General features: G+C 61.5%; 109 protein-coding genes and 3 tRNA genes (1 of these 112 only partly in view). 23 read left to right on the top strand and 89 right to left on the bottom strand.

From position 1 onward, the window contains the following. Window positions 1-2,812, top strand: partial view of an apolipoprotein A-IV repeat region-like domain-containing protein gene (locus ACX82Z_RS05955; RefSeq protein ID WP_459587201.1) — the 3' portion only. The gene continues 2,537 nt to the left of window position 1, outside the view; only the last 2,812 of its 5,349 coding nucleotides appear in the window; its start codon lies beyond the left edge, outside the window; the stop codon is at window positions 2,810-2,812. Between the two features lie 116 nt (window positions 2,813-2,928). Then, a complete protein-coding gene (gene mazG, locus ACX82Z_RS05950; protein WP_459587199.1) occupies window positions 2,929-3,744 on the top strand; it encodes a nucleoside triphosphate pyrophosphohydrolase in 816 nt (271 codons plus the stop codon). Window position 3,745: 1 nt separating this feature from the next. Here the strand turns inward: mazG and hflX are convergent, their stop codons facing one another. From hflX to dusB, 9 genes are all read right to left on the bottom strand, one after another. Beyond that, on the bottom strand, window positions 3,746-5,065 hold the full coding sequence (hflX, locus tag ACX82Z_RS05945; RefSeq protein ID WP_459587197.1) for a GTPase HflX: 1,320 nt from the start codon (window positions 5,063-5,065) through the stop codon (window positions 3,746-3,748). A 63-nt stretch (window positions 5,066-5,128) separates the two neighbouring features. Further along, window positions 5,129-5,377 carry an RNA chaperone Hfq gene (gene hfq / locus ACX82Z_RS05940; RefSeq protein WP_024585735.1) on the bottom strand — a complete coding sequence of 83 codons (249 nt, stop codon included), beginning with the start codon at window positions 5,375-5,377 and terminating at the stop codon, window positions 5,129-5,131. Window positions 5,378-5,569: 192 nt separating this feature from the next. Further along, window positions 5,570-6,433: a D-amino-acid transaminase gene (locus tag ACX82Z_RS05935; protein WP_459587195.1), complete on the bottom strand. Its 864-nt coding sequence runs from the start codon at window positions 6,431-6,433 to the stop codon at window positions 5,570-5,572. An 8-nt stretch (window positions 6,434-6,441) separates the two neighbouring features. After that, on the bottom strand, window positions 6,442-7,818 hold the full coding sequence (gene trkA, locus ACX82Z_RS05930) for a Trk system potassium transporter TrkA (protein ID WP_459587193.1): 1,377 nt from the start codon (window positions 7,816-7,818) through the stop codon (window positions 6,442-6,444). A 28-nt stretch (window positions 7,819-7,846) separates the two neighbouring features. Next, window positions 7,847-9,208, bottom strand: coding sequence for a nitrogen assimilation response regulator NtrX (ntrX, locus tag ACX82Z_RS05925; protein WP_459587191.1), 1,362 nt, complete (start codon window positions 9,206-9,208; stop codon window positions 7,847-7,849). After that, a complete protein-coding gene (locus tag ACX82Z_RS05920; protein ID WP_459587190.1) occupies window positions 9,198-11,474 on the bottom strand; it encodes a sensor histidine kinase NtrY-like in 2,277 nt (758 codons plus the stop codon). Before ACX82Z_RS05920 ends, ntrX begins: the two co-directional genes overlap by 11 nt. Window positions 11,475-11,570: 96 nt before the next feature. Beyond that, on the bottom strand, window positions 11,571-13,028 hold the full coding sequence (gene ntrC, locus ACX82Z_RS05915) for a nitrogen regulation protein NR(I) (RefSeq protein ID WP_459587188.1): 1,458 nt from the start codon (window positions 13,026-13,028) through the stop codon (window positions 11,571-11,573). Then, window positions 13,025-14,149 (bottom strand): two-component system sensor histidine kinase NtrB, encoded by a 1,125-nt coding sequence (locus ACX82Z_RS05910; RefSeq protein ID WP_459587186.1) that lies wholly within the window; start codon window positions 14,147-14,149, stop codon window positions 13,025-13,027. Before ACX82Z_RS05910 ends, ntrC begins: the two co-directional genes overlap by 4 nt. Beyond that, a complete protein-coding gene (dusB, locus tag ACX82Z_RS05905; RefSeq protein ID WP_459587185.1) occupies window positions 14,146-15,159 on the bottom strand; it encodes a tRNA dihydrouridine synthase DusB in 1,014 nt (337 codons plus the stop codon). The genes ACX82Z_RS05910 and dusB overlap by 4 nt, the downstream gene beginning before the upstream one ends. A 133-nt stretch (window positions 15,160-15,292) precedes the next feature. On the opposite strand from dusB, the gene ACX82Z_RS05900 reads away from it, so the two are divergent. Both ACX82Z_RS05900 and ACX82Z_RS05895 read left to right on the top strand, forming a co-directional pair. Beyond that, on the top strand, window positions 15,293-16,495 hold the full coding sequence (locus tag ACX82Z_RS05900) for a bifunctional 2-C-methyl-D-erythritol 4-phosphate cytidylyltransferase/2-C-methyl-D-erythritol 2,4-cyclodiphosphate synthase (protein ID WP_459587183.1): 1,203 nt from the start codon (window positions 15,293-15,295) through the stop codon (window positions 16,493-16,495). 2 nt (window positions 16,496-16,497) lie between these two features. Then, entirely contained in the window at window positions 16,498-16,983 is a 486-nt protein-coding gene (locus ACX82Z_RS05895) for a CinA family protein (RefSeq protein ID WP_459911639.1), read from the top strand. Here ACX82Z_RS05895 and ACX82Z_RS05890 read toward each other — a convergent pair. The 15 genes from ACX82Z_RS05890 to ACX82Z_RS05820 form a co-directional block, all read right to left on the bottom strand. After that, entirely contained in the window at window positions 16,975-17,433 is a 459-nt protein-coding gene (locus ACX82Z_RS05890) for a type II toxin-antitoxin system RatA family toxin (protein ID WP_459587182.1), read from the bottom strand. The two genes, ACX82Z_RS05895 and ACX82Z_RS05890, sit on opposite strands and share 9 nt — an antisense overlap. A gap of 9 nt (window positions 17,434-17,442) precedes the next feature. After that, window positions 17,443-17,805: a P-loop NTPase family protein gene (locus ACX82Z_RS05885; RefSeq protein WP_459587180.1), complete on the bottom strand. Its 363-nt coding sequence runs from the start codon at window positions 17,803-17,805 to the stop codon at window positions 17,443-17,445. Between the two features lie 195 nt (window positions 17,806-18,000). Then, the gene (gene lipA, locus ACX82Z_RS05880; protein ID WP_459587179.1) at window positions 18,001-18,963 is read right to left on the bottom strand and encodes a lipoyl synthase; all 963 of its coding nucleotides are present in this window, start codon (window positions 18,961-18,963) and stop codon (window positions 18,001-18,003) included. A 121-nt stretch (window positions 18,964-19,084) separates the two neighbouring features. Further along, window positions 19,085-19,339, bottom strand: coding sequence for a GlsB/YeaQ/YmgE family stress response membrane protein (locus ACX82Z_RS05875; RefSeq protein ID WP_459587178.1), 255 nt, complete (start codon window positions 19,337-19,339; stop codon window positions 19,085-19,087). A gap of 89 nt (window positions 19,340-19,428) precedes the next feature. Continuing rightward, entirely contained in the window at window positions 19,429-20,877 is a 1,449-nt protein-coding gene (gene lpdA, locus ACX82Z_RS05870) for a dihydrolipoyl dehydrogenase (protein ID WP_459587176.1), read from the bottom strand. Between the two features lie 9 nt (window positions 20,878-20,886). Further along, the gene (locus ACX82Z_RS05865; RefSeq protein WP_459587174.1) at window positions 20,887-21,528 is read right to left on the bottom strand and encodes an SGNH/GDSL hydrolase family protein; all 642 of its coding nucleotides are present in this window, start codon (window positions 21,526-21,528) and stop codon (window positions 20,887-20,889) included. Further along, window positions 21,525-22,091, bottom strand: coding sequence for an HdeD family acid-resistance protein (locus ACX82Z_RS05860; protein ID WP_459587172.1), 567 nt, complete (start codon window positions 22,089-22,091; stop codon window positions 21,525-21,527). The genes ACX82Z_RS05865 and ACX82Z_RS05860 overlap by 4 nt, the downstream gene beginning before the upstream one ends. A gap of 64 nt (window positions 22,092-22,155) precedes the next feature. Beyond that, window positions 22,156-23,502 carry a pyruvate dehydrogenase complex dihydrolipoamide acetyltransferase gene (locus ACX82Z_RS05855; RefSeq protein WP_459587171.1) on the bottom strand — a complete coding sequence of 449 codons (1,347 nt, stop codon included), beginning with the start codon at window positions 23,500-23,502 and terminating at the stop codon, window positions 22,156-22,158. 13 nt (window positions 23,503-23,515) lie between these two features. After that, window positions 23,516-24,940, bottom strand: a complete 1,425-nt coding sequence (locus tag ACX82Z_RS05850; protein WP_459587169.1) for a pyruvate dehydrogenase complex E1 component subunit beta — start codon at window positions 24,938-24,940, stop codon at window positions 23,516-23,518. A 12-nt stretch (window positions 24,941-24,952) separates the two neighbouring features. Beyond that, entirely contained in the window at window positions 24,953-25,993 is a 1,041-nt protein-coding gene (gene pdhA / locus ACX82Z_RS05845; RefSeq protein WP_459587168.1) for a pyruvate dehydrogenase (acetyl-transferring) E1 component subunit alpha, read from the bottom strand. A gap of 174 nt (window positions 25,994-26,167) precedes the next feature. Further along, on the bottom strand, window positions 26,168-26,491 hold the full coding sequence (locus ACX82Z_RS05840; protein ID WP_459587166.1) for an FtsB family cell division protein: 324 nt from the start codon (window positions 26,489-26,491) through the stop codon (window positions 26,168-26,170). A gap of 54 nt (window positions 26,492-26,545) precedes the next feature. After that, window positions 26,546-27,832 carry a phosphopyruvate hydratase gene (gene eno, locus ACX82Z_RS05835; protein WP_459587165.1) on the bottom strand — a complete coding sequence of 429 codons (1,287 nt, stop codon included), beginning with the start codon at window positions 27,830-27,832 and terminating at the stop codon, window positions 26,546-26,548. Between the two features lie 121 nt (window positions 27,833-27,953). Then, a complete protein-coding gene (locus ACX82Z_RS05830; protein ID WP_459587164.1) occupies window positions 27,954-28,319 on the bottom strand; it encodes a PRC-barrel domain-containing protein in 366 nt (121 codons plus the stop codon). Between the two features lie 45 nt (window positions 28,320-28,364). Then, window positions 28,365-29,213: a 3-deoxy-8-phosphooctulonate synthase gene (gene kdsA / locus ACX82Z_RS05825; protein WP_459587162.1), complete on the bottom strand. Its 849-nt coding sequence runs from the start codon at window positions 29,211-29,213 to the stop codon at window positions 28,365-28,367. Further along, a complete protein-coding gene (locus ACX82Z_RS05820; RefSeq protein ID WP_459587161.1) occupies window positions 29,210-30,046 on the bottom strand; it encodes a VOC family protein in 837 nt (278 codons plus the stop codon). Before ACX82Z_RS05820 ends, kdsA begins: the two co-directional genes overlap by 4 nt. Before the next feature lie 138 nt (window positions 30,047-30,184). On the opposite strand from ACX82Z_RS05820, the gene ACX82Z_RS05815 reads away from it, so the two are divergent. Beyond that, entirely contained in the window at window positions 30,185-31,222 is a 1,038-nt protein-coding gene (locus tag ACX82Z_RS05815) for a glycosyltransferase family 4 protein (protein WP_459587159.1), read from the top strand. On the opposite strand, the gene ACX82Z_RS05810 is transcribed toward ACX82Z_RS05815, so the two are convergent. The 5 genes from ACX82Z_RS05810 to ACX82Z_RS05790 form a co-directional block, all read right to left on the bottom strand. After that, the gene (locus ACX82Z_RS05810) at window positions 31,185-32,813 is read right to left on the bottom strand and encodes a CTP synthase (protein ID WP_459587157.1); all 1,629 of its coding nucleotides are present in this window, start codon (window positions 32,811-32,813) and stop codon (window positions 31,185-31,187) included. The two genes, ACX82Z_RS05815 and ACX82Z_RS05810, sit on opposite strands and share 38 nt — an antisense overlap. 90 nt (window positions 32,814-32,903) lie before the next feature. Beyond that, window positions 32,904-33,656: a L,D-transpeptidase gene (locus ACX82Z_RS05805; RefSeq protein ID WP_459587155.1), complete on the bottom strand. Its 753-nt coding sequence runs from the start codon at window positions 33,654-33,656 to the stop codon at window positions 32,904-32,906. Between the two features lie 174 nt (window positions 33,657-33,830). Continuing rightward, window positions 33,831-34,292 carry a preprotein translocase subunit SecG gene (secG, locus tag ACX82Z_RS05800; protein WP_459587153.1) on the bottom strand — a complete coding sequence of 154 codons (462 nt, stop codon included), beginning with the start codon at window positions 34,290-34,292 and terminating at the stop codon, window positions 33,831-33,833. Window positions 34,293-34,408: 116 nt separating this feature from the next. After that, window positions 34,409-35,209 (bottom strand): glutamate racemase, encoded by an 801-nt coding sequence (gene murI, locus ACX82Z_RS05795; RefSeq protein ID WP_459911637.1) that lies wholly within the window; start codon window positions 35,207-35,209, stop codon window positions 34,409-34,411. Next, window positions 35,206-36,048 carry an RNA methyltransferase gene (locus ACX82Z_RS05790; RefSeq protein WP_459587151.1) on the bottom strand — a complete coding sequence of 281 codons (843 nt, stop codon included), beginning with the start codon at window positions 36,046-36,048 and terminating at the stop codon, window positions 35,206-35,208. The genes murI and ACX82Z_RS05790 overlap by 4 nt, the downstream gene beginning before the upstream one ends. Window positions 36,049-36,240: 192 nt before the next feature. On the opposite strand from ACX82Z_RS05790, the gene ACX82Z_RS05785 reads away from it, so the two are divergent. The 3 genes from ACX82Z_RS05785 (at window position 36,241) to ACX82Z_RS05775 (ending at window position 38,568) form a co-directional block, all read left to right on the top strand. Next, a complete protein-coding gene (locus ACX82Z_RS05785; protein WP_459587149.1) occupies window positions 36,241-37,455 on the top strand; it encodes an NADP-dependent isocitrate dehydrogenase in 1,215 nt (404 codons plus the stop codon). A gap of 1 nt (window position 37,456) precedes the next feature. After that, window positions 37,457-38,101 carry a glutathione S-transferase family protein gene (locus ACX82Z_RS05780; RefSeq protein ID WP_459587147.1) on the top strand — a complete coding sequence of 215 codons (645 nt, stop codon included), beginning with the start codon at window positions 37,457-37,459 and terminating at the stop codon, window positions 38,099-38,101. 98 nt (window positions 38,102-38,199) lie between these two features. Then, complete coding sequence (locus ACX82Z_RS05775) at window positions 38,200-38,568, top strand: PRC-barrel domain-containing protein (RefSeq protein WP_459587145.1); 369 nt, start codon at window positions 38,200-38,202, stop codon at window positions 38,566-38,568. A 66-nt stretch (window positions 38,569-38,634) separates the two neighbouring features. On the opposite strand, the gene alaS is transcribed toward ACX82Z_RS05775, so the two are convergent. Beyond that, window positions 38,635-41,295 (bottom strand): alanine--tRNA ligase, encoded by a 2,661-nt coding sequence (gene alaS, locus ACX82Z_RS05770; RefSeq protein WP_459587144.1) that lies wholly within the window; start codon window positions 41,293-41,295, stop codon window positions 38,635-38,637. Between the two features lie 170 nt (window positions 41,296-41,465). Next, complete coding sequence (recA, locus tag ACX82Z_RS05765; protein WP_459587142.1) at window positions 41,466-42,560, bottom strand: recombinase RecA; 1,095 nt, start codon at window positions 42,558-42,560, stop codon at window positions 41,466-41,468. 201 nt (window positions 42,561-42,761) lie between these two features. On the opposite strand from recA, the gene ACX82Z_RS05760 reads away from it, so the two are divergent. Then, complete coding sequence (locus tag ACX82Z_RS05760; RefSeq protein WP_459587140.1) at window positions 42,762-43,709, top strand: carbohydrate kinase family protein; 948 nt, start codon at window positions 42,762-42,764, stop codon at window positions 43,707-43,709. Between the two features lies 1 nt (window position 43,710). Next, window positions 43,711-44,616, top strand: coding sequence for a pseudouridine-5'-phosphate glycosidase (locus ACX82Z_RS05755; RefSeq protein WP_459587138.1), 906 nt, complete (start codon window positions 43,711-43,713; stop codon window positions 44,614-44,616). Between the two features lie 68 nt (window positions 44,617-44,684). On the opposite strand, the gene ACX82Z_RS05750 is transcribed toward ACX82Z_RS05755, so the two are convergent. Then, window positions 44,685-45,335 carry an OmpA family protein gene (locus ACX82Z_RS05750; protein ID WP_459911635.1) on the bottom strand — a complete coding sequence of 217 codons (651 nt, stop codon included), beginning with the start codon at window positions 45,333-45,335 and terminating at the stop codon, window positions 44,685-44,687. Between the two features lie 172 nt (window positions 45,336-45,507). Between ACX82Z_RS05750 and ACX82Z_RS05745 the strand changes: the two genes are divergently transcribed. Next, window positions 45,508-45,846 (top strand): hypothetical protein, encoded by a 339-nt coding sequence (locus tag ACX82Z_RS05745; protein ID WP_459587136.1) that lies wholly within the window; start codon window positions 45,508-45,510, stop codon window positions 45,844-45,846. Between the two features lie 3 nt (window positions 45,847-45,849). On the opposite strand, the gene ACX82Z_RS05740 is transcribed toward ACX82Z_RS05745, so the two are convergent. The 9 genes from ACX82Z_RS05740 to ACX82Z_RS05700 all read right to left on the bottom strand — a co-directional run bounded on the left by ACX82Z_RS05740 (window position 45,850) and on the right by ACX82Z_RS05700 (window position 54,463). Continuing rightward, window positions 45,850-46,641, bottom strand: coding sequence for an ATP12 family chaperone protein (locus ACX82Z_RS05740; RefSeq protein WP_459587134.1), 792 nt, complete (start codon window positions 46,639-46,641; stop codon window positions 45,850-45,852). A gap of 9 nt (window positions 46,642-46,650) precedes the next feature. Then, a complete protein-coding gene (locus tag ACX82Z_RS05735) occupies window positions 46,651-47,628 on the bottom strand; it encodes an RluA family pseudouridine synthase (protein ID WP_459587133.1) in 978 nt (325 codons plus the stop codon). A gap of 33 nt (window positions 47,629-47,661) precedes the next feature. Next, window positions 47,662-48,039 carry a fluoride efflux transporter CrcB gene (gene crcB / locus ACX82Z_RS05730; protein WP_459587131.1) on the bottom strand — a complete coding sequence of 126 codons (378 nt, stop codon included), beginning with the start codon at window positions 48,037-48,039 and terminating at the stop codon, window positions 47,662-47,664. Between the two features lie 15 nt (window positions 48,040-48,054). Continuing rightward, window positions 48,055-49,374: a replication-associated recombination protein A gene (locus ACX82Z_RS05725; protein ID WP_459587129.1), complete on the bottom strand. Its 1,320-nt coding sequence runs from the start codon at window positions 49,372-49,374 to the stop codon at window positions 48,055-48,057. An 11-nt stretch (window positions 49,375-49,385) separates the two neighbouring features. Beyond that, a complete protein-coding gene (locus tag ACX82Z_RS05720) occupies window positions 49,386-50,864 on the bottom strand; it encodes a DegQ family serine endoprotease (protein WP_459587127.1) in 1,479 nt (492 codons plus the stop codon). 125 nt (window positions 50,865-50,989) lie between these two features. Then, entirely contained in the window at window positions 50,990-52,477 is a 1,488-nt protein-coding gene (gene tig, locus ACX82Z_RS05715) for a trigger factor (protein ID WP_459587125.1), read from the bottom strand. A 136-nt stretch (window positions 52,478-52,613) separates the two neighbouring features. After that, a tRNA-Leu gene (locus ACX82Z_RS05710) sits at window positions 52,614-52,698 on the bottom strand. Between the two features lie 107 nt (window positions 52,699-52,805). Next, on the bottom strand, window positions 52,806-53,363 hold the full coding sequence (locus tag ACX82Z_RS05705) for a GDYXXLXY domain-containing protein (protein ID WP_459587123.1): 558 nt from the start codon (window positions 53,361-53,363) through the stop codon (window positions 52,806-52,808). Continuing rightward, on the bottom strand, window positions 53,360-54,463 hold the full coding sequence (locus ACX82Z_RS05700) for a DUF2157 domain-containing protein (RefSeq protein WP_459587122.1): 1,104 nt from the start codon (window positions 54,461-54,463) through the stop codon (window positions 53,360-53,362). Before ACX82Z_RS05700 ends, ACX82Z_RS05705 begins: the two co-directional genes overlap by 4 nt. A gap of 219 nt (window positions 54,464-54,682) precedes the next feature. Here ACX82Z_RS05700 and ACX82Z_RS05695 point away from each other — a divergent pair, with 219 nt between their 5' ends. Both ACX82Z_RS05695 and trmFO read left to right on the top strand, forming a co-directional pair. Then, the gene (locus ACX82Z_RS05695; RefSeq protein WP_459587121.1) at window positions 54,683-54,823 is read left to right on the top strand and encodes a DUF1127 domain-containing protein; all 141 of its coding nucleotides are present in this window, start codon (window positions 54,683-54,685) and stop codon (window positions 54,821-54,823) included. 215 nt (window positions 54,824-55,038) lie between these two features. After that, window positions 55,039-56,463, top strand: coding sequence for a methylenetetrahydrofolate--tRNA-(uracil(54)-C(5))-methyltransferase (FADH(2)-oxidizing) TrmFO (gene trmFO / locus ACX82Z_RS05690; protein WP_459587119.1), 1,425 nt, complete (start codon window positions 55,039-55,041; stop codon window positions 56,461-56,463). A 2-nt stretch (window positions 56,464-56,465) separates the two neighbouring features. Here trmFO and ACX82Z_RS05685 read toward each other — a convergent pair whose 3' ends face one another. The 4 genes from ACX82Z_RS05685 to yajC all read right to left on the bottom strand — a co-directional run bounded on the left by ACX82Z_RS05685 (window position 56,466) and on the right by yajC (window position 60,799). Then, window positions 56,466-57,236 (bottom strand): phytoene/squalene synthase family protein, encoded by a 771-nt coding sequence (locus ACX82Z_RS05685; RefSeq protein ID WP_459587117.1) that lies wholly within the window; start codon window positions 57,234-57,236, stop codon window positions 56,466-56,468. Then, complete coding sequence (locus ACX82Z_RS05680; protein WP_459587115.1) at window positions 57,236-57,625, bottom strand: Mth938-like domain-containing protein; 390 nt, start codon at window positions 57,623-57,625, stop codon at window positions 57,236-57,238. Before ACX82Z_RS05680 ends, ACX82Z_RS05685 begins: the two co-directional genes overlap by 1 nt. Window position 57,626: 1 nt before the next feature. Beyond that, window positions 57,627-60,215 carry a protein translocase subunit SecDF gene (gene secDF, locus ACX82Z_RS05675; protein WP_459587114.1) on the bottom strand — a complete coding sequence of 863 codons (2,589 nt, stop codon included), beginning with the start codon at window positions 60,213-60,215 and terminating at the stop codon, window positions 57,627-57,629. Between the two features lie 242 nt (window positions 60,216-60,457). Continuing rightward, window positions 60,458-60,799 carry a preprotein translocase subunit YajC gene (gene yajC / locus ACX82Z_RS05670; RefSeq protein ID WP_459587113.1) on the bottom strand — a complete coding sequence of 114 codons (342 nt, stop codon included), beginning with the start codon at window positions 60,797-60,799 and terminating at the stop codon, window positions 60,458-60,460. Between the two features lie 205 nt (window positions 60,800-61,004). On the opposite strand from yajC, the gene ACX82Z_RS05665 reads away from it, so the two are divergent. Then, on the top strand, window positions 61,005-61,847 hold the full coding sequence (locus ACX82Z_RS05665) for an ATP-binding protein (RefSeq protein ID WP_459911633.1): 843 nt from the start codon (window positions 61,005-61,007) through the stop codon (window positions 61,845-61,847). 80 nt (window positions 61,848-61,927) lie between these two features. Here the strand turns inward: ACX82Z_RS05665 and ACX82Z_RS05660 are convergent, their stop codons facing one another. The 14 genes from ACX82Z_RS05660 to ACX82Z_RS05595 all read right to left on the bottom strand — a co-directional run bounded on the left by ACX82Z_RS05660 (window position 61,928) and on the right by ACX82Z_RS05595 (window position 77,855). Continuing rightward, window positions 61,928-63,163: a peptidoglycan DD-metalloendopeptidase family protein gene (locus ACX82Z_RS05660; protein ID WP_459587111.1), complete on the bottom strand. Its 1,236-nt coding sequence runs from the start codon at window positions 63,161-63,163 to the stop codon at window positions 61,928-61,930. Window positions 63,164-63,320: 157 nt separating this feature from the next. Next, window positions 63,321-63,971 (bottom strand): protein-L-isoaspartate(D-aspartate) O-methyltransferase, encoded by a 651-nt coding sequence (locus ACX82Z_RS05655; RefSeq protein WP_459587109.1) that lies wholly within the window; start codon window positions 63,969-63,971, stop codon window positions 63,321-63,323. Beyond that, window positions 63,971-64,729 (bottom strand): 5'/3'-nucleotidase SurE, encoded by a 759-nt coding sequence (gene surE / locus ACX82Z_RS05650; protein ID WP_459587108.1) that lies wholly within the window; start codon window positions 64,727-64,729, stop codon window positions 63,971-63,973. The genes ACX82Z_RS05655 and surE overlap by 1 nt, the downstream gene beginning before the upstream one ends. Before the next feature lie 13 nt (window positions 64,730-64,742). Next, window positions 64,743-66,047, bottom strand: coding sequence for a serine--tRNA ligase (serS, locus tag ACX82Z_RS05645; protein WP_459587106.1), 1,305 nt, complete (start codon window positions 66,045-66,047; stop codon window positions 64,743-64,745). Between the two features lie 57 nt (window positions 66,048-66,104). Then, entirely contained in the window at window positions 66,105-66,932 is an 828-nt protein-coding gene (tatC, locus tag ACX82Z_RS05640; RefSeq protein WP_459587104.1) for a twin-arginine translocase subunit TatC, read from the bottom strand. Then, on the bottom strand, window positions 66,929-67,537 hold the full coding sequence (gene tatB / locus ACX82Z_RS05635; protein WP_459587102.1) for a Sec-independent protein translocase protein TatB: 609 nt from the start codon (window positions 67,535-67,537) through the stop codon (window positions 66,929-66,931). The genes tatC and tatB overlap by 4 nt, the downstream gene beginning before the upstream one ends. Before the next feature lie 127 nt (window positions 67,538-67,664). After that, complete coding sequence (locus ACX82Z_RS05630; protein WP_459587101.1) at window positions 67,665-67,892, bottom strand: twin-arginine translocase TatA/TatE family subunit; 228 nt, start codon at window positions 67,890-67,892, stop codon at window positions 67,665-67,667. Window positions 67,893-67,928: 36 nt separating this feature from the next. Next, window positions 67,929-69,038, bottom strand: coding sequence for an ABC transporter ATP-binding protein (locus ACX82Z_RS05625; RefSeq protein WP_459587099.1), 1,110 nt, complete (start codon window positions 69,036-69,038; stop codon window positions 67,929-67,931). A 35-nt stretch (window positions 69,039-69,073) separates the two neighbouring features. Then, window positions 69,074-69,790 (bottom strand): SMC-Scp complex subunit ScpB, encoded by a 717-nt coding sequence (gene scpB / locus ACX82Z_RS05620; protein WP_459587097.1) that lies wholly within the window; start codon window positions 69,788-69,790, stop codon window positions 69,074-69,076. A 1-nt stretch (window position 69,791) separates the two neighbouring features. Beyond that, on the bottom strand, window positions 69,792-70,565 hold the full coding sequence (locus tag ACX82Z_RS05615; RefSeq protein WP_459911631.1) for a segregation and condensation protein A: 774 nt from the start codon (window positions 70,563-70,565) through the stop codon (window positions 69,792-69,794). Between the two features lie 51 nt (window positions 70,566-70,616). Next, entirely contained in the window at window positions 70,617-71,636 is a 1,020-nt protein-coding gene (nagZ, locus tag ACX82Z_RS05610; RefSeq protein ID WP_459587095.1) for a beta-N-acetylhexosaminidase, read from the bottom strand. Between the two features lie 82 nt (window positions 71,637-71,718). Continuing rightward, complete coding sequence (locus tag ACX82Z_RS05605) at window positions 71,719-74,748, bottom strand: SPOR domain-containing protein (protein ID WP_459587094.1); 3,030 nt, start codon at window positions 74,746-74,748, stop codon at window positions 71,719-71,721. 104 nt (window positions 74,749-74,852) lie between these two features. Beyond that, window positions 74,853-76,607: an arginine--tRNA ligase gene (argS, locus tag ACX82Z_RS05600; RefSeq protein WP_459587092.1), complete on the bottom strand. Its 1,755-nt coding sequence runs from the start codon at window positions 76,605-76,607 to the stop codon at window positions 74,853-74,855. Between the two features lie 63 nt (window positions 76,608-76,670). Further along, window positions 76,671-77,855, bottom strand: a complete 1,185-nt coding sequence (locus ACX82Z_RS05595; protein WP_459911629.1) for a deoxyguanosinetriphosphate triphosphohydrolase — start codon at window positions 77,853-77,855, stop codon at window positions 76,671-76,673. Between the two features lie 84 nt (window positions 77,856-77,939). On the opposite strand from ACX82Z_RS05595, the gene erpA reads away from it, so the two are divergent. Then, entirely contained in the window at window positions 77,940-78,290 is a 351-nt protein-coding gene (gene erpA, locus ACX82Z_RS05590) for an iron-sulfur cluster insertion protein ErpA (protein WP_459587091.1), read from the top strand. Beyond that, entirely contained in the window at window positions 78,291-79,094 is an 804-nt protein-coding gene (gene xth / locus ACX82Z_RS05585; protein ID WP_459587089.1) for an exodeoxyribonuclease III, read from the top strand. It abuts the gene before it with no gap. Between the two features lie 46 nt (window positions 79,095-79,140). On the opposite strand, the gene ACX82Z_RS05580 is transcribed toward xth, so the two are convergent. Next, entirely contained in the window at window positions 79,141-80,088 is a 948-nt protein-coding gene (locus tag ACX82Z_RS05580; protein ID WP_459587087.1) for a bile acid:sodium symporter family protein, read from the bottom strand. A 112-nt stretch (window positions 80,089-80,200) separates the two neighbouring features. Here ACX82Z_RS05580 and ACX82Z_RS05575 point away from each other — a divergent pair, with 112 nt between their 5' ends. Beyond that, the gene (locus ACX82Z_RS05575; RefSeq protein WP_459587086.1) at window positions 80,201-80,479 is read left to right on the top strand and encodes a hypothetical protein; all 279 of its coding nucleotides are present in this window, start codon (window positions 80,201-80,203) and stop codon (window positions 80,477-80,479) included. A gap of 17 nt (window positions 80,480-80,496) precedes the next feature. Here the strand turns inward: ACX82Z_RS05575 and ACX82Z_RS05570 are convergent. Then, a tRNA-Gly gene (locus ACX82Z_RS05570) sits at window positions 80,497-80,570 on the bottom strand. 35 nt (window positions 80,571-80,605) lie between these two features. Beyond that, a tRNA-Tyr gene (locus ACX82Z_RS05565) sits at window positions 80,606-80,690 on the bottom strand. Window positions 80,691-80,887: 197 nt separating this feature from the next. Here ACX82Z_RS05565 and ACX82Z_RS05560 point away from each other — a divergent pair. Both ACX82Z_RS05560 and pncB read left to right on the top strand, forming a co-directional pair. Further along, window positions 80,888-81,739, top strand: a complete 852-nt coding sequence (locus ACX82Z_RS05560) for a TrmH family RNA methyltransferase (protein WP_459587085.1) — start codon at window positions 80,888-80,890, stop codon at window positions 81,737-81,739. 93 nt (window positions 81,740-81,832) lie between these two features. Further along, window positions 81,833-83,137: a nicotinate phosphoribosyltransferase gene (gene pncB / locus ACX82Z_RS05555; protein ID WP_459587083.1), complete on the top strand. Its 1,305-nt coding sequence runs from the start codon at window positions 81,833-81,835 to the stop codon at window positions 83,135-83,137. Here the strand turns inward: pncB and ACX82Z_RS05550 are convergent, their stop codons facing one another. Both ACX82Z_RS05550 and dusA read right to left on the bottom strand, forming a co-directional pair. After that, on the bottom strand, window positions 83,138-83,971 hold the full coding sequence (locus tag ACX82Z_RS05550; RefSeq protein WP_459587081.1) for a sulfite exporter TauE/SafE family protein: 834 nt from the start codon (window positions 83,969-83,971) through the stop codon (window positions 83,138-83,140). Between the two features lie 63 nt (window positions 83,972-84,034). Then, window positions 84,035-85,036 (bottom strand): tRNA dihydrouridine(20/20a) synthase DusA, encoded by a 1,002-nt coding sequence (dusA, locus tag ACX82Z_RS05545; RefSeq protein ID WP_459587079.1) that lies wholly within the window; start codon window positions 85,034-85,036, stop codon window positions 84,035-84,037. A 133-nt stretch (window positions 85,037-85,169) separates the two neighbouring features. On the opposite strand from dusA, the gene deoC reads away from it, so the two are divergent. The 4 genes from deoC to maiA are packed head-to-tail and all read left to right on the top strand — an operon-like array spanning window position 85,170 to window position 89,704. Then, on the top strand, window positions 85,170-86,186 hold the full coding sequence (gene deoC / locus ACX82Z_RS05540) for a deoxyribose-phosphate aldolase (protein WP_459587077.1): 1,017 nt from the start codon (window positions 85,170-85,172) through the stop codon (window positions 86,184-86,186). 12 nt (window positions 86,187-86,198) lie between these two features. Continuing rightward, window positions 86,199-88,562: an aldehyde dehydrogenase family protein gene (locus ACX82Z_RS05535; protein ID WP_459587075.1), complete on the top strand. Its 2,364-nt coding sequence runs from the start codon at window positions 86,199-86,201 to the stop codon at window positions 88,560-88,562. Between the two features lie 24 nt (window positions 88,563-88,586). Beyond that, window positions 88,587-89,057, top strand: a complete 471-nt coding sequence (hpaR, locus tag ACX82Z_RS05530) for a homoprotocatechuate degradation operon regulator HpaR (protein WP_459587074.1) — start codon at window positions 88,587-88,589, stop codon at window positions 89,055-89,057. After that, complete coding sequence (maiA, locus tag ACX82Z_RS05525) at window positions 89,054-89,704, top strand: maleylacetoacetate isomerase (RefSeq protein ID WP_459587073.1); 651 nt, start codon at window positions 89,054-89,056, stop codon at window positions 89,702-89,704. The genes hpaR and maiA overlap by 4 nt, the downstream gene beginning before the upstream one ends. A gap of 3 nt (window positions 89,705-89,707) precedes the next feature. Here the strand turns inward: maiA and ACX82Z_RS05520 are convergent, their stop codons facing one another. The 25 genes from ACX82Z_RS05520 to ACX82Z_RS05400 form a co-directional block, all read right to left on the bottom strand. Continuing rightward, the gene (locus ACX82Z_RS05520) at window positions 89,708-89,851 is read right to left on the bottom strand and encodes a hypothetical protein (RefSeq protein ID WP_459587071.1); all 144 of its coding nucleotides are present in this window, start codon (window positions 89,849-89,851) and stop codon (window positions 89,708-89,710) included. A 101-nt stretch (window positions 89,852-89,952) separates the two neighbouring features. Next, on the bottom strand, window positions 89,953-90,645 hold the full coding sequence (locus ACX82Z_RS05515) for an ABC transporter ATP-binding protein (protein WP_459587069.1): 693 nt from the start codon (window positions 90,643-90,645) through the stop codon (window positions 89,953-89,955). Beyond that, entirely contained in the window at window positions 90,645-91,925 is a 1,281-nt protein-coding gene (locus ACX82Z_RS05510; protein WP_459587067.1) for a lipoprotein-releasing ABC transporter permease subunit, read from the bottom strand. Before ACX82Z_RS05510 ends, ACX82Z_RS05515 begins: the two co-directional genes overlap by 1 nt. Continuing rightward, entirely contained in the window at window positions 91,922-93,250 is a 1,329-nt protein-coding gene (gene proS / locus ACX82Z_RS05505) for a proline--tRNA ligase (protein ID WP_459587066.1), read from the bottom strand. The genes ACX82Z_RS05510 and proS overlap by 4 nt, the downstream gene beginning before the upstream one ends. A gap of 419 nt (window positions 93,251-93,669) precedes the next feature. Beyond that, entirely contained in the window at window positions 93,670-93,942 is a 273-nt protein-coding gene (locus ACX82Z_RS05500; protein ID WP_459587065.1) for a DUF1467 family protein, read from the bottom strand. Continuing rightward, the gene (gene mce, locus ACX82Z_RS05495) at window positions 93,942-94,346 is read right to left on the bottom strand and encodes a methylmalonyl-CoA epimerase (RefSeq protein WP_459587063.1); all 405 of its coding nucleotides are present in this window, start codon (window positions 94,344-94,346) and stop codon (window positions 93,942-93,944) included. The genes ACX82Z_RS05500 and mce overlap by 1 nt, the downstream gene beginning before the upstream one ends. Window positions 94,347-94,391: 45 nt before the next feature. Further along, window positions 94,392-96,056, bottom strand: a complete 1,665-nt coding sequence (locus tag ACX82Z_RS05490; RefSeq protein WP_459587061.1) for a ribonuclease J — start codon at window positions 96,054-96,056, stop codon at window positions 94,392-94,394. Beyond that, the gene (locus ACX82Z_RS05485) at window positions 96,056-96,901 is read right to left on the bottom strand and encodes a biotin--[acetyl-CoA-carboxylase] ligase (RefSeq protein WP_459587059.1); all 846 of its coding nucleotides are present in this window, start codon (window positions 96,899-96,901) and stop codon (window positions 96,056-96,058) included. Before ACX82Z_RS05485 ends, ACX82Z_RS05490 begins: the two co-directional genes overlap by 1 nt. Further along, window positions 96,902-98,338: an NADH-quinone oxidoreductase subunit NuoN gene (nuoN, locus tag ACX82Z_RS05480; RefSeq protein WP_459587058.1), complete on the bottom strand. Its 1,437-nt coding sequence runs from the start codon at window positions 98,336-98,338 to the stop codon at window positions 96,902-96,904. 7 nt (window positions 98,339-98,345) lie between these two features. Then, complete coding sequence (locus ACX82Z_RS05475) at window positions 98,346-99,872, bottom strand: NADH-quinone oxidoreductase subunit M (protein WP_459587056.1); 1,527 nt, start codon at window positions 99,870-99,872, stop codon at window positions 98,346-98,348. After that, on the bottom strand, window positions 99,872-101,845 hold the full coding sequence (gene nuoL / locus ACX82Z_RS05470) for an NADH-quinone oxidoreductase subunit L (protein ID WP_459587055.1): 1,974 nt from the start codon (window positions 101,843-101,845) through the stop codon (window positions 99,872-99,874). The genes ACX82Z_RS05475 and nuoL overlap by 1 nt, the downstream gene beginning before the upstream one ends. Window positions 101,846-101,852: 7 nt before the next feature. Next, window positions 101,853-102,161 (bottom strand): NADH-quinone oxidoreductase subunit NuoK, encoded by a 309-nt coding sequence (nuoK, locus tag ACX82Z_RS05465; RefSeq protein ID WP_459587053.1) that lies wholly within the window; start codon window positions 102,159-102,161, stop codon window positions 101,853-101,855. Then, window positions 102,161-102,781, bottom strand: coding sequence for an NADH-quinone oxidoreductase subunit J (locus ACX82Z_RS05460; RefSeq protein ID WP_459587052.1), 621 nt, complete (start codon window positions 102,779-102,781; stop codon window positions 102,161-102,163). The genes nuoK and ACX82Z_RS05460 overlap by 1 nt, the downstream gene beginning before the upstream one ends. Before the next feature lie 118 nt (window positions 102,782-102,899). Next, window positions 102,900-103,391, bottom strand: a complete 492-nt coding sequence (gene nuoI / locus ACX82Z_RS05455; protein ID WP_459587050.1) for an NADH-quinone oxidoreductase subunit NuoI — start codon at window positions 103,389-103,391, stop codon at window positions 102,900-102,902. A gap of 2 nt (window positions 103,392-103,393) precedes the next feature. Continuing rightward, the gene (locus ACX82Z_RS05450; RefSeq protein ID WP_459587048.1) at window positions 103,394-103,585 is read right to left on the bottom strand and encodes a hypothetical protein; all 192 of its coding nucleotides are present in this window, start codon (window positions 103,583-103,585) and stop codon (window positions 103,394-103,396) included. Continuing rightward, window positions 103,582-104,631: an NADH-quinone oxidoreductase subunit NuoH gene (gene nuoH, locus ACX82Z_RS05445; RefSeq protein WP_459587046.1), complete on the bottom strand. Its 1,050-nt coding sequence runs from the start codon at window positions 104,629-104,631 to the stop codon at window positions 103,582-103,584. The genes ACX82Z_RS05450 and nuoH overlap by 4 nt, the downstream gene beginning before the upstream one ends. Window positions 104,632-104,640: 9 nt before the next feature. Then, window positions 104,641-106,722 carry an NADH-quinone oxidoreductase subunit NuoG gene (gene nuoG, locus ACX82Z_RS05440; RefSeq protein ID WP_459587044.1) on the bottom strand — a complete coding sequence of 694 codons (2,082 nt, stop codon included), beginning with the start codon at window positions 106,720-106,722 and terminating at the stop codon, window positions 104,641-104,643. Window positions 106,723-106,786: 64 nt separating this feature from the next. Next, on the bottom strand, window positions 106,787-107,326 hold the full coding sequence (locus ACX82Z_RS05435; RefSeq protein ID WP_459587042.1) for an NADH:ubiquinone oxidoreductase: 540 nt from the start codon (window positions 107,324-107,326) through the stop codon (window positions 106,787-106,789). 10 nt (window positions 107,327-107,336) lie between these two features. Continuing rightward, window positions 107,337-108,644: an NADH-quinone oxidoreductase subunit NuoF gene (gene nuoF, locus ACX82Z_RS05430; protein WP_459587040.1), complete on the bottom strand. Its 1,308-nt coding sequence runs from the start codon at window positions 108,642-108,644 to the stop codon at window positions 107,337-107,339. After that, entirely contained in the window at window positions 108,644-109,708 is a 1,065-nt protein-coding gene (gene nuoE / locus ACX82Z_RS05425; protein ID WP_459587039.1) for an NADH-quinone oxidoreductase subunit NuoE, read from the bottom strand. The genes nuoF and nuoE overlap by 1 nt, the downstream gene beginning before the upstream one ends. A 23-nt stretch (window positions 109,709-109,731) precedes the next feature. Beyond that, window positions 109,732-110,703, bottom strand: coding sequence for an FkbM family methyltransferase (locus tag ACX82Z_RS05420; RefSeq protein ID WP_459587038.1), 972 nt, complete (start codon window positions 110,701-110,703; stop codon window positions 109,732-109,734). Beyond that, window positions 110,703-111,893, bottom strand: coding sequence for an NADH-quinone oxidoreductase subunit D (locus tag ACX82Z_RS05415; RefSeq protein WP_459587036.1), 1,191 nt, complete (start codon window positions 111,891-111,893; stop codon window positions 110,703-110,705). The genes ACX82Z_RS05420 and ACX82Z_RS05415 overlap by 1 nt, the downstream gene beginning before the upstream one ends. 9 nt (window positions 111,894-111,902) lie before the next feature. Next, window positions 111,903-112,508: an NADH-quinone oxidoreductase subunit C gene (locus tag ACX82Z_RS05410; RefSeq protein ID WP_459587034.1), complete on the bottom strand. Its 606-nt coding sequence runs from the start codon at window positions 112,506-112,508 to the stop codon at window positions 111,903-111,905. A gap of 9 nt (window positions 112,509-112,517) precedes the next feature. Next, a complete protein-coding gene (locus ACX82Z_RS05405; RefSeq protein WP_459587032.1) occupies window positions 112,518-113,099 on the bottom strand; it encodes a NuoB/complex I 20 kDa subunit family protein in 582 nt (193 codons plus the stop codon). After that, window positions 113,090-113,455, bottom strand: coding sequence for an NADH-quinone oxidoreductase subunit A (locus ACX82Z_RS05400; protein WP_459587030.1), 366 nt, complete (start codon window positions 113,453-113,455; stop codon window positions 113,090-113,092). Before ACX82Z_RS05400 ends, ACX82Z_RS05405 begins: the two co-directional genes overlap by 10 nt. Window positions 113,456-113,468: the final 13 nt, after the last annotated feature.

Raw genomic sequence — 113,468 nt, 5'->3', positions numbered from 1 at the left:
CCAGTCCGGCGTCATCGAAGAGCGGACCCAGACGATGGAACGCGCTTTGAAGGCCGGCGTCGAGAACGTTCGCGCCGCGCTCGAAGGCAGCGCCGTGGTAGTTGCAGGCTCGCTTCGCGACAAGGTTCTCGAAGCCACCGCCGCTATGGGCGAGCAGGCGGGCCAAGCGTTCGTCGATGTGGACCAGCGGATTGCTGACCGCATGCAACAGACATCGTCGACCCTTACGGCAAAGGCCGAGGAAATCGCCGGACAACTCGACAGCGCCGACCGCAGGCTGACAGAACGTCTGGAAGACCGCGCAACGCTGATGACGAGCCGAGCGGATGAGATCGCTTCGCGGTTCGAGGATGCCGGGCGCTCCTTGACCGACGGTTTCGAAGAGCGGACCCAGTCGCTGTTCTCGCGTGCGGCGGAAATGGTCGAGCGCTTTGCGGAAGCCGATGAAACGCTTGCATCGCGTGCCGAGGAACGTGCTGCTGCATTGGCCGGCAAGACCGGCGATGTCGTCGCTGCTTTCGAAACCGCCGAACGCAACCTGACGGACCGCGTCGAAAACGCAGCCGGCACCCTCGCCGGTCGGGCCGGCGAATTCGCACAGATCATCGAGGAAGCCGACCGCAATCTTGCCGGCAAGGCCGACGAAATCCGCGTCAGCCTTCTGTCGCGTGCCGACGAGGTCGTCTCACGCTTCGATGAGGCCGGAAATGCGCTCGTCGTGCGCACCGAGGACGCCGCTAGCGCCCTTACCAGCCGCGCTGGCGAACTTCGCGACGTGTTCGCGGATGCCGATCGTCAGATCGTGTCGCGCCTCGACGAGACAGCGAGCGTCCTTGCTGCACGCTCGAGCGACATCGCATCGGTTCTGGATGGCTCGAACGAGCGATTGCAGGAACGCGCCGACGAACTGGCCCGCACTTTCGATACCGCCGAACAGCGCATCATGGCGCGCACGCACCAGACCTCGGCTGAGCTCGACGCGCGCGCCGCCGCGATCGCAGAAGCGCTTGGCGAAGCGGAAGGCAAGCTGGCCGACCGCACGACGCTGTTCGCATCGCGTATCGAAAACCAGATCGCATCGGCCGAGGAGCGCCTGACCAACGGCGCGGTGAATATCGGCGGCCGCCTTCAGGATCAGGTCGCGCGCGTCGAAAGCGAACTGGTCGAGCGCGCCAACGCGATCGCCGGGACCTTCTCGGCCATGAACCGCCATCTGGACGAGAGCACGGAAAGCGCGTCAGACAAGCTCGACGAAAAGACACGCCAGCTCAACGCGATGCTGTCGGCCCGCTCGTCGGAAATCTCGCGCATTCTCGACGAGACCGCCCGCCCGCTGGTAGATCGTTTCGCCGAGAGCGGCAGCGAATTGCAGCGCAATCTGGAGGAAATCTCGCAGGCTGCGGCCGAGCGCCTTCAGTCAGGCAACTCGGCTCTCGTCTCGGCGCTCGAAGAGCGCGCCAGCGAAGCGGTGTCGGCAGTCGAGCGCGTTCAGGGCGATCTCGCACGCGGCGTCGATGGACTGATCGGCCGCCTGTCGAACTCCAACGCGAAGCTGGCCGAACTGGTCGAGACCGCATCGGCAAATCTCGGCGGCGTCGACGAGAAGCTCGCCGGCACGACCGAGCAGTTCGCCGAAACAACGGAAAAGGCCGCACGTTCGTTCGCCTCGTCTGCGCGTATCATCGAAACCCATACGGGCAAGCTGACGGAACTGTCGTCGTCGACATTGCAGGAAGTTGCCGGCATCGCCTCACGCTTCGAGGATCACGGCAAGGTGTTGGCAGGCGCGCGCGACCTTCTGAACTCGGCTCAGGAAACGCTGGCGACCACGCTGGACGACCGCCGCACGGCGCTCGAAACGCTCGCCTCTGGCCTCGTCAAGAAGTCAGAAGAGATCGGCCGTGTCATGCAGTCGTTCGAAACCGTTGTCGGCAAGGCGCTGGAAGGCGCGGAAGGCCGTACGAAGACCTCGACCGAACAGATGCACGCCGCGATCACCGAGATCGTGGAAAGCGCGACCAAGCGCTTCGCCGATGCGACGGACGAAATCCGCAAGACGGCCGGCTCGATCCGCTCCGAACTCGACCAGACGCGCGCCGAGCTGAAGAAGGGCGTGATGCAACTGCCCGACGAGACAAAGGAATCGACCAGCGCCATGCGCAAGGCGGTTTCCGAGCAGATCAAGGCGCTGAAGGAACTCTCGGATATCGTCGCGAAATCCGGTCGCACCTTCGACGTGGCACCGTCGCGCGCCGAGCGTCAGCCTCAGCCGGCTCCGCGCCCGGTCGCTCCGGCTGCCGCCGCACCTGCACCCGCAGCAGCTCCTGCATTGCGCGGATCGCTTGCCGAGCCGGCAGCACCGCAGGCTGCTGCAGCTTCGGGAAGCTGGGTCGGTGCGCTGCTGCGCGGCGCATCGCAGGAAGACGCGCCGGCTCAAAAACCCGCGCAGCCGCAGCGCTCGCCGCTTCATCTGGTCGAATCGCTCAATTCGCTGTCGGTCGACATCGCCCGCGCCATCGATCATGAAGCGTCGATCGAACTGTGGGACCGCTACCGCAAGGGCGAACGCAACGTCTTCACGCGCCGGCTCTACACGCTCAAGGGTCAGCAGACCTTTGACGACATTCGTCGCAAGTACCAGAACGACGGCGAATTCCGTGGTGCGGTCGATCGCTACTGTCAGGACTTCGAAAAGCTTCTGGCCGACGTCGCCAAGAACGACCGCGACAATATGATGTCGCAGACCTATCTGACGTCGGACACCGGCAAGGTCTACACGATGCTCGCCCATGCAAGCGGCCGGTTGAAGTAACAACCTGCCCACGGGACACAAAGGCCGCGATCGCGAAAGTGATCGCGGCCTTTTTCGTTGGCGACCTGGCGCTGGCGCTTGTATCAAGGATATGAAATCGCAACTCAGGACATCCCATGCAGTCTTCACGCGACATCTCCCGGCTTCTGGAAATCATGACTGCGCTGCGCGATCCGCAGACCGGTTGTCCGTGGGACGTGGAGCAGGACTTTGCGTCTATTGCGCCTTACACGATCGAGGAAGCCTATGAGGTTTCCGACGCGATCGAGCGCGGCGACCTTTCAGATCTGCGCGACGAACTCGGCGATCTTCTGCTTCAGGTCGTGTTTCACTCGCGAATAGCCGAGGAGCAGGGCAAGTTCGCGTTCGGCGACGTGGTCGAGGCGATCACCAAGAAAATGATCCGCCGCCACCCCAATGTTTTCGGCCCGGCCGAGGCGCGCGGCGCGAAACTGGCGAAAGGCATGTGGGAGACGATCAAGGCCGAGGAGCGCGCCGAGAAAAGGGTCGAGCGCGAAGCGCGCGGCATCACCGTCGCCGAACACGGCTATCTCGACGACGTGCCGGTCGGCCACGCTGCGCTGACGCGCGCGCTCAAGCTACAGGAACGCGCCGCGCGCGTCGGCTTCGACTGGAAGGAGCCGGGTCCGATCCTCGACAAGATTTCGGAAGAGGTGGACGAATTGCGCGCAGCGCTCGATACCGGCGAGACGGCCGCAATCAAGGACGAATTCGGCGACGTGCTCTTTGCGCTGGTCAATCTTGGCCGGCATCTGGGGCTTGACGCGGAAGCGGCCCTGCGTGGCACCAACGACAAGTTCCGCCACCGCTTCCATCACGTCGAAAAAGCCGTTCAGGCGAACGGTTCAAGCTTGGAGGCGGCGACGTTGGATGAGATGGAAGGTCATTGGCAAGCGGCCAAAAGCGCCTGATTTATTCGTCGCCCTGCGTGCGGCGCTGGCCGATCTCGCTGATGATCGCGGCGGGCGCGCGAACCGTCAGCGCCACCGAGCCGTCATCACGATCCTCGCGCGCGATCACCGCTCCGTTGCGATAGACCCAGTCGATCCGCGTTCCTTCCTGCGGCCCGAAAACGAATTCCGCCTCGTCCAGCGCGCCCGCGATACGAGCCTCGACGACGGCAAGCAGATGATCGACGCCTTCGCCCGAGATCGCTGAAATCATCACCGGGCCTTCGTCGGCCTGTTCACGTGGCAGGTTGCCCCGCGCCTGCTCGTTCAAAAGGTCGATCTTGTTCCAGACCTCGAGCACGTGATGGCTGTCTCCGGCCTCGACGCCGAGATCGGAAAGGATACGCACGACATCGGCAGCCTGCGCCGCCGTATCGGGATCGGAAATATCGCGCACATGCAAAACGAGATCGGCCTCGACTACTTCTTCGAGCGTAGCGCGGAAAGCGGCGACGAGATGGGTCGGCAGGTCCGAAATGAACCCGACCGTATCCGACAGAATGACGACGGTGCCATGCGGCAGACGCACGCGGCGCAATGTCGGGTCGAGCGTGGCGAAAAGCATGTCTTCGGCCAGAACTTCGGAGCCGGTGAGCCTGTTGAAAAGCGTCGATTTTCCGGCATTGGTATAGCCGACGATGGCGACGACCGGATACGGCACCTTGCGCCGCTTGGCGCGGTGCAGATCGCGCGTGCGCCGCACCGTTTCCAGTTCGCGCTTCAACCGCGTGATCTTTTCCTGAAGCATGCGCCGATCGGCTTCGATCTGCGTTTCGCCCGGACCGCCGAGAAAGCCCGCACCGCCGCGCTGGCGCTCAAGGTGTGTCCACGAGCGCACGAGGCGGCCCCGCTGGTAATTCAGATGTGCCAGATCGACCTGCAGCACGCCTTCCTTGGTGCGCGCACGGCGTCCGAAGATTTCCAGAATGATGCCGGTACGGTCGAGAACCTTGGCGTTCCACGCCTTTTCCAGATTGCGCTGCTGAACGGGCGTCAGGGGATGGTCGACGACGACGAGGTCGGCTTCGCTTTCCTTGATGCGCTCGGCAATCTCCTCGACCTTACCGGTGCCGATCAACGTTGCCGGCCTTGGATCGGAAACAGTAACGATTTCGCTGTCGGCGATTTCAAGATCGATGGCAAGCGCGAGACCGACCGCCTCTTCGAGGCGAGCCTCGGGACTGCGCTGCATGAGCGACGCACCGGCGCCGTCGTCAGACGCACGTTGCGTTTTTGTCAGAGCGGGAACGATAACGACAGCGCGTGTGGGAACGACGCGCAAATCCTCATCCGCCGCGGTGCCACCGCGACGTGGTTTGCGTCCTTCTAAGTCCGATGAGCCCAATCAGCCGTCCCGGCCGTTTTCTTCGCCTTCGAACATCTGCACGGGCTGGCTCGGCATGATGGTCGAAATGGCGTGCTTGTAGACAAGCTGCGAATGACCGTCACGGCGCAGAAGCACGCAGAAATTGTCGAAGGAAGTCACGACGCCAGTCAGCTTGACGCCGTTGATCAGAAAGATCGTAAGAGGATTCTTGCTCTTGCGTACCGAATTAAGGAACAGATCCTGAAGGTTTTGCGTACGTTCCGCCATTTTTTATTTCTTTCGCAGATCCGCCGAGGCGTTTCGTTTGTTATGGCCGCACCGCTCGCGAACCAGACGCGATCGCCTGGGAAGCAAAGTGCCGAAGCTCCAGGATAAGCGGCTCTTACCCAGCACACAACCGGCCTGACCCGCCTGTCGAAACTGAAAAGAGAACGCCCCGGCCCCCGTTTGGATTGGTTATCAGCCGGCCGTTTTCTCCGCAACTTCAAAAAACGCCTTGCGAAGCGAGAGCGCGGTAGAGCCCGGATGCCCGTTGGCGACGGAGTGACCGTCGATGGCCACTACCGGCATGACGATAGTCGACGCCGCCGTTATGAAAGCTTCGCGCGCGCCCTTGGCTTCGTCGACCGAAAACCCGCGTTCCTCGACATCGAGACCGAGCTTTTCGGCGACCCGCATCACGGTCGCCCGGGTGATGCCCTTGAGGATGCCGCTTTCGGCGGGACGCGTGACGAGCTTTCCGTCCTTGGTAACGATCCAGGCATTGGTGGCAGCGCCTTCCTTGACCGTTCCGTCAGGATCGACGAACCATGCCTCCTGCGCGCCGGCTTCGCGCGCCTGTTGCCGTGCCATGACGTTCGGCAAAAGGCCGACAGACTTGATATCGACCCGTTCCCAGCGGTTTTCGGGAACCGTGATGACGTTGATTCCGCTTTCAGCCTTTTTATCGGCGGCGACTGGATTGCCTTTCTTGGCGGTGACGACGAGGGCCGACTTGACCGGAACCGTGGGGAAGAAATGGTCGCGAGGCGCGACACCGCGCGTCACCTGCAAATAGACGAGACCGTTGGTAATGCCGTTGCGCGCGATGACCTCGCGCATGACCGTCTGAAGCGCTGAACGCGACATCGGCCACGCAATCTTGAGCTCGCGCAGAGACCGGTCCAGCCGGTCGAGATGCGGTCCCATATCAATGATGAAGCCGCGCGAAACCTCGCAGACCTCGTAGACGCCGTCTGCGAACTGATAGCCGCGATCCTCTACATGCACCATGGCGTTGCGATGCGGCAGATAACGGCCATTGACATAAGCGATCTTGGGCATGGACGACCTTAAAAAAATTCGAGACTGACGCGAAAGAGATGTTCGACCTGTTTGACCGCTTTCGCCATGACGAACATGACGATGCGGTCCTTTGGCTTGATACGCAACGAACCGTTCGGCGTCAGCACCTTGCCGTCGCGATAGACCGCGCCGACGCGGATTCCGTCCGGCAGATCCAACTCGCGCAATTCGTGGCCCACAAGCGTCGAGGTTTCAAGTGCTTCCGCCTCGATGATTTCCGCAGCATCCTTTTCGATCGAATGTACGGCGCGAATTCTGCCGCGCCGCACATGCTGGAGGATGCGGGAAATGGTCGCCGTGCGCGGGTTCACATGCGCATCGACGCCAAGCATGTCGGTGAAGTCGTGATAGGTCGGATCGTTGATCAGAACCAGATTGGACTTGCAGCCGAGTCGCTTCGCGAGGATCGAGGACAGGATGTTGACCTGATCGTCATTGGTGATGGCGATCATCAGGTCGGCATCCGCGATATCGGCCTCGAGCAGTAATTTCTGGTCGAGAGCGCTGCCGTTGAGCACGATCGTGCGGCGCAACGTTTCGGCGACGTCGACGGCGCGTTCCTTCGATGCTTCGATGATGCGAACGCGCGTGCGGCTCTGGCGGTCTTCGATCGCGCGCGCGACGTAGAGGCCGACATTGCCGCCGCCTGCAATCACGATGCGCGTCGCCTCCTGCTCTTCGTGTCCGAACAGGCTGAGCGTGCGCCGAACCTGCTCCTTGGTCGACACGACATAGGCAAGATCGCCGGCGAAAAGCTGGTCGGCGGAGCGTGGAATGAACAGCCGTCCCTGACGCATCACGCCGACAACGGTCGAGGTCAGGTCGGGAAACAGTTCCGTCAGTTGCGAGAGCGGCGTATTGATGATCGGGCAGTCGTCGAGACACTCGATCGCAACCATGACGATACGGTCGTCGGCAAAGCGCACGATCTCCGTCGCTCCCGGAAGGGCGATGCGGCGGAGAACGGTCTCTGCGACCTCGCGCTCCGGCGATATGACCACGTCGATGGGCAGATGCTCGCGCGCGAAGAGATTGCGATAATGCGGCTGGAGATAAGATTGCGAGCGGATACGGGCGATCTTGGTCGGCACGTTGAACAAGGCGTGCGCCACCTCGCACGCGACGATGTTGACCTCGTCGTGAAGGGTGACGGCGATCAGCATGTCAGCGTCCTGCGCACCAGCCGCCGCAAGCACGTCCGGATGCGACCCGTGCCCTACGAAGCCGCGGGCGTCGAGATTGTCCCGCACGTTCTGGATGCGTTCTGCCGAGGCGTCGATGAGCGACACATCGTTATGTTCGGCCACGAGGCGCTCGGCGATGCCGTAACCCACCTGCCCCGCGCCACAGATGATCACGCGCATGTCATGCGCCCCTTAGATGCATGTATCATCAAACGCCGAGCGACTTCAGCTTGCGGTGGAGCGCGGACCGTTCCATGCCGATGAACTCGGCAGTACGCGAGATATTGCCGCCGAACCGGTTGATCTGCGCCAGCAGATATTCCTTCTCGAAAAGTTCGCGCGCCTCGCGCAGCGGCAGCGCCATGATGTGCTGGTCCGATTGTGTGGGCGTGCGCGGCATCACGTCGCCGATTTCCGATGGCAACAGATCGGCGGTGATCGGCTTGTCGTCCTCGCCATCGCGCGACAGGATCATCAGCCGCTCGATATTGTTTTTCAACTGCCGCAGATTGCCGGGCCAGTTATGCGCCTGCAACACCGCCATCGCGTCGTTGCCGATGCGGCGAATGCGGATGCCAGCATGCTGCGCCGTCTGGCGCATGAAATGGTCTACCAGAAGCGGGATATCGTCGCGCCGTTCGGCGAGCGGCGGCACGATTACCGGAACCACGGCGAGACGGTGATAAAGGTCCTGCCGGAAACGCCCTTGGGCAATCTGGTCTTCCAGATTGTAAGCCGTGGAGGAAATGATGCGCACATCCACCTTCACGCGTTTCGTGCCGCCCACGCGCTCGAATTGCTGGTCGACGAGCACGCGCAGGATTTTGGCCTGCGTCTCGCGCGGCATGTCGGCGACTTCGTCGAGATAGAGGATGCCGCCATGCGCCTGTTCGAGCGCGCCGACCTTGCGCTCCGACCCGTTCGCCTCGGTGCCGAAAAGCTCGATCTCCATGCGTTCGGGCGTGATCGCGGCCGAGTTCACGGCGACGAAGGGACCTGCCTTGCGCGACGAAGCCGCGTGGATCGCGCGGGCCACGAGTTCCTTGCCCGATCCCGACGGCCCCACGATCATGATGCGGCTGTTGGTCGGCGCAACGCGCTCGATCGTCTGGCGCAGCTGCGCCATCGCACTCGACATCCCGATCAAGTCGAAGCTGTCGCCCGATCTCTTTTTCAGATCTGAGACTTCACGCCTGAGCTTCGAAGTTTCGAGAGCACGCTCGGCGATCAGCACCAGCCGGTCGGCCTTGAACGGCTTTTCGATGAAGTCGTAGGCACCTTTGCGGATCGCCGAAACGGCGGTCTCGATGGTGCCGTGGCCCGAAATCATGACGATCGGCAAATCGGGATAAAGGGTCTTGATCGCATCGAGAAGTTCGAGCCCGTCGAGCTTCGAGCCTTGCAGCCAGATGTCGAGAAAGACGAGACGCGGCACGCGATCGGCGATCGCAGCGAGCGCGCTGTCGCTGCCGAAGGCCGTGCGGGTTTCATGTCCCTCATCGGAAAGAATGCCGGAGACGAGCTCGCGGATATCCTCTTCGTCATCGACAATCAGAATATCAGACGCCATCTGTCACCTCTTCCGTCACGGGCGCGGTCTGTCCCGCAACCTCTTGCTTGTCCCCAAGGGGGAATATCATTCGAACGCGTGCCCCGACGCCGCCATGGAAGGAAGCCGGCGCGTCGAGAAGTTCGAGCGTGCCGCCATGGTCCTCGACGATCTTCTTGACGATCGCAAGGCCAAGACCCGTGCCCTTTTCGCGCGTCGTCATATAGGGCTCCAAAAGCCGTTGGCGATTCTCCGTCGGCAATCCCTTGCCGTTGTCGATGACTTCGACCACGACGTTTGTCCCGGACCGCGCGCAGCGAACCAGAATTTCGCCGGGGCGACCCGTATCGATCTGTGCCTGCTCGATGGCTTCGGACGCGTTCTTGATGATGTTGCCGAAGGCCTGCGCGAGAAGCCGGCTGTCGAAATGGCCCATGAGCGCTTCCGACCCGAATTCGCGGCGAAATTTGATGTCGGAGCGGCTGACCTCGACGAGAAACGAAGCCTCGCGCAACGGCTCGCGGATATCGACCATCTGCATGTCGGGCTTGGGCATACGCGCAAAAGCGGAAAACTCGTCCACCATGCGTCCGATATCGCCCACCTGACGGATGATCGTTTCGGTACACTGATCGAAGACTTCGCGATCCTCGGTGATGACCTTGCCATAACGTCGGCGGATACGCTCGGCCGATAGCTGGATCGGCGTCAGCGGGTTCTTGATTTCGTGTGCGATGCGGCGTGCCACGTCTGCCCAGGCCGACGAGCGTTGTGCCTGGACGAGGTCGGTAATGTCATCGACCGTCACGACATAAGACTGACCGCCCCTGCGCGCCGAACTCTGCTCCGTCGTGATCTGCACGTTGAACGTCCGCTCGGCGCCGGCACGCGCGAAAGCGACCTGCTCGCGATAGACGGGACGACCGTGTTCGCGTCCACGTTCGAACACGCCGGCGATCTGCGGTAGCGCGTCCGCAAGGCTTCGTCCCACCAGCGCCTTCGCCGGCAAGGAGAGCATCTTTTCCGTCGAGCGGTTGACGATCGCAACGATGCCCTTCGGATCGACGCCGATAACGCCTGCCGATACGCCCGAAAGAACAGCTTCGGAAAAGCGGCGGCGCTCGTCCATGACGTTTCTGGCGCGCACGAGCTGGTTTCGCTGCGTCTTCAACTGCTGGATCATCTTGTTGAACGTGTCGCCCAGAGACGCGACATCGCCGTCCGTCCGCTTGACGGGAACCGAGACGTCCAGATTGCCCGTTGCCACCTCGTCGGCCGCACCGATCAACTGCCGGATCGGACGAACGATACGATCGGCGACCGCGATGCCGGTCCAGATCGCGGCAAGCACGACGATCAGCGTCACGCCGAGATAGAGAATGGCGAAGGCAAGCTGTGTCGTGACGCGGTTCTGCTCCAGTCCGCGATATTCCTCGGTGTTGGCACGCACGATCTGACGCGCGCGGATCACTTCCGGATCGAGCTCACGGATCGTGAAGAGATAGGCGTCGTCGATTTCCTGCAGCCTGATGATGGCGCCGACGATGTTGCGCACGCGCGGCTCGATCAAAAGCGGCTCACCCTGCGAGGCAAGCTCGACCCATTCGGCGGGAACCTCGGGAAGGGAAACGCCCGATGGCGAGTCGGCCTGGAGGATGACGGAACCGTCCGGGCGGATCAGCGCGGCCTGCGCCAACGAGCGGCCGCGAACGTGATTCGTCATCAACTGGCGAAAACCGGTCCGATCGAGGCTGTAGAGCGCACGCGCCTGATCGAGATCGAACGCCATCGACAGCGTCGTGCCTTGAAGGCTGCGGCCGTTTTCCTGAACGTAGGCCTCGGCGATGGACAGCGAAGAGGAAACGATCGCGCGTGTGCGCAGTTCGAACCAGCGATCCAGCCCGATATCGAGCGTCACCGACGCGACGATGGCGACCAGTATTGCCGGGATCGCCGCGACCAGCGAAAACATCGCCACGATACGTACATGAAGGCGCGAGGCAGCCTTGCCGCGTCTCCGCGCCTGATAGATGCGGTTGATCTCGACGCCTATCAGCCCGAGGAGCAGCACGGTGAAGCCGGTATTGATCGCGATAAGAACAAGCGTGTTCGAGGCGTCCGGCGCGATCGGTGTCAGGCCAAGCAGGATGGCGAACGAAATCGCCGCTGAAATCAGCGCGCATATTACGCCCGCAATTCCGAAGACCAAACCAAGTCGCCGCCCTTCTAAAGCGCGGTTGGCCGTCCCCATCAATGCGTCGTCGGATGCGGTGGTCTGTATCGTCATCGTGCCTTGAATCGACCCCTATGCGATGAGTCTATGCATCGCATTGTGGCCATTGTGCAACATTTTTGACGATGACAGAAGTCTCAGGCTCGAATGTCAGCCTTTTGCGCCGCGATAGACGTTGACGCCGAGTTCGCGGATTTTCTTGCGCAAGGTGTTCCGGTTCAGCCCCAGAAGCTCGGCTGCCTTGATCTGGTTGCCGCGCGTCGCTGTCATTGAGGCGAGGACGAGCGGATATTCAACGTCTGTCAGGATGCGGTGATAAAGGCCGGGCGGTGGAAGTTCGGTGCCGAAACTCGCGAAATATCGCTGCAAATGCATCTCGACGGCTTGCGCGATGGTCAGCTCTTCGCCGTGTGCGGATGCGACGCCGACGCCTTCGGCAGCCTGCGCGGTCTGCAGCTCGCCTTCGATGATATCCGCTCCGATGTCGTCCTGCGGGTAAAGCGCGGCAAGGCGTCGTACGAGATTTTCGAGTTCGCGCACGTTGCCGGGCCACGGATAGCGCTTCATCATGTCGATGCCGGCTGAAGCGATGCGCTTCGTTTGAAGCCCTTCCGCCTCGCCCTGCTTGAAGAAATGGCGCACGAGATCGGGCACGTCCTCGGAGCGTTCGCGCAGGGGCGGCAGGCGCAGCGGAACGACGTTGAGGCGGTAGAACAGATCTTCGCGGAAAAGCCCCTGATTGATGAGCGTTCGCAAATCCTTGTTGGTCGCGGCGACGATGCGCACATCGGTACGGATCGGCGTGCGACCGCCGACGGTCGTATATTCGCCCTGCTGGAGTACGCGCAGAAGCCGCGTTTGCGCTTCCATCGGCATGTCGCCAATTTCGTCGAGGAAAAGCGTGCCGCCCTCCGCCTGCTCAAAGCGGCCGGACGAGCGGTTTTGCGCGCCGGTAAACGCGCCTTTTTCGTGCCCGAACAGTTCCGATTCGATCAGGTCGCGCGGGATGGCGGCCATGTTGATCGCAACGAACGGTCCGTTGCGCCGACGCCCGTATTCGTGAAGCGCCCGGGCGACGAGTTCCTTGCCGGTGCCCGATTCACCGGAGATCATGACCGTCAGATCGGTCTGCATCATACGGGCGAGCATCCGGTAGATGTCCTGCATCGCGGCAGAACGCCCCACAAGCGGCATGGATTCAGGCTGATCGTCGGCGTGCGGAATGCTTTTCGTACGCTTCGGTTCGGACAATGCGCGCGTGACGATCTGCAAAAGCTCGGTCAGGTCGAATGGCTTCGGCAGATATTCGTAAGCGCCGGTCTCCGACGCGCGGATCGCGGTCATGAAGGTGTTTTGTGCGCTCATGACGACGACCGGTAAGTCCGGGCGCGCCTTCTTGATACGCGGCAGCATGTCGAAGGCGTTTTCGTCCGGCATCACGACATCGGTGATGACGAGATCGCCCTCGCCCGCCGCGATCCAGCGCCACAGCGTCGAGGCGTTCGACGTCACGCGCACTTCATGGCCGACGCGCGAAAGCGCCTGATTGAGAACGGTGCGGATCGCCGCGTCGTCGTCTGCGACGAGAATGTTGCCGCGCACGGTCATGCTGATTGCTCCTCGACGTCGACGTCTTTGCCGCCGATCGGTTTTTTCCAGGTTGGCATGAGGATACGGAACGTCGTGCCGCGGCCTGTCGAATCGCATTCGATGACGCCGCCATGTTCGCCGACGATCTTTGCGACGAGCGCGAGCCCGAGACCGGACCCGTTCTGCTTGGTGGTGATGAACGGATCGAACAGGATCGACTTGATGTCGTCGGAAACGCCAGGGCCATTGTCCTGCACGCAAAATTCGAGCGGTAGCGAGATGCGGTCGCGCGTGCCCGGCACGCCGATGCGCATTCCCGGCCGAAACGCGGTGGACAGCGTAATCTCGCCTGACGGATCGTTTCCAACGGCTTCGGCGGAGTTCTTCACCAAATTCAGGAAGACCTGAACGAGCTGGTCGCGGTTGCCGAAGACCGGCGGCAGCGACGGATCGTAATCCTCGATGAGCCTGATACGGCTGGCAAAACCGTTGCGCGCGATCGCCTTCACATGGTCGAGGACCACGTGAATGTTTACCGGCTGGCGCTCGATCGGGCGCTCGTCGGAAAAGACTTCCATGCGATCGACAAGCGAGACGATGCGGTCCGTTTCCTCGGTGATCAGGCGCGTGAGCGCCCGGTCTTCGTCGCCCACAGCCGTCTCAAGCAGCTGCGCCGCGCCGCGAATCCCCGAGAGCGGATTCTTGATCTCATGCGCCAGCATGGCTGCAAGGCCCGTGACGGAGCGCGCCGCGCCGCGATGGGTCATCTGGCGATCGATCTTGTCGGCCATCGACCGTTCCTGAAACATGACGACGACCGCACCCGGCAACTCGGCAATCGGCGAGGCATGGAGATCGACCAGCCGATCCGTTCCCAGACGCGGCGAGGAGATATCGACGCGATATTCGTTGAACGGCGCGCGGCGCTCGCGCACTTGCTGGATCAGCGTGATCAGCGGGCTGCCGAACGGGACGAAACGCTCGATCGGATCGCGCGCCAGCATCGCGGCACTCGACCGGAAGAAATCCTCCGCTTCGGCATTGGCGAACGCGATGTGCCCGGCCTCGTCGACCAGGATCACGGGATGTCGGATGGCGTTGAGAATGAGCGCCGCCGAGTTGATCGCTGCCTCGTTCATGCTGCCACCGCCATCGGCTCGACCGAAAATATCTCGCGCAACAAGCCAATGACCTCTGCAGGGTTCAGCCCGGTCATGACAGCGCTGCGCAGCGCCGGATCGGCGTGCGGCAGGTGGCGGTCGATGTACCAGCCAAGATGCTTGCGCGCATGGCGCAGCCCCTGGCCCTCACCGTAAAGAGCAAGCATGTCCTCGTAGTGGGCAATGACGTAGTCCGCGAGATCGTGGATTTGCGGCACATGCGCGACGGTCGGCCCGCCGGCGGCTTCGACGATGCGCGCGCCGGTCCACGGAGCGCCGTAATGCCCGCGCCCGACCATGACTGCGTCAGCGCCCGAAAGGGTCAGCGCGCGCGCGGCGCCAGCCGCATCGACGATGTCGCCATTCACGACGAGCGGCAGCGATACGGCGTCTTTCACGGCGCGGATTGCAGCCCAATCCGCCTCGCCCTTGTAGAACTGCTCGCGCGTGCGTCCGTGGACCGTGATCATGCGCACACCGGCAGCTTCCGCACGGCGTGCGATCTCCGGCGCATTGATGTGTTCGGCATCCCAGCCGAGCCGCATCTTGACGGTGACCGGCACGTCGACAGCTTTTACAACGGCTTCGATCAGCGACAGTGCGTGATCGGGTTCGCGCATCAGTGCCGAACCGCAATAACCGCCCGTCACCTTCTTGGCCGGGCAACCCATATTGATATCGATGATGTCGGCGCCCTCGCCCGCGGCGATCCGCGCGCCTTCGGCCATGAAGTGCGCATCGCGCCCGGCAAGCTGGACGACATGGACGTCCACGTCAGGCCTGCGGATACGGCGCTCCGATTCGGTGCGGCCGCGCGCAAGTTCACCGCTCGCCACCATCTCGGAGACGACCATTCCCGCGCCATGACGCAACGCGCGACGACGCATCGGCTCATCCGTCACACCCGACAAAGGCGCGAGGAAAACGCGATTGGGAACGACGACACCCCCGATGGACAGAGGTTTGGAGAGGTCGCTGAATTCGGCCATGCTTAAAAACCCGGCACAATTTTCTTCTTGCTTATCCAATAGCCATCCCAGATCAAGGCTGCAACAGCAATGCTCACTTAGTCTGGCATTTCAGCCATGCGCTGATATGTGTGCTCATCTTCAAGGAGAGCGCATGAAAAAGACCATGATCGCGGCAATCATCGTCGCTGCGGGCCGGGGCGAGCGGGCTGGCGATCCTGCCGACGGGCCGAAGCAGTACAGGCATATCGGCGGCGAAGCCATCCTGCTCCATACGCTGCGCACCTTCCTCAACCATCCCGACATCGATCTCGTTGCCGTTTCCATCCATCGCGATGACGAACAACTCTTCCGCGAAGCTGTCGGGGACATTGCGGAGCGTGTGACTGTGGTCATCGGCGGTATGACGCGTCAGACCTCGACATGGAACGCGTTGCAAAAATTGGCCGATCACGCGCCGGACGCCGTACTCGTCCATGATGGCGTGCGACCGTTTGTCGATGCGGCGCTGATTTCGCGCGTCATTGCCGGCATCGACGACCGGACGGGGAGCCTGCCCGCGATTGCCGTTTCCGATACGCTGAAGGAAGCGTCGCCTGACGGCTTTGTCGCACGGACGGTTGCGCGCGAGGGGCTTTACGGTGCGCAGACGCCGCAGGGCTTTCCCTTTCCGCTTTTGCATAAAGCGCATGCGCGGGCCGCTGCCGAAGGTCGGGAAAACTTCACCGACGACGCGGCTATCGCCGAGTGGGCCGACATTTCCGTTCGCCTCGTCGAGGGCGCACCGGACAATGTGAAGCTGACATGGGCGCGCGACATCGCCAACGCCGACGACAAGATGAAGAAAGCGACCGCCATGTTCCCCGACATCCGCACCGGTAACGGCTATGACGTTCATTCCTTCGAGCCGGGCGATGCGGTCATCCTGTGCGGCGTTCCCATCCCGCATGACAAAAAGCTTTCCGGCCATTCGGACGCCGATGTCGGTCTTCATGCGCTGACAGACGCCCTCCTCGCCACCTGCGGCGCGGGCGATATCGGCACGCATTTCCCGCCATCTGATCCGCAATGGAAAGGCGCGGCATCGCGCATCTTCGTGGAGGAAGCCGTGCGCATCGTGCGCGCGAAAAAAGGTCGCATCGCGAATGCGGATATCACGCTGATCTGTGAAGCGCCCCGGATCGGCCCATATAGGGATGCTATGACGAAGGAACTCGTCGCCATGCTCGGCATCTCGCCTGATCGTGTGTCGGTGAAGGCGACGACGAACGAAAAACTCGGCTTTGTTGGCCGTGGTGAAGGCATCGCCGCCATTGCTACCGCCACCGTCGCCTATCCAGGAGGTCTGCCCGAATGATGATGAGCGTACTGCCCGAACTCGCCCAGGATTTTTCAGATGCGTGCAAGCGGAAAGGCATCCTCGCCGCAACAGCCGAATCATGCACGGGTGGTCAGATCATTTCGCTTTTGACCGACATCCCCGGCGCGTCGAAAATCGTCGATTGCGGCTTTGTGACCTATTCGAACGAAGCCAAGCAGGCAATGCTGGGCGTAAGCACAGATACGCTCAAATCTCATGGAGCCGTCTCGGGCGAAACCGCCCGCGAAATGGCCGAAGGCGCGCTGGCGCATTCGCAAGCGAAGATCGCGCTTGCCGTGACGGGCATTGCCGGCCCGGACGGCGGCTCCGAGGAAAAGCCGGTGGGGTTGGTCTGGTTCGCGGTGGCGGTAGCCGGTCAGCCAACGCGTGTCGAAAAGCGCATCTTCGATGACAATGGCCGCGACCACATCCGCCATGAAACGGTGCGTACCGCGCTCGTCATGGGCATTTCAGCGCTAGGCTGACGCACCTGAATAGATTTCGTCCGCGCGCTTTTCGAACGCTTGCGTAAACATGCGAAACGCGCGGTCGAACATCGCGCCCATGAGGGCACCGAGAATCCGGCTCTTGAATTCGTAATCAATGAAGAAGTGAACGGCGCACCCGCCATCGGGCAGCGCCTCGAAGCGCCAGCGATTGTCGAGATAGCGGAATGGCCCATCGACATAGGATACGTCGATGGCGTTTTCCTTCGGCTTTACGACGACATTGCTGGTGAAGGTTTCGCGTATCGCCTTGTAGCCGACGGTCATGTCGGCAACCAGCATGGTGATCCCGTCGCGTTCCTTTCGCGAGCGCACGGAAAGCGCCTCGCACATCGGCAGGAATTCAGGGTAACGCTCCACATCCGCGACCAGCGCGAACATCTGTTCTGGTGAATGCTTGACGGTGCGTGTCGTTTCGAATTGAGGCATGGAAAAGGGCTACACCGCCATCTTCGCGTGGGCAAGAAGAGCGCTCACCGCATCTGGCGTACGCAGTTCAATGATCGGCACGCCACTTCCGTGTTTTGCGATCTCGTTCATGATTTCGGGCGTTTCCTTGCTCTCGAAATTCCAGATGTAGCGCAGGAACTCCCAATCTATTTTCTCGGGGCAACCATCGGCCATGTCGGGCCGGCTTTTGCCGGCATAGCGAAACCGTCGCCCGATCACCCGACGCAGGCATAGCGCGCGAGGCATACGCAGCCAGATGATCAGATCGGTGCGCGGTAACCGCAGATCGAGCGTGCCGGAGCTGTTCCCATCGAAAATCCACCGATCTTCGGACACGGCCTGCGCGATCATGTGCCTTATTTCGGCGCGGTCGCGTAGCTTCCAACCGGGCAACCAGAAAAACGCCCGGTCCATGGAAATGTGCGGCAATTCCATCTTTTCGGACAAGGCACGCGCGAGCGTCGATTTTCCAGCCCCTGCACACCCGAGGACGAGTATGCGTTTGGCACCTGAAAGCCGGTCGAAATCCATGATGCGGACGGAAATTCAGGCGGCCGCAAGCTTGGCGGCGCGGGCATCGCGCAGCCGCGCGAAATCGTCGCCCGCATGGTGCGAAGACCGCGTCAGTGGGCTCGACGCGACCATCAGGAAGCCCTTGGAATAAGCAACCTTCTCGAAGGATTTGAACTCGTCGGGCGTCACGAACTTCTTCACCGCATGGTGTTTCTTCGACGGGGCGAGATACTGACCGATCGTGATGAAATCGACATCGGCGGAACGCAGATCGTCCATAAGCTGCAGGACTTCGTTTCGTTCTTCGCCCAGCCCGACCATGATGCCCGACTTGGTGAAAATCTCCGGGTCGAGTTCCTTGACCTGCTGCAAAAGCCGGATCGAGTGGAAGTAGCGCGCGCCGGGACGAACGGTCAGGTAATTGGACGGCACGGTCTCCAGATTGTGGTTGAAAACGTCCGGCTTGGCCGCAACGACGATCTCCAAAGCGCCCTTCTTGCGAAGGAAATCGGGTGTCAGGATTTCGATCGTCGTGCCGGGTGCCGCAGCGCGAATAGCATGGATGACATCCGCGAAATGCTGCGCGCCGCCATCGGCAAGATCATCGCGATCGACCGACGTGATGACGACGTGGTTCAGGCCCATCTGCGCGACGGCACGACCGACGCTGGCAGGTTCCTCGGCATCGAGCGGCATTGGAATACCGGTGGCGACATTGCAGAACGCGCAGGCGCGGGTACAAATCTCGCCCATGATCATGAAGGTCGCGTGCTTCTTGTCCCAGCACTCGCCGATATTCGGGCAGCCGGCTTCCTCACACACGGTCACGAGTTTGTTCGACTTCACGATCTCGCGCGTTTCGAGATAGCCCTTCGATACGGGGGCCTTGACCCGAATCCATTCCGGCTTGCGCAGCACTTCCTGATCGGGCCGATGGGCCTTTTCAGGGTGACGCGGGCGCGGACGATTAAGCGTATTGTCGAGAACGGTGACCATGAATACTCCGGTGCGATCTGTCGCCGGTTTTGTCCCTTTCTCTATAAGGTCTTGCGCACCAAAATGTAAGGCCGCCATGAAGCATGGCGGCCTTGCAAATGTGACGTTTCGGCAAAGAGGCCTACCGTCGTATGGCTCTTGCGATCGCAATGAGCAGACACGCGCCGATAAAGCCGACGATGAGGTAAACCACCCAGCCCGTGCCGGTGTAGATACCAAGAAGCGCCAGCAGGAAGTTCAGGAACGCGGCACCGACGATGCCGAGAATGACATTCATGAAGATGCCCATGTTGGACTTCATGAACTGCTCGGCCAGCCAACCTGCGACCGCACCGACGATGATTGCCCCCAAGAGGCCCATTCCATTGAGATCCATTCCGCGTTCTCCTGATTCTGTGCGGTAAATTCACCAGAAGAACGCGAAATGTCGCACCCGGTTCCGGGTTATTTGCTGCAAGTGCTAAATTAGGCGTTGAGCGCGCGCCCATAGGCGTCGAGCACGCTTTCCTTCATCATCTCGGACAGCGTCGGATGCGGGAATACCGTGTGCATCAGTTCTTCTTCGGTCGTCTCGAGATTCATCGCGACGACGAAGCCCTGGATCAATTCGGTCACTTCCGTGCCGACCATGTGCGCGCCGAGCAATTCGCCGGTCTTCTTGTCGAAGATCGTCTTGATCAGCCCTTGATCCTCGCCGAGCGCGATGGCCTTGCCGTTGGCTGCGAAAGAGAAGCGGCCGACACGGATGTCGCGCCCGGCTTCCTTTGCTTTCGCTTCAGTGAGACCGACCGACGCGACCTGCGGGTGGCAATAGGTGCAGCCGGGAATCTTGCCCTTGTCGAGTGCGTGGACACCTTTGACGTCCGCGATCTTCTCGATGCAGATGACGCCTTCGTGTTCGGCCTTGTGGGCGAGCATCGGCGCGCCGGCGACATCGCCGATAGCATAGACGCCGTCGATATTCGTCTTGCCGTAGCCATCCACGACGACCGTCCCGCGCTCGATCTTCACGCCGATTTCCTCGAGACCGAGATTTTCGACATTGCCTTGAACGCCGACGGCCGAAATCAGGCGGTCGGCCGTGATCTCTTTCGTCTTGCCGTCCTTGGTTTCGACATGGGCGGTGACCGAATTGCCGGATTTCTCGACCTTCGACACCTTGGCTTCCAGCAGGAATTTCATACCCTGCTTTTCAAGCTGCTTTTGCGCGAGCTTGGAAATCTCGGCATCCTCGACCGGCATGATCTGCGGCAGGAGTTCGACGACCGTCACATCCGCGCCCATGGAACGATAGAACGATGCGAATTCGATGCCGATCGCGCCGGACCCCATGACGATCAGCGATTTGGGCATTTCCTTCGGCACCATTGCCTCGAAATAGGTCCAGATCAGCTTGCCGTCGGATTCGATCCCCGGCAGGACGCGTGGACGCGCACCGGTCGCAACGATGATGTGCTTTGCCGAATAGGTGCCCTCGCCCTTCGTACCCTTGGGCGCGGGATGCTGCGGCTCCATCGGCTTCTTGGCGGTCTTGGAAACGACGACCTTGCCGCCCTTGGCAAGCTTCGCCTCGCCCCAGATCACGTCGACCTTGTTCTTCTTCATCAGGAAGCCAACGCCGCCGTTCAGGCGCGCCGAAACACCGCGCGAGCGATCCACCACCGCTTTTACATCGGCCTTGACCTCACCGGAGATCGACAGGCCGTAATCCTTTGCATTCTCGGCATAATGCTTGATTTCGGCCGAGCGCAGCAGCGCCTTGGTCGGGATGCAGCCCCAGTTGAGACAGATGCCGCCCAAATGTTCGCGCTCGACGATGGCCGTCTTGAAACCGAGTTGCGCGGCGCGAACGGCGGTGACGTAGCCGCCCGGTCCCGATCCGATGATGATGACGTCGTAGTCGGTTTCGGCCATTTCGGTCTCCTAAATTCCAAGCATCATGCGCACGGCAGGTTCGATCCCACGTCCGATCGCGCGTGTGTTTTCAGCATCGAGATGCACACCATCGACAGGCGACGTGCGCGCGACCGACCCGGCGTCGAAGAAGCCGCAGCCCCATTCGTCAGCCAGATCGGCATAAAAGCTTGCCAGCATCTTCGATTGCTCGACGCCGCCGGCAAACATGGCGCTGTATTCGACATTGGCCGTCTCGCACAAAGGCGGTGGCGCGACTATCAGAACCTCGGGCGGCGTCGCGGCGCCGTCACGGTAGGCGTTGAACCGCACGAGTTCGACAAGCCGACGCATGCCCTGCATGGCGGCGAGCGCCGTTCCCGCAATCGCCGGCTTCATGTCGTTCGAGCCGAGCAGGATGATGACGAGATCGATCGGCGCATGCGTATAGGCGACGGTCGGCAAAAGCCGCGCACCGTTGCGGTCGCAATCCGCCAGATGCTCATCGAAGGCCGTGGTGCGCCCGCGAAGCCCTTCGACGATCACCTGTACATCCGGCCCGAGTGCGTTTTGCAGAACGGTCGGCCAGCGATCCTCAAAAGGATGGCGGCCGCCGGTCTCGGCGTCCGAACCCCATGTCAGTGAGTCGCCATAGCAAAGAACGGTCTTCAAAGCGTGCGGCCTCCATTTGCCGCAAAGCCTTTCAGGCCAAGAGCGACGACGCCGAAGAACACGCCATTGGAAATGAGTTCAACGGCGAGCAGGATGCCCAGCACCGACGTAGCTGCCCATTGGAAATCCGCAAAGATCAGAACGCCGAGAACGATCGACAAGAGGCCGGAAACCAGCGCCCACGCCCAGCCGGAGACCGGTCGCAGCGAGGCCGCGTACATCGCCTTGACGCCGCCAAGCACGATGAGAAGTACGCCGACCAGCGTCGTCAGCGAAATGAGGCCAGCCGCCGGATTGAAGAGAAGCGACAGGCCGACGACACAGGCCAGCGCACCAACCAGAAGCGACCATGTAAAGCCCGCCCAGCCTTCGAACTGGAAGGAGTGGGCGAGCTTGAGCACGCCGAAGAGAATGAAGGTCCAGCCGGCGATGAAGACGGCTGCGATGCTCGCTTCAAGCGGGTTGAGTAGCGCGAAGATGCCGCCCGCGAGCGACACGATGGCAAGGATAACCATCCATATCCACGAATTGCGCAAACGCTTGCGATAGACTGTTTCCGACATGACGCGTTCCCCTCTCAAAAGGAGCAACGTCAGGATAACGGCCCTGACGTTGCGTCGACAAAAACTACACCAGCATTCCCATTGGATTTTCGATCAGGCGCTTGAAGGCTGCAAGAAGTTCGGCACCCAGCGCGCCGTCGACCGCACGATGATCGGTCGAAAGCGTAACCGACATCACATTGGCAACCTTGATCTCGCCGTTCTTCACCACGGCCCGCTCTTCACCTGCACCGACCGCGAGGATCGTGGCATGTGGCGGGTTGATGACGGCAGCGAAATCCTTGATGCCGAACATGCCGAGGTTGGAAACGGCCGTCGTCCCGCCCTGATATTCCTCAGGCTTGAGCTTGCGCGAACGCGCGCGCCCGGCGAGGTCCTTCATCTCGTTCGCGATCTTCGACAGCGTCTTTTCGTCCGCCTTACGTACGATCGGCGTGATCAGCCCACCGGGGATCGAGACCGCAACACCGACATCGGCGTGGCTGTGCTTGACCATCGCGCTTTCGGTCCACGAGACATTGGCGTCGGGAACCTCCATCAGCGCCATCGCCATCGCCTTGATGACCATGTCGTTGACCGAAATCTTGTAGGCCGGCTCCTCGCCCTTTTCCGTCTTTTTCTTCGGCGCGGCGTCGTTGATCTGCTTGCGCAGAGCGAGCAGAGCGTCGATCTCGCAGTCGAGCGTCAGGTAGAAATGCGGGACGGTCGTCTTCGCCTCGACGAGGCGGCGCGCGATCGTCTTGCGCATCGTGTCATGCGGGATGAGTTCGTAGGAGCCTTCCTCGAAGAGCTTGAGGACGACGTCGTCCGACATGCCTTTGACCGGCGTTGCAGCCGGAGCGGCCTTGCCGGCAGCGTCCGCCTTCGGCGCGCCACCCTTCGAAGCAGCTTCGACATCGGCCTTCACAACGCGGCCATGTGGGCCGGACCCCGTAATCGACGCTAGATCGATACCGGCATCCTTCGCGATGCGGCGCGCGAGCGGCGAAGCGAATGTCCGCTCACCGCCTGCCGATTTTTGAGGTGCGGGCGCGTCCGCCTTGACTTCCGGCTGCTTCGGCTTCTCAGAGGACGAGGCTTCCTGCTTCGGCGCAGGCTCGGCCGTTTCGGGCTTGGCTTCGGCTTTTGGCGCATCGCCACTGGTTTTAGCGGCGGCGCTCGCATCCTCGCCTTCCTCAGCGAGAACCGCGATCAGCGCGTTGACCTTCACGCCTTCGGTGCCGGCTGGCACGACGATCTTCGCCACCGTGCCCTCGTCGACGGCCTCGACTTCCATCGTCGCCTTGTCAGTTTCGATCTCGGCAATCACGTCGCCGGGTGCGACCTTGTCGCCTTCCTTGACCAGCCATTTGGCCAGATTGCCTTCTTCCATCGTGGGAGAAAGCGCGGGCATGGTGATGTTGATCGGCATGGTCCGCCCTCCCTCAGGCCTTGTAGGTGACGGTCTTCACCGCCTCGACGACCTCGGCGACGCTCGGCAAGGCCAGCTTTTCGAGATTTGCCGCGTAAGGCATCGGCACGTCCTTGCCGGCGACGGTCAGGATCGGCGCGTCGAGATGATCGAACGCGCGCTGCATGACTTGCGTGGCAATGTGCTGGCCGACCGACGATTGCGGGAAGCCTTCCTCGACCGTGACGAGACGGTTGGTTTTCTTCACGCTCTCGATAACGGTATCGAGGTCCATCGGACGGATCGTGCGCAAATCGATGATCTCGACGTCGATCCCCTCGCCCGCCAGTTCCTCGGCGGCCTTGACGGCATAGGTCATGCCGATGCCGAAGGAAACGATGGTCGCATCCTTGCCGGTCTTGTGGATGCGCGCCTTGCCGATCGGCAGCACGAAATCATCCAGCTTTGGCACGTCGAAGGTCTGGCCGTAGAGGATTTCGTTTTCGAGGAACACGACCGGATTCGGATCGCGGATCGCGGCCTTGAGCAGGCCCTTCGCGTCGGCCGCCGTATAAGGCATGACGACTTTCAGGCCCGGAATGTGGCTGTACCAGGCCGCATAGCACTGCGAGTGTTGTGCGGCCACGCGGGCCGCAGCGCCGTTCGGGCCACGGAACACCATCGGCGCACCCATCTGGCCGCCAGCCATATAGAGCGTCTTGGCCGCCGAATTGACGATCTGGTCGATGGCCTGCATCGAGAAGTTGAACGTCATGAACTCGACGATGGGCTTGAGACCCGCCATCGCCGCACCGACGCCCGCTCCGGCAAAACCATGTTCGGTGATCGGCGTGTCGACCACGCGCTTTGCGCCGAATTCCTGCAACAGCCCCTGCGTGATCTTGTAGGCGCCCTGATATTCGGCGACCTCCTCGCCCATGATGAAGACTGTTTCGTCGCGGCGCATTTCCTCGGCCATCGCGTCGCGAAGCGCTTCGCGAACTGTGGTCGGCACCATTTCGGTGCCTTCTGGGATATCCGGATCGGCGGCGACGTCCACTTTCGGCGCGGCCGGGACAGATGCCCCGTCCTTCTTCGCGCTCGGCTCCTCGGTTGCCTGCTTGTCCTTGCCGCCGGCAGCATCCGCCGTCTGTTCCGGCTCATCCGAGGACTTGGCAGCGGGTTTACCCGCTTTGCCGACATCGTCAGCGCTTTCGCCTTCCTCAAGCAGGACGGCGATGGGCGTATTGACCTTCACACCTTCGGTGCCGGCCTCGATCAGGATCTTGCCGATCGTGCCTTCGTCAACGGCTTCGACTTCCATCGTCGCCTTGTCGGTCTCGATTTCGGCGATCACGTCACCGGCGGCGACGCTGTCGCCTTCTTTTTTAAGCCATTTGGCCAGATTGCCCTCTTCCATCGTCGGCGAGAGCGCGGGCATCAAAATTTCAATCGGCATGGGGCGCGCTCCTCAAAGCAGGATGTCGGTGTAAAGCTCGGACACGTCCGGCTCGGGATCGTTCTGCGCAAACTCCGCCGAATCGGCGACGATCTCACGAACCTCCTTGTCGATAGCCTTCAGTTCGTCCTCGCTCGCCCATTTCTTGTCCAGAAGCCGCGCCTTCACCTGCTCGATCGGATCGTGATCGGAGCGCATCTTCTGCACTTCGTCCTTGGTACGGTACTTCGCCGGATCGGACATGGAGTGCCCGCGATAGCGATAGGTCTGCATCTCGAGGATGATCGGGCCGTCGCCCGCACGGCCCCGCTCGACCGCCAGCTCCGCTGCAGCCTTCACCGCGCGCACATCCATGCCGTCAACCTGGATGCCAGGAATGTTGAACGACGCGCCGCGCTGCGAGAAATCCGTCTGTGCCGAGGCGCGAGCGACGGACGTGCCCATCGCGTAGCGGTTGTTCTCGATGATGTAGATGGCCGGCAGCTTCCACAGCGCGGCCATATTGAAGCTCTCGTAGACCTGGCCCTGATTGGCCGCGCCGTCGCCGAAATAGATCAGCGAGACGTTGTCGTTGTCGCGATAGCGGTTGGCGAAGGCGAGACCGGTGCCGAGCGAGACCTGCGCGCCGACGATGCCGTGGCCGCCGTAAAAATTCATTTCCTTGGAGAACATGTGCATCGAGCCGCCCTTACCCCTGGAGTAGCCTCCACGGCGGCCGGTCAGTTCGGCCATGACGCCACGCGCGTTCATGCCGGTTGCGAGCATGTGTCCATGGTCGCGATAGCCGGTGATGACCTGATCGCCCTCTTTCAGGGCCATCTGCATTCCGGTGACGACAGCCTCCTGGCCGATATAAAGGTGGCAGAAACCGCCGATGAAACCCATGCCATAAAGCTGACCGGCCTTTTCCTCGAAACGGCGGATCAGCAGCATGTCGCGATAGGCTTTGAGTTCATCTTCCTTCGAGAACTCTACGGGCGGCGGGGTTTTAATTGCGGACGCGGATTTGGCGTCGGGCTTTGCGCGCGACGCCCTCTTGGCGGCTGTGGCCATGCCTTCGGGTCTCCCAAGGTGTCTCTTTGCGGACAACCGGAAACCGCTGATGTTTCCGGATATTGACCTTAGGCTAGCACGGCAACATGACAGCCGCTACGGCGAAATCGCATAGCTTCCATGCCATGAACCGGCTGAAAAATATGAGGAAAAGTGTGATTAACTGAAAGTGAGTTAATCACGATCCAAATAGATGACGACTTCGTCGTCACGAACAAGATCGAGCGCTCGGCGCGCCTGTTCGTCGAGCATGTCACGCTCGATCGTGCCATCGTTGATCAAAATGAGCCGGGTTTCAAGCGCTTCGCGTTCCTCGACGAGCGCGTCGAGTTCAGCTTGCAGGACGGCGACCCGTTCTTCCAGACGTTTCTTCGCCTCGAGGCCGTAGGCACCGTGAAAGGCGTGATAGCCGAAATAGGCGAGGAAGATCGCGGCGATGACGGGCACGATGAAGCGCCCGGTATTTCGCTGTTTGTGATGACGGGTCCACATGGGCATTTTGAGAAGAATCCTTCGATTCCCCCATGTGAACCCTTCATGCTTAATGGACAGTTACGCGCGCAGGCCAGAACGGAGGATCTCACGTCCTGCATAACGCGCCGAACGACCAAGTTCTTGCTCGATGCGCAGGAGTTGGTTGTACTTGGCAAGCCGGTCCGACCGCGCGAGCGAGCCGGTCTTGATCTGCCCGCAATTGGTCGCGATAGCGAGATCGGCGATGGTCGAATCTTCCGTTTCGCCGGAGCGGTGCGACATGACGGCCGTGTAGGCAGCTTTGTGCGCGGTCTCGACGGCGTCGAGCGTTTCCGACAGCGAGCCGATCTGATTGACTTTCACGAGGATCGAGTTGGCGACACCCATGCGGATACCGTCCTTGAGGCGGGCCGAATTGGTGACGAAGAGATCGTCGCCGACAAGCTGGACCTTCGCACCGACCTTGTCGGTCAGCGCCTTCCAACCGTCCCAGTCATCCTCGCCCATGCCGTCCTCGATCGAGATGATCGGGTAGGCGTCGCAAAGCTTGGCGAGATAGTCGGCCTGCGCCTGCCCGTCGCGCTTTTGCCCCTCGCCCTCATAGTCGTAGACGCCGTTCTTGAAGAACTCCGTCGCCGCGCAATCGAGCGCCAGTGCGACTTCCTCGCCCGGCTTGAAGCCTGCCTTCTCGATCGACTTCGTCACGAAATCGAGCGCATCCTCCGCACTCTTGAGGTTCGGTGCGAAGCCGCCTTCGTCGCCGACATTGGTGTTGTGACCGGCCTGTTTCAAATCCTTCTTGAGCGTATGAAAGATTTCCGCGCCCCAACGCAGCCCCTCGCGGAACGAATCCGCGCCGAGCGGCATGATCATGAATTCCTGGAAATCGATCGGGTTGTCGGCATGCGCGCCGCCATTGATGATGTTCATCATCGGGACGGGAAGGATATGCGCGCCCACGCCGCCCACATAACGGTAAAGCGGAAGTTCGGACGATTCCGCTGCCGCCTTGGCGACCGCGAGCGAAACGCCGAGAATGGCGTTCGCGCCGAGCCGCGCCTTGTTCGGCGTGCCGTCGAGTTCGATCATGGTGCGGTCGATATGAAGCTGGTCCTGCGCTTCCATCCCGCCGATGGCTTCGAAGATTTCGCCGTTCACGGCCTCGACGGCGCTTTCCACGCCCTTGCCGAGATAGCGGCTGCCGCCGTCGCGCAGTTCGACGGCTTCATGCGCGCCTGTCGACGCGCCCGAGGGTACGGCAGCGCGGCCGAACGCACCGTCTTCGAGACGAACATCGACCTCGACGGTCGGATTGCCGCGGCTGTCGAGAATCTCGCGGGCCGTGATGTCGATGATGGCAGTCATTTGGGGCACCTTCGTCATTGGGAAACAGGTGGGCGTGTCTTAGCGAATGGAGGCGAAAAGGCAATGACGCAAAGAAAAGGCCCCGCCGAGGCGAGGCCATCGTTTTCGCCGAATCGTTGCGTCAGATCCAGTAAGGCGGAACCTTGTAATATTCGTAGGACGCGTCCCGCGCGGCCTTGCCGTCGCCGCTCGTCAGGTCTTTGATCTCATGGACAGGAGCCGCTTCGAGCTGCTCGCGAGAAAACGGCACGACATATCCGGCCTGATCCTTCTCGTAATCAAGCGACGACCACGGGATCGCATGATATTTCTCGCCGATCCCGAGAAATCCGCCGAAGCCGATCACCGCATACATGATGCTGTTCGAGGTCTTTTCCAGCATTACGTCCTCGATCGAACCGATGTGCTGACCTTGGGTGTTGTAGACGTTCGTTCCGATGACGCGCGAAGCCTGAATGGCTTCCGTATGTCCAGCTGCAGTGGTCATTTTCAATGCTCCGTTGGGTTCGTTTCCCGCTGGGCATCAAACCTTTCAGACCGCCGAATGTTCCGACGACTTGGCGATCTTGTCGAACGCCATCAGGCGCTCCAGAAGCGCTTCCATCCGGTCGATCGGCACCATGTTCGGACCGTCGGATGGTGCGTTGTCGGGGTCCTGATGCGTCTCGATGAAGACGCCCGCGACGCCGACTGCGACGGCGGCCCGCGCCAGCGTCTCGACGAAGCGGCGCTCGCCGCCCGACGAGCCGCCCTGCCCACCCGGCTGCTGCACGGAATGGGTCGCATCGAAGATCACCGGCGCACCCGTCTCGGCCATAATAGGCAGCGAACGCATGTCGGAAACGAGTGTGTTGTAGCCGAAGGATGCGCCGCGTTCAGTCAAGAGCACGTTCGAATTGCCGGATTCGGTCACCTTGGCGACGACGTTCTTCATGTCCCAGGGCGCAAGGAACTGCCCCTTCTTCACATTAACGACCCTGCCCGTATTCGCAGCAGCCACCAGAAGGTCCGTCTGGCGAGACAGGAATGCCGGGATTTGCAGAATATCCACGACCTCGCCGACGATTGCGCACTGCTCTTCGGTATGAACATCCGTCAGCACCGGAAAACCGAATTCTTTCTTCAGGTCGGCGAATATGGGCAGCGCCGCTTCGAGCCCGGCACCGCGCGTGCCTTTCAGCGACGTGCGGTTCGCCTTGTCGAACGAGCTTTTATAGACGAGACCAAGGCCGAGCCTGTCCGTCATCTCCTTGAGCCGGCCGGCCATGTCGAACGCATGATCCCGGCCCTCGAGCTGGCATGGACCGGCGATCAGGACAAAAGGCGCGGCGTTGGAAAAGCTGACATTGCCGACCGTTACGGTGGCATTCGGGCTGGTCATGTTCTGTCCTCGAAGATGAATGTCGCGCCCTGACCGGGAGCCTTTGGAACCGTCAATTGGCGATCGGTGCGTTCGAACGCAATGCCGTTCGCTTCGAAAAATCCGGCGGTCGCACCGAGATCCATGACGGCAAAGCGGATCGCCTCCAGCCTCAACGGCCCTTTTGACGCGATAATGTCTACAGCGCCGCTCGACAGATTCGCGCGCAGGCCGGAACCTTTTTCGTCCACAGAAGCCCCGGTGAGCGCGGCCAGAAATTGCTCATGCTCTTCCGGACGATCGGCACCAAGCGAGACACCCTTTATGCCGACGACGCCATTTGCGTGCTGCTCGAGTGCGGCGCGTCCCGACGCCAAAGGCGCATCGATGCGCTGACAGGTGAAGAAATAGGATGCGGCGCTTTGAGGATGTGCGGCGAAAGCCAGGCGAAACGAAACGGTCCTGTCATTACCCGCCGGATCGACGAACGCGCGTGAAAAATCGAGCACCTGACCGGCCGAAATGCCGGCAGCCACGAACGCTTCGTGGTCACCGCGCGCGTCGTCCGTCTTGAAGACGAGCGCCGAAAAGCCGTCCTCGCCTACATTTTTCCGATAGAGTGCGTCACGGGCGACGAACACGTTGCCGACTTGAATGGCTTCGTCGGTCAGGCCGGCGTCGCCTACTGCCAGCGGCTCCAGAAACGTATCATCGCCGAAATAGACGCAGGCATTGATCGTGCCGAACGGATGCGCGCCTCGCGGCGCAACCGTGAAACCAAGCTGGCCATAGCGATCGCTCGCCAGCGACAAATCTGAAACCGGAAGGACGCAGTGATCGAGCGCTCGTGTCATGGCTGTCGGTTTGCCCGATACGCGAAGTACTGACAAGCCCCGCCCGACAAGCCTGAAACTGCAGCTTTAGACGTTGTTGCACAGGGTTCACACGCCATCGCTACCGTCGAACGCATCGACCGAATCGGGGAGCATGTCATGCGGATTCTATTTGTCACCGATGCCTGGGCGCCGCAGGTCAATGGCGTCGTGCGCACGATGCAGCATGTCATCGATGGGCTGCGAAACAGCCAGATCGAATGCGAACTGATGACGCCGGCCGACCACCGGACGTTGGCGATGCCGCTTTACCCGGAAATCCGGCTGGCATTGACGACGCCTGCGCGCGTCGCTGCCAGAATCAGGCAAAGCAACCCCGACCATGTCCACATCGTCACCGAGGGGCCGCTCGGCATCATGGCCCGACGCGCCTGCCTGCGCGCCGGGCGACGGTTCACGACGAGCTACCACACCCGCTTTCCCGAATATCTGCGCGCACGCCTGCCAGTCCCGACAAGTCTCAGCTACGCGTGGCTCCGGCGCTTCCACAATGCGGGAGAAGCCACGCTCGCCGCAACGCCTTCGCTCGCACGCGAACTCAAGGGATATGGGTTCGAACAGGTGCAGCCATGGTCGCGAGGCGTGGATTTGTCGCTGTTCCACCCATCGCGCGCGACCGAACTCGACCTGCCACGGCCCATTTTCCTCTCGGTCGGGCGTGTCGCGGTCGAAAAGAACCTGCCGGCCTTTCTCGATCTCGACCTGCCGGGCAGCAAGGTGGTCGTCGGTGACGGTCCGGATCTGGAACGGCTTCGCCGCGCCTATCCGGACGTTCACTTCATGGGCCAGAGAAGCGGCGAGGAGCTGGCAAGCTTCTACGCGTCGAGCGACGCCTTCGTCTTTCCCAGCCGCACCGACACGTTCGGTCTCGTGATACTGGAGGCGCTGGCGAGCGGCTTGCCGGTCGCGGCCTACCCCGTCACCGGGCCGATCGACATCATCGAAGGGTCGAGCGCGGGCTGCATCGACGATGATCTTCGAAACGCCTGCCTAAGCGCCCTTGATATCGACCGAGAGAACGCCCGCCGCCATGCCGAGACGTTTTGCTGGGACCGGTGTGCGCAGATGTTTCTCGATACCATCGGCAACGCCAGGCGCGTTACACCAGACGGCTTTGCTCGACAGCAGCCTCTATGAACGATGCGAACAGCGGATGCGGTTCGAACGGGCGCGACTTGTACTCCGGATGATACTGGACACCGATGAACCAGGGATGGTCGGCATATTCGATCGTCTCCGGCAGGACACCGTCCGGGGACATGCCTGAGAACACCAGTCCGCTTTCTTCCAGCCGTTCCTTGTAGTCGACATTGACCTCGTAGCGGTGGCGATGGCGCTCGGAAATCTCGGTCGAACCGTAGATGTCAGCGATCCTCGTGCCGTCCTTCAGCGCCGCCTTGTAAGCGCCGAGCCGCATCGTTCCGCCGAGATCACCTGCCGCCTGACGCTTTTGCAGCATGTTGCCCTTCAGCCATTCGGTCATCAGACCGACCACCGGCTCCTTGGCGGGACCGAACTCCGTCGACGAGGCGTTCTCGACATGCGCGAGCGACCGCGCCGCCTCGATGCACGCCATCTGCATGCCGAAGCAGATGCCGAAATACGGCACCTTGCGCTCGCGTGCGAACTTGGCGGCGAGGATCTTGCCCTCGGAACCGCGCTCGCCGAACCCGCCCGGCACCAGAATGCCGTGAACCTTTTCCAGCCAGGGCGACGGGTCTTCCTTTTCGAAGACTTCCGATTCGATCCAGTCGAGCTTGACGTTGACCCGATTCGCCAGTCCGCCATGCGACAGCGCTTCGATCAGCGACTTATAGGCATCTTTCAGGCCGGTATATTTGCCGACGATGGCGATCGTGACTTCGCCTTCGGGGCTGTGCAGGCGGTTGGACACCTCCTGCCAACGCTCCATGCGCGGCTTGGGTGCCGGGTCGATACCGAACGCGGCCAGCACTTCCGAATCGAGGCCCTCATCGTGATAGGCCATCGGCACGTCATAGATGTGCGACACGTCGAGCGCCTGAATGACGGCCGTCTCGCGCACATTGCAGAACAGCGAAAGCTTGCGACGCTCCTCAGCGGGAATCGGCCGGTCCGCGCGCACGAGCAGAATGTCGGGTGCAATACCGATCGACCGCAGTTCCTTGACCGAATGCTGTGTCGGCTTGGTCTTCAACTCGCCGGCAGCCGGAATCCAAGGCATCAGCGTCAGATGGACGTAGACCGCCTGTCCACGCGGCAGATCGTTGCCAAGCTGGCGAATGGCTTCGAGGAACGGCATCGCTTCAATGTCACCGACTGTGCCGCCGATCTCACACAGCACGAAATCGTAGTCCTCGTTGCCTTCGAGGATGAAATTCTTGATCTCGTCGGTGACGTGCGGAATGACCTGCACCGTCGCGCCGAGATAATCACCGCGCCGCTCGCGCTCGATGATGCTCTTGTAGATGCGCCCGGTGGTGATGTTGTCCTGCTGGTTCGCGGACCTGCCGGTGAAGCGCTCGTAGTGACCGAGATCGAGATCGGTCTCCGCGCCGTCGTCGGTTACGAACACCTCGCCGTGCTGATAGGGCGACATCGTGCCCGGATCGACATTGAGATAGGGATCGAGCTTGCGCAGTCGCACACGATAGCCACGGGCCTGCAAAAGGGCTGCCAGAGCCGCTGCTGCAATGCCTTTGCCGAGTGAGGAGACCACGCCGCCGGTGATGAATACATATCGCGCCATGGGAGTCGGTGATTATCGCCACAAACGAAAATGCGCCAGCCCCAAAATGGACGACCGGCGCATTTTCAACCGAACGATGGGGAAGGATCGTCAGAGAACGACCACTTCGGCCCCGACCCGCACGCGATTGTAAAGGTCCTGAACGTGCTCGTTTACCATGCGAAAGCAGCCGTTGGACGATGCGCTGCCGATCGTTTCGGGCTGGTTGGTTCCGTGGATGCGGATATGCGTGTCGACCTTGTTCTGGTGCAGGTAGATCGCGCGCGCGCCGAGGGGATTGTCCGGCCCGCCATTCATGCCCTCCTTGTAGCGGCCATATTTGGCCGGTTCACGCTCCTGCATGGCCTTGGTCGGGAACCAGCGCGGCCATTCCTGCTTGTCAGCGACCTTCGCGGTCCCCTTGAATTCAAGGCCGTCCTTGCCGACCGCGATGGCGTAGCGCCGCGCCGAGCGGCTGTCCTCGACCAGATAAAGCGCCCGCTCTCTCGTATCGACGACGATGGTGCCCGGCTCATAGCCCGAATAGGCGACTGTGCGCGGCATCTGCTCCGCCTTCGGCGTGAACTTGCGGCGCGCCTCTCGCTCGAAGAGGACTTCGTCCAGCGCGCGCGTTTCGGCGAGATATGCGGTTTCCACCGGCCGCATGAAGCCGGTCGAGACGGTGCGCGTCGAGCGCAGCTCGCCGGTGTTGCCCTGCCTGCGCAATTCTGCGAGGTCAGTCGTCGGCGCTTCCACACGAGCGGGAGCACTCGCCGCAACGGCGCCATCAGCCCCACCCGTCTGCGAACAGGACTGCAAAAAGAACCCGACAAAGAGAATTGCCGGAACGACCCAGATTTTCATTTTGAAAAGCCCCTACGGCGCGTGCGCCGGCCCCATCCGATCATGTCGGACGAAGAAGCATTAGCAAAGGCGCGGACGGCTTCAAGTGGAACTCGCGCCGCAAGGTTAACCGCACAACGAAAAAAGCCCGCTGTGTTCGCCAAAACACAGCGGGCTTTGGTTCGGTAGACGAAATCAGTTGTTCGGGGGCGTAGGTGCCGTAGGCTCTTCAGGCGCAGGCGCAGGAGCCGGAGCCTCTGGAGCAGGCTGCTGCGCCGGAGCGCCATCGTCTGCTGAAGGCGCACTAGGAGCCGCAGGAGCGCTTGGGACGTCGTCGTTGCTGCCGCCGAGTTGGTCGAGAACGCCGCCGCTGCCCGAAGGTGCCGGCGTGCCCTGCTCAACCGGAATGCGGTCGAGGAAGTCCGTCGGACGCTCGCCGTACCGCGCCAGAAGCGACAGGCCGAGCGAGGTCGCAAAGAAGATCGCAGCCAGGATCGCCGTGGCGCGCGTCAGCGGATTTCCCGATCCGCGCGCGGCCATCGCATTGTTGCCACCACCGCCGATGCCAAGGCCACCGCCTTCCGAACGCTGCAGGAGCACGACGCCGACGAGCGCCGTGACGACGAGCAAATGGATGACGATGAGGATGGTTTGCATAAGAAAATCCGGGTGATCTGTTCTTGCCTGCGCACGAAAAGCGCAGGACGCCGCGGCTCAATACACGTCTTGGGCGGCCATTCCAAGTCCTATATGGCGAACGGCAAGGTACGCTTTCAAGGGTGCGTGGCTGTTTGCAGGCCAAAACCCTGCATCAGCCGCGCGGCGGCGAAATCCGCGTTTCCCGATGTGAAGATCGCCAAGTCCGGCACATCCCCTAGGCCTGAAGGCGAGGCCTTGCCGTCGATGACGGTCAGCAGTCGCCGCGCGATGGCTTCTGCCGGGTCGAGCCAGTCGACAGGCCAGGGCGCGGTCTTGCGCATGCGGTTGACGAGGAAAGGATAGTGCGTGCAGGCCAGAACGACGATATCGGTTCGCAGGCCATCCTTCTCGACGAAGCATGGGGCGATCTCGGCACGCACGGCCTCCTCGTCGACGAAGCCATCGCGCATGTAGGTTTCCGCCAGCGGCGCGAGCCGGTCGCTGCCCACCAGCCGGACGTGGCATCTGGAGGCCCATTCGCCGATCAAATCGCGCGTATACTGACGCTTGACGGTTCCCGGCGTCGCAAGGACGGATACCAGACCGGAGCGCGTGCGTTCGGCTGCGGGCTTGATGGCGGGAACTGTGCCGACAAAGGGCGTATCCGGAAAGGCTGCCCGCAAATCGGCGAGCACTGCAGTCGAGGCGGTATTGCATGCGATCACGGCAGCGGCGGGACGGTAGGCTTCGATCAATTCGCCGAAAAGCCCGACGATGTGAGCGGCAAGTGCCCGCTCTTCCCACGCGCCGACCGGGAAAGCTGCGTCATCGGCGATGTAGACGAAGCTGCGGCCCGGCATCAGCACACGCGCCTCGCGCAGGACCGTCAGCCCGCCGACACCCGAATCGTAGACAAGTACAGGTGCGTCCATCAGTCTTCCGCTTCCCGCCGTGATACCGTCTCTTGGTCGGCTTGCGCCTTGCGCTCGGGATAGCCCGAACCGCGAGGCTCCTTCGGCGAATAATAATCGAGCGCGTTGACGACGCCGCGCAGGAGGCTGAGTTCGGACGCATCGAAACCGGGGCGGGTCAAAACGGCGCGCAGATTGTCCACCATCTTCGCCTTCTTCTGCGGCGGGCGGAAATAGCCTCGCGCTTCCAGCGCAGCTTCAAGGTGGTCGAAAAGTCCGGTCAAAATGAATTTGGGCGCAGGCGTAAAATCGGGTCCTGCGAACGGCAATTCCTCCCCCTCCTCCGTACCGGTCTTCAGCCATTCATACGACATCAGCAGAACCGCCTGCGCGATGTTGAGCGAGGCGAAGGCCGGATTGACCGGAAAGGTCACGATCTCGTCCGCCAGCGCGACTTCCTCGTTGTTGAGGCCGAAGCGCTCGCGCCCGAACAAGATGCCGACGCCCTCGCCCGCTGTAAACCGGCGGCGCAGTTCACGCGCGGCCGAAACGGGTCCGCGCACCGGCTTGAACCCGTCGCGCTGGCGCGCCGTCGTGGCGAAAACGTAGTTGAGATCCGAAATGGCGTCTTCGAGCGAGGCGAAGACCTCGACCTTGTCGATGACGTGATCGGCCTTCGAGGCCGCCGCACGCGCCTTCTCGTTCGGCCAGCCGTCGCGCGGATTGACGATGCGCAATTCCGACAAGCCGAAATTAGCCATGGCGCGCGCCACCATGCCGATATTCTCGCCAAGCTGCGGCTCGACGAGAATGATCGCAGGCCCTTCCGCGATCAGCCGTTTTTCGCGCGCCGTTCCGGCCATTCTTCAAGTCCTTCCCTGTCTCGAATGCGTGCTTTTCGCATGAGCCGTCTATCGCTTGCAACGAGAATGGCGCAGCGCTTTTTCCAGCCGGCCATCGCCTTTGCCTTCCTGGCCCACAATGCTATAGGGGCCGCGACTTCGGCTCGCTTTCCCTGGGCCGAACCCTTCCCACAAGCAGCGAGGCATTTTCTCATGGCGAAGATCAAGGTGGCAAATCCGGTCGTCGAACTCGACGGCGACGAGATGACCCGCATCATCTGGCAGTTCATCAAGGACAAGCTGATCCACCCCTACCTTGATATCGACCTGAGATATTACGACCTCGGCATGGAAAGCCGCGACGCGACCGACGATCAGATCACGATCGATGCAGCCGAGGCGATCAAGAAATACGGCGTCGGCGTGAAGTGCGCCACCATTACCCCCGACGAGGCCCGCGTCGAGGAATTCGGCCTGAAGAAGATGTGGCGCTCGCCCAACGGCACGATCCGCAACATTCTCGGCGGCACGATCTTCCGCGAGCCGATCATCATGAAGAACGTCCCTCGTCTCGTGCCGGGCTGGACGCAGCCGATCATCGTCGGCCGTCACGCTTTCGGCGACCAGTACCGCGCGACCGACTTCAAGTTCCCCGGCGCCGGCAAGCTGACGATCAAGTTCGTCGGCGAGGACGGCCAGACGATCGAGCATGAAGTGTTCGACGCGCCCGGCTCGGGCGTCGCCATGGCGATGTACAACCTCGACGATTCGATCCGCGAATTCGCCCGCGCCTCGCTCAACTACGGCCTCCTGCGCGGCTACCCGGTCTATCTGTCGACCAAGAACACGATCCTTAAGGCCTATGACGGCCGCTTCAAGGACCTCTTCCAGGAGGTTTACGAGGCCGAGTTCGAGACCAAGTTCAAGGAAGCCAAGATCTGGTACGAACATCGCCTGATCGACGACATGGTCGCGGCGAGCCTCAAATGGTCCGGCGGTTACGTCTGGGCCTGCAAGAACTATGACGGCGACGTGCAGTCCGACACTGTGGCACAGGGCTTCGGCTCGCTCGGCCTGATGACCTCGGTCCTGATGACGCCGGATGGCAAGACGGTAGAGGCCGAGGCCGCGCACGGCACGGTGACGCGCCACTATCGCCAGCACGAAAAGGGTCAGGAGACCTCGACCAACTCGATCGCCTCGATCTTCGCCTGGACGCGTGGCCTTGCGCACCGCGCCAAGCTCGACGACAACGCCGAACTGAAGAACTTCGCCGAAACGCTGGAGCGTGTGTGCATCCAGACCGTCGAATCCGGTCACATGACCAAGGATCTCGCGCTTCTCATCGGCGCTGACCAGCCCTGGCTCTCCACCACCGGTTTCCTCGACAAGATCGACGAGAACCTCCAGAAGGCGATGGCTGCCTGACATGGCACAAGCCAACCGGCCGATCCTCTATGGCGCCAACTACAGCGTCTACGTTCGGATTTGCCGGTTGGCTCTGATCGAAAAAGGCGTCGACCACGATGTGGTCGATGTCGATATCTTTTCCACGGACGGACCGCCGGACTGGTATGGCGATCTGCAACCTTTCGGAAAAATTCCAGCCTTCCGGCACGGCGATTTCAGCCTTTACGAAACCGGAGCCATCACACGCTATATCGACGAAGCATTCGAGGGGCCACGTCTTCAGCCGTCCTCTCCGGAAGCTCGCGCGCGGCTCAACCAGATTATCGGCATCATCGACGCCTATGCCTACCGCACGCTTGTGTGGGATATCTATGTCGAGCGCGTTTCGAAACCGCGCGAGGGCAAGCACCCCGACGAGACACGCATAGCGGCGGCTTTGCCAAGGGCGCGGCTTTGCCTGCGAGCCATCGATGAATTCGTTTCAGCCAGCCCGTTTCTGTTGGGGCGACATATCACCCTTGCCGACCTCCACCTTGCCCCGGTCTTCGGCTATTTCGCAGCTGCACCGGAAGGCTCGTCGATGATCGAGGCGTTCCCTGCATTGCAAGAGTGGTGGGACATGATAGCGAACCGACCAAGCGTTCTTTCCACCAGGATCGACTGATGATCCTGTTCCCCGGGGTAATCAGGGTCATTTCGGGGCAGCGAGAACCTTTTGCGCTGCGGTGCATTTAAGGCGTGTCTGAAATCAAGGAGCAAATGATGTTTGCCAAAAAGCTTTCGCTCGCCATCGTTGCGTCGGGTCTTCTCGCCGGCACCGCCTTCGCCCAGTCAACCTGGGTCGAGATCGAGGATGACAACGTTCAGGTCACCGAGTTTGGCGCGAATGTGGACCAAGTCGAGGACTGGGACGTCTATGACGCGGCCGGAACCGACATCGGCGACGTGGAAGAAGTCATCGGCACCGATCCGGCAACGCCCACCGCGCTTGTCATCGATTTCAACGATGACGCGGGCTATGTCGATGGTGACGTCATCATCCCGCTCGATCAGTTCACCTATGAAAACAACCGCCTCGTTCTAAACGCGGATGCGGCAGCGGTCGGCTCCTTCGAGCTTTGGACCGACTGATCATCGGTAATTTGAAAACTGAAAAGCCCCGGCTCGACCGGGGCTTTTTTGTTCGGGAAGTCGTGATCAGGCCGTCAGCGCCTGACGCACCGCATCGACAGCCGCGTCAGCGTTCGTGGCATCGGGGCCGCCTGCCTGCGCCATGTCGGGACGACCGCCGCCGCCCTTGCCGCCAATCGCGGCGGATGCCGCCCTGACAAGGTCGACAGCGCTGAAGCGGCCGGTCAGATCGTCGGTGACGCCGACGACGACGCTCGCCTTGCCGTCATCCTTTCCAACGAAGACGACGACACCAGAACCGACCGAATTCTTGCCTTCATCGGCAAGCGGTTTCAGGTCTCTTGCAGAAACGCCCTCGATCACGCGGCCGAGGAAGCCAATATCACCAATCTTTTCTGCTTCCTGAGAGCCGGCGCTGCCGCCACCGCCGCCGAGCGCGAGCTTCTTCTTCGCATCAGCGAGTTCCCGCTCGAGCTTCTTGCGCTCGTCGAGCACCGTTTCCAGACGCGAAACAACATCGGCCGGCGAAACCTTGAGCGCGGCAGCGGCCGCCTTGAGACGGCGATCCTGTTCGTCAAGATGCATGCGGGCGGCTTCGCCCGTCAGCGCCTCGATGCGCCGAACACCCGACGCAACCGCGCTTTCGCTGACGAGACGCACGAGCCCGATATCGCCGGTCGCCGCGACATGCGTTCCGCCGCACAATTCGGTCGAGTAGCTCCTGCCCGATTTTTCCCCATGCAGCGCGGTACCCATCGAGACGACCCGCACCTCATCGCCGTATTTTTCGCCGAAAAGCGCCATCGCGCCTTCCGCAATCGCATCGTCGACCGCCATCAGCCGCGTCGTCACAGGCGCATTCTGGAGAATGATTTCGTTGGCGAAATCCTCGATACGCGAAAGTTCGTCCGACGCGATAGGTTTTTGGTGCGAAAAGTCGAAGCGCAGTCGCTCGGACGCAACGAGCGAGCCTTTTTGCGCGACATGCGTGCCGAGCACTTCGCGCAACGCCTCATGCACGAGATGCGTGGCCGAGTGATTGCGGCGGATGCGGGCGCGACGCGACGCATCGACTTTGAGTTCGACTTCGTCACCGACCTTCAGCGACCCTTCCGAAACACGGCCCAGATGCACGAAGAGGCCATCCGCCTTCTTCTGCGTATCCGTAATATCGACCGAAAAGCCGTCGCCCGAAATCGTGCCGGTATCGCCAACCTGACCGCCCGACTCGCCATAGAACGGCGTCTGGTTCGTCAGGATTGCGACCTCCTCGCCCGCGCCGGCCCTGTCGACGGGCGCACCGTTCATGACGAGCGCCGCGATGACGCCTTCGGCGGCTTCCATATCGTATCCGAGGAATTCCGTCGCACCCAGCCTGTCGCGCAGGCCGAACCAGACGGTTTCCGTCGCCGCCTCGCCCGAGCCGGCCCAGTTGGCGCGCGCCTCGGCCTTTTGACGTTCCATCGCATCGGTAAAGCCGGAAAGGTCGACGGAAATGCCGCGCTGGCGCAGCGCATCCTGCGTCAGATCGAGCGGGAAGCCGAACGTATCGTAAAGCTTGAACGCGGTTTCACCGTCAAGCATGTCGCCCTGCGCGAGATTTTCGGACGCGTCCGATAGCAAGCCAAGTCCACGCGCCAACGTCCTGCGGAACCGCGATTCTTCGAGTTTCAGTGTCTCAGTGATCAGCGCCTCGGCGCGACCGAGCTCGGGGTAGGCCTGTCCCATCTCGCGGACCAACGCCGGCACGAGCTTGTGCATCAGCGGGTCGGACGCGCCGAGCAACTGGCCGTGGCGCATCGCACGACGCATGATACGGCGGAGCACGTAACCCCGCCCCTCGTTCGACGGCAGAACACCGTCAGCAATCAGGAAGCAGGACGAACGCAGATGATCTGCGATGACGCGAAACGACGCGATCGTCTCGGAATTCGGTGCCCTGCCGAGCGCTGACGCGGTCGCGTCGATCAGATGACGGAAAAGGTCTGTCTCGAAAACGCTCTCGACGCCTTGCAGAATCGAGGCCATCCGCTCCAGTCCCATGCCGGTATCGATGGACGGGCGCGGAAGCGGCTCCTGCACGCCCGGCTGGGTCTGCTCGAACTGCATAAAGACGAGGTTCCAGAATTCCAGAAACCGGTCGCCGTCTTCTTCGGGGCTTCCGGGCGGACCGCCCCAGATATGCTCGCCCCGATCGATGAAGATTTCCGAACAGGGACCGCAGGGACCGGTGTCCCCCATCGCCCAGAAATTATCGCTGGTCGGAATGCGGATGATGCGTTCATCCGGGAAACCCGCGATCTTCTTCCAGTGGTTCGCCGCCTCGTCGTCCGTGTGGTAGACGGTGACGAGAAGCTTGTCCTTCGGAAGGTCGAACTCCTTGGTGACGAGGTTCCACGCAAGCTCGATAGCGTGTTCCTTGAAATAGTCCCCGAACGAGAAATTGCCGAGCATCTCGAAAAAAGTGAGATGGCGCGCGGTGTAACCGACATTGTCGAGGTCGTTGTGCTTGCCGCCTGCCCGCACCACTTTCTGCGCGGTCGTCGCGCGCGAATAGGAACGCGTTTCAAGTCCCGTGAAGACGTTCTTGAACTGCACCATGCCCGCATTGGTGAACATCAACGTCGGATCGTTGCGCGGCACGAGCGGGCTGGACGCGACCGCCTCGTGACCGTTCTTCCGGAAGTAGTCGAGGAAGGTCGATCGGATTTCGTTGACGCCACTCATCTGGTGAACCCTTACGTGCTGGCTGGGTCCCGCTTTGCGGGAAGGAATGGCCTTTTACCGTCAGGTACATGTACTGTCCAGAAATCCGGCAGCCTGCAACGATTGCCTATCAAACAAAAAGCCGCCGGCTTCAAGCCGACGGCTTTCCTATCCCGACCGAAAGTCAGATTTTACATGCCGGAGGCATCGTCGAAATCGCCGTCGCCATCTTCCGGCTTGCCTTCATCGAGAAACTTCTCCGCGATCAGCCCGGCATTCTGGCGCAGCGCCAATTCGATCTCGCGCATCGTTTCCGGGTTATCGCGCAGGAACTGCTTGGCGTTCTCGCGCCCCTGCCCGAGGCGCTGCGAATTGTAGGAGAACCATGCACCGGACTTTTCGACGATTCCCGCCTTGACGCCGAGATCGACAAGTTCGCCGGTCTTAGACACGCCCTCGCCATACATGATGTCGAATTCGACCTGCTTGAAGGGCGGAGCCAGCTTGTTCTTGACCACCTTGACGCGGGTCTGGTTGCCGACGACTTCGTCGCGATCCTTGACCGAACCGATCCGGCGGATGTCGAGACGAACGGAGGCGTAGAACTTGAGCGCGTTGCCGCCCGTCGTCGTCTCGGGCGAACCGAACATGACGCCGATCTTCATGCGGATCTGGTTGATGAAGATGACCATGCAGTTCGAGCGCGAGATCGAGGCCGTCAGCTTGCGCAGCGCTTGGCTCATCAGGCGAGCCTGAAGGCCTGGCAGCGAATCGCCCATCTCGCCCTCGATTTCCGCGCGTGGCGTCAAAGCCGCCACCGAATCGATGACGAGAACGTCGATCGCACCAGAGCGTACCAGCGTGTCGCAGATTTCGAGCGCCTGTTCGCCCGTATCGGGCTGCGAGATCAGAAGGTTTTCAAGATCGACGCCCAGCTTGCGGGCATAGACCGGATCGAGCGCGTGTTCAGCATCGACGAAGGCGCAGATGCCGCCCTTCTTCTGAGCCTCGGCGACCGTGTGAAGCGCGAGCGTCGTCTTGCCCGAGCTTTCCGGGCCGTAAATCTCGATGATGCGCCCCTTGGGCAATCCACCGACACCGAGCGCGATATCGAGACCGAGCGAGCCGGTCGGCACCGTCTCGATCTCCACCACCTGTTCGTTCGCGCCGAGCCGCATGATCGAGCCCTTGCCGAACGCACGCTCGATCTGCGAAAGCGCAGCGTCGAGTGCCTTTGTCTTGTCCACAGTTCTGTCCTCTACAAGCCGCAATGAATTCTGAGCCATGATACATATCCCATGATGGTCAGCGAAAGTGGACAGTTCGGTGTCCCTCGAATTTTTGTACCTTTTTTGTTCTCTTTGTGCAAGAGGGATTAAATCATTGATAGATAAGCATTTCGGCATTTATGTTCGAACTATGTTCTTGCCGGTGCGTCATTTCATGTCGCTCGTTCTCCCAGGATCGAACCGCATGAGCGGGCGCGCATGACGCTGAATGAACGTCCTCTGATTCTGGCTGTGGGTGGGGCGCATGTAGACCGGCGCGGGACCGTGACGGGCGCCTATGTCGAAGGTGCATCCAATCCCGGGACGATGCGTGAGGAGATCGGCGGCGGCGCGTTCAACGCATTGCGCAACGCCTGCCGGCTCGGCGCGGCGGGCGCGATGCTGTCGGTGCGCGGCGGCGATCTGGCCGGGCAGACGGTTGCAGGCGCGATCGCCGACGCAGGCATATCCGATCTTTCCGCCACGTTCCTCGATCGTCAGACCCCGAGTTATACTGCGATCCTGCGTGAGGACGGCGAACTCGTCTGCGGCTTTGCCGATATGAACCTTTACGAACTCGCGTTCGAAAAACAGTTGCGCCGCCATCCGTTTCGCGACGCCGTTCCGCACGCCGACTGCATTTTGACGGATGCGAATCTGCCGCAAGCGGCGCTGGAGCGATTAACTGCAAGTGTTTCGGACAAGCAGATTTTCGCAATCGCGATATCGCCCGCGAAAGTCGTGCGCCTGAAACCTGTCCTGTCCACTTTGTCGGCGCTGTTCATGAACCAGAACGAAGCGCGTGCCCTGACTGACGCGGACGTGAGCGCCACCAGCGAAGAACTCGCTGCAAAGCTGATGAAGATGGGCGTGCAACGCGCAGTCGTCACATCGGGAAGCGCACCGCTTATCGCAATCGACGGCGGGCGCGTTTCGACGCTGCCGCCCTTCGTGTCAACAAAAGTCCGCGATGTCACGGGAGCGGGCGATTCGCTCGCGGGTGTGACGATGTTACGCCTCATTCAGGGGCTGGACTTCGCGCAAGCCGTGCGTCATGGCATCGCCGCGGCGTCGCTGACCGTCGAAAGCGAAAACGTCGTCGCCGATTTCACGGACGAAGACCTAGAACGGCGGCTAGCCGAAATCCCCCAACCAGCCGGAGCATGACATGATGTCGTCCCAGATCGATTTCGCACCCGAGGTTGCCGCAGCGCTCGAGGCGGGCAAGCCCGTGGTCGCGCTCGAAAGCACCATCATCACGCATGGCATGCCTTATCCGCAAAATGCGCAAATGGCCGCGCGTGTGGAAGAGATCATTCGCGAGGAAGAGGCGGTGCCGGCCACAATCGCTGTGATGGACGGGCGAATCCGGATCGGGCTTTCGCAAGCCGAGCGCGACGCATTGGCGCAAACGACGGGCGCCATGAAATTGTCGCGCGCGGACCTTGCCTTCGCCGTCTCGCAGAAAAGAACCGGCGGTACGACGGTCGCCGCAACCATGATTGCGGCTTCGCTGGCCGGCATCCAGGTCTTTGCGACCGGTGGTATCGGAGGCGTCCACAAGGGCGCGGAAACGAGTTTCGACATATCGGCCGACCTCGACGAATTGGCGCGCACGCCGGTCATCGTCGTGTCGGCTGGACCGAAGGCGATCCTCGATGGCGAAAAGACGCTGGAAGTTCTGGAGACGCGCGGTGTCCCCGTCGTCGGATACCGCACGGATGTGATGCCCGCCTTCTGGTCCTCGTCGTCGACGCTGTCCGCACCCTTGCGCCTCGATGAACCGAGCGACATAGCCGCGTTTCACGTCGCCCGGCAGGAACTCGGGCTGGGCGGCGGCATGTTGATCGCCAATCCGGTGCCGAGCGATCAAGAAATCGCAGCCGACATCATGGCCACCCACATTGAAAAAGCGCAGAGCGAGCTTGGTCCGAACGGTATTTCGGGCAAGGCCGTCACGCCCTATCTGCTTGGCCGCATTCTCGAACTGACCGATGGCGCAAGCCTTAAGACGAACATCGCGCTGGTCGAGAACAACGCCCGCCTCGCCGCAAGGATCGCCAAGGCGCTTTGAGCGATCACAAACCGCAAAACAAAAAAGCCCCGGCTTGACCGGGGCTTTTTTCTGTTCCGAAAATCCGATCAGGTGATCGGCGAAAGATGGATTTCCACACGGCGATTCTGCTGGCGGCCTTCCGGCGTCGCGTTGGAAGCGACCGGCTGGGTATCTGCGAAACCGTTGACGGCAAAGCGGCGGCCATCGGTGCCCTGCGAGTTGAGATAGTTGGCGACCGAAAGCGCCCGGCGCTCCGACAGGCCCTGATTGTGCTGGCGGCTGCCGGTCGAATCGGTGTGGCCGTTGACGTCCACGATCGTCTGCGGGAAGCGGCGAAGGACGAGACCGACCGAATTCAGCGTGCTGTAGAATTCCGAACGCACCTGGTCCTGATCGGTATCAAAGGTGACGTTGGAAGGCATGTTGAGGATGATCTGGTCGCCGTTTCGGGTCACAGAAACGCCTGTTCCCTGCAACTGCTCGCGCAGTTCGTTTTCCTGCCGGTCCATGTAATTGCCGACGGCACCACCCGCCAATGCGCCGACGCCGGCACCGATCAGCACTGCGTTACGCTGCGCGCGCGGGCTGCCGCCTACCGCTAGACCTGCGAGCGCACCGAGGCCTGCACCTATGCCGACGCCGCCAGCCGTGCTCGAAAGGCGCTGTTCGCCGGTAAATGGATCGGTCGTGCAACCGGCAACGAAAATGAGTGCCGTTGTGGCGGCGGCGAGCTTCATCGAAGACATGCGTCCCTCCAGAATTTCAGTTCGTACGGAAACACCCCGAATCCGCATCACGACCGCTTGTAACATCGAATGGGGCGGAATCGCGATGCCGGGATGAATGCCGCTGGAACACACTTTGAATCCGTGCATTATGGCCGCCGACTTCTTCAGACCCGGCGGATCAATGCGCAAGACCCTTTCCCTCGTCCTTTTTCTCTCGGTCGTTTCGGGCTGCACGACGCTCGACGAGGGACACGAAGCGGAGGTCATCAATTCGATTCGCTACGACGATACGCCCTGCCCGCAGCTCATCGCGGAACGAAACGCGTTAGCCACGCGTCACGGGCTGTCGACTGGCGTTCAGCGCACGCCGCGCACCGAATCACGTTTCATGGGGGTCGGGCCGTTCATTCCCGATATGCGCGGTCAGGAAACGCGTGAACAGGGTCTTGCGGTCGGTCAGATCGATGCGATGAACCGCTCGATCACGCGCCGCGCCTGCGACGCGCCACCGGCTGCCTAAACCTTAACCGAGAGCGGCGATCAGACGCGCGGCGGCCAACAGGTCGCGTTTTTTCGCCGCGCGCATCTTCGCGGCTTCCGCGTCTTCGCCCCACTGGGCGATATTCCAGTCCTCGTCGACATGGGCGGCGGCCCAGCCTTCTTCGGGCGTCAGTTCGCCCGCATCCATGGCAAGTGCGATCAACGCCGAGCCGGTCAGCGTCGTCATGACATGAAGAGCGGAAAGCCTGAACGGCTCCTCGCGCAGCTTCAGATGGATGCCAACCGCACCGATCGCCTCGCGCGGCTGCTCGACGTGAATCACGCCTTCGGCCAGCACGAAGCGCGCGCCAAGTGACGCCCTTGCCCAGTCGATCACCCCGTCCCACGCCTCGCTCTGGCGCTCGACGAGGCTTTCGGGTCCGTCCGCGCGGTAGCAGACGAGATCGGTGGACGAATAACGCAGGATGTCTTCCAGCACCGCCTGCGTATCGGTCGAAACACCGTCGATCGCCGTATTGGCGATGCGCAGAACCGGCATGTCGAACGGATTGATCTCGTCCTTCTGCGCGTCAAATTCCTCGGCAACGAGACGCGCCGCAGCTTCCGTCGGCAACGCGAGAAGCGCCCTGCCCGGCGTGCGCACAGGCTTGCCGTCGAGTTCCACGGCCCAGCCTTCGCTTGCCGCGTCCCGACGCACGTCGACTTGCCTGTAGAAGCGCTTCGGCAAAGGCGTGCGCATCTGTTTTTGCGCGCGCTTCATGGGATTTTCGTCCGACGCGAACGGCGTGTCCAGATTTCCGAGAACGTCACGCATGCATCGACCTCATTCGGCGCTTTCTTCTTCGAAACCGAGCAGGTTCCAGCTTTGCTTCATATGGGGTGAAAGCGGCGCCGTTACATCGATCTTGCCACCGTCGGGATGTGGAATGACGATCCGCCGGGCATGAAGATGCAGCCGCTTTTGCATGCCGCCGGGAAAATCCCAGTTCTGGTCGGCCTCGAAATATTTCGGGTCGCCGAGTATCGGGCAGCCGATATGGGCGGCATGAACGCGAAGCTGGTGCGTGCGGCCCGTATAAGGCTCCATCTCCAGCCACGACATCGTTTGCGCCGCCTGCTCGACGATACGGTAGAAAGAAATGGCGTGATCCGCGCCCTTTTCGCCGTGGTCGGCGACGCGCATGCGGTCGCCATCGAGCGTCTGCTCCTTGACCAGCCATGTCGAGATACGATCTTCCCGCTTGGGCGGCACACCCTTGACCAAGGCCCAGTAGGTTTTCTTGGTCTCGCGATGACGAAACGCCTCGGCCAGTTTCATCGCTGCAAGGCGGGTGCGCGCGACCACCAAAACGCCGGACGTGTCGCGATCGAGACGATGGACGAGGCGCGGCTTTTCACCCTTCTGGTTTCGCAAGGCCTCCAACATGGAATCGACGCTGCGCGTGATGCCCGAGCCGCCCTGCACGGCAAGGCCGGCCGGTTTGTCGAGCACGATGACCTTCTTGTCCTCGTAAAGCGTCATCTTCGCGAGCACGTCGCCGTCGTCCTGATTGCGCATCGTGCGTGCCGTAACCGGGCCGGAATCCGTGCGGTCGACACCGATCGGCGGCACGCGAACCTGCTGGCCGGGCTGAAGGCGCGTGTCGGACTTGACGCGGCCGCCATCGACGCGAATCTGCCCCGAACGGAGAAGTTTTTGCAGCGGACCGAAGCCAAGGCCCGGATAATGTGCCTTGAACCAGCGGTCGATACGCATGCCCGCCTCGTCCTTTTCCACCACGACCTGTTCGACGCCTGCCATTTGCCTGCCTTTCATCAAGCAGCGCAGATAGCATCAGGCGAGCGTTCTTGCGAGCCACATTCCCCCGAAGACCACCGCAAGGGACAGAAGGACGCTGGCGGCTACATAAAACCCTGCCTGCATCAAAGCTCCACGCTCGTACAGCACGGCGAAATCGAGCGAAAATGCCGAGAACGTCGTGAACCCGCCGAGGAAACCGGTGGCGATGAACAGGCGCAATTCTGCCGAACCGCCGAAACGGCGCGCAAGCATCTCGACGAAGACGCCCATCGCGAGGCAACCGAGAATGTTGACGGTGAGCGTGCCCAGCGGAAAGCCCGGCCCGAACCAGCGCAGCGCGGCAAGGTTCACCAGATGGCGTAGTCCGGCGCCGAGCGCTCCGCCTGCGGCGACGATCAGCAGATGAACCATCCCGATGCCTCGTCCCTATTTCGCCTGCCGTTCGCGACGCAGCCTGTCCCACCAGTCGAGCCGCTTGCGGATGTCGCGCTCGAAACCGCGATCGGGCGGATCGTAAAATTTCTGTCGCCCGAGCGCTTCGGGAAAATAGTCCTGGCCGGAAAACGCATCGGGCGCATCGTGGTCGTATTCGTAGCCGCCGCCATAGCCTTCCGATTTCATCAGCTTGGTCGGCGCGTTGAGGATGTGCTTGGGAGGCAGCAGCGAACCGTGCTCCTTCGCCGCGCGCATTGCCGCTTTATAGGCGACATAGACGCCGTTGGATTTCGGCGCGGTGGCGAGGTAGACGCAGGCTTCGGCAAGCGCCAGTTCACCCTCGGGCGAACCGAGATAATCGTAGGCGTCCTTGGCCGCGAGCGTGATCGCAAGCGCCTGCGGGTCGGCAAGTCCGATGTCCTCGCTCGCCATGCGCACGAGCCGCCGGCCGAGATAAAGCGGGTCTTCACCCGCATCGAGCATACGCGCCAGATAATAGAGCGCAGCGTCAGGGTCGGAACCGCGAACGGATTTGTGCAAGGCCGAGATCAGGTTGTAGTGCCCGTCCTGGCTCTTGTCGTAGACCGGCGCGCGGCGCTGAACGATGCGTTGCAGGCCTTCCGCGTCGAAAATCTCGTCGCCAGACGCCGCCCGCCAGATCTCCTCGGCAAGCGTCAGCGCCGCGCGTCCGTCACCATCTGCCATGCGCAAAAGGACGGCCCGCGCTTCCTCGTCTAGCGGCAGCTTGCGGCCTTCCGTTTCCTCGGCGCGATCGAGCAGCTTCGCGATCGCCTCGCCGTCGAGCGAATGGAAGGTCAGGACACGCGCGCGTGACAAAAGCGCCGCGTTGAGTTCGAAGGACGGGTTCTCGGTCGTCGCACCGACGAGAATGACCGTACCGTCTTCCATGACGGGCAGGAAGGAATCCTGCTGCGCGCGGTTGAAGCGGTGAATCTCGTCGACGAAGAGGAGTGTTTGCCGCCCCTGACTTCGGCGCAAGCGCGCTGCCTCGAACACTTTTTTCAGGTCGGCAACGCCGGAAAAGATCGCCAATATCTGTTCGAAAGCCAGTCCCGTTTCACCGGCCAGAAGACGCGCGACGGTCGTCTTGCCCGTTCCGGGAGGCCCCCAGAAGATCATCGAGCCGAGCGTGCCGGAGCGCAAAAGACGCGTCAGCGCTCCGCCCTCGCCCGTCAAATGTTCCTGTCCGACGACGTCGCCAAGCTTTTGCGGTCGCAGCCGGTCGGCCAGCGGCTGGCCTATCGGCGCTGCTTTACCATTCTCGTCGTCACGATTGAAAAGGTCGGCCAAATCCGCATCCGTCAGTATCGCATTGCCTGGCGCAGAAGACGCCCGTCGCGCTCCAGTGTAAAGCGCCACCAGCGGGTCTGTTCCGATGCCACCTGTTCGAGAGCGTCGGTCGAATCGATCTGCGTGCCGTTGACCTCATGGACGATATCGCCGCGGCGTAGCCCGAGGCTTGCGGCCGGTGAGTTGCGCGCAATATCGGTAACGACGACGCCGCGCGCCTGTTCGGGCAGGCGAAGGCGCTGGGCAATACGTGGCGACAGGCTGGCAACCGTTGCGCCCGCAAAGGGACTGCTGCCGTCGATCCGGCTTTCTGCACCGTCGACGCCTTCTGGCGCGCGGATCAATTCCACTTCGACGGTCCGTTCCTGCGACTGGCTCAGCACGCTCAGTTCAGCGGTGGAGCCGACCGAAAGCGTTGCCAGACGGTAGCCGAGTGCATCGGGATGCTCGATGGCGCGGCCATTGAGCGACAGGACCACATCACCGGGGCGAAGGCCGCCATTGGCTGCCGGGCTGTCAGGCGTCACGCTGGAGACGAGCGCGCCGCGCGGGCGCGCCATGCCGAGCGCATCGGCGATCTGGGCCGTGACAGGATCGAATCCGGCTCCGATATAAGGCCGCTCGAAGAAATCCGCGCCAGATCTCGCCGCGTCGACTACGGCGCGCACCATGTTCGACGGAATGGCGAAACCGATGCCGACAGACCCGCCCGATTGGCTGAAGATCGCCGTGTTGATGCCGATGATTTCGCCGCCCATATTGACGAGCGCACCGCCCGAATTGCCCGGATTGATCGCCGCGTCGGTCTGGATGAAGAAGCCGAAATCGGAAATTCCGATATGGGTGCGTGCGAGTGCTGAAACGATGCCGCTCGTCGTCGTCTGGCCGACGCCGAACGGATTGCCGATCGCCAGTACCAGATCGCCGACTGCGAGCGCATCGGAATCACCGAGTGCGATCGAAGCGAAGTCCTCGTCGCCCTCGATTTTCAGGACGGCCAGATCGAGCGACTCGTCGCGCAGCAGGATTTCGCTCTGGTACTCGCGCCCGTCCGGCAGCGCGATACGCACCTCGTCGGCGTCCCGGATAACGTGATTGTTCGTCACCACATAGCCCGACGCGTCCACCATGACGCCCGAACCAAGCGACGACTGGACGCGCGGCGGCATCTGACGGTTGAAGAACTGCTCGAAGAACGGATCGCCTCGGAACGGCGAACGCGCCTGCACCTGCTGCGAAGCATAGACGTTGACGACAGCAGGTCCGGCTTCAGCGACCAGTGGCGCATAGGAAAGTTGCACCTCGTCGCGGCTGAAGGGGAGCCTGCGCTGCGCGGCATCATCCTGGGGCTGGCTTTCCTCGGCCTGCTCCTGCGCGCCGCGAAGTCCGAAAAGGTCGAGAAGACCCCGCCCCTCGTTCTCCTGCGCATACACAAGGCTGCTTGCGAGCGCCGTTCCTGCCAAAGTCAAACCCAAGATCAATCGACGCATCCGCGAATCCCCTTGTCCGTCCGGTGCGCAATGTCGTGCGCGATTGTGCAAAATGGAAGGCCGATGCGGCCAGAAAACAAAAAGGGGCCACGCGGCCCCTTGATGTCGTTTTTCTCGGGAGGGACTTACTCGGAAGCCTCGTCCTTCTTGGCAGCCTTTTTCTTCGGCGCGGCCTTCTTCTCGGCCTTCTCGCCGTCTTCGGCCTTGTCCTTCGCCGCAGCCTTCTTCTTCGGAGCAGCCTTCTTTTCGGCGGCCGGCTTGTCGCCCGCTTCGTCCTCGTCCTCGGCCAGAAGCTCCTCGCGCGTCACCTTGACGTCGTCGACCTTCACTTCGTTGAGGAGATGGTCGACCACCTTTTCCTCGAAGAGCGGTGCGCGAATGTTGGCCAGAGCGCCCGGATTGTTGCGGTAGAAGTCGTAGACTTCCTGCTGCTGGTGTTGCGGAACGCGGCGGATCTGCTCGAACAGAGCGCGCTGGAGTTCGTCGTCCGAAACCTGCACACCGGCCTTCTCACCGATTTCGGCAAGGACCAGACCGAGGCGCACGCGGCGCTCGGCAAGGCGCTGATACTCGGTGCGGGCCTCGTCTTCCGTCGTCTCTTCGTCTTCGAAGGAGCGGCCGGCCTGCTCGAGGTCGCGTGTGACCTGCGTCCAGATATTGTTGAACTCGGCTTCGACGAGCTTAGAGGGCGCCTCGAACTTGTATTCTTCGTCGAGCGCGTCGAGAAGCTGGCGCTTAGCCTTCTGGCGGGTGATCGAACCGAACTGGCTCTCGATCTGGCCCTTCACGACTTCGCGGAGCTTTTCAGCCGATTCGAGACCGAGCTGCTGCGCGACTTCGTCGTTGATCTCCAGATCGCCGGCGGCTGCGACTTCCTTGACGGTCACGTCGAAGGTCGCTTCCTTGCCTGCAAGGTTCTGCGCGCCGTAATCGGCCGGGAACGTGACCGTGATGGTCTTCTCCTCGCCAGCCTTCAGGCCAACGACCTGTTCCTCGAATCCGGGGATGAACTGGTTGGAGCCAAGCACGAGGTTGGCGTCTTCGGCCGAACCGCCGTCGAAAGCTTCGCCGTCGATCTTGCCGACGAAATCGATCGTGACGCGGTCGCCATCGGCGGCCTTGCCTTTCTTGGTCTCGTAGGTGCGCGCGGACGACGCAACCTGCTTGACCTGCTCCTCGATCTCGCTTTCGGGAACGTCATAGACCTGGCGGGTGATCTTGATGCCCGAAAGGTCCTTTTCCTCGATCGCCGGAATGACCTCGTAGTCGATCGAGAATTCGAAATCCTCGCCGCCATTGAGGATCTTCTCGGCTTCCTTCTCGTCCTCGGTCATGGTGATCTCGGGCTGCATCGCAGCCTTTTCACCACGCTCGGCAAGGATGTTGCGCGGCGAAGACGAGATGATCTCGTTGACGACCTCGGCCATGAAGGAGCGGCCATACATTTGGCGCAGGTGCTGCACCGGCACCTTGCCGGGACGGAATCCGTTGATGCGAACCTTGCCCTTGGCGTCGGACAGACGCTCCAAAAGCTTGGCTTCCATGTCCTTGGCGGGCACGGACACCTTGATCTGGCGCTTGAGCCCGGAATTGAGCGTTTCGGTTACCTGCATCTCTCACCTTCTTATCGCATGCTGCTGTCGCGACGACGCGCCGCCCAGCGTGCTGAATTCGTATTGGCCTGAGCCGGATCGCACGACGAAACCGGTGCGCTCACTCCGACTCTGCGTTCATTCTCAGGGTGCCCGTTGGTGCGGGTGGAGGGACTTGAACCCCCACGCTTTTCAGCGCTTGGACCTAAACCAAGTGCGTCTGCCAATTCCGCCACACCCGCTTCACCAGCAGTCAGCCCTTGAAATCGGGTGGTCTATATCATCGGCTACCTATCGATCAAAGGAAATTTGCCGTCAAAACCGGCTTTTTTCTGACGATTGCCGGCTGTCAAAAAACCGGATCGCTATAGATGGGCACGCCTTCGTGCAGCAGCGAGCGGATTTGCGCGGACCCGTCGGCTGCAACGGCAACGACGACCTCGAACCGATCCTGCCGCATATTCCCCTCTATGCCGCGGCCTTCACCCTCCGGCACGTAGAAGCGCTCGATCCCGAAATCTGATCGCACCATGCCGAAGATGGAACTGCGCACCGCACCGCGAATATCCACTTCGCCTTCCTGAAGTGCAGCTTCCGGCGGTGAACCCATCCGCGCCGCGATCGGCCGAAATGTGCCGTCTTCAGCCGGTGCGACCCGCACATAAATCGTGTCGCCAGCTCTTGCGCCTTTCGGCGCAAGATCGCCGCGCAACGCCGATACAGGATAGGAAAGCACGACATAGTCGCCGCGCAGGAGGTCGCGCGGATCGATCGGCTCGACGACCATGGTCACATCCGTTCCGTCACGCAAAATGGCGGCCCGGCCGGCGATCATCCATCCGATGAAGGCGATCTGCAGCAAGGAGATGACGACGGCGGTCAAAATGATGGATGGCAGCTTTTTCATGAAGCCGCCTCCCCGGCCAACCGGCGCTCGAAACGTGAGACGGCGAATGCGAATATCGCAAAGGCAAGCGCCGCGATCAGCAGGAAACCAGCGGTCGACAACATCGTGCCGATCATGCGGATATAGACAAAGGAAAGCTCGGCCGCGAAGGCCGTATAGACGAGGCCGCGAATGGCCCGGCTTTCGCGGCCGCCCATCAACAGCACGCCGACAAGCATCACCAGGAGAAAAGCAGCCAGGATTGCAAGTTCCACACCCTCGTACCATTCCGAATGCAACATCGTCGCTGCCAGCATGGCATAAAGAAGCAGATGGATAGGCAGTCTGCCGCCCAGTCGCAACATGCGCTCGAACGGATCGGGCATGCGTATGGCGGCAGCGAACAAAGCGGTTGTGACGATCAGCAGCCCTGCGGCAAACCACACGCCCCAGTCATCGAACAGCATGGCGAAATAGAGCGCCAGCGCCACCATTGCCGCGTGGCGCGCCAGTGCGCTTCCAGTCCGAAATGAGATGGCGTAAGCCCCGGCAAGCAGAAGCGGGTAAAAGTGGTTCGCGTTGTGATAGGAGGTGAAGATCGCATAAGTCTGCCCCCAATATGCGATCGCCCACGCTACCGAGAGACCAACGCAGGCGACCGTGAGCGCGCGCGACGAGAATGCGACGGCGGACACTGCGGTCGCGATATACCAGGTCAAAAACGCGCCGGCCGCGTCGCCCGACAGATGATACATCTGGCCGACCAGCGCGATCGACGCTCCGAAGGCAGCCGCCCCGACAATCCAGAGTCCTTCGGCCACGTGCTTGTTGCCGCGCGCCTTTTGCCAGGCTCCGCCGGTATTGGCCGCCAGGATGGTGGCGGCAAGGAGCGCACAGCGTACGATGCGCGGAATCGCGTCCCAGTTTGCTGCGACAAAGATGAGGATTGCGGCGGCGAACAGGACCGCTGACATGACGACGAGCGTTTCGACCACGCGTACGCCGCCGACATGGCGGGAACTGATGTCTGCGCGCAGCCGATCGCCGATCGCCCGATCGATAAGGCCACGCTTTTCCCAGTGATCTATTTCGCGCTGCACAATGCGTCGTTGCGGAAACATCCCTCTCCCTTCAAGCCCATACTCAGCGGGCTTTCAGACGCCGCGCGATTGCGACGAAACCATGGCTGCCTCAAAATTAAGCCATAAGCGTTGAGGCGCGTTAATGCTGCAATGCACAATTGCAAATGAGGCATGCAGAAACTGCACTTCAAATAGGCAGGCTGCTCGATTATTTGCACGCCATACAGCAAGAACAACTGAAAACGAACGAGCAAGAACATGAACCTGATCCGCAACTACCGCAACTGGCGCCGCTACCGTGACACCGTCAACGAGTTGAGCCGCCTGTCCAACCGCGAACTGAACGACCTCGGCATCGCCCGCGGCGACATTCCTTTCGTCGCCCGCAAGGCCGTCTAAGACATTTCAGTAGCTCCGCTCGCCCTTACCTCCTCCCAAAGGGCTTGAGCGCGACGACCGGCGTGTTTTCCTCCTCCCAACGCGTCGGTCCCCAACAGCGACACCCGCCGGTTCCCTCCCCGGCGGGTGTCGTGCGTTTCGGGAGGGCATTTTTTTCGAAGTCTGCTTGCGAAGCTTTGATTTGCAAAGCACCGGCGTTCGGATTATCTCGCCGCATGACCCAAAAACCCGTACATGTCGTCGGCGGTGGCCTCGCCGGTTCCGAAGCGTCCTGGCAGCTCGCGCAGGCCGGCGTGCCCGTCATTCTGCATGAAATGCGCCCCGTTCGTGGAACCGACGCCCATAAGACCGAGGGGCTTGCCGAACTCGTCTGTTCAAATTCGTTCCGATCGGACGACGCCGAGACCAACGCAGTCGGTGTGCTGCACGCGGAAATGCGGCTTGCAAACTCGCTCATCATGGCCTGCGGTGACGCCAACCAGGTCCCGGCCGGCGGCGCGCTTGCGGTCGATCGCGACGGGTTTTCCGACGCGGTGACGCAAAAGCTCGAAGCTCATCCGCTGATCACCATCCGCCGCGAGGAAGTCGATGGCTTGCCGCCTTCCGATTGGGACCAGACCATCATCGCGACCGGGCCGCTCACAGCGCCCTCGCTGGCCAATGCGATCGCAACGGCTACCGGTGCGGACGCGCTGGCCTTTTTCGACGCCATCGCGCCCATCGTCTATTTCGATTCCCTCGACATGGACGTCTGCTGGTTCCAGTCGCGCTACGACAAGGTCGGACCCGGCGGAACTGGCAAGGATTACATCAACTGCCCGATGGACAAGGACCAGTACTTTGCCTTCGTCCAGGCGCTGATCGACGGCGGCAAAACCGAGTTCAAGGAATGGGAAGGCACGCCGTATTTCGATGGCTGCCTGCCGATCGAGATCATGGCCGAACGCGGCGTCGAAACGTTGCGTCACGGCCCGATGAAGCCGATGGGCCTGACCAACGAACACAACCCCGACGTCAAGGCCTACGCGGTCGTCCAGCTTCGCCAGGACAACGCACTCGGCACGCTCTACAACATGGTCGGCTTCCAGACGAAGCTGAAATATGCCGAGCAGGCGAGCATCTTCAGGATGATTCCCGGTATGGAAAATGCCGAGTTCGCACGGCTCGGCGGGCTGCACCGCAACACCTATTTGAATTCGCCGACGCTGCTCGACGGCTCGCTGCAACTGAAGTCGCGGCCGGGCCTGCGTTTTGCCGGCCAGATCACCGGCTGCGAAGGTTACGTGGAAAGCGCCGCCATCGGACTTCTGGCCGGCCGCTTCGCCGCTGCGGAGCGCATGGGCAACCCGCTGCCCCTGCCGCCCGTAACAACTGCTTTCGGTGCTCTGCTCAACCATATTACGGGCGGGCACATCACATCCGACGATGAGCCGGGCAAGCGCTCGTTCCAGCCGATGAACGTCAATTTCGGCCTCTTCCCGCCGCTCGATCCCGGCACCAAGCTTAAGCCCGACGGTTTCGAAGGGCGTTTTCGCGGCAAGGACAAATCGGTTGCGAAGAAGAAGGCGATGAGCGCGCGCGCCTTGAGCGATGCGCGCGCATGGCTCGGTGTCGCGCCTGCCGTGCAGGCTGCCGAATAGAGCTATCGCGGCTGCGGCCAACCGCGCGTTGCGACCTTCAACACAGACCATTGCCGGCGCAACCGCCCCGGTCGGGCCCCCGGTCGCAGGCGCGGTGCAAGGTGAAGAAAAGCGGGCGAAAGTTCTCCGGGAACAGTCGCGACGGCGTGGCGAAATGCACCTGCGTGCTCCATGGCGAATGCATCGATGGCAGAAACGAGAGTTTCAGATGGCGAGCTTTCGCCATCCGTCCTGTCGATACCCGCCGACCTCAGAATATCGTCCGGTACCAGCGCGCGCGGATGAAGATCGTTGCGCAAAAGCCGGTCGAGCACTGCAAGGCATGCCCCATGCCCGCACGCGTCTGCGGCAAGGTGAGCCTGTTCGCGATCGAGGATAAGGCAGGCAAGCTGCATGATCAGCCCCTCCGTCTGGCCCGCATATGCCTCGAGATCGGCGCGCGTTAAGAGCGGGTCGTCGTAAAGATCCGCGATCCGGGCATCGAGATAAGTGTCGAACGCTGCACGGGGTAGATTGTGCCGTTCGATCGTCTCCTTCAAGGCATCCGCCAAGGGGTTGCCGGAGCGTTCCGAAATGGGCGTGGTGAGTGCATCGGCCCACCAGCGCAGGCGAATTTCGCCGGCCATGCCCTCGCGAACCTTATGGCGAAGCGAAGCGATCTCGGCATCGAAAGCGTAAAGCGCAAATAGGGGCTCGCGCTTGTCGGCTGGCGCAAAAAGCGTAGCGAAATAGCGATCGGGATCGCCATCCCGCACCATCTGCGCCAAATCCATCAGTCGACCGCAATCAGTGCGGCAGCGACGGCGCGTTCCTCTGCCAGAAGAACATTGAAGGTGCGCACGGCAGCGCCTGTCGACATCGGATCGGCACCGATGCCGGCCGCGCGCATGCGTTGTCGTAGCCCCGCTGGCAAAGGCTTCAGATCGGTTCCCATGCCGACGAGCAGGATTTCGATGTCGGCCGCTTCCTCGATGACCCGGTCGAAATCACCCGCCGTCAATGCTTTCAAGTCGGCGGGCTCCCAGCCATGGATGCCCGATGGCAGGCACAAGATCGAGCCGCGATGCGACATGTCGGCGAAACGAAAGCCGCCATTGCCATAGGCATCGATCGGCGCGCGGCCTGGAAAGTGCGCATCCCGGATGATCAGGCCGCCGGCCATGTCAGCTTCCAGCCGGAAGCTGTGTCCCTGCGTCGTGCTGCGCCTGCGCTTTCGCTGCCTTTTCCTTTTCCTCGGCCGTGTCGAAAATGTCCGGCCGCAGCTTGAAGAGGACCAGCATCGGACCGGCGACGAATACCGAGGAATAGGTGCCGATGAAGATACCGACGATGATCGGGAACACGAAGACCGCCAGAACCTCACCACCGAAGAAGTAGAGGGCAGCCAGCGCCAGAAGCGTCGTCAGCCCCGTCAGCAACGTGCGCGAAAGTGTCTGGTTGAGCGACAGATTGATCAAGTCATCGAGCGGCATCTTCTTGAATCGTCGCAGATTCTCGCGAATACGATCATAGATGACGACCGTATCGTTGATCGAATAACCCACCACCGTCAAAATCGCGGCTATCGACAACAGGTTCATTTCAAGGCCGAGCAACAGGTAAAGCCCCACCATCATGACGACGTCATGCGCCGTAGAGATGATCGCGCCGACGCCGAACTGCCACTCGAACCGAACCCAGATGTAGATGAGAACGCCGATCATGGACATGATGATGCCGATCGCGCTCGTCCGCGCCAATTCGCTGGAAATCGTCGGCCCGACGATCTCCACGCGGCGGAACTCGTAGTCATCCTGCAGAACGCCGCGCACCTGATTGACGGCAGCTTGCTCGGCAGTGTCGCTCTCGCCGTCCTGGGTGCCGATGCGGATCAGAAGTTCGCTCGGATCGCCAAACTCCTGAACCTGAACCTCGCCGAGGTCGAGCGACAGGAGACGATCGCGCACGTCACCGACATCCGCTGTACCCGACCGTGCCTGCACCTCGATGCTCGATCCACCACGGAAATCGATGCCGTAGTTGAACGGCACCATGAAGAACATGACGACGACTGCGATGGACGCCGCACCCGAGAGTGCGAAAGCCAGGTTGCGGAACTTCATGAACGGCAACTTGGCTTCAAGCGGCAGATAATGGACGAGCCCGGCAGGAAGCTTTGTCGGCTTGAATTTCTTCAGCCAGTATACCGCGATCAAAAGGCGCGTGAAGGTGTAGGCCGTGAAGACGGTCGTCACGATGCCGATGGCCAGCGTGACGGCGAAGCCACGAACGGGGCCGGTTCCCATGTAGAACAGGATGCCTGCAACGATCAGCGAGGTCACGTTCGCGTCGATGACGGTGTTAAGCGCGCGGGCAAAGCCCTGGTCGAGCGACTGGATCAAAGATCGCCCTCGCGCAACCTCTTCGCGAACGCGTTCGAAAATGATCACGTTCGAATCGACCGCCATGCCAACCGTCAGGACGATACCGGCGATGCCCGGCAGCGTAAGCGTCGCGCCCAATATCGTGAGCGTGGCGACAAGAAGGGCGAGGTTCGCGACCAGCGCGATATTGGCGATCAAGCCGAGACGCCCGTAGATCAGGAACATCGACGCGACGACCAGCAGGCCGCCGACGATCGTCGCCATGACGCCCGCATCGATCGAATCCTGACCGAGGCTCGGTCCGACCGTACGTTCCTCGATGATGTCGAGATCGGCAGGAAGCGCGCCGGCACGCAGGAGCACCGCTAGATCGTTAGCGCCCTGAATGGTGAAATTGCCGGAAATCTGCCCCGAACCGCCGAGGATCGGCTCATTGATACGCGGTGCCGAAATGACTTCGTCATCGAGAATGATCGCGAAGGGACGACCGACATTTTGCTGCGTCGCCTGACCGAAACGGGTCGCGCCCTGATTGTCGAAGCGGAAAGACACGACCGGCTCGTTGGTACGCTGGTCGAACGTCGCCTGTGCATCGATGAGGTTTTCGCCCGATACGATGACCCGGTTTTCGATCAGGTACGGAACGCGCGGTTCATCGGTGGAGTAGAGAATGCGTGTGCCGGCCGGCGGACGGCCGTTGAGCGCATCCTGAACGTCGTTGGTCACGTCCACCATTTGAAAAGTGAGCTGCGCCGTCTGGCCGAGCAGTTCTTTCAGACGCTCAGGATCTTGCAGACCGGGCACCTGAACGAGGATGCGATCCTCACCTTGCCGCTGGATGATCGGCTCGGTCGTGCCCAGTTCGTTGACGCGGCGGCCGACAACCTCGATCGACTGGTTGAGCGCGTTGTTCAGCCGATAGGCAATGCCCTCATCCGTGAGCGCCAGCCGAAACAGACCTGGCTCGCTCTCGGTGAGACTGATTTCCGTGACGACGCCGGAACCGAACAGGCCCGACGAGACGGGTTCAGCCAGACCTTGAAGCGCAGTACGCGCTGCGGCGACCTGGTCTGTGTCGCGCACGCGCACCTGCACGGTGCTGCCACTGTCGGAGAGGCCCGTATAACCCACATTCGCGCCGCGAAGCGTCGTGCGAACGTCGTCGCGCAGCGTCTCCAGCCGATCGTTGATCATTCCCTGCCGGTCGATCTGGAGCAGCATGTGCGAGCCGCCTTGAAGATCGAGACCGAGCGTCATCTGGCGCTTCGGCAACCAGTCCGGCAGCGCGCCCAGCGTCGATTGCGGAACCATGTTCGGCGCGGCCAGAACCACACCAACAAGCACGGTCAGCCAGATCAGGATCGACTTCCAGCGGGGAAAGTAAAGCATCGGGTCTCGTTCCAGGCACAAGGTCGCGCCTGCGGCGCGGTTCCCATGCGGTTTTGGCATCAAGGCGGCAAAGCCGTCTGGCCGTGCCGATACGATGCATCCTCAATCGTTCACGACGCCACCCAAAATGGAGCAGCGCCTTCATCGAAAAGGCACAACCTCGACCGACAGCGGTCCCCACCTCGCGGTCATGCCATATTCGCCTAAGGGAATCCGAAACAAGTCGTGATCCCCAATTGCGACTACTTCTTGGCGTTCTGGTTCGCGACCGGCTCGCCCTTGACGCGCACGTCCGCGATCATCGAGCGCAGGGAAACGACCTTCACGCCGTTGCCGAGATCGATTTCCAGCTCATTGTCGTCGGTCACCTTCGTGACCTTTCCGACAAGACCGCCGCCGGTAATGACAGTGTCGCCGCGTCGGACTGCACCCAGCATCTCCTGCCGCTTCTTCATCTGCGTGCGCTGCGGACGGATGATGAGGAAATACATGATCACGAAGATCAACAGGAAAGGCAGGACGCTGATGAAAATGTCGGGGGCTCCGCCACCTGCTGCCTGCGCATATGCGGGGGTCACGAACATTGCTTGCTCCTGTCGAAAATATGCGAAGGGACCGCGATATGCGGCCCCGTGAAATCGGCGCGAATATAGTCGCTGGGCCGATCAATGCAACTCTTGTTGCTTCTCGTTACACCGCTTTGCGCATCTGCCCCTGCGTGATAGAGCCGCAGCTGACGGGAACGCGAGCGGAGAAGAACAGTTGGAACGTGACGATGTCGCCGCGCTGATGGCGCGGCTCGACCGCCTGGCAAACGCCATGGAGAAGATGACGCCGCGCACGGCGCAGACGCCCGATTTCGCAGCGGCGGACTGTTTTGTGTGGAATGCAGAGAGCCTTGCCCTCGATCCGGTCACGCGCGTCAGCCGCGTCGAGATCGGCCTGATCCGCGGCGTTGACCGCGTCCGCGACATCCTCGTCGACAACACGTTGCGTTTCGCTTCCGGCGCTGCCGCGAACAACGTTCTCTTGTGGGGCGCGCGCGGCATGGGCAAATCCTCGCTGGTAAAGGCCGCGCATGCACAAGCTGCCGAGCGGACCGGCGACGGCACACTCAAGCTGATCGAGATTCATCGCGAAGACATCGACACGCTGCCGAAGCTGCTCGGCCTTTTGAAGGATACGCCGTTCCGCTTTATCCTGTTTTGCGACGATCTTTCCTTTGACCATGACGATACGTCGTACAAATCGCTGAAGGCTGCGCTTGAAGGCGGCGTGGAAGGACGACCCGAAAACGTCGTCTTTTACGCAACCTCCAACCGCCGGCACCTCCTGCCCCGCGACATGATCGAGAACGAACGCTCGACCGCGATAAATCCGTCCGAGGCGGTGGAGGAAAAGGTCTCGTTGTCGGACCGTTTCGGCCTCTGGCTCGGCTTCCACAAATGCTCGCAGGACGACTATCTGGCGATGATCGACGGCTACGCGACCCATTTCGACTTGCCCGTCGAGCGTGAGGCACTGCATCGCGACGCGCTCGAATGGTCGACGACGCGCGGTGCGCGCTCCGGCCGCGTCGCCTGGCAATTTATTCAGGATGTCGCCGGGCGGCTTGGACGCAAGCTTGGCTGAAACGCGAAATGCCCGCCCCGCAAGCGGGACGGGCAGACGCAATCCTGGACTGGAGAACTACAGGACCGGCCGATGAGGTCCTATTCGAGATAACCGGCTGGGTTGACTGGGCTGGAGTCCTTGCGAACCTCGAAACGCAGCTTGGGTGCGTCAGCGTTGCCGCTCATGCCCGAGGTTGCGATCTGCTGGCCGCGCGTGACCTTTTCGCCGCGTGCGACTTTGAGGTCGCTGGCGTGGCCATAGACCGTGACGAGCCCATCGTCGTGGCGCACCAGAACGGTGTTGCCGAACTCTTTCAAGCCATCGCCTGCATAGATGACGACGCCGTTCTCGGCCGCCATGACGGGCGTGCCCTGCGGTACGGAGATGTCGATGCCGTCACCGCTTGCGCCGGAGCCGAAATTGTTGATGACGCGGCCACGTACCGGCCAGCGCATCTTGCCGACGCCTGTGGCGTCCGGTGCGGCCGCAGCCGTATCGCGGGCAGCCGATTCGATGGAAGGTGCGGCAGCCGAAGGCGCGTAGGCCGCTTCCTGCGTACGCTCGGGTGCAGAGGGTTGCTGCGGAGCAGGCGTCGCTGCCGTCTGGACCGGATCGGTGCGCTGCGGCTGCGGCGCGGCGCTTGCAACCTGCGTTGTCGCAGGCTGCGAACCACCGGCCGGAATGGTCAACGTCTGGCCGATGCGAATCAGGCCGCTGTCAAGATTGTTGGCGCGCCTGATAGCGTCGGCGCTGACGCCGGTGCGTCGCGAGATCGCCGAAAGCGTATCGCCCGACACGACGGTATAAGACGAGCCGTTGCCCGATGCCGCCGCCGTTTGAGGAGCCTGAAGCGTATTCGGCTGGCCGACATTCGGAGCCGTCGAGACGGCCGCGACCTGCGCTGGCTGCTGTGGCTGCGAGGGAGCCGGAAGACCATTTGATGCAGGCTGCATCGGCGCAGGCTGGTTGACCTGCGGAGCAGATGCCTGGCCGGAGGGCGGAGCAAGCGTTGAACGGGCGACCTGCGAATTGGCCTGCCCCGAATACATCGGCTGCTGCTGGGGCTGCTGTTGGTAGCCGCCCTGCTGCTGATAAACCGGCTGCTGCTGCGCGTAGACCGGCTGGCCGCCATTGACGGCTGCCTGCGGCACCGGCGCACCGCGCGAACCTGTCTGCGCTACAGAACCCGTATAGGTCTGATCGACATTACCCGGATATTGCTGCGCGACTGGAGCGACCGCCGCCGTCTGCTGCGTCGAGTTCGTGAAAAGCGAATCCTGGAACCGCTGGACATTGGAACTGCAGCCGGCTGCAACGCCGCCGATGACAGCCACGGCGGCACCGCGCAGAAGAACTCGTCGTGTCTGATGAGAAAGGCCGAAGCACATGGCAGAACCCGCAATTACCCGATACCAACTAAGCTCGATTAAAGCGCGTTAATCTTACTGCGGGGTTAAATTCGGTGGCGAATCTGCGTCAAATCGAAGGAAATCAGATGGAAGCCGCTGCGCCCTTCACGATCGGCTGGAAGCGAACGCGCCCGATATCTTCGCGCTCGAACCGGCTACCGACCTTTGTCAGCCGCGCCAGAGCCTGCTCGTCCTCGGCTGGGCCGATCGCCGCGACCATCACTCCGTTCGAGGATAGCTGATCCACGAAATGACGCGGCAGCGTATCGAATGCGCACCAGCATATGATTCGATCGAACGGGCCTTCCACGGCCACATCCGAGAGCCCGTCCGCATGGCGCGCGATCGCATTTGTCAGGCCGAGCGTCTCGAACCGTTCCTGCGCCTGCGCGGCAAGCGTCTTGTAGCGTTCGAGAGAGAACACCCTGCCTGCGATGCGGGCCATGACGGCTGCCGTATAGCCCGACCCGGTCCCGATCTCGCAGACGCGCTGGCCTGGCTGAAGCCCGAGCGCCGAAAGACACTTCGCCTGAAGGTCGATGCCCTCGATCGCCTCCCCGCATTCTATGGGGACCATACGGCGCGACCATGCGTCGTCGCGCCATTGATCGGGAACGAAATTCTGGCGCGGCGTCGCCTCGATGGCCGCGATCAATTCGCGGCCGGTGATGCCGAGCGAACGCGCGCGAAGCAAAAACGCGGCGAACCCCTCGCGCTCGGTCGAGTCCGTCATCAGGCGAGCGCTTTCTTCAACTGGTCCTTTACCTCGTTCGCGGTCAGGTCGAGATGAAGCGGCGTGACCGAGATGTGCCGGTCGCGAAGCGCGGCAAGATCGGTGCCTTCGCGTATCTCGGATTGCGCGCGATTGAAGCGAAGCCAGTAATAGGGGAAACCACGGCCGTCGCGGCGTTTGTCGAGCGACAAGCCGTGAACGCGCTTGCCCTGATTCGTCACGAGCGTTCCCTGGACCTCTTCGGGCGGGCAATTCGGAAAGTTGATGTTGAGAAAAATGCCCGGCTGAATTCCTGCGTCGAGGACGCGCTTCAAAATGGCAGGTGCATGCCTTTCAGCCGTTTCCCAGTGAAGCGTGCGCCCTTCCTCGGTGACGTTGTAACCCTGGCTGAGCGCAATCGAGGCGATGCCCAAAAGCGTGCCTTCCATCGCGCCGGCGACGGTTCCCGAATAGGTGACGTCATCGGCGACGTTCGCGCCGGAGTTTACCCCCGAAAGCACGAGGTCCGGCGGCTCTGGCAGGATTTCCCGCACGCCCATGATGACGCAATCCGTCGGCGTCCCGCGCACGGCGAAATGCCGGTCGGAAATCTTGCGCATCCGCAAAGGTTCGGACAGCGACAGCGAATGCGCGAAACCGGACTGGTCTGTCTCCGGCGCCACGGTCCACACATCATCGGACAATTGCCCCGCGATCCGCTCCAGAACCTTCAAGCCTTCGGCGTGGATGCCGTCGTCATTGGTAAGCAGGATACGCAAGGCCAAGTCTCCCTTATCGGTTTCCGATCTTTTCCAGTCCGCCCATATAGGGCCGCAAAGCTTGCGGGACGGTGACGGTGCCGTCTTCGTTCTGATAATTTTCGATGACGGCAATCAATGCACGCCCGACGGCCGTGCCCGAGCCGTTCAGCGTATGGACGAAACCGACGCCCTTGCCGTCCGCCTTGCGGTAGCGCGCATTCATGCGCCGCGCCTGAAAATCCCCGCAGACCGAGCAGGACGAGATTTCGCGGAACGTGTCCTGCCCCGGCAGCCAGACCTCGATGTCGTACGTCTTGCGTGCGCCGAAGCCCATGTCGCCTGTGCAAAGCGTTACCGTGCGGAACGGCAGGTCGAGACGCTTCAAGACTTCTTCTGCGCAGGATGTCATCCGCTCATGCTCGGCGAGCGATTCGTCGGGGGCAGTGATCGAGACGAGCTCGACCTTATAGAACTGGTGTTGGCGCAGCATGCCGCGCGTATCGCGTCCGGCCGAACCGGCTTCCGAACGGAAGCACGGCGTCAGTGCCGTATAGCGCAGCGGCAGCCTGTCATTGGCGAGGATTTCCTCACGCACGAGGTTGGTGAGCGAGACCTCGGCGGTCGGGATAAGACCGAGTCGGCTGTCTCCGTGCGGCACGAAAAACAGATCTTCCTCGAACTTGGGCAACTGATTGGTGCCGAACAGCACCTCGTCGCGCACGAGCAACGGCGGCAGGACTTCCGTATAGCCATGCTCGGTGGTGTGAAGGTCGAGCATGAACTGCCCGAGCGCCCGGTCGAGCCGCGCGATTTCGCCGGAAAGCACCGTGAAGCGCGAGCCGGAAAGCTTGGCGGCGCGCTCGAAATCCATCTGGCCGAGCGCTTCGCCGATCTCGAAATGCTCGCGCGTCCAGTTGGACTTACGCTTGCCCTCACCGACGCGGCGGACTTCGACATTGTCGGCCTCGTCCTTGCCGAGCGGTACGCCGTCGAGCGGAATGTTGGGCAGGACGGCAAGCGCATCATGGAGCTTGCGATTCAGATCGCGCTCGGTCGCCTCCCCATTTTGCACGAAGGTCTTGATGTCGGCCACTTCCGCTTTAAGACGGTCGGCCAGCGCCATGTCGCCGGAGCGCATCGCATTGCCGATCTCTTTCGAGGCTGCGTTGCGGCGTTCCTGCTTTTCCTGCAGCGCCACGAGATGGGCGCGGCGTGCCTCGTCATGCGCGATGATTCCCTCGACAGCCCGGTCGGCATCCGACTGCGCCCAGTTGCGCTTGACGAGCGCGGTGGCAAGCGCCTCGGGCTTTTCGCGAATCCATTTGATGTCGAGCATTTCAGGCGTCCCGATGATCTGTTTGGGACTGGCCGCGGGAGGCGTCGCGGAAAACGATCAGGCCTCGGAGGATGCAGCCTCCGCCGCTTCGCGGGCGATGCGTTCCTGTTCGCGCGTGCGCTCGATCCGGCGGACAATCCAGATGGAGACCTCGTAGAGAAGGATCGTCGGCAGCGCAAGACCGATCTGGCTGACCGGATCGGGCGGGGTGATGACGGCGGCGAGCACGAAAGCGGCGACGATCATGATCTTGCGCTTGTCGACCAGCGCCTGTGCGGAAAGAAGGCCGACGCGCGCCATCAGCGTCGTCACCACGGGCAACTGGAAGACCAGCCCGAACGCGAAGATCAGCGTCATGATCAAGCTGAGATATTCCGACACGCGCGGCAGGAGCGAAATCTGGATTTCCTGACCGGGACCGACCTGCTGCATCGACAGGAAGAACCACATCACCATCGGCGTGAAGAAGAAATAGACAAGCGCCGCGCCCATCAGAAAGAGAATGGGCGATGCGATAAGGAACGGCAGGAACGCCGAACGCTCGTTCTTGTAGAGACCGGGAGCGACGAACTTGTAGATCTGCGTCGCGATCAGCGGGAAGGCCAGAACCATGCCGCCGAACATGCCGATCTTGATCTGCGTGAAAAAGAATTCCTGCGGCGCGGTGTAGATCAGGTCGACCTGATCGGGATTGAAGCCCGCCCATTCTGTCGCCCACTGAAACGGGACGACGAGCAGGTTGAAAAGTTCGCGTGCGAAGAAGAAGCACACCAGAAAGGCGAGGAAAAAGCCGATCAGCGCACGAATCAGACGCGATCGAAGCTCGATGAGGTGATCCAGCAGCGGAGCGGAGCTTTCCTCCAAATCGGTATCCGGTTTGCTCACTTGTCCGCCTTCGCCCTTGCGGCGGGCTTTGCCGTCGCTGTCTTCACAGTCGTCGTCTTTTTTGCTGCAGACGCGGCTTTCGGCTTCGCCGCCACAGCAGGCTTAGCAGTGCTGGTTGCCTTCGCCGGCGATTTGCGGGCTGATTTGGCGGCTTTCGCCGGCCCGGCCGCAGACTTTGCTGCCTTCGCCGAGACGTCCGGCTTGTTCGCCAAAGCTTCGGGAAGCGCCGCTGCGCCGACTTTCTGCGGCTCGGCCGGCTGCGGGGTCGATGCGGGCTTTTCGGCAGAAATCGGAGTAGCAGGCTTCATCGCCTTGTCGACGCCGGCGCGCACATCCTTGGCGGCCTGTTCCATCGGGTTCAACGCCTTGCGGATTTCAGCGGCAGGGTTGAGTTTGCGCGCATCGTCGGCCAGCGACTTCAGGTCCTCAAGCTCGGCTTCCTTCAGCGCCTCGTCGAATTGCTTGCGAAAATCGCCCGCCATCGAGCGCACCTTCGACATTGTCTTTCCGAAGCTGCGCAGGACATTCGGCAAATCCTTCGGGCCGACGACCACGATCAGCACGATCGCGATGATGAGGATTTCAGACCAGCTCAAGTCTAGCATCGTTCAATTCCGCGTCAGGCGCGCAGGACATGGGGCGCTTTGCGCCGATACCGGCGCAAAGGTGCGATGGCATGCGCGAGCGATTCACCCGAAAGGCCACTGAAGCCTTCCGGCAGATGCCCGGCAATCAGGTCGACGTCTTGCCGACCTTTTCCTTGTCGGCCGGCGCCATTGGCTCGTCGGCGCGGTGATCAAGGGTCTTCGTACCGGCAGGCTCGTCATCAGCCATGCCCTTCTTGAAGCTCTTGATACCCTTGGCCATGTCGCCCATGAGCTCCGGAATCTTGCCACGTCCGAAAAGCAGAAGGACGACGACCAGCACGATGAGCCAGTGCCATACGGAAAAACTACCCATGTTCACACTCTCTTTCGAACATTCGTTCGTGTTGATCTAAGCGTTTTCGGAGCGGCTTTCAAACACCAGAACGTCAGAAATCCGGACATTCAGCCGCACATCCCGGCTCTTTTGATCCAGTCCGCCGCAGCGCACTCGCGCCCGAACGGCCCGCTCAGCCCCTTGTACGGCCAGTTCCAGCAATTCCACCCCTCCCAGGAACCGGCGTGATACCACCCGGGCGGGCACTTCGCCAACGGTTTCCGACACATCGAATGCAGAAAGCCGTGTCGCCACCGAAACCCTTGCACCATCTTGAAAACCGTTTGCGTCGAAAATACCGATGGGCGTTTCGACCCTGCCGGACAGTGCACGGCTTTCGAAGATATTCAACTCGGAGAAAAAACCGGCTGCAAAAAGACTGACCGGCGTATTGAACAGTTCCTCGCCCGTGCCCGTCTGAACGAGTTCACCGTCCTTGAGCAACGCGATTCGATCGCCCATGCGCATCGCCTCCTCGGCGTCGTGGGTGACGACGATGGCGGTCGAACGGCTCTGGCGAAGAATGGCGAGTGTTTCGGCCCGCACCGAATCCTTCAGCCGGGAATCGAGGCCTGAAAACGGCTCGTCCATCAAGAGCACACCCGGACGCGGCGCGATGGCGCGGGCGAGCGCCACGCGCTGCTGCTCGCCGCCCGAAAGCGCGTGCGGATACGACGCGGCATAGGATTGGAGCCCGACACGCTCCAGCGCGATGAGCGCTTCGCGGCGGGCCTCCTCACGCGACAGCGCGGTGAGGCCGAACTTCACATTGTCGAGAATGGTCAGATGCGGAAAGAGTGCGAAATCCTGAAAGACGAGACCGATCGAACGCTTTTCGGGCGGCACGAAGACGCTTGGTCCGCAAATGACGCGATCATTGAGAAGAAGACGGCCTTTCGTCGGTGTCTCCAGACCGGCCGCGATGCGCAACAACGTCGTCTTGCCGGACCCGGATGGACCGAGCAGACAAAGTACCTCCCCCGGCTCCGCCGTTAGCGATACGTCACGCAAGACCGGCGCGGTCGGTGTGAAGTCGTGCGACACATCCTCGAACGCCAGCCGCGCCGCGAACGTCACGCCCGCCGTAACCTGCCCGTCTTGCCTGCGTTCGATCGTTTCAGCCACTTGACCTCCGACGCCGTCTGTCGCGGCGCTTCGGGTCAATCATCCTCGACCTTGGGTGTCAACAGGCCGAGTTCTTCCAGATCGATATCGCTCAACGGCTCTTCGTCATCGGCATAGAAGCCGGGATCGGCCGGCGGCGTCGGAACCTGAAGATCGGCCGGCAGGCGCGCGGACAAAAGCCCCGCGCCGCGCAATTCGTCCATGCCCGGCATATCGCGAATTTCCGCAAGGCCGAAATGGTCGAGAAATGCGTCGGTCGTGCCGTAAGTCACCGGACGCCCCGGCGTTTTTCGGCGTCCGCGCATGCGCACCCAACCCGTCTCCAAAAGCGTATCGAGCGTGCCCTTGGCGGTTTCGACACCCCTTATGTCTTCCATTTCGGCGCGCGTGACCGGCTGGTGATAGGCAATGATCGCCAGCACCTCCAGCGCGGCGCGCGACAGCTTCCTTTCGCGCACTTCGTCGCGGGCAAGAATGAAGGACAGGTCGGCTGCCGTGCGAAACGCCCAGCCCTCACCGATCCGCACGAGATTGACACCGCGCATCGCATAGAGTTTCTGCAACTCGGCAAGCACGAGCGTGACATCCGTTTCCTGCGGAAGCTTCTCCTTCAGGTGACGCATCGAAACAGGTTCGCTGGACGCGAAGATGAGCGCCTCGACGATCCGGATGGTCTGAAACAGATCGGAGTCGGGGCTTTTCGCCCCTGCCTGCCCGGAAAACGCAATCACCTTGCCGGCGGTCCGATCCATGTCAGGCCCTCTTCGCCTTAAGATAAAGCGGTGCAAATGCGCCGTCCTGACGAATCTGGAACGTACCTTCCCGAACGAGTTCGAGCGTTGCGGCAAACGAACTGGCGATGGCGGTCCGCCGCTCCTTTGGGGAAACGGCATATTCGATCAGGAACCGGTCGAGCGCCGCCCAGTCGTCGAACCCGCCGATGAGCCGGATGAGGATATCGCGCGCCTCCTTGAGCGACCATACGCCGCGCTTTGCCACACGCACATTGGTCACGGCGGTGCGCTGTCGCTGCAAGGCGTAGGCGGTTAAAAGATCGTAGAGCGATGCGGAATAGGTGCTTTCGCGGCGAATCGTCGTCGGCTCGGGCATACCGCGCGCAAAGACATCGCGGCCGAGCCGGTTGCGGTTCATCAGGCGTGATGCTGCCTCCCGCATCGCTTCCAGACGACGCAGCCGAAACTGGAGAATGGCGGCAAGTTCGTCACCGCTCTGGCCCTCGTCTGTCTTCTTGTGCGGAATGAGGAGCTTGGACTTCAAAAATGCGAGCCAGGCGGCCATCACGAGATAATCGGCAGCAAGTTCGATACGCAGATGACGCGCGCGCTCGACGAATTCCAGATATTGTTCGACGAGCGCCAGAATGGAGATGCGCGCCAGATCGACCTTCTGCCCCCGCGCCAGATGAAGAAGCAGGTCGAGCGGGCCTTCGAACCCATCGACATCGACGACCAGCGCCGGTTCGGAAACGGCACGACCATCCTCATCCCAGAATTCCTCCAGGGGCAGAGCGGCGTCGCTAGCGATTCTGTCCTTGACCAAGTTCGTCCTTTCCGGCCGTCAGGCCAAAGGCGCGATCAATCCTTCGAATTCCTGACGCAGACTGGCATACTCCGCACCTGCACTCTTCTCCAAGGTAGCGAGCGCACGAGCCGCGCGCTCTTTTGCCTGACCGGCCAACACCGGAGCCGCCCGCGCGATCGCTGCCATCTCCGCCATGTCGCCATTGCAGTGAAGGACGACATCGCAGCCTGCCGCAAGGGAAGACCGCGTGCGCGCTTCGAAATCCCCAGAAAGCGCCTTCATCGACAGATCATCGCTCATCAAAAGACCGTCAAAGCCGATCTCCCCGCGAATGAATTCACTTATTACGCGCGGCGACGTCGTGGCCGGATTATCGGCATCAATCGCCGTATAGACGACATGAGCCGTCATGGCGGCAGGAGCATGACGAAGCGCCTTGAACGGCACGAAATCATGCGCGCGAAGTTCATCGAGCGAAGCATCGACCACGGGCAGCGCGTGATGGCTGTCGGAAAAAGCCCTTCCATGACCCGGTATGTGCTTGATCACCGGCATCACGCCGCCTGCCAGCAGCCCTTCGGCGGCCGCCTTGCCGAGAACCGCGACCGTTTCTGGATCATGAGCGTAAGCGCGATCACCGATCACGTCGTGGGCGCCTTCGATCGGGACGTCGAGAACCGGCAGGCAATCGGCGTTGACGCCATACTGAAGAAGATCGAGCGCGTGAAGGCGCGACATCAGCCAGCTCGCACGAATTGCGGCGTCGCGATCCTGCGCATAGATGCGACCGAGCGCATCGGCTGGCGGATAATATCCGGCGAGCGGGGGACGAAGGCGCTGCACGCGCCCGCCCTCCTGGTCGATGAAGACCGGTGCGTCGGGCCGACTGACGCTCTCGCGCATCGCCGCGACGAGGTCGCGAATTTGGTCCGGCTCGGACAGATTGCGCGCGAAAAGGATGAAGCCCCACGGCGCTTCGGACGCGAAAAATGCCCGTTCATCGGGCGTAAGGACAGTGCCCGAGGCACCCAGGATAAGGGCTTTCGAATCGCTCATTGGTCAACCATGACATGGAGAAGCGGGCCGTCAATCGCGGCCTGGAAGAGAAAAGCCGGGCAATCAGCCCGGCTTTTGAAGACTAGCGGGAAACGAAGCAGCTTCCGCCGGCCGCCTGATACTGCGTGCAAAGCTGGACGGCTTCGTCGCGCGTATTGGCCGGAATGCGCACGCGATAGAAGGTTCCCATGCCGTCGAGGTCGGCACGGACGATATTCACGCCCCTGCCCTGCAACACCGAACCGTAGCGACGCGCAAGGTCTTCATAGCTCGACTGCGCGCCTTCGGCCGAGGGCTGCGATGCGATCTGCATCGACCACTCGCCGCTGGCCGGCGCGGTTGCCGTCTGCGCGACCGGCGCGGTCTGGGCTGGCTGGTTGGAAGCGACCTGAACGGGTGCTTGCGCCGTAGTCGACGTTTCGGAACGTGCTTGCGGGCGGCTCGGAACAACGCCGACCGTGTCGGGCATAACCGGATCGTCCGGCAGGACCTCGCCCTGAACCGGAGCAATGGAACCGACAGGCTGCGCGTCTTCGATGCGTGGCAGGGCCGACGCCTGAGTCTGCATGGCGGCGGCCGCGCTGGCCTGAAGCTCTTCACGGGTTGAAGCCGCTGGCAATTCCTCGCGAGCGACAAGGGTTCCGTCGGGGCGGACGACCATGGTGCGCACGCGGCGCGGGGCAACCGAAATGCCGTCTTCTTCGATGATCTCTTCCACGCCGCCGAGACGCTCGTCGCTCTTCATGGACGAGAGCATGGCGACCGTCTCGCGGTCGTCAAGCATCGGAATGTCGTCCATGCCGACCATCGGGAAATCGTTCGACGGTTGCGGTGCGACGGCAGAGCGAACGTCGAGCGGTTCTTCCACGGAGGTCATCAGGCTTTCCTGGCCACCACCTGCCGTGCCGGTAGCTCCCGTCGCGCGCTGATAGGCCTGGCTGTTCTGGTTCGGCACGACCGCGCCGCCCCGATTTTCGGGACGCACGCGCACTGGCTCCGAATCGGCACGAACGATCGCGGGAAGCCCCTCACCGATCGGCCCGCCGGTCATGAAGTAGCCGAAGCCACCCACCAGCGCGACCGCTGCAACGCCGCCAAGAATGAAGTATTTGCGGCGCATGCCATCTTTCGGCGGCTGTGCGCCAACCGGCTCGGCATCGGGATCGTAGTCGAAATCGATATCGCCGAAATCATCGTCTGCATTCGCCGATTGCGGCTCCTGCATGTAGCCATAATCGTCTTCGGTATAGGAGCCTTGAAGCGGGATCGTATCGCTGGACGAGGTCGCGGGAGCAGCCGCGACGGCCGGCTCCTCATCTTCGGGCGCGAGGCTGCCGAAAGCGACGTCGAGTTCGGCTTCCAGATCGTCCGGCGAAAAGAGAGGCGTTACTTCCTCGGGCTCGGCAAGCTCGGGAATGTCGAGATCGTCGACCAGCGCCGCAGGCTGCTCGTCGATTTCGACCGTCTCGATTTCCGGGGAAACCGGTCGATCCTTTCGGGCCATACCGAACAAAGGCGTTGCCGGCTGCACCGGCTCGGTCACTTTGGCGGCGGCGGTACGCTCGCCGCCCCCGAAGCGAGCCATCGCTGCCGGCGCAAGCGCGGCCAGCATGGCAAGCGGACCGGTTTTACGCGGGGCTGCCTGCTCTGCGACCATCTCGTCGGCAGGCGCCGGAGCGTCGTCGTCCCAATGTGCGCCGCCAAGATCATGCGTATCCGCAGCAACCGGTTGCGCCGCCTGCTGCTCGTCTGCCATGTCGCCGAGGTCGAAGTCGAGCGCGAATTCGAGATCGTCGGAAGCCGGCTCGCCAGCGGAATAGGCCGTTGCCTGCGCTGGAGCGCGTTCGAACGAAGCGTCGAAAGCACCGTCATCCTCGCCAAGCAACGCGCCGAGTTCGTCTTCGAGGCTGAGGGGCTGAGGCGGAGCGGATACGGGCTGCGACTCCTCGATCGGAAGAGGCGCAAACGCTTCCTCTTCATGAATGGGCTCAGAACCGAAGGATGTCGGCTCGACACTCGCTACTGGAGCCGGAGCGGGATCGGCGCTCAGCCAGCTTTCGATGTCGCCGAGAATATCGTCGTCGTCCGAAACATCCCGACGAAGCTCCGGTTCGGCCCATGCCGCAGCCTGATCGCGCGGAACGGAAACGGCTTCGACCGGCCCTTCGGCTTGCAGATCCGCAACGCTCCAGCCCGCATTGTCGCCGACGCTTAAATCTGCACCGGCAACGAAGTGATCGTCCGCCGGTCCGGCCTGAAGGACGTCGTCATGAGCGAACGTATCGATTGAGCTGCCGACTTGAGCATGGCTCGTCTCACTCGGATCGTCTGCAAAATTGAAATCGAAATCGTCGTGCGAAATAGGCGCGACGGGCAGTTCTTCCGTGAAAACCTGCGCTCGGTCGTCTTCGTCGATTGCCAGATCGAAATCGAAGGATTCAATGTCTTCGTGATCGGCATCGTCCGAAAGTTCGGCGAAAAAAGGCTCTTCCGATCGCTCGACGTCCATCTGCGCGGCAGGCTCTACCGGTTGCTGGAAATCGGGCTGCGGCTGATCTTCGAAGACCGGTTCGTTCTCTTGACGATCGAATTCGGCAAAGGCTCTGTCGAACTCGTCATCCGTACGGGCAGCCCTGTCATCGAATTCCGGCGTAGCGGCGAAAAGCGCATGCGAGCGCGCGTCGAAATCCTCCGGCACGTCGTCTTCGGCTTCGGTTTCGAACGTGATCGGCGGGGCCACAAGGTCGTCGGCGGCAGAAAGCGGCAGATGCGGGCCTTCATCGTCGAGTTCGAGATCGAGCGACAGATCGAGATCGGCGAAATCGTCTTCGGCAGGCTCGCCGAATTCCGGAGCTGTTTGCGGCTCAAAAGCGGTATCGACCGCGTCGCGGGTCCAGTGATCCGCGACGGCGGATTGCACCGGGGCATTTTCCGGCTCGTCGAAATCGCCAAGCATTTCGCGCTCGAGGTCGATGTCGAAATTCTCGTTGGCGGCCGGATCGGGGTCCGGTTGCGACGCGCGTGGAGCTTCTGCCATCCGCATCAGTTCGGCGAATGGGTCGTTATCCAGAAAGCCGGATTCGTCGGGTCGCTTGAATGGGTTGTCTGCCATGCCTTTTCCCGTACTCGCACTCGGTCGGACGCCGGCGACGTCTCATTGATCTTGGCCGCTACCAGTGCAATGTGGGCAAAAGGTGACGCCTTACGTTAAGGCAACTAGCGCATTTCAGCCGGAGCATCCGCGCCAACCAGCGCGAGTCCGGACGAAAGGACGTTGGACACCGCCTGCACCATTCCGAGCCTGGCACGGGTCAATTCTGGATCGTTAACCTTAACAAAGCGTAAGTCGTTGTTGTCGGTGCCGCGATTCCAGTGTCCATGGAAGGTGCTTGCGAGATCGTAGAGGTAGAATGCGAGGCGATGCGGCTCCTGCGCGAGCGCGGCTTGCTCGATAACACGCGGATATTCGACGAGTTTGCGAATCACGGAAAGCTCGCCCTCGTCCGTCAGGCGATGCGCCGCATCCTTCATCGATTGCGGCTCGATCCAGTCGGTCCCAAGCTGCTCCTTGGCCTGCCGGAACACCGAATGACACCTGGCTGACGCGTACTGGACGTAGAAGACGGGATTGTCCTTCGACTGCTCCGTCACCTTGGCGAAGTCGAAGTCGAGCGGTTCGGAACTCTTGCGATAGAGCATCATGAAACGAATCGCATCGCGGCCGACCTCATCCACCACGTCGCGCAGCGTGACGAACTCCCCTGCCCGCTTCGACATGCGCACCGGCTCGCCGTCGCGGAAGAGTTTGACGAGCTGGCATAGAAGCACGGTCACTTCGAGCTTCTCGCCCGCGAGTGCCTTGGCAAGCGCTTCAAGCCTCTTGACGTAACCGCCATGGTCGGCGCCCAGCACGAAGACGAGTTCCTCGAAACCGCGCTGATACTTGTCCTTCATATAGGCGACATCGGCGGCGAAATAGGTGAACTGGCCGTCGGATTTCATCAGTGGACGATCGATATCGTCGCCCACCGCCGTGGACTTGAACAGCGTCTGCTCGCGATCTTCCCAGTCGTCCGGAAGCTGGCCCTTCGGCGGCGGCAGCTTGCCCTTGTAGACATGGCCATTGAGCGTCAAATCGTTGATCGCCGACAAAATCGCACCGCCATTGCCACCGTGAAGGCTGCGCTCGGAAAAGAACACGTCGTGGTGGACGTTGAGCGCGGCGAGGTCTTCGCGGATCATCGCCATCATCGCGTCGATGGTGCGATCCTTGACGATGCCGAGCGCTTCGTCGGCAGGCATTTCGAGCAGCTTCGAACCAAACTCGGCAGCAAGCGCCTGTCCGACTGGAACAAGATAATCGCCCGGGTAAAGCCCCGCCGGTATCTCGCCGATCTTCTCGCCCAGCGCCTCGCGATAGCGCAGCATGACGGACTGGCCGACAACGTCGATCTGCGCGCCCGCATCGTTGATGTAATATTCCTTGGTCACGTCGTAGCCGGCGAAGCCGAGCAGATTTGCCAGGGCGTCGCCCACCACGGCCCCACGGCAATGGCCGACATGCATCGGACCTGTCGGATTGGCCGAGACATATTCGACATTGACCTTGCGCTTCGCGCCGATAGACGACCGTCCGTAATCCGTGCCGCCATCCAGCATTTCGCCGAGCCGGGCCTGCCAGAAGCCGTCATCGAGCCGCAGATTGACGAAGCCCGGCCCCGCAACGCTCACTTCAGCGATATCCTGCTGACCTTTCAAGGCCTCTGCCAGGCGTTCGGCCAGGGCGCGCGGATTCGTTTTCGCCTGCTTGGCGAGCACCATCGCCGCGTTGGTCGCCAGATCGCCATGGCTTGGATCGCGCGGCGGCTCCACCGTCACGCGCGAGAAATCCACCGTCCCGTTTTCGCTTTGAAGATCGAAGCCTTCGAGGACCTTTTGGATACGTGCGTTGAATTCGGCGAAGATGTTCATCGAAAATCGATCTCGTCAGGAATTGGGGAGCCACGAAAAGCCGCAGCGCGCTTGGCGGCGGCCCTATCGCAAATCGGGGGTACGGTCAAACAGACGGCGGTGCTCGCGCTGGGCGTAGGTGTCGGTCATGCCGGCCAGAAAATCGCTGACACGCCGGGCACGATCGACCTCGTTTGCTGCCACGTGCTCGCTTCGCCACTCTTCGGGCAATGCCGCATCGTCCTCAATGTAGCGGTCGAATAGGTCGCGCACGATCCGGTCCGCATCCTCGCGCACTTTCATCACATCAGGATGCCGGTAAAGGCACTTGTAAAGAAACGCTTTCAGCTCCGATTCCGCCTTGCGCATGTCGGGCGAGAACGTGACGATAGCCTCGCCCGCACCATGCACGTCGGCAACCGACATCGGCGCGATGCGCTCGATATTCGCGCGCGCCGTGGAAATCACATTCTCGACCATGATCGTGATCTGCCGGCGCATCAATTCGTGCGCTGTGCGGACCTTGTCCAGATTTGGATACTGACTGCGCACGTCGCGCAGGATTTCCGCGCAAAGCGGTACGTCTTCCAGCATATCGAGCGAGATCAGGCCCGCGCGCAGACCGTCATCGATATCGTGCGTATCATAGGCGATATCGTCGGCGATCGCCGCCGCCTGCGCTTCCAGCCCGGCATGACGGTCGAGTTCGAGATCGTGACGACTGTTATAGTCGAGAATGGCAGGGGGAATGTTTTCGGTGAGCGGGCCGTTGTGTTTCACCAGCCCTTCCAGTGTCTCCCAAGAAAGATTCAGCCCGTCGAACTGCGCATAGCGGCGCTCGAGTTCTGTGACTATCCTGAGCGACTGGGCGTTGTGATCGAACCCGCCCCAGTCCCGCATCTTATCGTTCAGCGCGTCCTCGCCCGTATGGCCGAAAGGCGTGTGCCCGAAATCATGGACGAGCGCGACGGCTTCCGCGAGGTCTTCGTCGAGCCGCAAGGCACGGGCAAGCGCGCGCGATATCTGCGAAACCTCGATCGTGTGGGTAAGGCGCGTTCGATAATGGTCGCCCTCATGCGCGATGAAGACCTGGGTTTTGTGCTTCAGGCGGCGGAACGCGGTCGAATGGATGATCCGGTCCCGGTCGCGCTGAAACGGCGTTCGCGTTGCGCTTTCCGGCTCCGGCAAGAGCCGCCCGCGCGTCTTGGCGGGGTCCGTGGCAAAGGGCGCTCGCGGCCGATAGCCGAAACCGATTTCGTCCGCGTTCAACCGTTCGTCACTCATGGCCGCATTCGTTGACTTGTTGCCCCGCGCTTCATACCTATGGTGTAGATGCGAAGGCAAGGTGACGCCATGGGCATGGACGCCAAGACAGACATGAAATCCGTAGAAGTGAGCGACGCCGCGATTCGGCGTGTCGCGACGATTCTTGCAAAGGAACCGGGCAAGAGCGCCTTGCGCGTTGCCGTCGAAGGCGGTGGCTGCTCCGGCTTTTCCTATACGTTCGATCTCGTCGACAGCCAGAACGACGACGACGTCGTCATCGCGCGCGACGGAGCCACCGTCCTGATCGACGAGATTTCGCTCGTCTATATGGGCGGGTCGGTTATCGATTTCGTCGACGATCTGATGGGCCAGTCGTTTCAGATCAGGAACCCGAACGCGGTCGCTTCATGCGGTTGCGGCACGAGCTTTGCCATCTGAATGAAGATCGCGACCTGGAATATCAATGGCGTCAAGGCACGCATCGAAAATCTCATTCACTGGCTGAACGAAAGCCAGCCGGATATCGCCTGTCTTCAGGAGATCAAGTCGGTCGACGAGAACTTTCCCCGGCTGGAGATAGAGGCGCTCGGCTATCACGTCGAAACGCATGGCCAAAAAGGCTTCAATGGCGTCGCAATCCTGTCGAAACTGCGTTTCGACGAGGTCAATCGCGGTCTTCCGGGCAATGATGAGGATGTGCAGGCGCGTTTCATCGAAGGCGTCTTTTCGACCGAGCGCGGCGCACTGCGCGTCGTCTCGCTCTATCTGCCGAACGGCAATCCAATCGATGATCCGGTGAAATTTCCCTACAAACTCGCCTGGATGGACAGGCTCGAAGCGTGGTCGAAGGCGCGGCTGGCGATCGAGGAGCCGTTGGTGCTTGCGGGGGACTACAACGTCATCCCCGAACCTTACGACGCGCGCCATCCCGAGCAATGGGTCAACGACGCGCTGTTCCAGCCACCGACCCGGCAGGCGTTCCGCCGTCTTGAAAATCTTGGCTTCATCGACGCGTTCCGGTCCGTCAGCGACGCGAAGGACGCCTATTCGTTCTGGGACTATCAGGCCGGTGCCTGGCAGAAGAACAATGGCATCCGCATCGATCATCTGATGCTGTCGCCGGAAGCGGCTGGCCGCCTCGCATCCTGCGACATCGAAAAGCATGTCCGGGCATGGGAAAAACCATCCGACCACGTGCCGGTCGTCATCGACCTCGACATGGCGCTGGCGAAAGCCGCCTGACCCCATCCATAAAAAAAGCCCGCCATCACGGCGGGCTTTTTCGATTTCAGGCGATCTTGTCTTCTGGATCGTTCGGCACCTTGGCGAGATAATTCGCCAGCATCGCTCCCGAGATGTTGTGCCAGACGCTGAAGATCGCGCTCGGCACAGCCGCAAGCGGCGAGAAGTGCGCGCTTGCGAGCGCTGCACCAAGGCCGCTGTTCTGCATGCCGACCTCGATGCTGATTGCCTTGCGCTTTGCCATCGACATTCCGGTCGCGCGGCCTGCGAAGAAGCCGAGCGCGTAGCCTATGCCGTTGTGCAAAACCACGACGGCGAAGATCATCAGCCCCGTAGTCGCGATCGCCGCCTGATTGACCGCCACGACGGCCGCGACGATGAGCACGATGCCGGTAACGCTGACGAGCGGCAGTGCCGGTATCGCGGCCCGCACGAGGCCGGGTGCGATCTTTTGCAAGAGGATGCCGAGCGCGAGTGGCACGAGCACGACCTGAACGATACTCATGAACATGGCGGCCGCGTTGACCGGCAGGTACTGGCTGGCCAGCAGCCAAACGAGCAGCGGCGTGACGATCGGTGCCAGCAGGGTGGTCACGCTGGTGCAAGCCACGGAGAGCGCAACATCGCCGCGGCTGAGATAGGTCATCACATTGCTGGACGTGCCACCGGGGCAGCAGCCGACGAGGATGACGCCCGCCGCCACTTCCGGCGACATGGGAATGATCGTCGTCAGCGCGAGCGCGATCAGCGGCATGATCAGGAACTGCGATCCGACGCCGACGCCGACGTCCACCGGGCGGCGGACGACTTCCCTGAAATCGCCGAGCGACAGGGTCAGTCCCATCCCGAACATGATGATGCCGAGAAGCGTGACGATGTAAGGTGCAATGGGGCTGAACGTTGCCGGGAGAAAGAAACCGAGAACGGCAAAGAGAATGACCCAGATCGCGAAGGTACGCCCAACGAACGCGGATAATGACGCTAAGAACTGCATGGTTGCTCCAGATAATTGCGCGGGCAGTACCATCCGGTACACCTCACGGCAAGCCGTTCGCTCCGATTGGCCCAATGCTTACGAAACGGCGCGTCGCGTGGTATAATGACGAATGATCGAGATGCTGATCATCGCCGCCATGTCGACCTCGCCCATCCCGAGCGGGCAGCAGGAAGGCGACTACACGCAGCGCAAATATGTCTGTCAGGCCAACGGATTGTTCTTCGAGGAAGGCGAACGGGCATGCCTCGCCGTTCCCGGTGCGTCACGTACCGCCATTTGCGGTACGGTCCTCAACAATTCGGCGTGGCGCTTTGTCGATGAGCCCTGCGCGCCGCAGCAGCCTTCGACGACGGCCGAACCGGACAAAGATACGCCGAGTAGCAATTGATTTGAGGCTTCTGCCTTTGGAGCGGGTAGCGGGAATCGAACCCGCATATTCAGCTTGGAAGGCTGCTGCTCTACCATTGAGCTATACCCGCCTCTTATGCAGGTTCGGCAGTTCGATGTGGGCCGGTGGTGGAGGGGGCTGGATTCGAACCAGCGTACGCATAGCGAACGGATTTACAGTCCGTCTCCTTTAACCACTCGGACACCCCTCCGTCAGACCACATCGGAGCCGTGCAACGAGGCTTGGCTTGCAAACTCGAATAAGCCCGACAGGCCCACTCAAATCCGCGATGCGCCTTATGGAGGGACCGGCAAAACCTGTCAACCGCGCGCGGCTTCTTTGCCGGGAAAATCACGCATGACCTTGCGTCGCCCATGTAAAACCGCGCGCATATGGCTATAGAGGGCCATGAGCACGAAAAAGACCGGCCCGCAGGGCTCCGCCAAAGACACCCATTACGCCAAGTTGCGGCGCAAGTTCCGCGACGACAAGACCGGCGGACCGGTGAGGCGCGAGCGTCCCGCAATCGAAGCCGGCGTACAGCCGGAGGACGGTTCTGTGCGGCTCTATGGCCTGCACACCGTTCGCGCCGTGCTCGACAATCCGCGCCGCAAGATCAAACGCATGCTGGTGACGCGCAATGCGCTGGCACGTCTCGACCTGAGCGAGCCGCTCGACCTGCCCTACCCCGCCGAGATTGTCGAACCGCGCGAGATCGACAGGCTGGTCGGCTCGGACGCCGTTCATCAAGGTGTTCTGGTGGAAGCGATGCCGCTGAAGCCGAAGCGCCTTGCCGACCTGAAGGACACGCGGCTCCTGCTCGTGCTCGATCAGGTGACGGACCCCCACAATGTCGGCGCGATCATGCGTTCGGCCGTGGCCTTCTCGGCCGGCGCGCTGATCACGACAGGCCGCCATAGCCCGCAGGAATCCGGCGTTCTGGCAAAATCTGCCTCCGGCGCGCTAGAATACATCGACCATATCGAAGTTCGCAACCTCGCCGAGGCGCTGGAGGAGCTGGCGAGCCTCGGCTTTCAGACGGTTGGCCTTGATTCAGAAGGCCCGGCGGTTTTGGAAAAGACGTTTTCGGGCGAACGCGTCGCGCTGGTGCTCGGCGCGGAGGGCAAGGGCCTGCGTCAGAAGACGCGCGAAACGGTAAGCGCCCTCGCCCGCCTCGACATGCCCGGGGCGATCCGTTCGCTCAACGTGTCGAATGCCGCCGCGATCTCGCTTTATGCGGCGCACCGGCATCTGGCATAAAAGGCTCCATCTTGAGTTGATCCGTTTTTCGTGCAGGTTTGGCGCGTTGGCCTGCGGGCCGGGAGAGAGCGACGAGCCGAAAAGACGCCTACCATGATCAAGACCGACATTGCGCGCCGGGTGTTCAACCACACCTTCAAGCTCGACCCGATTATCCGCAGCCTGCTCGACACGGACTTCTACAAGCTTTTGATGCTGCAGATGATCCGGGGCGTTTATCCGGATGTCGACGCGACCTTTACGCTGATCAACCGGACCAAATCGGTGCGGCTTGCCGACGAGATCGACGAAGGTGAGTTGCGCGCGCAGCTCGATCATGCGCGCTCGCTGCGCTTCACCAAGAAGGAAATGATCTGGCTCGGCGGTAACACGTTCTACGGCCGCAACCAGATTTTCCGGCATGATTTCCTGCGCTGGCTCGCCGATTTCCGCCTGCCCGAATATGAACTCACCCGCAAGGACGGCCAGTTCGAGCTGACCTTTCACGGGCGCTGGCATGATACGACGATGTGGGAAATTCCCGCGCTCGCGATCATCAACGAGTTGCGCTCGCGCGCGGCGCTCAAATCGATGGGCCGGTTCGCACTCGACGTTACCTACGCACGCGCAAAGGCGCGCGTGTGGGAAAAGGTCGAGCGGCTGCGCAAATATCCCGACTTGCGGATTTCCGACTTCGGCACGCGCCGCCGTCATTCGCATCTTTGGCAGCGCTGGTGCGTGGAAGCCCTGAAGGAAGGCATCGGCCCCTCCTTCACCGGCACGTCGAACGTGCTACTGGCGATGGACACCGATCTGGAGGCGCTCGGCACCAATGCGCACGAACTGCCGATGGTGCTGGCCGCGATGGCCAATTCCGACGAAGAGTTGAAGAGCGCACCATACCGCGTGCTTCAGGACTGGCAGGGCCATTATGGCGGCAACCTCCTGATTGTCCTGCCCGATGCGTTCGGCACGGATGCGTTTTTGCGCGATGCGCCTGACTGGGTCGGCGAGTGGACCGGCTTTCGCCCCGACAGCGCCCCGCCAATCGAGGGCGGTGAGCGCATTTTGGCCTGGTGGCGCGAGCACGGCATCGATCCGCGCGAAAAGCTGATCATCTTTTCGGACGCACTCGACGTCGACACGATCGAGAAAACCTATCTGCATTTTCGCGGAAAGGTGCGCATGGCCTTTGGCTGGGGCACGAACCTGACCAATGACTTTCATGGCTCCGCGCCCGAACGGAATGAAGCCCTGAAAGCCATTTCACTGGTTTGCAAGGTCACGTCCGTGAACGGACGCCCGGCCATAAAACTGTCAGACAACCCCGAAAAGGCGACTGGCGACGCTGCCGAAATTGAACGCTATCTGCGCGTCTTCGGCGACAAGCAGCGCGTCAGGCAACCCGTTACGGTCTAATCAGTCAAAAAGGCTCCAGAAGAAGCGGGCCGCCACGAAAATGCAGAACAGGCCGAACGCGATCTCAAGCTGGCGCTTCTTCAAGGCATGCGCGATGCGCACGCCATAGGGCGTGACGATCAGCGCGATCGGGATGATGAGCGCGACGGCGATCCAGTTGATATAGCCGGTCGAGGCGATCGGCAGGTCCGGATGGTTCCAGCCTGCCCAGATATAGCCGATCGTACCGGGAATCGCGATCAGGATGCCGACACCGGACGAGGTGGCCACCGCCTGATGCATCGAGCGTCCGTACATGGTCATGTAGGTGTTGTTCATGACGCCGCCGCCGATGCCCATCAGCGTTGAAAAATAGCCGATGATCACGCCCGCGATGCTGCGGCCGGTGGTTCCGGGCAGGTCAGCCGCAAGGCGCCACGAGTCCCGGTTGAAAAGCAGCCGGATGGCGACGAGAAGCATCAGCACGGCGAAGACGACACGCAGGGCTTCGCTCGATATGTAGGCGGCGGTGATCGACGCCAAAATGACGCCGATCGGAACGGGGATGAGGAAGCTCTTGAGAAGATCCATATCGACCGCGCCGCGCGCCTTATGAGCGGTAAAGGAGCGGAGCGACGTCGGAATGATGATGGCGAGCGAGGAACCGACCGCCAGATGCATGCGCACGGATTCGTCGATACCGAGAATGCTGAACACCTGATAGAAAACCGGGACGAGAACCGCGCCGCCGCCGATGCCGAAAATTCCGGCCATGAGTCCGGATACGATGCCGGATATCGCCACCGCACCGGCAAAGACGGCCAACTCATTCCATGGCAGATCGAGCACGAACATGCACTTTTCCTCGGGATAATCGTGCGGAGGCGCTACCGTGAGCGAGCCGGAAAGTAAACCGGATCAGGCAGCGTCCCGGCTCTGGTCCAATTGGATTTCTGCATAGGCCGCATGGAGAATGTCCGGCCCGGCTCCGTTCTTCGTCGCGTCAGTCGAGAGAATCTGCCGAAACCGCCGCGCTCCCGCAATGCCATGAAAAAGCCCGACCATGTGCCGCGTTACATGTGTCAGCCGCCCGCCGGCAGTGATATGAGCGGCACAATATTCGGCCATCCGGTCGATGAGTTCGTCCCACGAGATCGACGGTTCGCCCGAACCATAGACGCGGTGGTCGACATCGATGAGTTGCCCGGAGACATGATAGGCCGCACGGCCGAGCATGACACCATCCATCATCTCAAGATGCCGCAATGTTTCGTCCAGATCCGCGATGCCGCCATTGATGCCGATGAAGCGACCGGCAAGCCGCTGTTTCAGACGGTAAACGCGATCGTAATCGAGTGGCGGAATATCGCGGTTTTCCTTGGGGCTCAGCCCTTGCAGCCAGGCCTTGCGGGCATGGACCCACAATGCGTCGGCACCGGCCGCGATGACCTTGTCGGCGATTTCGTCGAGCGCAGCTTCCGGGTCCTGATCGTCCACACCGATCCGGCATTTGACGGTAACGGGAACACTGACCTCGGCCTTCATCGCCGCGACGCATGTGGCGACGAGGTCCGGCGTACGCATAAGGCAAGCCCCGAACGTGCCGCTTTGAACGCGGTCCGAAGGACAGCCGACATTGAGGTTGATCTCGTCGTAGCCCCATTCAGCCGCTATCGCCGCCGCCTTGGCAAGCTTTTCCGGGTCGCTTCCGCCCAGTTGCAGCGCAACGGGATGTTCTTCAGGAGCAAAGCCCAAAAGCCGGTCGCGATTGCCGTGAATGACTGCGTCCGCCACCACCATTTCGGTATAAAGCAAGGCGTGCCTCGTCATCTGCCGGTGAAAAAACCGGCAGTGGCGATCGGTCCAGTCCATCATCGGAGCGATGGCGAAAATGGGCTTTCGGTAGAGCGTTCGTGTCAAGCGATCATCCTTTGCGCGTCGGTTTAGCCGAACGCAGACAAGATAGGAAGCTTGGCCCCATGGCGGGCGCCATTCCACTCAATCCCGTTTCGTGCGATACCGATAGCCAAAGAAGAACGGGATAACAAAAACGATGACGGCAAAGCCACAAGCCGCCACTCTTCACCATCTGCCGACGGCAAGGGACACGAACCAAACGATCAGGCGCAACCCCGGAATGCCGCTCGACCTCGGCTGGCTGGAAGCGATGCGCCACGTCAACCGCAGCGCGCTCGAACGGCGCGCGCAGACACTGACGAAGCGCCGCTCGATCAAGACCGACAACCAGGCCGCATGGCTGTTGCGGTCCATCGCTCTGATGGATCTGACGACGCTGTCGAGCGACGATACGCCCGACCGCGTCAAGCGTCTTTGCGCCAAGGCACGCAATCCCTTGCGTGGCGATCTGGTCGCCGGTCTCGGCTTGAGCGAACACCCGATCCGGCCTGCCGCCGTCTGCGTCTATCACCCGTTCGTCGCGACGGCGGTAAAGGCGTTGGAAGGCAGCGGCGTTCACGTCGCCGCCGTCTCGACCGCCTTTCCGCACGGTCTGGCCCCCTTTGAGACGCGGCTTGCGGAGGTTCGCGCCTCGGTGGCCGATGGCGCGGTCGAGATCGACATCGTCATTCCGCGCGGCCTCGTTTTCGGCGCGCGCTGGCAGGAACTTTACGACGAGATCGCCGCCTTCCGCGAAGCCTGCGGCGAGGCGCATCTGAAGGTCATTCTCGGCACCGGCGACCTTGCCACGCTGCGCAACGTCATGCTCGCGTCCATGGTGGCGATGATGGCGGGCGCGGATTTCATCAAGACGTCCACCGGCAAGGAAAGCGTCAACGCCACCTTGCCTGTCGGTCTCGTCATGGTGCGCGCTATTCGCGAATATTTCGAGCGTACCGGGCTTTATATTGGGTTCAAACCCGCCGGCGGCATCTCCACCGCGAAAGCCTCGCTCGATTGGCTTGTGCTGATGCGCGAGGAACTCGGCCGCCGCTGGCTGGAGCCGGATCTGTTCCGCTTCGGCGCGTCGAGCCTTCTGACCGACATCGAACGCCAGCTCGAACATCATTTGACTGGCCGCTATTCGGCCGGCTTCCGCCATGCGATGGCTTAGGACATTGACGACGTGAATATTCAGCAACGCTACGACGCCATGGAGTATGGCCCCGCCCCCGAATCCCGGTCCGAAGCCGATAAATGGCTTGCTGGACGGGATTTTACCGCTTCGCTTTTCATCAATGGCGAGTGGAAGAAGCCTGCCGGTGGCAAGACGTTCGAAACGCGTGACCCGGCATCGGGCAAGCTGCTTGCAACGCTTGGCGAAGCGGACGTAACGGACATCGACGTCGCCGTTTCCGCTGCCCGCAAGGCCCTGCCCAAATGGCAATCGCTATCAGGCTATCAGCGCGCGCGCCACCTCTACGCGATCGGCCGCGCGATGCAGCGCCATGCACGTCTTTTCGCTGTGCTCGAATCGCTCGACAACGGCAAGCCGATCCGCGAGAGCCGCGACATCGACGTGCCGCTGGCAATCCGCCATTTCATCCATCACGCCGGCTGGGCGCAGGCACTGGAAACGGAGTTCCCAGGCCAGAACGCGGTTGGCGTCGCCGGGCAGATTATCCCGTGGAACTTCCCGCTCCTGATGCTGGCATGGAAGATCGCGCCGGCACTCGCAGCCGGATGCACGGTGGTGCTGAAACCGGCCGAGTTCACTCCACTGACCGCCGTGCTCTTCGCCGAAATCTGCGAACGTGTCGGCCTGCCAAAGGGCGTGGTCAACATCGTTCAAGGCGGACCGGAGGCCGGCGCGGCAATCGTCGAGCATGACGGCGTCGACAAGATCGCCTTCACCGGATCGTCGGAAGTCGGAAAGATCATCCGCAAGGCGACGGCCGGTACAGGCAAGAAACTCTCGCTGGAACTGGGCGGCAAGTCGGCCTTCATCGTGTTCGAGGATGCGGACCTCGATTCCGCGGTCGAAGGGCTCGTGGACGGCATCTGGTTCAACCAGGGGCAGGTCTGCTGCGCCGGCTCGCGCCTTCTGGTGCAGGAAAGCGTCGCCGAGCGCCTGATCGCCAAGGTCAAGGCGCGCATGGCAAAGCTTCGGCTGGGCGATCCGCTCGACAAGAATACCGATATCGGCCCGTTGGTCGACAAGACGCAACTCGAGCGCGTGCGCCGGCTCGTCGCGCAAGGCGAAGCGGAGGGCGCGGATTGCTGGCGCCCGGACTGCCTGATCCCCGCCGACGGGCACTATCACCTGCCCGTTCTTGCGACCGACCTCGCCCCGGCCAACGTGCTCGCGCAGGAAGAGGTGTTCGGACCGGTTCTGGCAGTGATGACGTTCCGGACGACGGAAGAAGCTATCGCCCTTGCCAACAACACGCGCTACGGGCTGGCGGCGTCCGTCTGGAGCGAAAACATCAATCTGGCGCTCGACGCTGCGCCGAAACTCAAAGCCGGCGTCGTCTGGATCAACGGCACGAACATGTTCGATGCCGCCTGCGGCTTCGGCGGCTATCGCGAAAGCGGCTTCGGACGCGAGGGCGGGCGCGAAGGGCTGAGCGAATATCTGACACGACCACAGGGAAAAGCGAAAGATCTGGCGCCGTCCAAACCAGCCGAAGTGAAGGACACCGCTGAATCAGGCGGCATAGACCGGACCGCCAAGCTGTATATCGGCGGCAAGCAGGTGCGCCCGGATAGCGGCTACTCGATGCCGGTCGCGGATCCCAAGGGGCGGCTCGTCGGCGAAGTCGGTGTCGGCAGCCGCAAGGATATTCGCGATGCGGTCTCGGCCGCCCATGCTGCAAAAGGCTGGGCGTCGGCTACCGGCTTCAACCGCGCGCAGGTGCTCTATTTCCTTGCCGAGAACCTCGACGCCCGCGCCGACGAATTTACCACCCGGATCGCAACGCTGACGGGCGCGTCCAGCCGCAGTGCGCGCGCCGAATTGGACCTGTCCGTCGAGCGCCTTTTCGCCCTTGCCGGCATGGCTGACAAATACGAAGGCCGCGTCCACCAGCCGCCAGCGCGCGCAGTGACGCTCGCCCTGCACGAGCCGGTCGGCGTCATCGGCGTCGTCGCATCGGACGAGCAACCGCTCCTCGGACTTGTCTCGCTCATCGGCCCCGCGCTCGCGATGGGTAACTGCGTCGTCGCCGTGCCTTCGGCCCGCCATGCGCTGATCGCGACAGACCTCTATCAGGTCATGGAAACGTCGGACCTGCCACCCGGTACGGTCAACATGGTAACCGGGCCGGCAGCCGATCTTGCGAAGATGCTGGCCATGCATGACGACGTCGACGGTTTGTGGTGCGTCGCCGACAGGCGGACCTGCCATACGGTCGAAGCGGAATCGGCCGGCAATCTCAAACGCGTGTGGACAAGTAATGGAAAGGCCGTCGACTGGACGGCGATGACGCACGATATGCTCTTGCCCCGCGCTATCGAAGTCAAGAATGTATGGGTACCTTACGGAGACTAGGGTCACGACACGGGAGACAACTGAATGGGTATCGTCAAGGATGAGGTCGAGGAAGATACTTTCCTGCCCCGGGATACCTCCCGATCGTTGCCCATATCGCTGCTTCGTGCCCGCGAAGCCGTCATGGCCCGCTTCCGACCTCTTCTGGTGATGTACGACCTGACCGAACAGCAATGGCGGGTGATCCGGATACTTGGCGAGGCAAGCCCTCTCGACGCTTCGGACCTTGCAGAACATACATGCATTCTCGCGCCGAGCCTTACCCGCATCATCAAATCGCTGGAGGAGCGCGGACTGATACGCCGCAAGCGCGACCACGAAGACGCTCGGCGCACGCTTCTGAGCCTCAATCCCTCGGGCTTCGAGGTCATTGAGGCCGTTATGCCCCAAAGCAATAAGATCTACAGCCGTCTTCAGGATCGCTACGGTCACGAAAAGATGGAACAACTGATCGACATGCTAAACGAACTCGCGGCGACAAAGGGCGAGATTTGAGCCGCGTCGTCCTGCACAACTACTTCCGGTCGTCGACATCCTACCGGGTGCGTATCGCGCTCGCGCTGAAGGGCATCGACTACGATTACGTCGCGCGTCATCTGCGCCATGGCGAACACCGCGCTCCCGCTTTCCTGTCGATCAACCCGCAGGGTCTGGTGCCGGCGCTGGTCTGGATGGATGGAACTGTCATCACGCAATCGCTGGCGATTTGCGAATTTCTGGAAGAAATGGTGCCGGACCCGCCATTACTGCCGGCTGATCCGGGCGGGCGCGCGCGCGTCCGCGCGCTGTCGCAGATGATCGCCTGCGAGGTGCATCCAGTAAACAATCTGCGCGTGCTCAACGATCTGCGCAAAAGATTTGGCGCCGACGACCAAGCCATCGCCAAGTGGTTCCGTCACTGGGTCAACGAAACCTTCGAACCCCTTGAATCGATTCTGGCTTCAGACGGCAAGGCTGGACGCTTTTGTCATGGCGATGATCCAGGGCTCGCCGATATCTGCCTTGTCGCGCAGGTCGCGAACAATGCGCGTTTTGGTGCGGATATGACGCCCTACCCGACGATCGCGCGCATCAATGCCGAATGTCTCGAACTGCCGGCATTCGCGAACGCTGCACCTGCACAGCAGCCTGATGCAGAGTAAAGGTCAATTGGTGACGATACCCGCTTCAATCGGCGGATTGATCAGCGCCAAGCGCGCCTTGGGCTCTGCCTGTACATCGCCGAAAAAGTAAAACGATCCGACCACGAGCGCGCCGATCAGCGCGGTGACTAAAACCCTGCCTGCCATTTTATGCATCCCACACGGCACCGGAGCGCTCATCCCTTCAAGGGGCTAACTGAGTGGGATCGGGATCGTTCCTCGAAAAGTCATCTTTCGGTGGCGAGGGATTACGTGCTCACGATCTGAACAACCTTGCCCGCTTCGAGCGTAACCCGGCGGTCCATTCGTCCGGCGAGTTCGTGATTGTGTGTCGCGATCAGGGCTGACAAGCCCGACTGACGCACCAATGCTTCGAGCGCATCGAAGACATATCCCGCCGTCGCCGGATCGAGATTGCCTGTCGGCTCGTCGGCCAGAAGCAATCGCGGCGCGTTTGCGACGGCGCGTGCGATCGCCACGCGCTGCTGCTCGCCGCCCGACAGTTCGGCCGGGCGATGCGACGCGCGATGGCCGATCTTCATGTAGTCGAGCAACTGCGCGCTGCGCTCCTTCGCCTTTTTCGACGAAAGCCCCTGCACGAGCTGCGGCATCATGATGTTTTCGAGCGCGGTGAATTCCGGCAGCAAATGGTGGAACTGATAGACGAAGCCGATCTCGTTGCGGCGGATCGCCGTGCGATCATCGTCGGAAAGCTGGCCGCATTCCTGCCCATTGAGCATGACGTCGCCGGAATTGGGCCGCTCCAGAAGCCCGGCCGAATGAAGCAGTGTCGACTTGCCCGCGCCAGATGGTGCAACGAGCGCGACCATTTCGCCCTGCCCGATCGTGAAATCGGCCTTGTCGAGAATGACGAGCTTGCCCGAGGCATCCTCGTAGGAACGCTCGACCTGCCGCAGTTGCAGAACCGTCTTCGTCGCCATTATTCGTACCTCAGCGCATCGACGGGATCGAGCTTGGCCGCGCGCCAGGCCGGAAAGAGTGTCGCCAGAAACGACAGGACAAGCGCCATCAGGACGACCGAGACGGTCTCGGAGATGTCCATTCGTGCCGGCAACTGGCTCAGGAAATAAAGCTCGGGGTTGAACAAGGTCGTGCCCGACAGCCAGGAAAAGAACTGCCGGATCAGCTCAACATTCATGCACACGATGACGCCGAGGACGACCCCCGCGAGCGTGCCGACCACACCGATTGCAGCGCCCGTCATGAAAAAGATGCGCATGACCGCGCCGCTCGTCGCGCCCATCGTTCGCAGGATCGCAATGTCGCGGCCTTTGTCCTTCACCAGCATGAACAGCCCCGAAATAATGTTGAGCGCGGCCACGAGCACGATCAGCGTCAGGATCATGAACATGACGTTGCGCTCGACCTGAAGCGCCGAAAAGAACGTCTGGTTGCGCTGGCGCCAGTCGGTGAGGAAGACCGGCCGCATCGCCGCGTCTTCGACCGCCGGCCGCAACTCGTCCACCGTGTCGGGATTGTCGACGAACAACTCGATCGATTGCGCGACGCCGTCCGAATTGAAGAAAAGCTGTGCCTCCTCGATCGGCATGAACACGACCGACGAATCGTATTCGGACATGCCCATCTGGAAGATCGCCAAAACAGGGTAGGACTTCACGCGCGGCGTGGTGCCGAAGGGCGTCACATCGCCATCGGCCGAGGCGAAGGTGATCGGATCGCCAACGGAAAGGCCGAGCGACTGCGCCATGCGACTGCCGATAACAACGCCCTGATCGCCTTGGAAATTGTCGAGCGAGCCATCGATGATGTTGCCGGAAATCGTTTCGAGCTTTGCCAGATCTTCGGCGCGCAGGCCACGCACCATCGCACCGGTGCCCGCCGAGCGACGGCCCGAGGCCAGCACCTGCCCGTCGACCAGCGGAATGGCATAGCGCACGCCCGCGATCCCGTTGAAGCGCGCGGCAATCTCGTCATAGTCGTCGAGTCCGCTTTCGATCGGCTGCACGATCAGGTGGCCGTTGATGCCGAGGATACGGTCGAGAAGTTCAGCACGAAAACCGTTCATGACGGCCATGACGATGATAAGCGTCGCCACGCCCAGCATGATGCCGATGAAGGAGATGATCGAGATGACCGAGATCACCGTTTCCTTGCGCTTGGAGCGCAGATAGCGCCAGGCGACCATGCGCTCGAAACCGGAAAACGGCCCCGCGCCTTTTTTTGAAACCGCTTCGCTCATGCAGCTACTCCCAAAGCCGCGACGACAGTGTCGAGCGGCACGGTGCGGCGCTCGCCGGTCTTGCGGCTCTTGATCTCGACCTCTTTCGCCGCAAGCCCGCGCGGCCCCACGATCACCTGCCATGGCAGCCCGATAAGATCCGCCGTGGCGAACTTTCCGCCGGCCCGGCTATCCGTGTCGTCATAGAGCACTTCGCAGCCGGCAGCTTCGAGTTCGGCGTAAATCTTGTCGCAGGCCGCGTCGCAGGCCGCGTCGCCCGACTTCATGTTGATCAGCCCGACATCGAAGGGCGCGATCGCCTCGGGCCAGATAATGCCGTTCTCGTCGTGGCTGGCCTCGATGATTCCGGCGACCAGACGCGACGGGCCGATACCGTAGGAACCCATGGAGACGAAATGCTCCTTGCCGTCCGGCCCCTGCACCTTCGCGCCCATCGGCTGTGAATATTTTTCGCCGAAGTGGAAGATATGGCCAACTTCGATGCCGCGAGCGGCGAGCTGATTGCCCGCATCAACCTCTGCCCACGCCGCCTCGTCGTGCATCTCCTCGGTCGCCGCATAGGGCGTAGTCCAGTCCTCGACGATCTTCGCGACCGCCGCGTCGTCGAAGAAATCGGTATCCGCGCCCGGAACGTTCAGGTCGAGATAGGCCTTATCACAGAACACCTGGCTTTCGCCGGTTTCCGCCAGAATGATGAATTCGTGGGACAGGTCGCCGCCGATCGGTCCCGTGTCGGCACGCATCGGGATCGCCTTCATGCCGACGCGTGTGAAGGTGCGCAGATAGGAAACGAACATCCGGTAGTAGGCCGCCTTCGCGCCCTCATAGTCCAGATCGAAGGAGTAAGCATCCTTCATCAGGAATTCGCGCGAACGCATGACGCCGAATCGCGGACGCACCTCGTCGCGGAACTTCCACTGGATATGGTAGAGATTGAGCGGCAAATCCTTGTACGACTTGACGTAGGAGCGGAAAATTTCCGTCACCATCTCCTCGTTGGTCGGACCGTAGAGCATTTCGCGGTCTTGCCGGTCGCGAATGCGCAGCATCTCCTTGCCATAGGCGTCATAGCGCCCGCTCTCGCGCCAAAGCTCCGCCGACTGGATCGTCGGCATCAGGATTTCCAGCGCGCCGGCACGGTTCTGCTCCTCGCGGATGATCCCGCACACCTTGTCCAGAACGCGCTTGCCGAGCGGCAACCATGAAAACGAACCCTGTCCCTGCTGTCGGATCATGCCGGCGCGAAGCATGAGCCGGTGCGAGACGATTTCGGCCTCGCGGGGGTTTTCCTTGAGGATGGGAAGGAAGAACTGCGACAAACGCATCAAGGAGGTCCATTCGAGATGAGAGAAGCGGCGCGGAATCAAGGGCGAAGCGCCCTCGATTGCCCGCGTTTCATAGCTATTTCAAGGCCCGTTGAAAACCCGGCAGAACGGTGGCCCGAAACCGCCCTTTAATTGTGCATTGCAGCACAAAATCCCGGCAAAAGATGAAAAAATTAAGGTGACAGTTGTGCGACAATTGGTCTAGTCTGACTGCAATAACAGAGAAAGCGAGTTGAATTTTTCGCTTTCCCACGCGGTCAAAGTCTTGGGAGGATGTGATCCTGGCGCGTTAAACCGCTGCCACCATGAAATGGAAACGGATCGGACGCGTTTAAATTTGCAAGGCTTCGCGCCTTGCTTTTTTTTGGGCATTTAGATAGACCGAGCTGGCGAACGTGCTGGTCGGTTCAGCCACATCGTCAAAAGCTCGGAATTACCGTCGGAATATCCTCGAATCTCCATCCGTATACCGCTGTGAGCACATAGAAGAATCCGAAGATCAGGGCTGAGACGATGGTAGTGCGCAGTGCTGCCCTGCGCATATGCGAACCGGCCGGTGCGCTGGCCGTCGTGCCGAGCGTGACGTCGCCCTCTTCTTCCTGCGTGCGCACGCCGAATGGAATCATCGCGAACAGAACCGTCCACCAGATGACGAAGTAGATCGCGAATGCCGAAATGATGGAGATAGTCATCAGATCTGCTCCAGTTCCACGAGCGTGCCCATGAAGTCCTTGGGGTGAAGGAAGATCACCGGCTTTCCGTGCGCGCCGATTCGCGGCTCCCCGTCGCCAAGGACGCGTGCACCCGATGCTTTCATCCGATCGCGCGCCGCAAGGATGTCGTCGACCTCGTAGCACACATGATGCATCCCTCCCGCCGGGTTCTTTTCCAGAAACGGGCGGATGGTGGAGTTGTCGCCGAGGGGCTCGAGAAGCTCGATCTTCGTGTTGCCGACATCGACGAAAACGACCGTCACGCCATGTTCGGGCAGCGGTTGCGGCTGGGAAACCTTGCCGCCGAGCGTATCGCGATAAAGCGCGGTCGCCGCTTCCAGATCCGGTACCGCGAGCGCAACGTGGTTCAATCGTCCGAGCATTCGGTCCTCCGTATTTCAGCAGTCGGCACCGGGCAGAAGCCGATCCTATCTCGTGACGAACACTGTCACGATCGGCTTCTTGCCCCACGCCTCGTTGGCGGACGAGCGAACGGCACGGCGTGCGGCCTCCGACATCAGGTCGAGGTCTTTTCGCCTTGCACGCGGGATGCTTTCAACCGCGCCGATCGCCGCATCCAGCATGATGTCTTCCATGGGCTTTCCCCTGGCATCCGTTTCAGGCACGCCGATGGCGACGATATCGGGGTCACCGGCAAGATCGTAACGGTCGTCGAGAACCAGATTGAGAACGACATGGCCGGCAAAGGACAGCTTGCGCCGGTCACGCACGCCTGTTTCCTCTTCGGAACCGATGACACGGCCATCCTTCATCAGTCGCCCGAACGGCACCTGATCGACGATTTCGGCCGCACCGGGCGCAAGGCGGATCATGTCGCCATTGCGCACCTGCGCGATTTCGGGAATGCCCGCCGAAGCGCCGAGCGAACCCTGCGCCACCAGATGCGCGGCCTCACCATGGACCGGCACGAGTATGCGCGGTTTGACCCAGCCATACATGCGCAAAAGTTCCGAGCGGCGCGGATGGCCCGAGACGTGGACCAGAGCATCGCCGTCCTCAATAATCTTGATGCCCTGCTCGATAAGCTGGTTCTTGATTTCCAGAATAGATTTTTCGTTGCCGGGAATGACACGAGAGGAAAAAACGACCGTATCGCCTGCCGTCAGCGAGACATGCTTCATCTCGTCTCGCGCGAGCTTCGCAAGCGCCGCGCGCGGCTCGCCCTGGCTGCCGGTGCAAAGCACGACCACGTTTTCGCGCGGGATATAGCCGTAGTCTTCTTCCCGCAGGAACGGCGGCAGGCCTTCCATATAGCCAAGCTCGCCCGCCACATCGATGACGCGCTTCAAGGAACGGCCGAGCACGAGCACCTGACGCCCCGCGTTCTTCGCAGCTTCCGCGATCGAGCGGATACGCCCGACATTCGACGAAAAGGTCGTGATCGCCACGCGTCCCGGTGCCTTTTCGATGACCTCGCGAATGCCGTCGCTGACTTCTTCCTCCGACGGCGAATCCCCTTCGCGCATGGCGTTGGTGGAATCGCACATCAAGGCGATGACGCCCTCTTCGCCGATCTGGCGAAAACGGTTCTCGTCCGTCATCGGCGGCAGCGTCGGCGCGGGATCGAGCTTCCAGTCACCCGTGTGGACGACGGTGCCGAGCGGCGTGCGGATCGCGAGCGAAACAGGCTCGGGAATCGAATGGGTGACTGCCACAGCCTCGATCTCGAACGGACCGACATTGAAGCGCTCGCCGGCCTTATAGATGTTGACGGTGGGCTGAATACGCACATTGTCCGAAATGCGCTTGGCTTCCAGCATGCCGGCGGCGAACGGCGTCATCCAAACGGGGGCCTTCAGCTTGGGCCAGAGATCGAGCAGCGCGCCATAGTGATCCTCATGCGCGTGCGTGATGACGATACCGCGCACCCGGTCCAACTGGCTTTCGATGAAGCGCGTATCCGGCAGCACCAGATCAACGCCCGGCAGCGTCGGGTCGGGAAAGGTCACGCCGACATCCACGATCAGCCATTCGCGCCTGTTCGCCGGCCCGAAGCCGTAAAGCGCGAAATTCATTCCGATTTCACCGACCCCGCCAAGCGGGCAGAATACGAGTTCGTTGTCTTTTGCCATCAGGCTCCTGCTTTCTGATTGTCCTTGACGGATGCAACGGCGCCGAAATGAACGTCGCCTGCCGCGATCCTGATTGTGGAACCGTCATTTTCCCGGATGACGAACCGGCATTCTTCATCGATCGTTTCGAACGTGCCGCGAACCACGCGCCCGTCGACGTTCACGGCGACTTCGGAGCCGAGACCGGCTGCGCGCGAGAGCCATTTCTCGCGGATCGCGCCAAGTCCCTTGCCGTCGCGCCACATACGCTCATTGTCGACCCATGCATCCGACAGCGCCAGAAAAAGGTGCTGTGCATCTATCCTCGCGCCCATCTTGCCCAGCGAAGTCGCCGGATAAGGCACGTCCTGCGGCTCGGTCACCACATTGACGCCGATACCGATCACGAGCGCATATCGATGCGCATCGAGCATGGTCGATTCGAGCAGGATGCCGGAGAGTTTCGCGCCATGACCGAGAACGTCATTCGGCCATTTGAGCTCGAAGCGCCCTTTGCCCATCACGGAGCCGCCATCGACGCCGACACCGATCCGCGCATCGGGTATCGCAGCGTCGAGTGCGTCGGCCAGCGACAACCCGGCGACGAATCCGAGCGCGGCAGCGTCTTTCAGTGGCACTTCAGGCACCAAAAGCAACGACGCAGCGAGATTGCCGCGCTGCGTCTGCCAGGGCCGACCACGCCGCCCTCGTCCTGAAACCTGATGGTCGGAGACGAACCAGACGCGCCCGTTTCGGCCTGCCTTCGCCGCGTCCAGCGCTTCCGCATTGGTCGAGCCGACCGTGTCGAAGGTTTCCAGTTGAAAACCGGCCGTGGCGGCCGATGGCGCGAGCGAAAATCCCGCCATCTAGAAGAAGCTGAGCGCGGCCGCCTCGGCGATGCTGACGATCGGCCCGCCGATGAGCACGTAGAAGAGTACGAATGCGCCCGAGACGCCGAGCACGAGACGCAACTCGCCAGCCATCGGCAGGAAGCCGCCCTTCGGCTCGTCGAACCACATGATCTTGATGATGCGCAGATAGTAGTATGCACCGATGACGGATGCGACCACGCCGATTATGGCGAGCGGATAAAGCTGCGCTTCGATCGCAGCGAGGAAAACGTACCACTTGCCCCAGAACCCGGCGAGCGGCGGGATGCCGGCAAGCGAGAACATCAGGATCGTCAAGATCGTCGCCATGACCGGGTTGGTGGACGACAGGCCGGCGAGATCGTCGATATTCTCGACATTGCCTTCCTTGCGGCGCATGGCGAGGATGAAGGCAAAGGTGCCGAGCGTCATCACCATGTAGATCAGCATGTAGATCGCCACGCCGCGCACGCCGGCCTGGCTGTTGGCGGCAAGGCCGACCAGCGCGAAGCCCATATGCGCAATCGACGAATAGGCCATGAGGCGCTTGATGTTGTGCTGGCCGATCGCGGCAAACGCGCCGAGCGCCATCGAAGCGATCGAGATGAAGACGATGATCTGCTGCCAGTCGGCGGCGACCGGCTGGAACGCCCCGACCGTCACACGCACAAGCAGCGCCATGGCTGCGATCTTCGGCGCGGCGGCGAAGAAAGCGGTAACCGGCGTCGGCGCGCCTTCGTAGACGTCCGGCGTCCACATATGGAACGGCACGGCCGAAATCTTGAACGCAAGGCCGGCAAGCACGAAGACGAGGCCAAAGACCAGCCCGAGCGAGCGTTCGCCTTCGGAAAGCGCGGCGGCGATCTCATTGAAGCCGGTGTTGCCCGTATAGCCGTAGACCAGCGAGATACCGTAGAGCAGCATGCCCGAGGACAGCGCACCGAGAACAAAATACTTCACGCCAGCTTCGGTGGAACGCGCATTGTCGCGGTTGAACGCGGCAACGACGTAGAGCGCCAGCGACTGGAGTTCGAGGCCGACATAGAGCGTCAGCATGTCGTTGGCCGACACCATGATCATCATGCCGAGCGTCGCCAGGATGACGAGCACTGGATACTCGAACTTGTCGAACTTTTCCTGACGGGCGAAGCCCACCGACATTACGAGCGTGACCGCCGCGCCGATGACCGTCAGCACCTTCATGAAGAGCGCGAACGGATCGGCCGCGAACGAACCGCCAAAACCTTCGCCATACTGGCTGAAGAGCAATATCCACGCACCGACGCCGATCAGCACGGCGACGGCCAGTCCGTTCACGGTCGTGTTGGCGCGCGAACCGGAGAAGACGCCGATCATCAGGAGCGCCATGGCGGCGACCGCCATGATGATCTCCGGCGTGGCGAGGATGAGGCTCTGGGAAAGGTCAGGGGTCATGTTCGTCTTACTGCGCTGCGGCTTGAAGACCGTCGCTCGCCGCAGCGGAAGCCGCTTCGATCGACTGGTTGACATTGTTGACGAGAGCCTCGACCGACGCCGCGGTCACGTCGAGAAGCGGTGCGGGATAGACGCCGAAGAAGATCACGAGCGCGACGAGCGGATAGATGATCGCTTTTTCGCGGCCCGACAGATCGAGCAGGCTCTTCAGGCTTTCCTTGGTCAGCGCACCGTAGATGACGCGGCGATAGAGCCAGAGCGCATAGGCCGCCGACAGGATGACACCCGTAGTCGCGACGAGCGCAACGAGTGTGTTGACCTGGAAAACGCCGAGAAGCGTCAGGAACTCGCCGACAAAACCGGACGTACCCGGCAGGCCCACATTCGCCATCGTCAGGATCAGGAACACCACGGCGTATTTCGGCATGTTGTTGACAAGGCCGCCATAGGCCGAGATTTCGCGGGTGTGCATGCGGTCATAGACAACGCCGACACACAGGAAGAGCGCGCCCGAGACGAGGCCGTGCGACAGCATCTGGAAGATACCGCCCTGAATGCCCTCAGGGTTCATCGCGAAGATGCCCATCGTCACGTAGCCCATATGCGCCACCGACGAATAGGCGATGAGCTTCTTGATATCTTCCTGCATCAGCGCGACCAGCGATGTATAGACGATGGCGATCGCCGACAGCCAGAAGACGAAAGGCTGGAAATAGATCGACGCCTCGGTGAACATCGGCAGCGAGAAGCGCAGAAAACCGTAGCCGCCCATCTTCAAAAGCACGGCCGCCAGAATGACCGAACCGGCCGTCGGTGCCTCGACATGGGCGTCAGGCAGCCAGGTATGGACCGGCCACATCGGCATCTTCACCGCGAAGGAGGCGAAGAAGGCGAGCCACAGCCATTGCTGCATGCCGACCGGGAAGTCGTATTCCATCAGCGTCGGAATGTCGGTCGTGCCGGCCTGCCAGAACATCGCCATGATGGCGAGCAGCATCAGCACCGAGCCGAGCAGCGTATAAAGGAAGAACTTGAACGAGGCGTAGACGCGCCGCTTTCCGCCCCACACGCCGATGATGATGAACATCGGGATCAGCACGGCCTCGAAGAAGACGTAGAAGAGCACGAGATCGAGCGCACAGAACACGCCGATCATCAGCGTTTCCAGGATGAGAAACGCGATCATGTATTCCTTGATGCGCTTCTCGATCGCCTTCCACGAGGCAAGGATGCAGATCGGCATCAGGAATGTCGTCAAAATGACGAACAGCATCGAAATGCCGTCGACGCCCAGATGATAGGAGATGCCCGAATCCAGCCACTCCATCTTCTCGACCATCTGGAAGCCGGGATTCGCATTGTCGAAGCCCGCCCAGATGAAGAGCGACAGGACGAAGGTGAACGCGGTGGTCAACAGCGCGACATTGCGGATGTTGCGCCCGGCAGCAGCCCCCTCGTCCCGGATCAGCAAGATCAGGACGACGCCGACCAGCGGCAGGAAGGTGACCGTGGAAAGGATCGGCCAGTCGGTCATCAATTGGAACCCCCGAGCATCATCCACGTGACGATAGCCGCCACACCGATGAGCATTGCGAATGCGTAGTGATAGAGATAGCCGGTCTGAAGCTTGACCACCCGGTTGGTCACGTCGACGACGCGCGCCGAAATGCCGTCAGGCCCCATCCCGTCGATGACCTTGCCGTCGCCTGTCTTCCACAGGAAGCGGCCAAGGCGCATGGCGGGGCGAACGAACAGGAAATCGTAGAGTTCGTCGAAATACCACTTGTTCAACAGGAACTGGTAGAGACCGCGATGCTGGGCCGCCAGCCGCGCCGGACGTTCCGGCGAGCGGATGTAGAACTCGTAGGCCGTCAGGAAACCGATGATCATGGCGGCAAACGGCGATGCCTTCACCCAGAACGGCACTTCATGGAAGTCATGGAGAATATGGTTCTCCTCGGCCATGAAGACCGCGCCCTGCCAGAAGGCGTCGTAGCTGTATCCGACGAAGGAATCGTAGAAGACGACGCCCGCGAACAACGCACCGACCGCGAGGATATAAAGCGGCACGAGCATGACAGGCGGCGATTCATGGACGTGGTGCATGACATCGGCGGTCGCGCGCGGCGTTCCGTGGAACGTCATGAAGATCAGCCGCCACGAATAAAAGCTCGTGAAGACCGCCGCGATGACGAGCATCGTGAACGCGAAGCCGGCAAGCGGGTTCGACGCGGCGAAAGCACCCTCAACGATGGCGTCCTTGGAGAAGAAGCCGGCGGTGCCGATCATGGTGGCGGGAATGCCGACACCGGTAAGAGCGATCGTGCCGATGATCATCATCCAGTAGGTGCGCGGGATGAGGTTCTTGAGGCCGCCCATCCTGCGCATGTCCTGCTCGTCGGAAACGGCATGGATGACCGAACCGGAACCAAGGAACAAAAGCGCCTTGAAAAAGGCGTGCGTGAACAGGTGGAAGACGGCGGCGGCGTAGAAGCCGGAGCCGATCGCGACGAACATGTAGCCGAGCTGCGAGCAGGTCGAATAGGCGATTACGCGCTTGATGTCGTTCTGGACGAGGCCGACCGTCGCCGCGAAGAAGGCAGTGATCGCGCCGATGAACATGACGAAGATCAGCGCGGTCTGCGAGAATTCGAAGACCGGCGACATGCGCGCAGCAAGGAAGACGCCTGCCGTGACCATCGTCGCGGCATGGATCAGCGCGGAAACCGGCGTTGGGCCTTCCATCGCGTCCGGCAACCATGTGTGCAGCGGCACCTGCGCCGACTTGCCCATCGCACCCATGAAGAGGAACAGGCAGATGATGGTGATGGCGCTCGAATTCGTCAGCGACCAACCGAGGAACGAGAAGGCTTCCGCGTCACCATTTTGCGCGATGGTCTCGATGCTGGCGAAGATCGTGTCGAAATTGGCCGAACCGACCAGCGCGAACAGGCTGAAGATGCCGATGAGAAAGCCGAAATCGCCCACGCGGTTGACGACGAACGCTTTCATGGCCGCGGCGTTCGCCGACGGCTTCTTGTACCAGAAACCGATCAGAAGATAGGACGCGAGGCCGACACCTTCCCAGCCGAAGAACATCTGGATCAGATTGTCCGACGTCACCAGCATGAGCATGGCGAAGGTGAATAGCGAGAGATAGGCGAAGAAGCGCGGCCGATGCGGATCGTGGTGCATGTAGCCGATCGAATAGATATGGACGAGCGCCGAGACCGTGTTGACCACGATCAGCATGACGACCGTCAGCGTATCGATACGCAGAGCCCACGACACGTCGAGGCTGCCAGACTGAATGAAGCGAAGCACCGGCACCGTGAAGGGCTCCGTGCCGCCGAGGCCGACCTGGACGAAGGCCACCCACGACAAGAGCGCAGCAATGACCAGAAAACCGGACGTCACATATTCCGACGCCTTGGCGCCGATCGCGCGGCCGCCGAGGCCCGCAATCAGAAATCCCAGAAGCGGAAGGAAGACGATGGCGTGATACATGAGCCCCTCAGCCCTTCATGAGATTGACGTCTTCGACCGCGATCGAGCCACGGTTACGGAAGAACACGACGAGGATTGCCAGACCGATGGCCGCTTCAGCGGCCGCGACTGTCAGGACGAACAGCGCGAAAACCTGCCCCGCCATGTCGCCCAATGCTGCCGAAAAGGCGATGAAGTTGATGTTCACGGCGAGCAGGATCAGTTCGACCGACATCAAAATGACGATCACGTTGCGGCGGTTCAAAAAGATGCCGAAGACGCCGAGCGTGAACAACAGCGCCGAAACGGTCAAAAAATGCGCGATGCCGATTTCCATCACAGACCCCTGCCCGTTTCGACTTTCTTGATCTCGATCGCGGTTTCCGGCGTGCGGGCAACCTGCGTCGGGATATCCTGGCGCCTGACATTTGCCTTGTGGTGAAGCGTCAGAACGATCGCGCCGATCATGGCCACGAGCAGGATCATGCCCGCTGCCTGAAACGCGAAGATGTAATCGGTGTAGATGATGTCACCGAGCGCCGCCGTGTTGTGGCGCGCCACCGGATCGGGCGTCGGCTGGGCGATCTGCGAGCCGATATTCGGCGCGAACGCATATCCGCCTGCCACGATGATGAGTTCGGCTGCGAGGATCAAACCGACCAGTCCGCCGACAGGCGCGTAAGAAAGCGCGCCGCGCTTCAAGCTGGCGAAATCCACGTCGAGCATCATCACGACGAACAGGAACAGGACCGCCACGGCGCCGACATAAACGATGAGCAGGATCATCGCCAGGAATTCGGCTCCCGTAAGGAGGAACAGCCCCGCCGCGTTGAAGAACGTCAGGATCAGGTAAAGCACGGAATGCACGGGATTGCGTGACGCAATCACCATGAAGGCTGACGCCACCGCAACGAAGGCGAACACATAAAAGAAGATCGCCTCTAGTCCTGTCAGCATGGGTTCCCCCGGTTTGGTCGAAGGCCGGGAGATCGTCCCGGTCGTGGGTAGTTCGGAACGGTGCCCGAAGCCGCGTGTCTCTTAGACGGAACCCTAAGGCCCGTCCACTCATGAAGTCCTAGCGATACGGCGAGTCGATCGCGATGTTGCGCGCCAGTTCGCGCTCCCATCGGTCGCCATTCGCCAGCAGCTTGTCCTTGTCGTAATAGAGTTCCTCGCGCGTTTCCGTCGCGAACTCGAAATTGGGGCCTTCCACGATCGCATCGACCGGGCAGGCTTCCTGGCAAAAGCCGCAATAGATGCACTTCACCATATCGATGTCGTAACGCACCGTGCGGCGCGTGCCGTCATTGCGGCGCGGGCCAGCCTCGATCGTGATGGCCTGTGCGGGACAGATCGCCTCGCAAAGCTTGCACGCGATGCAACGTTCCTCGCCGTTCGGATAGCGGCGCAGCGCATGTTCGCCGCGAAAGCGCGCGCTCGTCGCTCCCTTTTCATGCGGGTAGTTCAGCGTGCCTTTCGGCGCGAAGAACTGGCGCATCGACAGGAAAAAGGCACGCACGAACTCCAGAAGGAGCAGCGATTTTGCGGCCTGTGCCAGAGCTGACATCTTCAGTCTCCAAACAAATACGGGGCTACGACGTAGCCGATGACCGGGAGTATCACGAGTTGACTTATCCCGGCGACATTGAGTGCGGTTCTGGTCTCGGCAAGATCGACGCGGGTCGCAAGCAGACGCAGGAAGGCGAAATCGACGATGCCGATCCCAAGTCCCACGAGTGCTCCGATCAGCGCGGTGCTCATGCCGCCATCAATTCCCACACTTTGAGGAAGCTTGCCGTCGCCACGACCATGAAGAGCGAGAGCGGCAGGAACACTTTCCAGCCCAGACGCATCAGTTGATCGTAGCGGTAGCGCGGAACGAATGCCTTCACCATGGCGAACATGAAGAAGACGAGGCACACCTTGAGGAGGAACCAGATGACGCCTGGCACCCAGGTGAACGGCGCGAAGTCGAAGGGTGGCAGCCAGCCCCCAAGGAACAGGATCGTCGTCAGCGCGCACATCAGGACGATGGCGACATATTCCCCGAGGAAGAACAGCAGGAACGGCGTCGACGAATATTCGATCATGTGACCGGCGACGAGTTCCGATTCGGCTTCGACCAGATCGAAGGGCGGCCGGTTCGTCTCGGCGAGCGCCGAAATGAAGAACACCACGAACATCGGGAACAGCACGATGAAGTGCCAGTCGAGGAACGATCCCGGCAGTCCGAGCCACGTTCCAAGACCAGCCTGCTGGGCGAGCACGATGTGGCTGAGGTTCAGCGAACCGACGAGAAGCAGGACCGTGACGATGACGAAGCCGATGGAGACTTCGTAGGACACCATCTGAGCGGCCGAGCGCAGCGCGCCGAGAAACGGATATTTCGAGTTCGACGCCCAGCCACCCATCAGAACGCCATAGACCTCAAGCGAAGCGATGGCGAAGACGAACAGGATACCGACATTGACGTCTGCGATCGCCCAGCCTTCGGCAACCGGGATGACCGCCCAGGCCGAGATGGCAAGAAACGCGGTGACGAGCGGCGCGAGCAGGAAGACGCCCTTGTTCGCGCCGGACGGGATCACCGGCTCCTTGAAGACGAACTTCAACAGGTCGGCAAACGCCTGCAAGAGGCCCCACGGGCCGACGACATTCGGGCCGCGGCGAAGCTGCACCGCCGCCCAGATCTTGCGATCGGCGTAAAGCAGGTAGGCGACGAGGATCAAAAGCGCGACGATCAGCACCGTCGACTGCAACAGGATCAAAAGCGCGGGCGCGACATAAGTCGAAAAAAACGTTTCCATTGCCCTGCCCTATTCGGCTGCCTGCCTGAAGCCGTCCCGCGCGAGCGCGGAGCACTCGGCCATCACGGCGGAGGCGCGCGCGATCGGGTTGGTCAGGTAAAAGTCGCTGATCGGCGACGTGAAAGCCGCCTTGTCGAATGTCTTGGTATCGCTCTTGAGCGCGGAAAGCTGCGCGACATCGCCGACCGCGATCTCGTCGATCGCCGCGAAATGCGGGTAGTCGGCGTAGAGCGCGGCACGCAATTGCGGCAGCGAATCGAAAGGCAGCTTGTGGCCGAGAACGTCCGAAAGCGCACGCAGGATCGCCCAGTCTTCCTTGGCGTCGCCCGGTGCGAAGCCGGCGCGGCTGGCCACCTGAACGCGGCCTTCGGTGTTGACGAACGTGCCCGACTTTTCGGTGTAGGTCGCGCCCGGCAAAATCACGTCCGCACGGTGCGCGCCGGCATCGCCATGGCTGCCGATATAGACGGTGAAGGCGCTGCCGAGCCCGTTCATGTCGAACTCGTCCGCGCCGAGCAGGAAGGCGACATCGAGCGCGCCCATCATGCCGGCGACATCCTTGCCGCTCTCACCCGGCACGAAGCCGACATCGAGACCGCCGACACGCGCGGCTGCGGTGTGCAGAACGCCGAAACCGTTCCAGTCGGCCGAAACCGCGCCAACGGCGGTTGCCAGTTCGGCTGCAAGGGCAAGGATCGCCGCACCGTCGGCACGGCCGAGCGCGCCCTGTCCGATGACAATCATCGGACGTTCGGCATCTTTCAGGAGTTTGGCGAAATCGAGCTTTCCGGCAACGAGTTGCCGCAAGGTCTCCGCGCCGCCGCCGAGCCGTTCGGCGTCATAGCGCAGATCGCCGATGTCGCCGATCACGCCGATCGGAAAGTTGTCCATGCGCCAGCGCTTGCGAATACGCGCATTCAGAACCGACGCCTCGAAACGCGGGTTGGAGCCGATGATCAGCAGCGCGTCGGCGTCTTCGATGCCTTCGATTGTCGGGTTGAAAATATAGCTCGCGCGGCCGTTCGCCGGATCAAGCTTCGCGCCATCCTGACGGCAATCGATATTTGCCGAACCGAGCGAGGCCATCAGGCTCTTGAGCGCGTACATTTCCTCGACGGTCGCCAGATCGCCCGCAATCGCACCGATCTTGTCGCCGGAGGTTTTCGAAACGGCATCCTTGATCGCGGTAAAGGCTTCAGGCCAGCTTGCCGCCGTCAGCTTGCCGTTGCGGCGCACATAAGGCCGGTCGAGACGCTGGGTGCGCAGACCGTCCCAGATGAAGCGGGTCTTGTCGGAAATCCACTCTTCGTTCACCTGCTCGTTTACGCGCGGCATGATGCGCATGACCTCGCGGCCGCGTGTATCGACGCGGATCGCCGAGCCAACCGCGTCCATCACATCGATGGATTCGGTTTTGGAGAGTTCCCACGGACGTGCTTGAAAAGCATAGGGTTTCGAGGTCAGCGCGCCGACCGGGCACAGGTCGATGACATTGCCCTGAAGCTCCGACGTCATGGCGTTTTCGAGATAGGTCGTGATCTCCGCGTCTTCGCCGCGACCGATCAGGCCAAGCTCCGAAATTCCAGCGACTTCCGTTGTGAATCTGACGCAGCGCGTGCAGTGGATGCAGCGCGTCATGATCGTCTTGACGAGCGGGCCGATATACTTGTCTTCGACCGCGCGCTTGTTTTCATGATAGCGCGAGGCGTCGACGCCAAACGCCATCGCCTGATCCTGAAGGTCGCATTCGCCGCCCTGATCGCAGATCGGGCAATCGAGCGGGTGATTGATCAGCAGGAACTCCATCACGCCTTCGCGCGCCTTGCGCACCATCGGCGTGTTGGTGAAGACTTCCGGCGGCTCGCCATTCGGGCCGGGGCGCAGATCGCGCACGCCCATGGCGCACGACGCGGCAGGCTTTGGCGGTCCGCCCTTCACCTCGACAAGGCACATGCGGCAATTACCGGCGATCGAAAGCCGCTCATGGAAGCAGAAGCGCGGCACTTCCGCGCCCGCCTCTTCCGCCGCCTGAAGCAGGGTGTAGTGATCGGGAACCTCGATCTCTTTGCCGTCGACTTTAAGCTTCGCCATCTTGCCTCTAACCCCGGCGGCATGCGCCACCACTCTTGCCGCCCTTCAAGGACCGGCAGAAATTTCAGGACCGCTTGCGGCCCGCATCCTTTGAACCGGACTTGGGTGCAGATGCAAGGCTCTTTGCCTGCCCGACCCAGTCGTCCCGTTGAATTCGTCCGCTAAAACCGAGCTCGTCGTCGAGCGCCGAAATCTCGGCGTCGCCCAGCGCCGCGACCTGCGCATAGCGCGATATTCCGCGCGCGTTCAATACCTGTTCGAGCTTGGGACCTATGCCCGAAATCATCTTCAGGTCATCGATCGGCTTCGCAATTGCCTTGCGCACCGACTTTTTGACTGGTGCCGCAGTCGGACGGCTCGAAACAAGCTTCAGCCGGGCCGGCTCTGACGGAACCGGCGCTGCCTGCGGTTTGTCCTCGACCAGACGCTGCGAAGCTTCCGCCGCACCGGTCATTGCGCCCATCCACATGCCAAAAGCGTGGCTCGCCATGCCGAAGCCGATTGCCGAGGCGGCCGCCATGCCGGCAAGCGGGTGCGCCATCAAATTCGCCATTCCGGCGAACTGGTCGGACATGCCAGGCTGGCTTTGCTTCGGATCGGCCATCGACTTGATCCTACTCCGCCGCGACCAGCGCCGGTTCGGCGCGGTGGCTGTTGCGGGTGAATTCGTCGATCCGGCGCTCGATCTCGGGGCGGAAATGACGGATCAGGCCCTGGATCGGCCACGCGGCCGCATCACCGAGCGCGCAGATCGTGTGCCCTTCCACTTGCTTGGTCACGTCGAGCAGCATGTCGATCTCGCGCTTGTGCGCTTCTCCGCGTACCAGACGCTCCATCACGCGCCACATCCAGCCGGTGCCCTCGCGGCACGGCGTACACTGGCCGCAGCTCTCGTGCTTGTAGAAATAGGAAAGCCGCGCGATCGCCTTCACGATGTCGGTCGACTTGTCCATGACGATGACCGCCGCCGTGCCGAGGCCCGACTTCAGGTCGCGCAGCGAATCGAAGTCCATCGGCGTGTCGATGATCTCGGCCGCAGGGACCAGAGGCACGGATGAGCCGCCCGGGATAACCGCGAGCAAATTGTCCCAGCCGCCGCGAATGCCGCCGCAATGCTTGTCGATCAGTTCGCGGAACGGGATCGACATCGCCTCTTCGACCGTACACGGATTGTTGACGTGGCCGGAGATGCAGAAAAGCTTGGTGCCGACATTGTTCGGACGGCCGAAACCGGCGAACCAGCCCGCTCCACGGCGCAGGATCGTCGGCGCGACCGCGATGGATTCGACGTTGTTGACAGTGGTCGGGCAGCCATAAAGGCCAACATTGGCCGGGAACGGCGGCTTGAGGCGCGGCTGGCCTTTCTTGCCTTCAAGGCTTTCGAGCAGCGCTGTTTCCTCGCCGCAGATATAGGCACCGGCACCATGATGGACGAAAACGTCCATGTCCCAGCCGTTCTTGTTGCCCTTGCCTAGTAGCCCGGCATCGTAGGCTTCGTCGATGGCACGCTGAAGCGCCTCGCGCTCGCGAATGAACTCGCCGCGCACATAGATGTAGGCCGTATGCGCGCCCATCGCGAAACCCGCGATCAGGCAGCCCTCGACCAGCGTGTGCGGGTCATGGCGCAGGATTTCGCGGTCCTTGCAGGTGCCGGGCTCGGATTCGTCGGCATTGACGACGAGATAATGCGGGCGGTCGTCGTTTACCGCTTTTGGCATGAACGACCATTTGAGACCGGTCGGGAAGCCTGCACCGCCACGTCCGCGCAGGCCCGAATCCTTCATTTCCTGAATGATCCAGTCGCGCCCCTTGGCGATCAGCCCGGCAGTACCGTCCCAGTGTCCGCGCGCCATCGCGCCTTTCAGCGACAAGTCGAACTGGCCGTAGATATTGGTGAAGATGCGATCCTTGTCCTGCAGCATCACTTCGCTCCGCCTTCATCGTCGGTTTTCGCCTTGCGCGAACGCGAGGGCTTTTTCGCCTCGCCCGTGCCTTCGGGCGATGGCTTTCCCGCGGTTGCCTTCGCCTCCGACTTGCGGCGACGAGCGGCCGGACCGATCGGCTCGCCCTCCATGTCTTCGGGCGCACGATGGTCGGCGGGCGTGCCGTCCTTCTTGTCGGCGCGCTTGCGCGGCTTTGCTGTTCCTTCGACTTCGGGCGCGCTCGCGTCGGCAGCCTTCGCGTCTTCCTTTGGAGCCTTGACGCTTGCCGCCTTCTCACTTGCCTGATCGGCCTTGACCGGCGACGGCGACTTGATGCTCGGATCGGTCTCCGGCGCTGCCGTCTTCGGCTTTGCCGCCTGCGAGGGCGCGACGGCAGGCTTGTCGCCGCCAGCTTTGCGCGCGGGCTTTGCCGCGCCCGTCTTCGTCACTGCCTTTTCATCCGACAGCGACGTAAGCCCGCTTGCGGGAGCGGAAAACACGCGGTCGGTCTGCGGTCCGACCGGCACGGCTTCACCTTTGCCGGCCTCGAAATCGTCGATGATCTCGGCCAGACGGTCCGGCGTCAGATCCTCATACGCATCTTTAAAGATCATCACCATCGGTGCGTTGACGCATGCGCCCTGGCACTCGACCTCCTCCCACGAAAGCGTACCCGCCTCGTTAGTGTGGAACTGGTCGTGGTGGATTTTCGAACGGCACACATCCATCAGCTCTTCAGAGCCACGCAGCATGCACGGCGTCGTGCCGCACACCTGAATATGCGCCTTCGTGCCGACCGGCTTCAACTGAAACTGCGTGTAGAAAGTCGCCACTTCGAGAACGCGGATCAGCGGCATTTCGAGCATCGCGGCGACATGTTCGATCGCCGCACGCGTGACCCAGCCATCCTGTTCCTGAGCACGCATCAAGAGCGGAATGACGGCCGACTGTTCGCGTCCCTGCGGATATTTCCGGATCGTTTGCTCGGCCCACGCAAGATTCTCGCTTGTAAAAGCGAAATGCGGCGGTTGGACCTCAACTTCTGCAAGTCTGCGAACTGTCATTCCTGAATTCCTTGCGAACCCGCTTAGTGCGCTGTGGCCTGGCCCGCGACCAGACGTTCCAGCCGCGACAGCCAGAACGGACTTTTGGTCGCGACCATATCATAGCCGAAGCGGCGGGATTTCTTGATTCCATCGAGCGTGTCGAGCGAGACGATTTCCGACGCGTGCCCCTCGCCCAGCCAGAATACCCTCAGGCCCAGCGTCTCGATCACATAGCGCGTCGTCTCATGTGCGCGATCCGAACCATGCTCCTCATAGACGAATGCGCTGTCGCCCGCCAAAAGCCGCTCGGCGCCTGAGAACGCCGCGATCTCCACGCCTTCGACGTCCAGCTTGACGATGAACTTATCGGTTCCCGCAAACTCATCCATCGCGGCGACTTCGTCGAGCGAGATCGTCACGCAGTCAAGTATCGGCTTGGCATCGCCCGTTGCGACCATCGTGCGCGCTTCGTGCTTGGCACCATAGATCAATACTCGTTCGCCGCCGACCGCTCCAATCGCACGGTTGAGCGCCGTGAACCGTTCGCCGTTGAGGCGGCGGTTGTCGTCGAGATGCGCAAACGTGTCGGATGCTGCCTCGATCGCGACGACCGGCTTCGATCCGGCCTTCGCGCCGCTCGCCAGGATCGACCAGTAGCCGTGGTTCGCCCCGCCATCGATGAAACCGTAATCGACATCGGCCGAATCGGCTAAAAGCGTCGTGATCCACTCTTCATATTTGTAGCTGGGCGACAAAAGCGTCGACCAGTACGCGTCGCAATAATCGACGCGCATGAAACTGTCGTCGGCAAGCTTCAGGACCATCGGCTTTTTGCTCGGCAAAAGCTTGCGTGTGAAGCGGGCAACGTAGGAAAAGCCGAAATCGTGAAACGGACGCAACGCGACGGTCGACAGGCGCAGAACGCCGATAGCGGCGCGCTCGTGTAGGGCCGCGCCATCGACGCCTCCTTGAACACGATCCACCGCAATCTCGCCCGTGCGCATTTGGCTCATCAGCGATCGACCTCGCCGAACACGATGTCGAGCGAGCCGAGAACCGCCGAGACGTCCGCCAGAAGGTGCCCCTTGCACAGGAAATCCATCGACTGTAGATGCGCGAAGCCCGGCGCGCGAAGCTTGCAGCGATACGGCTTGTTGGTGCCGTCGGAGACGAGATAGACGCCGAATTCGCCCTTTGGCGCTTCGACGGCCGCATAGACCTCGCCCGCCGGCACACGGTAGCCTTCGGTGTAAAGCTTGAAGTGATGGATCAGCGCCTCCATCGAGCGCTTCATCGCCTGCCGCTTCGGCGGCACGATCTTGCCGTCCGTAGACGAGACCGGCCCGGTCTTTTCCTTGCCGAGCAGGAGATCGACACACTGGCGGATGATCTTCGCGGACTGGCGCATCTCTTCCATGCGGATCAGATAACGGTCGAAGCAATCGCCGTTCTTGCCGATTGGCACGTCGAATTCCATCTCTGAATAGCATTCATAGGGCTGCGACTTCCGCAAATCCCAGGCAGCGCCCGAACCACGCACCATGACGCCGGAAAAACCCCACGCCCATGCGTCCTCGAGCGAAACCACGCCGATATCGACGTTACGCTGCTTGAAGATGCGGTTGCCCGTCAGAAGATTGTCGAGATTGTCCATCATCTTCAGGAACGGATCGACCCACTTGCCGATATCTTCGACGAGCTTTTCGGGTAGGTCCTGATGAACGCCACCGGGGCGAAAATAGGCCGCATGCATGCGGCTGCCCGAGGCGCGCTCGTAGAACACGCAAAGCTTTTCGCGCTCCTCGAAGCCCCAGAGCGGCGGCGTCAGTGCGCCAACGTCCATCGCCTGCGTCGTCACGTTGAGAACGTGCGACATGATGCGGCCGATTTCCGAGTAAAGCACGCGGATGATCTGGCCACGCTTCGGCACTTCGATGCCGAGCAGCTTTTCGACGCCAAGCGCGAAAGCATGCTCCTGATTCATCGGCGCGCAGTAATCGAGCCGGTCGAAATACGGCACGGCCTGAAGATAGGTCTTCGCCTCGATCAGCTTTTCCGTGCCGCGGTGAAGCAGGCCGATATGCGGATCGACACGGTCGACCACCTCGCCGTCGAGCTCAAGCACGAGACGCAGAACCCCGTGCGCCGCAGGATGCTGCGGGCCAAAGTTGATGTTGAAATTGCGTACAGACGTTTCAGCCATCGAGGCGCCTCAGTTCGCTTTCGCCTTCTCGTCGCCCGGCAGCACGTAGTCCGTACCTTCCCATGGCGAGAGGAAGTCGAAGTTGCGGAATTCCTGCTTGAGCTCGACCGGCTCGTAGACCACGCGCTTGACCTCGTCGTCGTAGCGGACTTCGACGAAGCCGGTCAGCGGGAAATCTTTGCGGAGCGGATGCCCCTCGAAACCGTAGTCGGTCAGAATACGGCGCAGGTCCGGATGGCCGGTGAAAAGCACGCCGTAAAGATCATAGGTCTCGCGCTCGAACCAGTCCGCGCCCGGATAGACCGCCGTTGCCGACGGAATCGGCGTATCCTCGTCCGTCCTGACCTTCACGCGAATGCGTAAATTCTGGTAGGGCGACAGGAGGTGATAGACCACATCGAACCGCCTCTCGCGAGCCGGATAGTCGGCCCCGCAAATGTCGATGATCGAGACGAAACGACACTGGATGTCGTCGCGCAGGAACTCGAGCACGTCGATGAGGTCGCCCGGCTGCGTATGGATCGTCAGATCGCCGAAGGCCACGCCCGCATCATGGATGCGACCGCCAAGCTTGCCGCTCAGATAGGTGGCGAGTTCGTTCAGAGCTTCGCTCATTTGCCTGTCCTAGCGTTCGATCGTGCCGGTGCGGCGGATCTTCTTTTGCAAAAGAAGGATGCCGTAGAGGAGTGCCTCGGCCGAAGGCGGACACCCCGGCACATAGATGTCGACGGGCACAATCCGGTCACAGCCGCGCACCACCGAATAGGAATAGTGGTAGTAGCCGCCGCCATTGGCGCACGATCCCATCGAGATGACGTAGCGCGGCTCGGGCATCTGGTCGTAGACCTTGCGCAGGGCCGGCGCCATCTTGTTCGTCAGCGTGCCTGCGACGATCATGATGTCCGACTGGCGTGGTGATGCGCGAGGCGCGATGCCGAAACGCTCCGAATCGTAGCGCGGCATCGCCGAATGGATCATTTCCACGGCGCAGCAGGCCAGGCCGAACGTCATATACATTAACGATCCGCTGCGCGCCCAGGTGATCAGCGCCTCGGACGAGGTGACGAGAAAGCCCTTGTCGTCCAGTTCTTCCTTGACGTTCAGGAAAAACGGGTCGTCCGAACCGATCGGATTGCCGGTATTCGGGTCGATGAGCCCTTTGGGCTTCGGCGCGACGAGGGTCTGGGAGTTATCGATCAATCCCATTCCAGCGCTCCTTTTTTCCACTCATAAATGAAGCCGATGGTCAAAACACCGAGGAAGATCATCATCGACCAGAAACCGAGCAAGCCGATCTCACCGAAGGAAATAGCCCAGGGGAAGAGGAAGGCGACTTCCAGATCGAAGATGATGAACAGGATGGCGACCAGATAAAAGCGGATGTCGAACTTCATGCGCGCGTCATCGAACGCGTTGAAGCCGCATTCGTAGGCCGACAGCTTCTCGGGATCGGGGTTGCGATAGGCGACCAGAAACGGTGCCGCGATCAACGCCAGACCGACGACCAACGCCACTCCCATGAAAATCACGATGGGCAGATAGGACGTGAGTACTTCGTTCATGAACCGACTTCCC

This window comes from Aliihoeflea sp. PC F10.4 (genome assembly GCF_054612275.1).
The sequence above is the reverse complement of the archived record's forward strand: the minus strand, read 5'-3'. Positions and strand labels throughout refer to the sequence as shown.

What these genes read in the sequence shown, in the direction of transcription:
- ACX82Z_RS05450 (WP_459587048.1), bottom strand. Translation starts at nt 103,585, where the DNA reads ATGAGCACCGCGCTGATCGGAGCACTCGTGGGACTTGGGATCGGCATC.
- ACX82Z_RS05895 (WP_459911639.1), top strand. Translation starts at nt 16,498, where the DNA reads ATGAGCGTACTGCCCGAACTCGCCCAGGATTTTTCAGATGCGTGCAAG.
- ACX82Z_RS05840 (WP_459587166.1), bottom strand. Translation starts at nt 26,491, where the DNA reads ATGCCCATGTGGACCCGTCATCACAAACAGCGAAATACCGGGCGCTTC.
- trkA (WP_459587193.1), bottom strand. Translation starts at nt 7,818, where the DNA reads ATGCGCGTGATCATCTGTGGCGCGGGGCAGGTGGGTTACGGCATCGCC.
- ACX82Z_RS05485 (WP_459587059.1), bottom strand. Translation starts at nt 96,901, where the DNA reads ATGGCGGGATTTTCGCTCGCGCCATCGGCCGCCACGGCCGGTTTTCAA.
- ACX82Z_RS05780 (WP_459587147.1), top strand. Translation starts at nt 37,457, where the DNA reads ATGGCACAAGCCAACCGGCCGATCCTCTATGGCGCCAACTACAGCGTC.
- ACX82Z_RS05515 (WP_459587069.1), bottom strand. Translation starts at nt 90,645, where the DNA reads ATGGCGACGAAGACGGTTCTGCAACTGCGGCAGGTCGAGCGTTCCTAC.
- kdsA (WP_459587162.1), bottom strand. Translation starts at nt 29,213, where the DNA reads ATGACCAGCCCGAATGCCACCGTAACGGTCGGCAATGTCAGCTTTTCC.
- ACX82Z_RS05815 (WP_459587159.1), top strand. Translation starts at nt 30,185, where the DNA reads ATGCGGATTCTATTTGTCACCGATGCCTGGGCGCCGCAGGTCAATGGC.
- ACX82Z_RS05435 (WP_459587042.1), bottom strand. Translation starts at nt 107,326, where the DNA reads ATGGCCGATCCGAAGCAAAGCCAGCCTGGCATGTCCGACCAGTTCGCC.
- ACX82Z_RS05820 (WP_459587161.1), bottom strand. Translation starts at nt 30,046, where the DNA reads ATGACACGAGCGCTCGATCACTGCGTCCTTCCGGTTTCAGATTTGTCG.
- trmFO (WP_459587119.1), top strand. Translation starts at nt 55,039, where the DNA reads ATGACCCAAAAACCCGTACATGTCGTCGGCGGTGGCCTCGCCGGTTCC.
- ACX82Z_RS05520 (WP_459587071.1), bottom strand. Translation starts at nt 89,851, where the DNA reads ATGGCAGGCAGGGTTTTAGTCACCGCGCTGATCGGCGCGCTCGTGGTC.
- ACX82Z_RS05695 (WP_459587121.1), top strand. Translation starts at nt 54,683, where the DNA reads ATGAACCTGATCCGCAACTACCGCAACTGGCGCCGCTACCGTGACACC.
- lipA (WP_459587179.1), bottom strand. Translation starts at nt 18,963, where the DNA reads ATGGTCACCGTTCTCGACAATACGCTTAATCGTCCGCGCCCGCGTCAC.
- hfq (WP_024585735.1), bottom strand. Translation starts at nt 5,377, where the DNA reads ATGGCGGAACGTACGCAAAACCTTCAGGATCTGTTCCTTAATTCGGTA.
- ACX82Z_RS05560 (WP_459587085.1), top strand. Translation starts at nt 80,888, where the DNA reads ATGAGCACGAAAAAGACCGGCCCGCAGGGCTCCGCCAAAGACACCCAT.
- nuoG (WP_459587044.1), bottom strand. Translation starts at nt 106,722, where the DNA reads ATGGCGAAGCTTAAAGTCGACGGCAAAGAGATCGAGGTTCCCGATCAC.
- pdhA (WP_459587168.1), bottom strand. Translation starts at nt 25,993, where the DNA reads ATGGCCACAGCCGCCAAGAGGGCGTCGCGCGCAAAGCCCGACGCCAAA.
- ACX82Z_RS05920 (WP_459587190.1), bottom strand. Translation starts at nt 11,474, where the DNA reads ATGACGATACAGACCACCGCATCCGACGACGCATTGATGGGGACGGCC.
- proS (WP_459587066.1), bottom strand. Translation starts at nt 93,250, where the DNA reads ATGCGTTTGTCGCAGTTCTTCCTTCCCATCCTCAAGGAAAACCCCCGC.
- ACX82Z_RS05655 (WP_459587109.1), bottom strand. Translation starts at nt 63,971, where the DNA reads ATGACGGACTCGACCGAGCGCGAGGGGTTCGCCGCGTTTTTGCTTCGC.
- alaS (WP_459587144.1), bottom strand. Translation starts at nt 41,295, where the DNA reads ATGAGTGGCGTCAACGAAATCCGATCGACCTTCCTCGACTACTTCCGG.
- ACX82Z_RS05705 (WP_459587123.1), bottom strand. Translation starts at nt 53,363, where the DNA reads ATGAAAAAGCTGCCATCCATCATTTTGACCGCCGTCGTCATCTCCTTG.
- ACX82Z_RS05735 (WP_459587133.1), bottom strand. Translation starts at nt 47,628, where the DNA reads ATGGCAGGCGTCGAACAGGTCGTGGTGGAAAAGGACGAGGCGGGCATG.
- ACX82Z_RS05415 (WP_459587036.1), bottom strand. Translation starts at nt 111,893, where the DNA reads ATGGCTGAAACGTCTGTACGCAATTTCAACATCAACTTTGGCCCGCAG.
- nuoK (WP_459587053.1), bottom strand. Translation starts at nt 102,161, where the DNA reads ATGGAAATCGGCATCGCGCATTTTTTGACCGTTTCGGCGCTGTTGTTC.
- pncB (WP_459587083.1), top strand. Translation starts at nt 81,833, where the DNA reads ATGATCAAGACCGACATTGCGCGCCGGGTGTTCAACCACACCTTCAAG.
- ACX82Z_RS05490 (WP_459587061.1), bottom strand. Translation starts at nt 96,056, where the DNA reads ATGGCAAAAGACAACGAACTCGTATTCTGCCCGCTTGGCGGGGTCGGT.
- ACX82Z_RS05875 (WP_459587178.1), bottom strand. Translation starts at nt 19,339, where the DNA reads ATGGATCTCAATGGAATGGGCCTCTTGGGGGCAATCATCGTCGGTGCG.
- xth (WP_459587089.1), top strand. Translation starts at nt 78,291, where the DNA reads ATGAAGATCGCGACCTGGAATATCAATGGCGTCAAGGCACGCATCGAA.
- crcB (WP_459587131.1), bottom strand. Translation starts at nt 48,039, where the DNA reads ATGGTTCATCTGCTGATCGTCGCCGCAGGCGGAGCGCTCGGCGCCGGA.
- ACX82Z_RS05775 (WP_459587145.1), top strand. Translation starts at nt 38,200, where the DNA reads ATGTTTGCCAAAAAGCTTTCGCTCGCCATCGTTGCGTCGGGTCTTCTC.
- ACX82Z_RS05400 (WP_459587030.1), bottom strand. Translation starts at nt 113,455, where the DNA reads ATGAACGAAGTACTCACGTCCTATCTGCCCATCGTGATTTTCATGGGA.
- secG (WP_459587153.1), bottom strand. Translation starts at nt 34,292, where the DNA reads ATGCAAACCATCCTCATCGTCATCCATTTGCTCGTCGTCACGGCGCTC.
- nuoN (WP_459587058.1), bottom strand. Translation starts at nt 98,338, where the DNA reads ATGACCCCTGACCTTTCCCAGAGCCTCATCCTCGCCACGCCGGAGATC.
- ACX82Z_RS05550 (WP_459587081.1), bottom strand. Translation starts at nt 83,971, where the DNA reads ATGTTCGTGCTCGATCTGCCATGGAATGAGTTGGCCGTCTTTGCCGGT.
- ACX82Z_RS05805 (WP_459587155.1), bottom strand. Translation starts at nt 33,656, where the DNA reads ATGAAAATCTGGGTCGTTCCGGCAATTCTCTTTGTCGGGTTCTTTTTG.
- dusB (WP_459587185.1), bottom strand. Translation starts at nt 15,159, where the DNA reads ATGGCCGAATTCAGCGACCTCTCCAAACCTCTGTCCATCGGGGGTGTC.
- ACX82Z_RS05830 (WP_459587164.1), bottom strand. Translation starts at nt 28,319, where the DNA reads ATGACCACTGCAGCTGGACATACGGAAGCCATTCAGGCTTCGCGCGTC.
- ACX82Z_RS05475 (WP_459587056.1), bottom strand. Translation starts at nt 99,872, where the DNA reads ATGACCGACTGGCCGATCCTTTCCACGGTCACCTTCCTGCCGCTGGTC.
- lpdA (WP_459587176.1), bottom strand. Translation starts at nt 20,877, where the DNA reads ATGGCCGAAACCGACTACGACGTCATCATCATCGGATCGGGACCGGGC.
- ACX82Z_RS05740 (WP_459587134.1), bottom strand. Translation starts at nt 46,641, where the DNA reads ATGCGTGACGTTCTCGGAAATCTGGACACGCCGTTCGCGTCGGACGAA.
- ACX82Z_RS05745 (WP_459587136.1), top strand. Translation starts at nt 45,508, where the DNA reads ATGCGCAAGACCCTTTCCCTCGTCCTTTTTCTCTCGGTCGTTTCGGGC.
- argS (WP_459587092.1), bottom strand. Translation starts at nt 76,607, where the DNA reads ATGAACATCTTCGCCGAATTCAACGCACGTATCCAAAAGGTCCTCGAA.
- mce (WP_459587063.1), bottom strand. Translation starts at nt 94,346, where the DNA reads ATGCTCGGACGATTGAACCACGTTGCGCTCGCGGTACCGGATCTGGAA.
- ACX82Z_RS05420 (WP_459587038.1), bottom strand. Translation starts at nt 110,703, where the DNA reads ATGAGCCAAATGCGCACGGGCGAGATTGCGGTGGATCGTGTTCAAGGA.
- ACX82Z_RS05510 (WP_459587067.1), bottom strand. Translation starts at nt 91,925, where the DNA reads ATGAGCGAAGCGGTTTCAAAAAAAGGCGCGGGGCCGTTTTCCGGTTTC.
- nuoL (WP_459587055.1), bottom strand. Translation starts at nt 101,845, where the DNA reads ATGTATCACGCCATCGTCTTCCTTCCGCTTCTGGGATTTCTGATTGCG.
- ACX82Z_RS05755 (WP_459587138.1), top strand. Translation starts at nt 43,711, where the DNA reads ATGATGTCGTCCCAGATCGATTTCGCACCCGAGGTTGCCGCAGCGCTC.
- ntrX (WP_459587191.1), bottom strand. Translation starts at nt 9,208, where the DNA reads ATGGCGTCTGATATTCTGATTGTCGATGACGAAGAGGATATCCGCGAG.
- ACX82Z_RS05680 (WP_459587115.1), bottom strand. Translation starts at nt 57,625, where the DNA reads ATGGCCGGCGGCCTGATCATCCGGGATGCGCACTTTCCAGGCCGCGCG.
- ACX82Z_RS05900 (WP_459587183.1), top strand. Translation starts at nt 15,293, where the DNA reads ATGAAAAAGACCATGATCGCGGCAATCATCGTCGCTGCGGGCCGGGGC.
- ACX82Z_RS05785 (WP_459587149.1), top strand. Translation starts at nt 36,241, where the DNA reads ATGGCGAAGATCAAGGTGGCAAATCCGGTCGTCGAACTCGACGGCGAC.
- nuoF (WP_459587040.1), bottom strand. Translation starts at nt 108,644, where the DNA reads ATGCTGCAGGACAAGGATCGCATCTTCACCAATATCTACGGCCAGTTC.
- nuoE (WP_459587039.1), bottom strand. Translation starts at nt 109,708, where the DNA reads ATGACAGTTCGCAGACTTGCAGAAGTTGAGGTCCAACCGCCGCATTTC.
- ACX82Z_RS05575 (WP_459587086.1), top strand. Translation starts at nt 80,201, where the DNA reads ATGATCGAGATGCTGATCATCGCCGCCATGTCGACCTCGCCCATCCCG.
- ACX82Z_RS05850 (WP_459587169.1), bottom strand. Translation starts at nt 24,940, where the DNA reads ATGCCGATTGAAATTTTGATGCCCGCGCTCTCGCCGACGATGGAAGAG.
- ACX82Z_RS05810 (WP_459587157.1), bottom strand. Translation starts at nt 32,813, where the DNA reads ATGGCGCGATATGTATTCATCACCGGCGGCGTGGTCTCCTCACTCGGC.
- ACX82Z_RS05760 (WP_459587140.1), top strand. Translation starts at nt 42,762, where the DNA reads ATGACGCTGAATGAACGTCCTCTGATTCTGGCTGTGGGTGGGGCGCAT.
- serS (WP_459587106.1), bottom strand. Translation starts at nt 66,047, where the DNA reads ATGCTCGACATCAAATGGATTCGCGAAAAGCCCGAGGCGCTTGCCACC.
- hpaR (WP_459587074.1), top strand. Translation starts at nt 88,587, where the DNA reads ATGGGTATCGTCAAGGATGAGGTCGAGGAAGATACTTTCCTGCCCCGG.
- ACX82Z_RS05720 (WP_459587127.1), bottom strand. Translation starts at nt 50,864, where the DNA reads ATGCGTCGATTGATCTTGGGTTTGACTTTGGCAGGAACGGCGCTCGCA.
- eno (WP_459587165.1), bottom strand. Translation starts at nt 27,832, where the DNA reads ATGACTGCCATCATCGACATCACGGCCCGCGAGATTCTCGACAGCCGC.
- ACX82Z_RS05750 (WP_459911635.1), bottom strand. Translation starts at nt 45,335, where the DNA reads ATGAAGCTCGCCGCCGCCACAACGGCACTCATTTTCGTTGCCGGTTGC.
- ACX82Z_RS05500 (WP_459587065.1), bottom strand. Translation starts at nt 93,942, where the DNA reads ATGACTATCTCCATCATTTCGGCATTCGCGATCTACTTCGTCATCTGG.
- erpA (WP_459587091.1), top strand. Translation starts at nt 77,940, where the DNA reads ATGGGCATGGACGCCAAGACAGACATGAAATCCGTAGAAGTGAGCGAC.
- ACX82Z_RS05910 (WP_459587186.1), bottom strand. Translation starts at nt 14,149, where the DNA reads ATGAACGAGGCAGCGATCAACTCGGCGGCGCTCATTCTCAACGCCATC.
- ACX82Z_RS05860 (WP_459587172.1), bottom strand. Translation starts at nt 22,091, where the DNA reads ATGTCGGAAACAGTCTATCGCAAGCGTTTGCGCAATTCGTGGATATGG.
- ACX82Z_RS05790 (WP_459587151.1), bottom strand. Translation starts at nt 36,048, where the DNA reads ATGGCCGGAACGGCGCGCGAAAAACGGCTGATCGCGGAAGGGCCTGCG.
- ACX82Z_RS05605 (WP_459587094.1), bottom strand. Translation starts at nt 74,748, where the DNA reads ATGGCAGACAACCCATTCAAGCGACCCGACGAATCCGGCTTTCTGGAT.
- secDF (WP_459587114.1), bottom strand. Translation starts at nt 60,215, where the DNA reads ATGCTTTACTTTCCCCGCTGGAAGTCGATCCTGATCTGGCTGACCGTG.
- ACX82Z_RS05410 (WP_459587034.1), bottom strand. Translation starts at nt 112,508, where the DNA reads ATGAGCGAAGCTCTGAACGAACTCGCCACCTATCTGAGCGGCAAGCTT.
- ACX82Z_RS05665 (WP_459911633.1), top strand. Translation starts at nt 61,005, where the DNA reads ATGGCGCGGCTCGACCGCCTGGCAAACGCCATGGAGAAGATGACGCCG.
- ACX82Z_RS05890 (WP_459587182.1), bottom strand. Translation starts at nt 17,433, where the DNA reads ATGCCTCAATTCGAAACGACACGCACCGTCAAGCATTCACCAGAACAG.
- nagZ (WP_459587095.1), bottom strand. Translation starts at nt 71,636, where the DNA reads ATGAGCGATTCGAAAGCCCTTATCCTGGGTGCCTCGGGCACTGTCCTT.
- nuoH (WP_459587046.1), bottom strand. Translation starts at nt 104,631, where the DNA reads ATGGAAACGTTTTTTTCGACTTATGTCGCGCCCGCGCTTTTGATCCTG.
- ACX82Z_RS05460 (WP_459587052.1), bottom strand. Translation starts at nt 102,781, where the DNA reads ATGCTGACAGGACTAGAGGCGATCTTCTTTTATGTGTTCGCCTTCGTT.
- ACX82Z_RS05405 (WP_459587032.1), bottom strand. Translation starts at nt 113,099, where the DNA reads ATGGGATTGATCGATAACTCCCAGACCCTCGTCGCGCCGAAGCCCAAA.
- deoC (WP_459587077.1), top strand. Translation starts at nt 85,170, where the DNA reads ATGACGGCAAAGCCACAAGCCGCCACTCTTCACCATCTGCCGACGGCA.
- scpB (WP_459587097.1), bottom strand. Translation starts at nt 69,790, where the DNA reads ATGGATCGGACCGCCGGCAAGGTGATTGCGTTTTCCGGGCAGGCAGGG.
- ntrC (WP_459587188.1), bottom strand. Translation starts at nt 13,028, where the DNA reads ATGACCGTGCGCGGCAACATTCTCGTCGCAGACGACGACGCGGCGATC.
- yajC (WP_459587113.1), bottom strand. Translation starts at nt 60,799, where the DNA reads ATGTTCGTGACCCCCGCATATGCGCAGGCAGCAGGTGGCGGAGCCCCC.
- ACX82Z_RS05935 (WP_459587195.1), bottom strand. Translation starts at nt 6,433, where the DNA reads ATGCCCAAGATCGCTTATGTCAATGGCCGTTATCTGCCGCATCGCAAC.
- mazG (WP_459587199.1), top strand. Translation starts at nt 2,929, where the DNA reads ATGCAGTCTTCACGCGACATCTCCCGGCTTCTGGAAATCATGACTGCG.
- ACX82Z_RS05855 (WP_459587171.1), bottom strand. Translation starts at nt 23,502, where the DNA reads ATGCCGATCAACATCACCATGCCCGCGCTTTCTCCCACGATGGAAGAA.
- ACX82Z_RS05630 (WP_459587101.1), bottom strand. Translation starts at nt 67,892, where the DNA reads ATGGGTAGTTTTTCCGTATGGCACTGGCTCATCGTGCTGGTCGTCGTC.
- ACX82Z_RS05685 (WP_459587117.1), bottom strand. Translation starts at nt 57,236, where the DNA reads ATGGATTTGGCGCAGATGGTGCGGGATGGCGATCCCGATCGCTATTTC.
- ACX82Z_RS05700 (WP_459587122.1), bottom strand. Translation starts at nt 54,463, where the DNA reads ATGTTTCCGCAACGACGCATTGTGCAGCGCGAAATAGATCACTGGGAA.
- tatB (WP_459587102.1), bottom strand. Translation starts at nt 67,537, where the DNA reads ATGCTAGACTTGAGCTGGTCTGAAATCCTCATCATCGCGATCGTGCTG.
- ACX82Z_RS05885 (WP_459587180.1), bottom strand. Translation starts at nt 17,805, where the DNA reads ATGATCGCGCAGGCCGTGTCCGAAGATCGGTGGATTTTCGATGGGAAC.
- tig (WP_459587125.1), bottom strand. Translation starts at nt 52,477, where the DNA reads ATGCAGGTAACCGAAACGCTCAATTCCGGGCTCAAGCGCCAGATCAAG.
- nuoI (WP_459587050.1), bottom strand. Translation starts at nt 103,391, where the DNA reads ATGTCAGCTCTGGCACAGGCCGCAAAATCGCTGCTCCTTCTGGAGTTC.
- recA (WP_459587142.1), bottom strand. Translation starts at nt 42,560, where the DNA reads ATGGCTCAGAATTCATTGCGGCTTGTAGAGGACAGAACTGTGGACAAG.
- ACX82Z_RS05580 (WP_459587087.1), bottom strand. Translation starts at nt 80,088, where the DNA reads ATGCAGTTCTTAGCGTCATTATCCGCGTTCGTTGGGCGTACCTTCGCG.